Raw genomic sequence first — 115,343 nt, 5'->3', positions numbered from 1 at the left:
GAGCGTTTGAGACCCACAGGCCGCCGACCTTGACGTGTCGGCGGCCTGTTCACGTCTGGCGGAAACTTGGTCGAGAAGGGCGCGAAGAAGGCATGAGGCGAGCGCAGAAGAAATGAAAGTGCAACGCTATAATCATGAATGGAATTCATGTTTGCATGAGAAAATACCGTGTCGCGATTCATGCTTCCTGCGGTTGCCGGGAAAGTATAATGCGCGTGGAATAAAAAAATGTATAATACCGCGCTCTTTTCATTACGAAAAATTATTGAATACAGCGAACTGCCCGAGCAAGAGCGACGTCTCGCCCCTCTTGCTCGGGCTTTCTCACTAAGGTGGTAGTCGTGCAAGAAGCAGTTCCCCCCGCCAGTGATGGCGATCATCTGGACCCGCGTGTCTTCATCCCCGCCGTATTGGTCATCCTGGCCTTCATCGGCCCGGTCATCCTGTTCCCGGAGGCCAGCACCGCGCTGATCAATGCCGCTTTCTCCTTCGCCACCGGCAAGTTCGGCTGGCTGTATCTGGTGGCCGGCCTGAGCGTCGTCGGCTTCCTCATCTGGCTGGCCTTCAGCCGCTACGGCAACGTCCGTCTGGGCGGGGCAGAGGACACGCCCGATTTCTCCTACTTCAGCTGGGTGGCGATGATCTTCACCTGCGGGATGGGGATCGCGATCGTCAACTGGGCGTGGGTCGAGCCGATCTACTACTACACCTCGCCGGCCTACCACGTGGCGGCCAAGAGTCGTGAGGCTGCGGAGTGGGCGCTGGCCTTCGGTCAGTTCCACTGGGGGCTCACGCCGTGGGCTTTCTACTGCCTGCCGGGCCTGCCGATCGCCTACTCCATGTACGTCAAGAAACGTGATGGCGTGCGTCTTTCCGTCGCCTCGCGCGGTGTACTGGGCCGTCATGCGGATGGTGCCTGGGGCGTGTTGCTGGATTCCATCGTCGTGTTCGGGATCGTCGGCGGCGTCGGCACCTCGCTGGGGCTGGCGGTACCGCTGGTCTCGCAGCTGGTCAGTGGCATCCTCGGCATGGAGGCCAACTTCGGGCTGGAAGTCGCGGTGCTGTGCATCTGGACGGCGATGTTCTCGGCCAGTGTCTGGTTCGGCCTGGCCAAGGGCATCAAGATTCTCTCCGACGTCAACGTGATCCTGGCGATCTTCCTGCTGGCCTTCACCTTCATCGTCGGTGACTCGCAGTTCATGGTCGAAGGTTTCGTCAACAGCCTCGGCAAGACCCTGGGCAACTTCATCCCGATGAGCCTGTGGACCGACCCGGCGGGAGATTCCACCTTCTGGAAGGACTGGACCGTCTTCTACTGGGCCTGGTGGATCGCCTACGCGCCGATGGTGGGGCTGTTCGTGGCGCGTATCTCACGCGGTCGTACCATCCGTGAGCTGATCATCGCCGAGCTGGTGTTCGGTTCGCTGGGCACCTGGGTGTTCTTCGCGGTGTGGGGCGGTTACGCGCTGGATCTGCAGATCAGTGGCGCGCTGGACATCAAGGCGCTGTTGGATAGTGGCGGTATCCCGCTGGCGGTGGAAGGTATCCTGCAGACCCTACCGTACGCCAAGCTGGTCACGGTAGCCTTCATCCTGCTGTGCTTCATCTTCCTGGCAACCACGCTGGACAGCTCGGCCTACGTGCTGGCTTCGGTGACCTCACGCAAGCTGTCCGGGTATCAGGAACCCAAGCGCTCGTTCCGTTTGATCTGGGCCTTCCTTATCGCGGCCGTCGGCGTTGCGCTGATCCAGTTGGGAGGCCTGCAGACGGTGCAGACCTCGACCATCGTGGTGGCGCTGCCGATGATCCCGGTGATGCTGATTCTGGCGCTCTCGATGCTGCGCTGGCTCAAGAATGACTTCCCCAAGGAAGAGCTGAATCCGGTGCTGGTCATCGATGACATGCCGGCCTTCCAGCGCAAGCCGAAGAAGACGAATCGTCAGGCGTAACCGCGGGATGCGCTGATAGATACGTCGCAAGACTTCACGACAACGGCTCCTCACTCACGGCTCCTCAACATGAGGGGCCGTTGTCGTTTCTGGCCTATGGACATGCCTGACAAGGCGTCGGCAGCGAAGGACAACGCGGAAAGTGGGGGAGTGGGCTCACGGTGGGCCTGCGTCCGTGCGGATGGATGGTGGTTGAGGGGCAGCATCGAGTGTGTCGAGCCGCGCGGATTGGATGACAGGACGCAACAATCCTGGCCTGAACGTCTGGCCCTCAGGTCTTGAGTTGGCGGTCTCCCGCTGGGCGATCGATGATGGGGGAGTTTGCATCTGACCTGAAAACCGCAACAGAGAGACCCCTGTATGCATGAACATGCAGAAAGACCTGTTCATCGTGCCGGACGCCATCTTTGATTCCTCTCGGCAGGGAGCAATCAATTGTTGCTTATATTGCAACGTATTAGTTTTTCGCTATTCCCTGGTTAGTTATTATTTATTTTTGCTATGGGAACTTCTCGCCAATACTCCTCGCCCCGTTACTCCCTGATTTAACGAGGAATTTGCGAGATGCTGAACGTACGTTTTCCCATGAAGACCCTGACGGCCGTGATGGCGCTGGGCCTTTCTGCCAGCAGTCTGGCACAGCAGGAAGTGATGACTCGCTCCAATGGTGCGCCGGTCGGCAACAACCAGAACTCCCTGACCGCCGGCCCGAACGGCCCGACACTCCTGCAGGACCACCACCTGCTGGAGAAGCTGGCGCACTTCGAGCGCGAGCGCATACCGGAGCGTGTCGTCCACGCTCGCGGTACCGGTGCCTACGGTGAGTTCCGTGCCACCGCGGACCTGACCGACCTGACCGTCGCGGCACCTTTCCAGGACAAGGGCCAGGTGACGCCGGTCTTCGTGCGCTTCTCCAGCGTGATCAACAGCAAGGGCTCGCCCGAGACCCTGCGCGACCCGCGTGGCTTCGCCGTCAAGTTCTACACCGAGCAGGGCAACTGGGACATCGTGGGCATCAACTTCCCGGTGTTCTTCATCCGCGATGCGATGAAGTTCCCGGACATGATCCATGCGCTGAAGCCGGACCCGCGTACCAACCTGCAGGACCCGAATCGCTACTTCGATTTCTTCAGTCACATCCCGGAAAGCACCAACATGCTGACCTATCTCTACTCGCCGCTGGGGATTCCGACCAGCCTGCGTGAGATGGATGGTTCCGGTGTGCATGCCTTCAAGTTCGTCAACGCCGAAGGCGACTGGAAGTACGTGAAGTTCACCTGGAAGTCGCGTCAGGGCAACCACGGCATGACCCCGGAAGAGGCGGCCAAGGTGCAGTCCACGGACTTCAACCACCTGACCGATGATCTCTACACCCATCTGGATTCCGGCGATGATCCTGTCTGGGATCTCTACATCCAGACCCTGGACCCGAGCAAGCTGAACAGCTTCGATTTCAATCCGCTCGATACCACCAAGATGTGGCCGGAAGACCTGATCCCGGCGCGCAAGGTCGGTGAGCTGACGCTGAATCGTACGCCGGACAACTTCTTCCAGGAAACCGAGCAGGCGGCCATGTCGCCGGCCAACCTGGTGCCGGGTGTCGAGCCGTCCGAAGACCGCATGCTGCAGGGGCGTCTGTTCGCCTACGCCGATGCCCAGCGTTATCGCCTGGGGGCCAACTTCATGCAGCTGCCGGTGAATGCGCCCAAGAATGAGGTGCACAACAACCACCAGGACGGCGCGGGTTACTCCAAGCCGCGTTCCGGCTCCATCAACTATCAGCCGAGCCGCAACGCCGACTCGCTGGTGGATGACAGCCAGTACGAGTACAAGCGCTACACCCTGAATGGCACCACCCAGCAGCAGCCGATCGGCAAGCAGCAGAACTTCGCTCAGGCCGGTGAGCTGTATCGCTCCTTCTCCGAGCAGGATCAGGACGCTCTGATCCAGGCGCTGGGGACTGACCTGAGCAAGGTCAAGAACGAGGAGATCCGCGAGATCATGGTCAGCCACTTCTACCAGGCCGACCACGAATATGGTGAGCGTCTGGCCAAGGTGGCGGACGTCGACATGGACGACGTGGAAGAGCTGATCGAGGACTGAGGCATCTGAGGCAGCGGGCTGACAGTAGAGCTCAGGAAGCAGTGCTCAGAAAGCAGAGCTTAGAAAGCAGAGCTCAGAAAGCAGAGCTCAGAAAGCAGAGCTCAGGAAGCAGAGCTCAGGAAGATAAGCGTGATGCGATCGCGATCAACCGCTGCTCGGAAATCCAAGGCCTGTTTCACCCGGCAGGGGAGCTTGCGCTCCTCTGCCGGCCGCAACACCAGAGCAATATCAGAGCATTATCAGAGAGGAGCGCAAGATGCACCATGCGATGCGAGCCACAGACCACCGCGGACCGCAACACGGCCTGGGCAGAAGATGGCTGGCGGTGTTGGCCAGTCTGCTGCTGATGGTCATGGCGGGTCAGGCTGTCGCGGCCGGCGACATTGATATCTTTGATGCCGCACGCGACGGCGACAATGCCGCGATCCAGGAATATGTTCAGCAGGGCGGTGACCTTTCCGTTACCAACTCGCGAAGCTATACGCCGTTCATTCTCGCGGCCTATTACGGGCATACCGACACCCTGGCGCTGCTGAAGACCGCTGGTGCTGATGCCTGTGCTCTGGATGAGAAGGGCAGCAATGCCTTCATGGGCGTAGCGTTTCGCGGCTTTGACGAGACAGCCAAGTGGCTGCTCGCCAATACCGACTGTGATGTGAATCATCGCAATTACAGTGGCCAGACGGCACTGATGATGGCGTCCCTGTTCGGCAACGAAGACATCATCAAGCAGCTGCTGCAGGCCGGTGCGGACCCCTCGATCAAGGATGCGCGTGGCAATACTGCGCAGTCATTGGCAGCGGCCCAGGGCCTGTCACGTATCGTGACGCTGGTGAAGTTCAATATGTGAGGCAAGGCGTGGCCAAGGCTGGCCGGTGAAGTCTGTTCGGGGAATCTATCGGCTGACAACGCAAATGGCTCACAGGCCTTCAGCGCCACGAACCTGACGTATCAATTCCGCACTCCATCAATTTTACGTTCTATCAATTTTACGTTCTATCAATTTTACGCTCTATCAATCTTGCGTTGCATCAATCTGACGTTTGGAAAATCGCAAGTTTGATAGATCTGACCTACCCATCAAAAAGACGAGAAGTGACATAATGAAAGCCATGAAAGTACTGTGTGTGACAGCTGCCCTGTGTGCTGCGAGCAATGCGGCGCTTGCCGACAATGGCGAAAGCGACACCCGTGTCCGTGAGGCATTGAGCGAGAGTCGTATCATGGGGCAGGCGCAGCCAGCCGAGCGTAGCACGCAATTTTATGTGGAAAGTGGCATGAGCGTGGCGGCAGGCAGAGTGCAGCATGCCTTGAGTGAAGAAGGCAGCCGCGGACATGCTCGCAAGTGGGCCATTGAAGACAAGAATCACGCGACGGATTTCGTGAATGATGCCGGCAAGAGTGTCCCTGCTACCCGCATCGAACATGCCTTGAGCGAGAGCGCCTGACAGCCGATATCACCTCCGGGATGGATGTGCGTGACACCCTGGTCGAGTCTTTCTGAGCGCTAGCTGCCAGCCTGCAATGATCAGCACGATACAATAACGTGAAGCCCGCCATTTGCGGAAAGACGCTTGACCACGACAATGTCATCTTGCGCCCGGAACCGGCAGGAACCCTTCAGCAAGGACTTTCATTGAATCACGCTTGCAATCGCTGATGCCCGAATGTCTTCCATCAGCGTGACTTAGCGGCCCAGAGTCCTTGCTCAAGCGCTCCTTGCGCCTATCTCGCTACCGACTGTGCCCCTCCACCTACCCCCAGTGCTGTGATCTGATCACTCCTTTACGCATCTCACCGAGAACATGCCATCCTTGCCCAGTGTCGCTCGGCGGATCTCGCCCTTGTGGGTATTCCACCAGGAGTAGGCCAATGTTCTGGCAAACGCTTTCGCCGGTGTGGCCTCCGTGCGGGTCCAGAATTCCGTGTACACCCCCTGGGTGATATACCAGCCCTTCCACTTGACGCCCGCCGGCCTGGCAGAAAAGCCGGTGAGGTTGATGCGTGCCTGATCAAAGGACCTCAACAGGGAGTCAGGTTGAGCCGCCTTGAGCGTGATGGCGATATCGTCATCGCCACGCCATCCCGTCGACTCGATATCCTTCTCCGCAATGCCAAGGGCGCGTTCCAGTGTCTTCCAGTCTTCATCCGAGGCGACTCTCCAGCCCACCGGGCACAGATTGCGTTCATCACTGACATCGTGCCAGTCATATAGACGGCCAAATGGCAGCAGATTGTCGGGATCGTCCTCGGGGATGAAGGCCGTCCTGATGGGAGAGCCATCCTGGTAGCGAGTCGTTCTGAGATTGTCGGCAAGCCAGGTCTGATCGCCGATCTTCACGGTGCGATAGAGATTGCCTTCACTGTCCTGAATGGACGTCTCCGGGTCATGCATTTGCTCGTAAAGGCTGTCGGCAAGCGAGAGGTTCGTGTGCAACATGAGGGCTCCTGCCAAGAATATTGCCGCGGTCATCGTTTCGACTCCCAGGGTGTCACTTCCCATTGGTACACAGCTTATGACTACGCGTCCCTGAAGATGGGCGGGAAGGGCGGTGGTCGGCAAAAGATCAGATTGACCAGCGAAACCGCGTTGCCTGCTCAGAGACTTGCCAGAGCCGGGTCATGGTGCGCTTATCGAGAACGAATTCCCCCAATTCACACTCGCCCACCGGACCGCCAAAATTCATGAGCCCTGTCGGGCCGTAGTAGGCTCGCTGCTTGAGGGGCTCCTCGGTGGCGCACATGACCTCCGGGTAAGCGCCTTTTTCTGCCGTCTGCGCCATTCCTGTCTTCACCATCAATGCCCAGCTGAGTCGAGTTGCCAGATTGGCGTTGTCTCGAATCAGTGAGGTGTTGGACGCGCCTGGATGGCAGACAAGGACTTTTACCTGGCGGTTGGCCGCCTCAATCCTGTCCTGCAATTCATAGGCGAACATCATCTGTGCCAGCTTGCTGTGGCTATAGACCTTGTTCGGGTGATAGTTGTGCTCCCAGTTCATGTCGTCGAACTGGATGGTTTTGAGGCCCATCTTGTGGCCTTCACTGGAGACCACGACGATTCGCCCGTGGGAGACATCGATGCGCTCGAACAGCAGCCCGCACAGCAGGAAATGCCCGTAATGATTCACGCCGAGCTGACTTTCGAAACCATCGACGGTGAGTTGCTGTCGGGAAACCTGAGCGATGGCGCCATTGCAGATGAGGGCATCGATCTGCGGGACCTTCTCCAGTACTTCCGCGGCCGCGCTGCGTACGCAGGCCAGCTCCGCCAGATCCATGCGGATATGCCTGACATTCGCCGCGGGGCCAAACTCCTCTTGCAGCGCCGCGATGGCGGTCTCTGATCTGGTCGGGTTGCGATTCAACATCACGACGCCCGCCCCCTTGCTCAGCAAAATGCGCGTCGCCTGAAAACCCGCGCCGCTGTTGGCGCCGGTGATGACATAGGTCTTGCCGACAAGCGAGCCGATTCTGTCCGGGGTCCAGCCCTTGGGGCCAAAGGGGGTATTGCGAGTCATGGTCATGATCCTGATATCAGGTGTGCGGCGGTTGCGCTCTGATCACGTCAGGGACGCGCATGACAGCTGCGTCTGGCTATCCGTGCGGTCGTGTCCTGCGAGCCTTGCGTGTCTTGCGCGGGTTTGCTGTAGAGGCACTATAGATATCGGGAAGGGTGATATATAGGCGCTTTAGTCGCTAAAAATTGCCTATTTGTATCAGGAGGGCGGGTTGCGATATTCGCGAACGGGCGTATTGGTAGCTGCGACAGGCAAGGCGAGTCACACCATGAGCAGCAGGCATGAAAATCCCGCCTTGAGGGACGGGATTTTCATGGAGCGGGATTTGAGGGAGAAGGCGCGATGACGACTAGTACTGCGCAGCGAGCCGTTGTGAGATCTGCGCTACCAGCCTCGGCAGCTCGCGCGCGTGGTGCATGCGCAATGCACCATGCGGCGTTTCATGGCCGTCGTCGTGGTGGGCGAAGTGGATGACCTGCATGCCGGCATCCAATCCTGCCTGTACCCCGACGATGGCGTCATCGATCACCACGCAATGTGAAGGCGCAAAGCCCATCTGCTCGGCGGCGAGCCGATAGATTCGCGGGTCCGGTTTCCACACTCCCAGGGTATAGGCACTGAAGATATGCCCATCGAAGAAGCGTGCCAGCCGCGTCGTGTCCAACGCCAGACGCACCTTGCGCTCGGGCCCATTGGACACCACGCCACAGGGATAGCCTTCAAGTTCCATCAAGGCGGCTGACATGCCGGGCATCGCTGTCAGGCGCGCCCTCATCAACTCTTCCAGCAGCGCTCGCATCTCCCGCTCCATGCGCAGTGTGGGCTCTTCTTCCAGAACGCCATGAGCTGCCTCCAGCGTGCGCACGATACTCATGAAACGCATGCCGCGAAACTCGTTCATATAGCGGTCGCTGGTAAACGGCAGACCATAGCGGGGCAGGGTGCTGGACATGGCCTCGGCGAGGAGGATTTCGCTATCAACCAGGGTGCCATCGGAATCAAACAGCAGGCAGAGTTCAGCCATCGATGCCTCTCGGGGGCGTCAGGAATGTGGGGTCTTCGACCTTAGCAGGTTCCCGCTGGCTGTCACCATGTCACGCAGGAAGAGTTGCCGAAAACGCGCATGGCAATGGGAAAAGGGGTGATAGGAATATGAGACATTCGGGAATAAGATGAGAATGCTTCTCGGTCATGTTTTTGTTGACAGTATCAACCATCTGTCAATATAGTTGACCTATACCAACCATATGGCGAGTGACGCATGAGTCAGACATCACTCAATGATGTGCTGCATCAACTGATGCATGTCTATCGCAGACAACTTCGTCTTGGCATCCAGCGCTACCAGCTTGATCTGCCAGTCACGCACATTCGGGTGCTGAAAGGCATCGGCCGTACCTCCGAGTGCACGGCGCACAAGATCGTGCAGCATCTGGGGCAGGACAAGGCACGCGTGACGCGGGTGCTCAATGAATTGATGACGGCGGGATTGATCGTCAAGACGGAAAATCCGCAGGACCGTCGCAGCCTGTTTCTCGCCCCTACCGAGGCGGGCCACGACATGCTCAAAGAGATCGAAGCCCTGGAACATGAGACCGCACAGCGGATGGCAGGAGACCTCAGCGATGAGGAGGTCGCCACATTCCTGAAGACGGCATCTGCCATGATCCACAATACCAGCGAGTGTGAAGCTCGCGATGCTGAACAACTTGAAGGCGTTTGCCAGAGGAGTGCGCAAGATGGGTAAGCCCGCAATGCGAGAGCTTGAAGTGATTCGTTCCACCCCGGTGACGGAGCATATGCTGCGCGTCACCCTGGGCGGTGAGAATATCGGCTCCATCCCCGAGGGGCAGGAGAGCGCCTATATCAAACTGGTGTTTCCGCGCGGGGAAGGCGAGCGCCCGATGATGCGCACCTATACCATTCGTCATCAGCGTGCGACCGAGATCGATGTCGATTTCGCGCTGCACGATCATGCCGGTCCGGCATCCTCCTGGGCCGCCAATGCGCAGCCGGGGGACCGCATCACCATCGGCGGCCCCGGCCCGAAGAAGCTGATCAACATGGAGGCCGACTGGTTCCTGCTGGCGGGTGACATGACGGCCTTGCCGGCGATCAGCGTCAATCTGGCCGAGCTACCGCTCCAGGCGCGCGGTCACGCTGTCATCGAGGTGACCAGTGACGCTGATATCCAGACACTGGAGCATCCGCCGGGGATCGAGTTGCATTGGCTGGTCAATCCACAGCCCGACCCGGAAGGGCGGCCGCTGCTGGAGAAAGTTGCCGCACTGCCTCGACAGGAAGGTCAGATCTCTGTCTGGGCGGCCTGTGAATTCGGCAGCATGCGGGCGCTGCGTGCTCACCTCAAGCAGGCCTACGAGATTCCCAAGTCCCACTTCTATGTCTCCAGCTACTGGAAGATCGGGCAGTCAGAAGACGGCCACAAGCTGGCCAAGCAGCAGGATGCCGAGGCGGAAGAGGCCAATTGATTCTTGCGTCAACCATGACCAGCGACTTGTCTCGCCATGAAAAATGCCCCACAGGCCAAGCCTGTGGGGCAATCTGACAGTCAACATGTTGCGAGCATCAGAGGACTGGGTCAGAAGCTGTAGCTGGCACCCAGGCGGATGTCGCGGCCCGGCTCCAGCATGCTGTCACCGCTGCTGAGCAGGTAGCTGCTGTGGTCGCTGTAACGCTTGTCGAATACGTTGTTGACCGCCAGTGTCAGCGTCAGGTCCTGATAGGAGGCGGGTGTCCACTGGGCGCGGATGTCGTGCGTCACATAGCCCGGCTTCTCCTCGTCGCCTTCTGCCACGCGCTCCAGGCGTTCCACCGCATTGAGGGTGTAGCCCAGGGTGACGTTGTGGTTCGGCAGGCGATACTGGTGATCCCAGGTCCACTTGTCGCCGGTGGAAGCACCGATGTTCATCTCGTCGCCCAGCGGGTCGCCATCGTTGTTCTTCATCACCACCTTGGCATAGCCCAGGCGTGTGTCGTAGCCGCCGACTCCCCAGTTCAGGCTGGCTTCATAGCCACGGCTCTCGACTTCGCCATCCAGGTTGTAGAGCACCGCCGGGTCACTGCCGCGATCATAGGCCTGATAGTTCTCGATATCGGTATGGAAGCCGGTCAGCGCGAAGCCGATACGATCTCCCTCCATCAGGGCATCTCGCTGATGCCAATCCAGACCGATTTCACGTTGACGCGCCTTCTCCGGCTCAAGCCCCTGTGCGATGGAGACTTCATCGCCGATCAGAATCACTTCCCGCGCCTTGGCGCCGCGAATGGCTTCGCCATAACCGGCATGCAGGGTCAGGTTGTCAGTCGCATCGACACTCAGAATCGCGTTGGGGGAGACCTCGCTGCCACTGACGCTGCCGGCCTCGCCGTAATCACTGTCGTAATCATCCAGGCGTGCACCGACGGACAGGGCCCACGGGCCCAGTGTCATGCGGTTCTGGGCGTAGACTCCCAGGTTGCGTGAAGTGTCTTCGTTGTTGGGGCCGGAGCTGCCGGCATCATCGGAACGACGGGTGTCCTGATCGTAGAAGTCCACACCAGTGGTCAGAGCATGTGCCACATCACCCGTCTTGAGACGGAAGGTGTTGCGCACATCCGCGCCGAATTCGCTGGAGCGGCTGGTGCTGCCCGCCTCGACACGATCCAGTTCCTGAGTGGTGTGGTAGAGGGTGGTCCTGGTGTCGATCAGATCATTGCCCGGATGCCAGGCATGATTGATGGTAAAGGTCTCACGCTCCATTTCCTGATAGGTCGGCTGCTGGCTGCTGAAGCTCGGCATGTGCGGACGCGTGAAATAGGTGCCGTGATCGGTAGTGCGTTCGGCACTGATGCGCAGGTCCTGATCATTGACGTCCAGCAGTGACATCTTGAGCAGATAGCCACGCTGCTGGCCTGCGGTCTGTTCCTGCTCACCGCCACCGCCAACTTCATAGTCATCGCTGTTGCGGCCGCTGACATACCCCATCAGGCCGAGATTTTCCCCCAGACGACCATAGAACGCCGTGGTGCCGGAGGTGGCGTCCGCCGCACTTTCGGTGCCGACGGAGACGCGTGCGCCCAGGTCCTGACCGGGCTTGAGCAGGTCCTGGGCATCCTTGGTCACGAAGCGAAGGCTGCCGCCTAGCGCGCCCGGGCCGTCATCGGCGGTCGCCGGACCTTTATCGACTTCCGCCTGCTTGAGCAGAGCCGGATCAATGGTCAATCGGCCGGTATGGTGGAAGAGGTAGCCGCCCTGACGCGCGCCATCGATGGTGACGTTCAGGTTGGTGTCTTCCAGACCGCGTACATAGACCTTCTGGCCGATGGCGATGCCGCCGCCGACACTGACGCCCGGTTCGGAGCGGAACAGGTCTTCCAGATCGCGTGCCTGACGCTGATCAATCTCTTCAGCGCTGATCACGACATTCCGTTCGAGGCGGTCTTCGCTGATGACGAGGGTGGACATGTCGTCGGCCGAGGCGTGGCCCGAGAGGCTCAGGGTCAACGCACTGGCGGAGAGGACGGCTGCGGTAAGCGGATGGAGGCGGAGATGCACGTGGATTCCCTTGCTTGAATAGTTATATCTTGCGGCTGGCAATGCTAATCGTTCTCAACAATGAATTGCAAGATTCTTGCACAGTTTTTGCCTGAAAGGTTTGCTGGCGTCGTATCGGGGAAGAAGGTCGCGATTGAGTTGCTCGCGCAAGGCATTGCCACGTGCAAGCCGATAGGGTGGTGGGTCAAGGGTAGCTGGACAAAGGGGGGCCGGGTATCGGTGCACTCTTGGTCGTGCTCGGTTATCGTGGCCAGTATCTCCCTCCCTTTTGGACCACCGTCACGTGAGGCACCAGAGTGGATCAAGCAGAAGCGCTGTACGAGGCCGTCAATCAGCTTATCCGTGTCCATCAGTTTCGCGACAGGGAAAGCATCTGCCATCACAACGTCTCCGTCGCTCAATGCTATGCGCTGGAGACGTTGGTCAAGCGCGGGCCGCTGAGACTGCAGGCGCTGGCAGACGAGATGTACCTCGACAAGAGCACGACTAGCCGGGTCGCCGACTCGCTGATCCGCAAGCATTACGTGCGCAAGATCGAAGATCCCAACGACCGGCGTGCCGTTGAGCTCTCGCTGACCCCGGAGGGCAGGGCGCTGTACCAGCAGATTCACGCCGAGCTGGTCGCGGAAGAAGCCTCCATGATCGAGGGCCTGTCGCCGGAGGTCGTCGAGGGCGCAGTGACGCTGCTCAACAAGCTGACCCTTGCCGCGCGACAGCGCCTGGGTGACTGATTGAGCGCCTGGGTAACTGTTTGAATGTCTGGGTGAGTGGATGAGCCACCCTCGCAAGTTCTCCTCGGGAGTAGACATTAGCGTGGAGTGATACTAGGTTTGTTGTTACTGACAACATATTGCTGCGAGAGACTGCCATGAGTCGTGATATCACAAGCTTGCCGGTGGCCATCATCGGCGCCGGGCCGATAGGGCTGAGCGCTGCCGTCAATCTGCTGGAGGCAGGGTTGGAGCCGATTCTCTTCGAGTCGGGCACACACGCAGGCGCCAACCTGGCCAGCTGGGGTCATGTGCGCATGTTCTCGCCCTGGTCATGGAATATCGACGCTTTAGCGGCTGAATTGCTGCAGGAACAGGGATGGCGTGCACCGGACGTCGCTGCCTATCCCACCGGGGCAGAGTTTCTCGACCGCTATGTCGCACCGCTCGCCGCGCACCCGTCGATCAGCTCGCGGCTGCATGTCGATAGCCGCGTCACCCATGTCAGTCGTCAACAGCATGATGTGCTGCGCAGTAGCGGTCGCGATGAGGCGCCCTTCGTGTTGCGCGTCGAGGGCCCTGACGGCCCGCGGGACGTACTGGCCCGCGCGGTGATCGATGCCTCCGGCACTTACCAGACCCCCAACTGGATCGGCGCGCATGGCATTCCCGCCATTGGTGAGCAAGCGGCGGCCGACGTCATCGCCTATGGCGTGCCGGACATCCGCGGTACACAAGCGGCTGAGTATGTCGGCAAGTCGGTGCTCGTGATCGGCAGCGGGCACTCGGCGCTGAATGCGCTGCAGGGCCTGATCGCGCTGGCAGACCACGCAGAGGGGATGCGAATCGTCTGGGGTGTTCGCTCCGCCGATATCGAGGAGGTCATCCGCCCGGCGCCCAATGATGAGCTGAAGGAACGCAAGGCGCTCGAACTGCGCATCAAGTCGCTGCTGGAGGAAGGGCGGATCGAGGTGGTGACCGAGCTCGCCGTCGAGGCAATCGATCACCAAGCGGGGCGCTGGGTCGTGAAAAGTGGCGAACACCGGCTGCCAGCGGTGGATCGCATCATCGCGGCCACCGGCTTCCGCCCCTCTCTGGGGTTGCTGTCTGAATTGCGCGTCTCGCTTGACCCCACGACACAGAGCCCTGTGAAGCTTGCGCCGCTGATCGACCCCAACCAGCACAGCTGTGGGTCGGTGCCGGAACACGGCGCTGCCGAACTGCTGCATGCCGAGCCAGGCTTGTTCATCCTCGGCATCAAGAGTTACGGCAGAGCGCCGACTTTCCTGATGCGCACCGGCTATCAGCAGGTCAGATCCGTGGTGGCCGCGCTAGCCAATCCTGCCGCCATTCGCCCGGCACCTGTCTGTAATGCGGCGGCTACCCGCAACACCTGTTCTGATCCCGCCTGATCGAGTGGTGGTGATCGATCAGTCCGCGCGACAGAGAGAACATGAAAATGCCCGTTACCTTCCGGTAACGGGCATGTTTCGTTCAGGCATGAGGCTTTCAGGTGGGCTTATTTGCGGGAGCTTGTGGCTGAGCTCATCCCCGGGAGCTAATGAATAAGCTCGTTCCCGGGGCCTTGTGGGAGGTTCAGCCCGTCGAACCTGCCTTCTCGGGGGCCGCCTGTTTCAACTGCACCGGCTTGCGGATACCAAGGAAGTAGACGAAGACCACCGTCAGCACGACGAAGAACAGGCTGTCCGGCGTGGTGAGGAAGGTCATCGGGTTGCCATTGGACAGTGTCAGCGCACGGCGCAGGAACTCTTCCAGATTCGGGCCGAGAATGAAGCCCAGCAGCAGCGTGATCACCGGATAATCATGCTTGCGCATCAGGTAGGCGACGATGCCCAGCACCAGCGTCATCATCATCTGGAACACGGAGTAGGTGGCCACGAAGCTGCCGACCACGGCCAGCAACGCGATGGCACCATAAAGTACGTCCTTGCGGATGGTGACGATGCGCAGGAAGTAGGGACCCATCAGATAGAGCGTCAGAGGAATCAGGATCAGGGCGCTGAACAGCAGCGAGGCCAGCATCGGCGCGATCAGTCCGGATTGTGACGCCATCAGTTGCGGCCCCGGCTGGATGCCGTTGATCACCAGTACGCCCAGCACGATGGCCGTGACCGGATCGCCCGGAATCCCGAAGGTCAGCATCGGCACCAGAGCGCCACCACAGACGGCATTGTTGGCACTTTCGGCAGCGGCGATGCCCTGGGGATTGCCCTTGCCGAAGCTTTCGGGCTTCTTCGAGGTGCGCACGGTTTCCACGTAGGCGAGAAAGCCGCCCATCGAACCGCCCGCGCCGGGCAGGGTGCCGACCATGTAGCCGATCAATGTCGACTTCAGGTAGCAGCCGATGCCGATCTCGCGAATGGCGCTCAGCGGCGGAATGAAATCACGACGTTTGAGCTGTTGGCTGGCCTTGAGCTGCTGGCGGATGGCGGCGTCCTTCTTGCGATTGCCGACCTGGATCAGCAGCTCGCTGATGGCGAAGGTACCGATGATGACGGGCATCAGGTCGATCCCGGCGGTCAGCTCACTGATGCCGAAGGTGAAGCGTGCCAGTGGTTGCATGGCGTCCAGCCCGACGGTCGCCAGCATCAGGCCCAGGCAGGCGGTGATGCCAGCCTTGCGGATGTTGCCGCGTTGAGCGACCACGATCACGATCAGCGCGAAGGCGATCAGAGCGCACTTGCCGGTGGTCTTGACCAGCAGTGAGGCCTCGGCGATGAACGGCGCCAGCACGATCAACAACAGCGCGCCGAGGCTGCCGCCGATCATCGAGCCGAAGGAAGCGTGGCCCAGTGCCAGCGCGCCTTCGCCACGTTGCTGCATGGGATAGCCTTCCAGTGCCGTCATCATCGAGGACGGCGCGCCGGGGATGTTGATGGTGGTGGCCGTGATGCTGCCACCACACATGCCGGCCATGTAGATGCTGGCACACGCCATCAGGGCGGTGGTGACATCGAGGCTGTAGGTCAGCGGCAGCAGCAGGGCGAGTGCCAATGTCGCGGTCAGTCCCGGGATGGCCGAGAAGATGGTGCCGATGACGAAGCCGGCGACCACATAGAACAGGATCACGGGGTCCAGCAGCAGCGCGAAGCTGGAAAATACCTGAGCGATGAATTCCATGGATCAGCCCCCGTTGCCCAGTCCGAGCGCTGAGAGATCCAGCGCAGGGAGATGGACGTTGAACAGTTGCTCGAAGAGCCCATAGCCCAGCGCGGAGATGGCGCAGGCGATCACTGCCTTGCTGACCCACTTGTCGCGCCCCGCGAACAGCAGCATCACGACGAAGACATAGAGTGCTGACGAAAGCAGGTAGCCCAGGTGCGAGAACGCCAGGATATAGAGTGCGGTCACCAGCATCAGGCGCAGCGCCGGTGAGAACAGCGCTGCGCTTGCATCGCCGTCCGTCGTGGAAGACTCCTTGGCGTCATCCGCTGCAACGCCGCGGCTGGCACGGTGCTGGCTGACCAGCTGAGCCACGCAGAGCACCAGGGCGATGATTCCAATGAGAGCGGGGAAGAACGAGGCCGTCAGGCGGCCATTGTCCAGTGGCGGCGTCATCTGGAAAGCACTGACCAGATAGAGCGCGCTGATGGCGGTCATGGCCAGCGTCAGCGGGGTTGCACCACTGATCAACCAGTGGCGTCGGGGAGGGGAAGCGGATGAAGACATGACAGAATTCCTTGGCGGCGCCTGTCGTCAGACGCCGCGTGACGATGGAGGTGAGATAGGTCAGTGATGGGCAGATGGCAGGGGCGCCAGAGAGACGCCCATGCCAGCGCATTCACAGACCGAGTTCATCCATGGCAGTGAAGGTCTTCTGTTGATAATCCTCGATCCAGGCATTGACCTCATCGGCCCCCAGCCAGCTGGGCGTGACGCCGACCCCCGTGATCCACTTCTGGAATTCCGGTGTCTCGTAGGCGCTGTGGTAGGCACTTTCCAGGGTGCTGACCACCTCATCCGGGGTGCCCTTTGGCACGGCCAGCACGATGAAGCTGCCGGTCTCGAGATTGCCGCCCAGTTCGCTCATCGGCGGGACTTCCGGGTAGGCCGGATTCTGTTCGGAAGAGAACTCGACAAGACCGTGGGCGTCGCCGGATTCCAGAATGCCGGAGAAGTCACCCAGGCTCGAGATGGCTCCGTCGATCTCGCCTGACAGCAGTGCCTCGGCCTCGGCGGTGGAAGAGCCCGGATAGCTGATGACATTGAACTCGACACCCGTGGCAGCTTCCAGACGGCGGACCGCCAGATAGGGGCCGGAGCCCTGCGGAGCCACCCCGATTCGCACGCTGCCGGGGTTCTCGCGAGCGGCCTCGATCAGCTGCTCATAGCTCTCGAAGCCGGACTGCTTGGATACCACGATGGCATCCGCTTCCTTGGTGATGCGGGCGAAGGGGATCATGCGGTCCAGCGAGTAGCCGGGCACCAGATTGCCGCGTGGCAGGGTGATGATGCTGTCATAGGTCATCACGCCGACGGTATGGCCGTCCGGACGCGCCTTGCTGAGTTGCATCAGGCCGGTGGCGGTGATGGCGCCCCCGATGTTCTCGACGTAGATCGATTTCGGCAGGTCCTGCTCGGCGAGATTGCTGATCTTGCGGCTGATGGCATCGGCACCGCCACCGGCCGGCCATGGCACGATCAGGCGAATGTCACGCACGGGATAGTCGGCCTGCACACCGGTGCTGACGAAGGGCGAGGCCGCAACCATGCCGGACAGGACCAGCGGAGCGAGCAAGGCCAGCAGTGGGCGACTGCGCCCCTTGCGGCTTGTGCGGGATGGCTGACTGTCGTGAGAGTTGGCGTGCACGTTGGCCTGACGGCTGTTGAGACGGCTATTCAGATGGGTCATGGCATGACTCCAGTGTTGTTATGGTTGTGGTCACTCGAGGCGCTTTGAGGCAGGAGGGATGGCGGACGACAGGTCGGCGTGGCCTGTCGTCCGGGGCCGCCGTGGACAAGACGGCGGCTGGCGAGCCGATTACTGCTTGGCGGCCATATAGCGTTCGAATTCTGCGCGTGCTTCGTCGGTCGGCGGATACAGGCCGATCACGGGAGTCCCGTTGCGCACCTTTTCCAGTACGTAATCCTCGAAATCTTCCATCTGACTGGCTTCTTCGGCGATCTCGTCGGCAAGTTCGAGCGGGATGACCATCACGCCATCGGCGTCGCCCACCAGCACGTCGCCCGGGAAGACCGGCACGCCGCCACAACCGATCGGCACCTGCAACTCTACCGCATGGTGCTTGGTCAGGTTGGTCGGGGCGCTGGGCTTGGCGCAGAAGATCGGCAGGTTCATCTCGGCGGCGGCGCCGGAATCCCGGATACCGGCGTCGGAGACGAAACCGGCACACTGACGATATTCCAGACGCGTCAGCAGGATGCTGCCGGCGCTGGCGGCCGAGGCGTCCTGACGACAATCAGACACCATGACATGCCCGGACGGAACGGTTTCCACCGCCAGGCGCTGCGGGTGCTTGGGGTCGCGGAAGGCGGCGACGGTGTCGATGTCTTCGCGTGCCGGGATATAACGCAGCGTGAAGGCCTGGCCCACCATATGGGTGGTTCTGTTGTTCATCTGCACCACGTTCTGGATGAAGGTGTTACGCAGGCCGCGCTTGAACAGCAGGGTGTGGAGAGAGGCGGTGGAGGCGCGCATCAAACGCTCACGGGTCACGGAGGAGAGCTCGGCGTAGCTGGGATGCTCTGTGGAGGTAATGGCAGTCATATGGCGTCCGTCGTCAGTATAGGTAGGGAGTCTCGGCTCTCGGCAACGTGCCTGGCCCAAGTGATCAGTCGACACGTGCGTCTGATCTGTTTTCGAGAGTCACTATAGGGGGGAAGGGATGACTGATCAAACAAATATTGACAACTTTTGATGAGCAATAAGTCTAGTATCGAGCGTCATGAATCGTGCCTTCAGAGCCAGATATCGACAGGGTATTGACGTCTCGACAGGAAAATCTGTCTGGCATCTCTCGTGATTTTTCGTATTGTTTGTTCTATATATCTCTGTTCTTGTTGCGATTTTTGTCAGAATTCTGCGGGTCGCCAGATGAGGGCTTCCGTTGTCTTGATCCGGCGTGATGATCCGTCTGTTTCGCGAGCCGACAGCCAGGTCCGCTTGTGTCGCGCTGCCAGCGACATAGGTCGCATGGTAGTGGCTGACACAAGTTGTCATATTTTGTCGGTAGGTGGTACTTGCCCCCTTTGACCATCAAGGAGATGACATGGAAGCGACATGGCGCTGGTTCGGTCCCGCGGACCCCATCACGCTCGAGGAAATCCGGCAGACAGGCGCGACAGGTATCGTCACGGCGTTGCATGAGATTCCCAATGGTGATGTCTGGCCATTGGACGCCATCCGAGAGCGCAAGGCGCAGATCGAGGCAGCTGGTCTACGCTGGTCGGTGGTCGAGAGCATCCCGGTACACGAGAGCATCAAGCAGGCCGCTGCGGGGCATGAGCGACATATCGCCAATTACCAGCAGTCGCTGCGCCATCTGGCGGAGTGCGGTATCACCACCGTGTGCTACAACTTCATGCCGGTACTGGACTGGACGCGCACCGACCTCGCCTGGCAGCTGCCGGAAGGGGGTACCGCCCTGCGCTTTGATCAGGATGCCTTCGCGGCCTTTGATCTCTATCTGCTGGAGCGCCCCGGTGCCGAGCGTGAATACACCAGCGAAGAGCAACAGGCTGCACGGCAGCATCTCGAGACGCTGGATGAGGTAGGTCGCGAGAAGTTGATCCGCACCATCATTGCAGGGCTGCCCGGTGCAGAGGAGGGCTACAGCCTGGCGGAATTTCGCGCCGCACTGGCAGCCTATGACGGAATTGACGCCGCGCGCCTGCGCCAGCATCTTGCCACCTTTCTCAAGGCCATCGTGCCGGTGGCGGAAGAGGTCGGCATCCGCCTGGCCATTCACCCCGATGATCCGCCACGGCCGATGTTCGGCTTGCCGCGCGTGGTCTCGAGCATGGTTGATGCTGATTGGCTGCTGGGTGTCGTACCCAGTCCGGCCAATGGCCTGACATTCTGTACCGGCTCCTACGGTGCCAACCCGGATATCGATCTCAGCATCATGGCGCGCCGCTTTGCCTCCCACATCCACTTCGCTCATCTCAGAGCCACCGGGCGTGACAGCGAGGACAAGCGCTCCTTCCATGAAGCACAACATCTCGAGGGGGATCTGGACATGGTGGAGATCATCCGTGTGCTGGTGGCAGAAGAGCGCCGCCGCCTGGCGTCTGGTGGAGCCCCCCTGCCGATGCGGCCGGACCATGGCCACCACATCCTGGACGATGCACGCCGCGAGACCCGCCCGGGGTACCCGCTGTATGGGCGCATGAAAGGGCTGGCGGAAATCCGTGGCCTCGAGATGGCGATCCAACGGTTGGCGACCTAGCGGCTGGCGATCCAACGGTTGGCGATTCAGCGGCTGGCGACCCAGCGGCTGGCCTGACGGCGGGTACGCGACCCAAGCATGAACACAAACACGAACGGCCACCCGCGGTCTTGAGATCGGGGCGGCCGTTCGTGTTTGCTGTAGTTCGGAATGTCTGCTGATTCAGATCTCAGAATTCAGATCTCAGATCTCAGATCTCAGAGCCAAGGGCCCAGCGTCTAGACGACCTCAGCCCTCAGCCCTCACTCTTCACTCCTCGACGATGTCGAAAGCCCCATTGGTGCGCACGTAGAGCAGGGTCTCGCCGTCGGCACCGGTGGTGATGTCATGGGTGATCTCGCCCTGAGAGCCGAAGTAGCTGCCGGTCGCCAGGCGCTGGCTGTCGTCCTTGCCTTCAGTCTCGTGGGTCAGGTCGCCCTTGATGACCACGGCGCGGAATTCGTCGGCGTGGCTTGTGATCTCACCGGAGAAGTCTGCCGGCAGTTTGACCAGGCGGCCGCTCAGCTGGCCGACGTCCGGGTTGCCCCACAGGAAGGCGGTCTTCGGGCCTTGCTCGGCGTCGTCGCTGCCCGGCAGGTTGATCCAGCGGATGTCGTTGGCATCCAGCCACACCATGTTGTTCTCTGCGACATTCAGTGGCTCTTCGTCATTGTGGAAGGCCTCGGATTCCGGCTGTACCAGATAGGGCCCTTCATTGATCTCGATGTAGGCCATGTTGACCTTGTCTCTGGCCGCGGTGATGTGGGATTCCCCTGCCGGCTGGATCCAGAACGAGCCTGCGGGCAGCCACTGCTCATCGGCGTTCTTGTCATCGTTGTGGACTTCGCCCTGGATGACCACGCCACGGTAGGTGATGTTGTGGATGTGGGGCGGTGAGGAGAAACCTTCGTTGAACTTCACCAGGAAACCTGAAGCGCCATCCTTGGTGCGGTCGCCCCACAGGTCGCCGGCGGCCGGGCTCTGGTCACCGCGCAACGGGTTCAGATAGCCCCAGTCGATGTCGGACTGCTGCACGACTTCACTGGTCGGTGCGAGCGTGGAGTGGTCATCGGCGTGGACGGTCATGCTGGCGAAGGCGACCGAGAGGCCGAGCAGAGCAAGGGAGACGGGACGTTTCATGGTGGCTGCCTATCTGTCTGATCATGGAAAGTAAGGGAAATCGCCGATGCGCTGGCGATCGACGTCGTGAATCCTGGAACGGGCAGGCAGCGGGATATAGCGGCAGATGGAGAAAAGACTTTCAATCAAAGCTTGATAATCAGCCGTTCATCCTGGGCGTGTTATCGGCGTCAGGCCCCGAGGCGATGCCATGGCATGCGGCGTGGCGCTCACCTTGAGGTGAGGAGAATTTCTCGATATTCCGAGACGTCAGGGGATTTTTGGCACTTGTTCGCGCATGCCTTCCAGCCCGGCCAGGTGGGTCGAAATGGCCAGGAACCAGATGCGAGCGGAAAACAGAGGGGTTGCGAGGCAACAGATTGGCAGTTCCGGACATTCCTCAAACAGTTTTCGGAATGTCCGGATTATGTGCCAGGTCAGACGAAATCGGGAGCGATCAGGCGCGGGATCGCCAGCACGAATTCCGGGAACAGGATCATCAACACGATCACGGCCAGCATCACACCCAGGTACAGCATGGTGGTCGCCATGGCCTTGAGCAGGGGAATGCCGCCGATCTTGGCGGAAATCATCAGACACAGGCCGTAGGGCGGCGTGATCAGGCCCAGGCCCAACGCCATGACGCCGATGACACCGAACTGCACGGGGTGCACGCCTGCCGCCATCGCCAGCGGATAGAAGATGGGGGCCATGATCGCCATGGCGGGCAGGGCATCCATGAAGGTGCCGATCACCAGCAGCACGATGGTCATCACGATGAGCAGCACGGTCGGGTCCGTGATGCTGACGCCCGCCATCAGCTTCGGCGGAATCTGATAGAAGCTGATCAGATAGCCGAAGATGGCCGCGCCCACCAGACTGAACAGCGACAGCGAGCACAGCCTGACGGTATCGGTGGAGGCATTGAGCAGCTTGGTGAGATCCAGCTCGCGATAGATCACGAAGCCCAGCACCAGCGCGTAGACCACCGCGATCACTGCGGCCTCGGTGGGCGTCACAATGCCCAGGGTGATGCCGCCGATGATCACGATCGGAATCCCCGAAGCCAGCAGGCCATCCTTGCCGGAACTGGCCAGTTCCTTGAAGGAGGCGCGCTTGCGCACCGGCACGTTGTAGCGACGCACGTAGCGGGTATTGAGCAGCAGCTGAGCCACGCCAATCATCACGCCGGGCAGAATGCCGCCAAGAAACAGGCCCGCGATCGAGGTGTTGGTCAGCGCACCCCAGACGATCATGTTGATCGACGGCGGGATGATGGTGCCCATCACGGAGGAGGCGGCGGTGACCGCGACGGCGAAGCTGACCGGATAGCCTTCTCGCTTCATGGCTGGAATCAGTACCGTGCCCACGCCGGCACTGTCAGCGGTGGAGGAGCCGGAGACCCCGGCGAACAGCATGCTGACCAGCACATTGACGTGAGCCAGCGCACCACGGAAGTGGCCGACCAGGCGCATGCACAGCGTGATCAGGCGGTCGGTGATCCTTGCGGCATTCATCAGGTTGCCTGCGAGCAGGAACAGCGGCACGGCCAGCAGCACGAAGGAATCCATGCCGTTGTACATGCGCTGGAACATGATCCAGTAGGTCAGGCGCGGGTCCAGCAGGATCAGCGTGGTCGCCGTCAGCACCAGTGCCATGGCGATGGGAATGCCGATCACGATCAATACGCCCAGCACGCCGAACAGCAGCCAGGGCATCAGGTAGAGCCAGTCCATTGGCATCATGGCAGTGTTCTCCGGTCAGTCACATCATGCGCATGGCCGGCGATGGCGGGAGACAGAACGGCCTGTGTCTCCTCCGGCGTCGCCAGTTCTTCCGCCTCGTTGGGCGTATTGAGTGCCGCCTCCATGGCGGTCATGCCGTACAACCAGGCATGCAAGAGTCGCTGCAGGCTGAACAGCACGATGAAGACGCCACTGACGGTGAACACCGAATAGACGTAGATCATCGACAGCCCCGAGGCCATGGCACTGCGGCGCAGGCCCGACAGCGCGAAGTCCTTGCCGTGGATGATGAACAACACCCCCAGCAGCAGGCAGGCGAGATCACGGATCCAGCGCGTGACGAGGTCGGCACGACTGCCACGAGGGAAGGCTTCGAGCACGAAGTGATCGGCATGCAGCACCCCGACGGCGGTGCCCAGCATCACCATCCACTGGAAGGCGAAGCGACTGAATTCCTCGGTCCAGAACAGGCGAGGCAGGAAGGCCAGGTTGCGACTGGCGATCTGATAGATGATGAAGACGATGAAGCTTGCCAGTAGCACCAGCAAGACGAGATAGAGCAGACGTTCGAGCGCCCGGTTGAGACGCGAGAGCCCTGTGAGCACAGAAGGCATGGCACTGTCCTCGAGAAGAGTGCGAGGGAAGGAGAGCGACGACACGAGAGTGATGACACGCGTCAGGGGCTGAGGAAGGTGGCGGGGTGCTCACCTGAAGCCAGAGATGGCACCAGGTGAGTACCCCGCCTGACATGCCTTACTTGACGGCGCGTACCTTGTCGTAGATGTCCTGCAGGCCCATCTCGGCGATCACTTCCTTGAGCGGCTCAGCGACGATCTCCTGCATGCGCTCACGGTCGATCTCATGCAGCTTGGCGCCCTGCTTCTCCAGCTCCGCGAGGGCTGCCGCGTCCTGTTCCAGCTGCACCTTGCGGGCGTAGGCCGCCGCTTCGTGCGCGGATTCCATCAATGTCTTCTGCTGCTGCTCATCCAGGTTGTCCCAGGACATCTTGGACATGGTCAGCAGGCGCACGGTGATGTCGTGCTCGGACAGCGCGATGTTGGGGGCGACTTCGTGGAAGCGCATGCGCAGTGTCCATTCCGGCTCATTGAGCAGGCCGTGGATCGCGCCCAGCTGGATGGCGGTGTAGATCTCCTTCCAGGCCACCACGCTCGGCTCGACCCCGAGTGCCTGCCAGGCGACGATCAATGGCTTGGTCGGATTGGTGCGCAGCTTGAGGCCCTTGAGGTCATCGAGTGAGGTGACCTCGCGCGAGCTGACGATGTGGCGCTTGCCGCCACCGAAATAGGCCAGCACCTTCACGTCGGTCTCGTCACTGATCTTCTGGGCGATTTCCTGGCCGACCTCGCCATCCAGCACCTTCTGCCAGTGATCGACATCGCGATACAGGAAGGGAATCGTGAACACGTTGGCCGTGGGCGAGAAATCCGTGATCAGCCCGGGGCTGACGATGGACATGTCCAGCGCGCCGGCCATCTGCTGCTCGAACATCTCGGTCTCATGGCCCAGCACCGAGTTGCCCATGATGGTCATGGTGATGTCGCCATCGGTCTTCTCGGCGAGCAGATCGCGCAGGCGCTCGGCGCCGAGCTGGTAGGCGGTATCTTCGGTGCCGGCGTGGCCGAAACGCAGCTCCATTGCCTGGGCACTGGCCGAGAAGCCGAGCGTAGCTCCCAGCAGGGTGCCGGTGGTGGCTGCGACGGCCAGGCCCTTGCTCAGCCCTCTGGACAGTCGGGCGCCCACCGGTGAGCGCTGGGAAATGGCAGGGGTGGACGTAGTTGGATTGATCCAATTCAGCATGATGGCGTTTTCCTTGGCGTTGTTTGTTGTTGTGCCTTGCGTCTTTGCGTCTTGCAGTCTTTCTGTCTTGCGCTTGCCAGACCGGCAGTCTCCAGACTGCCGGTCATGCTCGGGTGCTGTGCGGCCAGTCGATGCTCTCCAGGCATGACCCGCCGTTCAGAGAAAGCGTTGGCGTCAGTCTGGGCGAGGCGTCTCGACGATGGCGTCGTCAGGACTCCCGCAGGAGCGGCGAATCTTGAGTTCCGGCGGCATGATGACGCTTTCTCGCTCGCCGCCGGGATTGGCGATCCGTCGCAATGCCAGTCGCGCCGCCTGCTCCCCGATGGCGTAGGGGTGCGTGGCGATACTGGTCAGGGGCGGGTCGCCCAGTTCGGCTTCCTCGACGTCATCGGTGCCGATCACGGCACAGTCGCGACCGGGTTCCAGCCCCATCTGGCGCAGGCCCAGCATGGCACCGAAGGCCACGAGGTCGTTGTGGCAGACCACTGCCGTCGGGCGAGGGCTTTCCTGCATCAGGGTCTTGATCAGCTCATGGCCGACGCGCCGCGTCACGCCATTGCCGCGCACCAGGCGGCGATAGCTAAGGCCGTGATGATCCAGCGCGGCCTGATACCCCAGCCAGCGGTCATGACTGACCGAGTGGTCCGCGCCGCCGATGAAGGCGATGCGCTGATGGCCCAGGCTGACGAGGTGATTGACGGCCATCTCGGCCACGCGCCGGAAATCGGTGCCGGCATAATCGAAGGGCGGCGCGTCCAGATAGCGCATCACCTGGATGCAGGGCATGCCCCAGTCGGCCAGTTGATGGATCAGGTTCGGGTCCGAGTGTTCGGCGGGGCACAGCAGCAGGCCATCGACACGATGTTCACGCATGCGCTTGATGAAGCGCTGCTGGCGCTCAGGGGAATCCTCGCTGTTGGCGAGAAAAGACACATAGCCTTCCTGATGCAGGGCGGCATCGATCCCCGCGACCATGGAGCCGAAGAAGGGGTTGGCGATGTCATAGACCACCACGCCAAGGGTGGCGGTGCGGCTGCCGCGCATGGCGGCGGCGCCACGGTTGTAGACGTAGCCCAGCGCCTTGATGGAGTCCTGGACCTTCTCGCGGGTGCGTTTCGCCACCAGCGGGCTGTCGCGCAGCACCAGCGAGACCGTGCTGCGCGAGACCTTGGCGTGGGCCGCGATATCCTGGAGCGTGATGCTGCTCGAGGCGCTCTGAGATGACGAGACCTGCGATGACGAGACCTGCGATGACGGGACCTGCGATGACGGGGGCTGCGATGGCGCCGTGGCATCTGCCTTGGCCGGCGCTGTCGTGATGGGATCTTTCATGGCGTCTTCCCTGGGCGTTTTCTTGTTGTCATCCCGAACTCATGGCTGGGGCGGAGACGTTTTTTGGATGGTTCCAAATCCATGTCCAGAGCATAGAGCAATTCGCCCGCGCTCCCCTCAGCACTTTGGTCTGGCAGCCATGTGTCGAAGGGGCGGCGTCACAGGTCTGCCGGCCACCGGTCTACCGGCGCGTCCAGCTGGCTTCATTGACCGCACTCAGCGGCGATTTCCCCGCCAGTGCCAACAGCAGGTTGTCCAGCGCGCGCTGCGCCATGGCGCGGCGAGTCTCATGGGTGGCAGAGCCGATGTGCGGCAGCGCCACGACCTGAGGCAGGCGCGTCAGCGGTGAGCTTGCCGGCAGCGGTTCCTGCTCGAAGACGTCCAGTCCTGCACCGCGAATACCGCCACGCTCGAGACACTCGATCAAGGCGCTTTCATCTATGACACGCCCGCGGGCGATGTTGATCAGGATGGCGCTGGCGGGCATCAACTCCAGCTCGCGTCTGCCGATCAGACGCTCGGTCTGCTCGCTGAGCGGGACGGTGACGCAGACGAAATCGCTGGTCTTGAGCAAGGTGTCCAGTTCGACGCGGTTCACGTCAAGCTCTGACTCCAGCACAGGCTTGGGGGAGGCATTCGAGTACTGGACCCGCATGCCGAAGCCGAGTGCACCGCGTCGCGCGATCGCCGCGCCGATACGGCCCATGCCGATCATGCCCAGCGTCTTGCCGTGCACGTCCGTGCCGAACTGGGGCGGGGTGAGGCTTTGCGTCCATTGCCCCTCACGTACCATGTTGGCCAGCTCCACCGCGCGTCGTGCCGTGGCCATGATCAACAGGAAGCCGACATCGGCGGTCGTCTCGGTCAACACGTCCGGGGTATTGCACAGCAGGATGCCGCGCGCGTTCATCGCCTCCAGCGGGTAGTTGTCATAGCCCACCGAGACCGAGCAGATCACCCGCAGCGCGGGGGCGGCATCCAGTAGCGCTTCCGTGACCCTGTGTCCAGAGCAGATGAGTCCGTGGGCATCGTGCAGGGCATTGTGCAGTGCCGCATCCAGCGCCTCGGCGTTGTCATGCCCCTCCAGCAGCACGACGTCATGCTGCTGGCGAAGGATGGCCATCTGCTCATCATCCAGCGCCTTGAGGACCACGACCTTGAGGCGTGTCACGCCATCGTCGGCATCACTTGTCATATGGCTGGCACCTTGGGCTGAGTAGTGCTGTGCGTGCATCCTTGCTTCCTCGAGAGCGTAGGCTATCCGCTGACAGCCCTCGGCTGTCAGGCGTCGTGTCGCCGGCGATGGCATCACCACCCTCCGGGCCGGGCTCAAGACACGTTGTCGGCAACCTGCGCTTCAAGGGCCGAGAGCGTCAGGCGGTCCGGCAGGCCTTCCATGTCGCCGCGTACCTGGACTGCGCGACTGCCCAGCAGGTTGGCACGCCGCATGGCGTCTTTCGGGGAGAGCCCCTCCAGCAGGGCGCTGACGATGCCCACGGCGAAGGCGTCGCCTGCCCCCACGGTATCGATGACCTGGTCGACGCGTTGGCCGGGCACGCTGAAGGCGGCTTCCTGGCCACCGATCATTCCGCGGTAATAGCTGCCCTCAGGACCCAGCTTGACGATGACGGCCTTGGCACCCTGTTCAAGGTAGTGGCCGGCAATGGCTTCGGGCGTCTTGTGGCCGGTCAGACGCTCACCTTCGGCAAGCCCCGGCAGTACCCAGTCGGCGCGGCTTGCCAACTGATTGAGGGTATCGCGCATTTCCTGCTCGCTCGACCACAGGGTAGGGCGCAGATTGGGGTCGAAGGAGATGCTGGCACCGGATTGACGAGCCTGCTCGAAGAGATGGAACGCTAGCTCACGGCAGCTGGAAGAGATGGCCGGGGGGATGCCGGTGGCATGCAGGTGGCGCAGGGCGCTGAAATCGATGCCATCGGCATCGCGGGCATTCATGCGGCTGGCGGCGCTGCCCTGGCGGAAGTATTCCACATGCGGGTCTTCGCCCTGACTGGCGCGCGCCTTGAACATCAGGCCGGTGGGGGCTTCGCCATCTCGTGTGAGGTGACGGCAATCCAGCCCATTGTCTTGCAGGGTCTGGCGCAGATAACGCCCGAGGCTGTCGTCACCCACACGGCTCAGCCAGCCGACATGAAATCCCAGCCGGGCGAGGCCGATGGCCACGTTGGTATCGGCGCCGGCGATGCGTCGCTCGTAGTGCGAGACCTGTGCAAGATCGCCCTCGCTTTCGGCGACCAGCAGCGCCATGGCTTCGCCAAAGGCGAGGATTTCCAGTGGCGAGGAAGAAGAGAATGAGGATGGCGTCGATGACGCGTTGGCTTGCTCAGACATCATGGCGTGTCCTGTGTAGTTGGAGCCGTTCCTTGTGCTTGTCCTGCATGACGACACGGCTGGCGAAGCCGCGCCGTCATGGAAATTGCCGTACTGCGCATTGTCGGTCAGACGTCACTCACTGCACGTCACTTGGGCAATGACTCAGAGCTGGCGCTTGCCGTCCACCAGACGCGGCAGGCCCTGGGTGCCGTCACGCAGGGTCGGGCTCAGCAGTGCCTCGGGCAGATCCTGATAGCAGACCGGGCGCAGGAAGCGTTCGATGGCCGCGCTGCCCACCGAGGTGGTGCGGCTGTCAGAGGTTGCCGGCCAGGGGCCACCGTGGACCATCGCCTGACAGACTTCGACACCCGTCGGCCAGCCATTGGCGAGAATGCGACCGGCGCGACGCTCGAGCACCGGCATCAGGGTGCGGGCGGCGTCGATATCGGCATCGTCCAGGTGCAGGGTGGCGGTCAGCTGGCCTTCCAGGTGCTCGCAGACCGCACGCATCTCGTCCAGATCGCGACAGGCGATGACCAGCGAGCTGGCACCGAAGACTTCTTCCTGCAATGCGGCTTCACTCAGGAAGTCGCTGCCGGTGGTGCGGAACAGCGCGGTCTGACACGGACTTGCGTTGTCGCCATCCAGTGCGCCGCGTGCGACTTCCTGGACCTGGGGCAGGGCGGAGAGCTTCTCCACGCCACCCCGGTAGGCGTCGTGTATGCCCGGCGTCAGCATCGTCTGGCAGGCACTGGCCGCGACATTGTCGGCGGCGGTCTTGAGGAAACGCTCCAGCGCTTCGCCTTCGAGGGCCAGCACCAGTCCCGGGTTGGTGCAGAACTGGCCGGCGCCCATGTTGAGCGAGGCGATGAAGGCCTGTCCCAGCCCTTCGGCACGGGCTTCCAGCGCGGCCGGCATCAGCAGTACCGGGTTGATGCTGCTCATCTCGGCGTAGACCGGGATCGGCTGAGGACGTGCCTGGGCGGTCTTGAGCAGTGCGGTACCGCCACTGCGTGACCCGGTGAAGCCCACGGCCTGAATGCGCGGATTATTGACCAGTGCCTGACCCAAGGTGTTGCCGCTGCCGTAGAGCAGCGAGAAGACGCCTTCCGGCAGGTTGCAACGTGTCACGGCGCGCTGGATGGCGCCGCCGACCAGCTCGGACGTCCCCGGGTGAGCGGAGTGTGCCTTGACGATGACCGGGCAGCCAGCCGCCAGTGCCGAGGCGGTATCGCCACCGGCCACCGAGAAGGCCAGCGGGAAGTTGCTGGCCCCGAAGACGGCGACAGGGCCGAGGCCGATGCGACGCTGGCGCAGGTCGGCGCGCGGCATCGGGCTGCGTTCCGGCATGGCCGGGTCGATGCGCACATCCAGCCACTCACCGGCGCGCACGACGCCAGCGAACAGGCGCAGCTGACCGCAGGTACGGCCACGTTCCCCTTCCAGACGAGCCCGCGGCAGGCCAGTTTCCTGAAGGGCGCGCTCGGTGATCTGCTCGCCGATGGCCTCGATTTCCTCGGCGATGGTCTCGAGGAAGCCGGCGCGGGTTTCAGCATCCGTTTCCCGGAAGCTGTCAAAGGCGTCGTGTGCCAGCTGGCAGGCCAGCTCCACCTCACGGGCACCACCGGCCGGATAGCCCGGCGCCAGGCGCTCACCGTTGGCAGGATTGATGGCGTGTACCGGCTTGCCGTCGGCCAGCAGACTTTGCTGTCCGATGATCTGGTGGCCGCGCAGTGTCGTCTGATCGGAAGGTGACATAAGGCGTCTCTCTTTTCGTGGGGCGTTCTTTTCGTGGGCGCAGTCCGCAATGTCCCGCCTCCATCGCCCTCATGGGGCGCGACGCGGGACAAAGGAATGCTCGTCTCGACTGACGGTGCATGGCGGGACTGTTGCGTGCCGACATGTCATGAGGCCGAGGGCGAGACATTCAGGCTGCTGGGGCGCGTCTCATGGGCGCGATGCCGTCGTGGGCGGTATGCCTCACGGGCACATCTGGCCGCCATTGATGTCGATCACCTGGCCCGTGATGTAGCCACTGGTGGCGTGGGAGGCGAGGAACAGGAAGGTCGGTGCACATTCCTCGGAGGTACCGAAGCGGCCCATGGCGATGCTGCCGGCGATCTTGGCACGCAGCTCTTCGCTCTTGTCTGCGTGGAAGACGGTATCGATGGTGCCCGGCGACACGATGTTGAAGCGCACGTTGTCCTTGGTGAATTCCTTCACCCAGTTGCGGTGCAGGTTGTGCAGCATGGCCTTGGTGCCGCCGTACAGGGAGGCGCCGAGACCACCGCCCTCGCGGCCCGCGATGGAGCCGGTGCTGATGACGCTGGCGGTGGTGCCGGAATCCTTGGCGGAGGCCTTCAGATGCGGCATGGCATATTTGGTCGTCATGATCGCGGAGCGCAGGTTCAGATCCATCACCAGATCGAAGGCGGCATCATCCAGGCTCTCGAGTCCGGCACGCACGCCCAGACCACCGGCATTGTTGACGAGCACGTCCATGCCGCCGAAGGCCTTGGTGAAGTCCTCGACCAGAGCAGCACAGCCTTCGCTGGTGGACAGATCACGTGCGAAATATTCAAAGCGGACACCGGTGGCTTCCATCTGGGCGATGGCGTCGCGCGCCGCGTCATCCTGCTGACGGCTGTTGATGCCGACAAGCGCACCTTCACGGGCGAAGGCCACGGCAGCTGCCAGACCAATACCCTTGGTGGAGCCGGTGATGAGAACTTTCTTCTGCTTGAGATCAGTGAACATGTGGGATTCCTGGTAGTGGAAAGCCGTACGCTCTTGGAGGCGGCATGGCGGAAGTGAACAATCAGGAGGGAGCGGTGGCGAGCCTTGGCTCCCTCTCGGCACGAGTCACCTTAGCCCAGGCAGACAGGATCGACAAACAAATAATGACAACTAGTGGATAGTGCTTTAGTGCAGTCTCATGGTCTCGGACGGCAGATGATCTGATCCTGGAGACGCCTTCGGCAGGTGAAGACGTCCTGTCGTGATAGTAGGGCTTCAGCGTGACAAGGAGAGGTGAAAAATGTCTCAAATGGAGAGATAAATTATAATAAACAATGAGTTATGTATTTGTTTCGGTGTCGGTGTCGCCGTTTGTCTCGCAGGGGTTACGGCCATTGGATAAGGGTCATGATGGACGGTGTCAGCTATCCTGAGGGTCGGTTTCACCACAATGTCTCGACATTTGACCCTCGCTTCCTGCCCACGCTGCATTTTTGGATTGGTCTAAAGTTCAAGTTGTCATAACTTGTAAAATTCGTGCATCCCGATGACACTGATTCCAGTGCTCGGGGCAGCCAACGCCAATCATTGAAACGCCTGTCCCACGCTGTAGCGCCGCAACAGACACAGCCACGCAACGCCTCCATAACAAGACAACGAGAGAGTCTTCGCCATGCGTAAATTGTCACAAGTCCTCTGTGCATCCGTTCTGACCCTGTCCGCCTCCGCGGTGATGGCAGCTGACTATCCCTACAAGCCCATCACGTTGATCGTGCCCTGGTCTGCCGGCGGTGGCAGTGATGCGGTCGGTCGGCAGCTGGCAGCAGGCCTGCAGGAAGAGCTCGGTCAGCCAGTCAACGTGGTCAACAAGACCGGTGGTTCCGGAGTCGTGGGACACATGGCCATGAAGATGGCACGTCCCGACGGCTATACCCTGGGGCTTGGCACTGCCGAGATCGCCACCTACCAGCATATCGGCACCGCCCAGCTGTCCTACGAGGACTTCACGCCGATCGCGCTGCTCAATCTGGATTACGCCTCCTTCACGGTAAATGCCGATTCCGAGTGGGAGACGCTGGATGATGCACTGGCGGCCCTGAAAGCCAACCCGAGCGACTACACCCTGTCCGGCTCCGCGCCGGGGGCGGCTTACCATCTGTCCTTCGCCGGCTTCCTGGATCAGCAGGGCATCAACCCGAATGACGTGACACTCGTCCCCAGTGAAGGCGCGGCACCGGGCCTTCAGGAACTGGCGGCAGGTGGCGTGGACATCGTGTTCTCCTCACTCCCGGAAGTGGAATCCATGCGCAAGTCCGGTCGTGTCAAGGCGCTGGCGGTGTTGGCCAATGAGCGCGTCGACTCCTTCGAGGATATTCCGGCAGTCAAGGAAGTCACCGGTGATGACTGGAGTCAGGGCTCCTGGCGTGGTCTGGTCGGTCCCAAGGGGCTGCCGGAAGACGTGACCGCTCGCCTGTCAGAAGCCACCGAGAAGGTCTGGAAGTCCGAGCAGTTCCAGGACTTCATGGCCAGCCGCGGTTACGGCACCGTCTGGGAAGATGCCGAAGGTTTCCGTGCCTTCATGAAAGATCAGGATGAAAAGAACGCAGCCACCATCGAAAAGCTGGGCCTGGCCAACTGAGCAGGTCCCATCGCCTGGTGTTCGATCGTTTCCTCCCGAGTCTTCATGAGTAACCGCACATGCGTACCAACGACAAGGTGACGGGTGTGGTGACGGCAGCCTTCGGGGCTGCCGTCATATATGCCTCCCTCGACCTGAAGAACCTGCCGCGCCAGGAATATGGGGCCGGTACCTTTCCCACCGTCATCGGCGCACTGCTGATACTGTTCGGGGCCATCCTGCTGGTCCGTGGGCTGCGCAATCGTGAAGTCTGGTTTGCCTGGCAGCACCCCGTGCCATTGGTCACCTTCATCATGACACTGGCCGCCATCTGCGCGTCTATCGTGGCCTACATCTACCTGACACCGATCGTGGGCTTCCCCGTGGTGTCCTTCGTGCTGCTCACGCTGCTGCTCTATACCTTCCATCACCGTCGCTGGTTGCCTGCCGGGGGTATCGCACTGGTGGCGACAGGCGTGATCTGGGAAGTCTTCGGCCAGTTGTTGCACGTGCCGCTTGAACTGGGCCTGCTGGAAAAGGTGATCTACTGATGAGTGACTTACTGCAAGCCGCCACGATGGTATTCACGTGGGAAGTGATGCTGATCATTCTCGCCGCGTCGCTCTTCGGGCTCTTCATGGGGGCGATTCCGGGACTCACCGCTACCATGGCCACGGCCCTGCTGGTACCGGTGACCTTCTTCATGGACCCGCTGCCCGCGATTGCCGCCATCGTGTCCGCCACGGCCATGGCCATCGTGGCAGGGGACATCCCCGGGGCGCTGTTGAGGATTCCCGGAACCCCGGCCTCGGCGGTCTATACCGAGGAAGCCTATGCGATGGGCAAGCAGGGCAAGGTCGGCCTGGCGCTGGGTCTGAACGTGACCTGCTCGATGATCGGTGGCGTGATCGGGGTGCTGATCCTGGCCTTCTTCGCACCGCGCATCGCCGAGTTCGCCATCCAGTTCACCAGTGACGAGTACTTCTGGCTGGCGCTGCTGGGGCTTTCCTGCGCGATTCTCGTCTCCGGCAGTGACCCGCTCAAGGGTGGGATCTCGATGCTGGCGGGGCTGGTCATCGCGATGGTGGGCATGGACAGTGTCTCGGGTCAGATGCGCTTCACCTTCGGCAACTACGACCTGCTGGCCGGTATCTCCATTCTGCCGGTGCTGATCGGGCTGTTCGCGATTTCCGAGCTGATCCGTCGCATGCCGGAAACCCGCAATGCCGCACCGCTGGTGCCGCCTGTCATCAAGCGTCCCTTCGAAGGCGTCGGCGCAGCGCTCTGGAAATACAAGGGCGGTGTCGTTCGCGGCGGTGCCCTGGGAACCGTGATCGGGGCCTTGCCGGGTGCCGGTGCCGATATCGCGTCCTGGATCAGCTATGCCGTGAGCCGCAAGCTCTCCAGGACACCGGAGAAGTTCGGCAAGGGCCATCCGGAAGGTCTGGTCTCGGCCAGTTCCGCCAACAATGCCTCGCTTTCCGGTGCCTATATTCCGGCACTGGTCTTCGGTATCCCGGGGGACACGGTCACGGCGATCATCATCGGCGTCCTGATGACCAAGGGCATCACGCCGGGTCCTGACGTCTTCGTCGAGCAGGCACCGCTGGTCAATGCCATCTTCATGGTCTTCGTGCTGGCCAACCTGCTGCTGCTGCCACTGGGCTTCATGGCGATCCGCGGGGCGCGCCACATCCTGTCGATTCCCACCGGCATCCTGTTCCCGCTGATTCTGATGTTCTGCATCGTCGGGGCGTTCGCGGCCAACAATGCCATGTTCGATATCTGGATCATGCTCGGTATCGGTCTGGTGGGCTTCTTCATGGCCGAGAACGATTTCCCGGTCGGGCCGATGATTCTGGCAGTGATTCTCGGGCCCATCGTCGAGAGCAACTTCATGCGCTCGATTCTCAAGTCCAATGGCGACCTGACCGCCTTCGTGGATCGTCCCATCGCCATGGTGCTGGCCATCGCTGCGGTGGCGGTCTGGACCATGATCATCGTCAACGGGGTGAAAGCAGGGCGTCGAGTGCCGCAGACACCGGCATCGGAACTCCCTCAGGATGCCTGAGTGAGATGACGCGTCGGATCGAGAGGGACTTGCGGGGGAGTGCCCATGGAGGGGACTGCCCCGCAGCCTTTCCTCATGCGGTCAGGTTTCCGGTAGAATCGCACACCATTCGACATGCCTGAAGGTGGACCCAGAGTGATGAGAAAGGGCGACATGACACGATGAGTGAGGCAGCCAAGCATTCACTGGCCCTGGTGGTCTACGAGAAGATTCTCGCAGCCATCATCAGTGGAGAGTATCCCGTCAACAAGAAGCTGCCGACCGAAGCACGCCTCTGCGAGCTGTATGAGGTATCGCGGCCGGTATTGCGAGATGCCCTGGCGCGTCTGCGCGAGGACAATCTCGTCGTCTCGAGGCGGGGGTCCGGCAGTTTCGTCATCAACCGACCTGACAGTGCGGTGCTCGAGTTCGCACGGATTTCCAGCATCGCTGACATCCAGCGTTGCTTCGAGTTTCGCACCAATGTCGAGGCCAGTGCGGCGGGGCTTGCCGCACAGCGACGCACCCCGGAACAGCTGGAGCAGATCCGCCAGCGTTTCGAAGCCATCAACCAGGCCAATCTCAATCATGACCGGGCCTCGGATGAAGACTTCGAGTTCCATCTGGCGATCACCGAAGCGGCCAGCAATCATTACTACGCCACCGTGCTGCGTTCGCTGAATCAGAGCATCAAGGAAGGCATGAATCTGACGCGCGGCCTGTCGCTGCGTGCCTCCGAGGAGCGCCTGCGCATCGTCCAGGATGAGCATCAGGCGATCATCGATGCGATCGCCGGCAAGGATGCCTCCGCCGCGGAAAGCGCCATGCGCGCCCATCTCGAGGGGGCGCGTCGGCGCATGTTCGAGGGTGTACAGACGCCCTGACGACTGACTTGCCAGGCGATCCACTGTCTACGACAAGGCCCCTGATCGGTGACGATCAGGGGCCTTGTCGTAGATGGGCTCTGACAACACGCAGATTGGCCTCGCGTCGTCACATCCTGCCGTTTCCCTTTCGTTGCATCAGGCGATGTCGATCTGGTAGCGGAAGTCGCTCGCGATGCCGTAGGAGCGTCGCAGCTCCAGTGGCGTGCCATCAAAACCGGTGGCGATACGGTCGATCACCATGACCGGTGTCTCGACGGGAATGCCGAGCATCGCGGAGGTCAGCGCATCGGCAATCCCCACCGAAAGCGTTTCCTGAGCATGGGCGATCAACTGGCCACACAGCGCTTCATAGGCGGGGTAGAGCAGGTCGCCCAGGGCGTCCTTCGGGGTGTCGAGCAGGGCAGCGAAGCGCTCCTCGGGTAGCCAGATGCGCTCGTGAAAGAGTGGCTTGCCATCGATGCGCCGCACGCGTTCCAGGTGGATGACGCGTGCCCTGGCCTTCAGCGCGAGGGCCTGGCGAACGTGCTGACTGGCGGGCTCGCTCTCCAGCGACAGGATGTCACTCTCAGGAATGCAGGTGTTGCCCTGCTGATCGACCTGGCGGAAGAAGCGCGACAACGAGCGCGTGAATTCCGGACGGCGCACGAAGGTGCCTCGGCCTTGCTGACGGTCCAGAATACCGTCCTGCACCAGGGTGTCGATGGCCTTGCGTACCGTACCGATGGCGACCTCGTATTCACGGGTCATCTCGGCTTCGGTGGGGATCGGTGTGCCCGGTACCCAGTGGCCTTCGGCAATCTGCAAGAGAAACTCGTCGCGCAGACGCTGGTAAAGCGGAAGGCGAGAGTCCGATCCATTGATGCCCCGAATTGACCGTGCTTGCGGCATGTATTGCTCCTTTGGTCGCGGGTCACTGCTGTCAGCGTGTTTTTTACGCTAACCTGTCACTCGATAATTCATATATATGTTTGCATGAATGGGTGCGAGTCCCTGCGCCCATGCCATACGCCAGATAGTGAGTGACGTTGATGACTGCGGATTCCCCGACAATGTTGTGTAGCGGCGTCGATACCCACGCCCATGTCTTTCTCCATGACCTGCCGATGGCCCAGGGCCGTCGTTACAGTCCCGAGTATGATGCCACGTCCCAGGCGTATCTGGCGCAGCTGGATGCACAGGGCCTGTCGCATGGTCTGCTCGTTCAGCCCAGCTTTCTTGGCACGGACAATCATTTTCTGCTGGAGGCGCTTGCCGCCTCTCCTGAGCGCCTCAAGGGCGTGGTGGTGGTCGACAGTGCCATTTCCATGGCGGAGCTGGACCGCATGCAAGCGGCGGGCGTGGTCGGCATTCGCCTCAATCTGATCGGCGCGACACCGACGGACTATCTCGGTGAGGAATGGATGTCGCTCTATCGTGAGCTGGCGCGCCGCCAGTGGCATGTGGAAATCCAGCGCAGCGTGGCCGATCTCGCCGATTTTCTGCCGCGCTTGATCGAGACTGGCGTGACGCTGGTGATCGACCACTTCGGTCTGCCGAAGGAGGGTGAGCTGGTCCCGACACTTCCTGAGCATCAGCGTTTTCTGACACTGCTGAGCTCGCCGCAACTGTGGGTCAAGGTCTCTGCCCCGTACCGCTCGGGCGCAACGCTTGAGCAATCGCGACGCTCGCTTGCCGTGCTACGCCAGGCCATGGGCGATGACCAGCGATTGCTCTGGGGCAGCGACTGGCCGCATACCCGTTTCGAGCACGTGACCGATCATGCCGCCCAGACACAGGGCATGCGCGATCTGCTGATAGACCCGCATCTGATCGAACAGGTGATGATCCGCAATCCGGGCCGCCTGCTGACGCTATAGCCACATCTCTCCTGTCCCCACATAACAAGAGTGTTCGCCATGTCGAGTCTTGTCGTCATACTGGCCATCGTGGTCTCGATCGTTCTGGGCTATCGGTTACGCCTGAACATCGGCCTGTTCGCCATCGCCTTCTCCTATCTGATCGGCTGCTTCTGGTTGGGGATGTCGCCCAATGAGGTGATCGGCCTGTGGCCGCTGAAGATCTTCTTCATCATCTTCTCGGTCTGTCTGTTCTATAACTTCGCCATCGTCAACGGCACGCTTGAGAAGCTGGCGGAACATCTGCTGTATCGCTGTCGCAACGTGCCTGCCTTGCTGCCGTTCGCGATCTTCTTCTCGTCGGTGATCATCTCGGCGCTAGGGGCGGGTTACTACACGGTACTGGCCTTCATGGCCCCGATCACGCTGCTGCTGTGTGACAAGACTCGCCTGTCGCTGATCGTCGGTGCGATGGCGGTCAACTATGGCGCGCTGGCGGGGGCCAACTTCGTCTCCAGCCAGAGTGGCATCATCTTCCAGGGCTTGATGACGGGCGCAGGCATCACCTCTGGCGATGCCTTCCATTACAGCCTCGGCATCTTCCTGGCGACCATGGTCGTGCCCATCGTGGTGCTGGGGATGCTGGTGCTGTTCTCGCTGCGCAACCACTCAGGCGGCGTGCAGATCACCGATGTGTCCCAGCCCTCGCCGATGAACCGTGAGCAGCGACTGACATTGCGTCTGACGTTGCTGTTGATGGTCACTGTATTGGCACCGCCGATCACCGCGATGATCCTGCCGGATAATGCGCTGGTGGCTTACGTCAACGACCGCATCAACATAGGACTGATTGCCAGCGTGTTCTCGGTGATCGCGTTGCTGATGAAGCTGGGGGATGAACGCAAGGCGATCGCTTCGCTGCCGTGGGGCACCATCATCATGATCTGTGGTGTCGGCATGTTGATCTCCATCGCGATCAAGGTCGGCACGATCGATCTGCTGGCTTCCTGGGTGAGTGGCAATATTCCGGTCTACGCGGTACCGATCGTGTTCGGAGTGATCTCCGCCATCATGTCGCTGTTCGCCAGCACGCTGGGCGTGGTGACACCGGCGCTGTTTCCGGTGGTGCCGGCATTGGCCGCTCAGCTGGGGATCGACCCGATGATCCTGTTCGTCGCCATCGTCATCGGTGCGCAATCCACCGCCATCTCGCCATTCTCCTCTGGCGGCAGCCTGATCCTGGGCTCATGCCCCAGTGAAGAGCGTCGCAATGACCTGTTGCCCAAGCTGCTGTTCAAGGCCGCGCCGCTGGGCTTCGGGGCTGCGCTGATCTTCAATTTCCTGTTCGCCTTCGTGTATTGAGGAACGGGAATCTTCTCTTCACCTTCTGTAAGCAGAAGCTCTGGCAAGCTGTAACGCAAGAGACAAGAAGCCCCTGACAGGTTCGCCTGTCAGGGGCTTTCGTCTTCAGAGGCAAGGGTGCCGTCCTGCTCACTCAGGGAAGCGGGATCATTGGCAGAACCTGGCGGGCGACAGGCTGCGCGCGTATTCCGGCAGGGGTTCGTGCGCCACCGTGCGGGCCACCAGATCGCCCGTCTCGGCCGAGAGGGTGAGCCCCAGATGGCCATGCCCATAGGCGAGCAGCAGGCCGGGACAGCCGGGCATCTCGCCCACTACCGGCAGACCATCGGGAGTGGAATGGCGCACGCCCATCCAGTGGCGGGCGACGTCGAGCGGTTGGCCGAAGAGCGTCTCGCCCCATTGCGTGAGGGCTTGCCAGCGTTGTGGCGAGGCGGGGCGCGATGGCGCGCAGAATTCGGTGGTACCCGCCAGGCGTATGCCTGCGGCCATGGGCGAGGCGTAGAAGTGATGCGCCAGCCAGCCCACCGGGCGTGAGAGTGGCAGCGAGGTGGCGAGTTCGATGTGATAGCCGCGCTCGCTGACCACCGGCAGACGCTTGCCGAGTCCCGCCAGCAGCGAATTGCTCGCGATACCGGCGCAGATCACCACATGCGGGACCTCCTGTGAGGTGGTGGCGGTGTCGATGCGCCAGCCGCCACTGGCAAGCGGCGTGAGGGCATCGACCTGCTGAGCCGTCCACTCAAGGCCGCCTTCTTCTAGCTGTGCGAAGAGCTGGCGGCTGAGTGACAGCGGGCTGGTGAGATGGCGGGTATCAGGGTAGTAGAGGCCGCCTGCCAGTCCCTTCGAGTTGAGCGACGGCTCCAGATCCCGCAGCTCGCTTGCGCCCAGTGCCTGACATTCGACTCCGTCATGACGTTTCGCCCGGGCCATCTTCTCCAGCGATGCCGGGGTGATGGCGGTGTCGCGCTGGATCTGCAGACAACCTGTCTGGCTGGCCAGTGCAGTGGGCGCTCTGGTCTGCAGGTCATCGATCAGAGCATGCTGTCGTTCGACGGCATTGGCCAGCAGGGCGATCAGATCTGCCTTGTGGCGCTGGAAATTGGAGGGCGTTGCCGCCTTGAGGAAGCGCCAGCCGAAATCCGCGAGGGCAGGCGTGTGGCGCAGGGCGATGGCAAGGGAGGGCTGCCTGCTCAGCAGATGGCCCGGCAGCTGACGCAGGGTATCGCCGCTGGCCATCGGTGAGGTGGCGTAGTTGGCGATGAGGCCGGCGTTGCCGAAGGAGGTGCCTTCGCCGATGGGATTCGGGTCATACAAATGAACGTGATAGCCACGTGCCTGCAAGGCGCGGCAGGTCGCCAGGCCGATGATGCCGGCGCCGATGACGGCGATGCTGTCGTGGCTCGCCACTCGGGCGGCGGGGGATTGCGTGGTCATCGCGCGGACTCTCTTTGCCGAGCATGCCGGACGGGTTGCCCAGCATGCTCGGCGTGATGAAGACGGTGGCAGGGCCGTGACAGAGCCATGACAGTGCTTGGGAAGACTCATGGTCGAGCGGCGCAGACCCTGCCGATGGCTCAGTTGTCGCGGTAGAACTTCCAGGAGGCGATGGCGATACCCACGGCAGTGAGGATGCTCAGCAGGCAGATCACATACAGGGTCAATCCAAACATGGTCAGGTCCTCAGGAGTGGGTGGGCTGGGTCGAGGCGTTCTTGCCGTTGTGGTCTGGCGCCGCATTCAAGAACTGATAGACAAGGGTGAAGACCACGATGTTGGTGATGACGCCGGCGATCAGTGGTGTGAGCCCGGTGAGGGCTTCCAGCTCCAGGCCGCTCCATTTCCACGTGCTGGTGGCCAGGGCCCCGGCCATCATCGCGGCGATGCCGGCACGCTTGCAGCGGATATTGAACAGCACGGCGAAGATGAACGGCAGCAGAATGGTCGGTGCCCACAGGGCATAGCTCAACAGCAGCGCATCGATGATCGAGGTGGCGTAAAGCGCGAAGACGATGGCGCCCAGGCCGATGGCCAGATTGACACCGCGCTCGATCCATAGCTGCTGCTTGCCGGACATGGCGGGATTGATGAAAGGCTTGTAGATGTCGGTCACGAAGATGACCGCAGCCGAGTTAAGGTAGGAATCCGCCGTCGACATCACCACCGCCAGCAGTGAGGCGAGCACCAGACCGGTCAGCCCCAGTGGCAGGGCGTCACGAATCAGTTCCGGCATGGCTTGATCCGGCGAGATCTGCGGATAGAGCACCAGCGCGATCAGGCCGATGGTGGAGCTGACGGCATAGAACAGCAGACCGAAGCCACCGGCCAGCGAGTAGCCGATCCTGGCATGACGGGAATCCGGTGCCGACAGGGCGCGCTGGGTGTAGGGCGGGACGAGGGTCTCGCCGAGCAGGAAGGCGATGAAGATGCTGATGAACATCAGCGGCGTGTAATCGCCCATGAGGCTGAAGTGTTCGCTGGGGAGGGCGGCGATCAGGGCATCCGGGCCACCGATCTTGTCGAGCCCGACGATCATGGTAATGGGCAGGAAGACCGCGAGCATCACGAACTGCACCACGTCAGTCTGGATCACGGCCCACATGCCGCCGGCCGTGGAGTACACCAGTACCACTGCCATGCCGATCAGGATGCCGGTGCTGATCTCGATGCCCAGGATGGCATTGAAGACGGTGCCGATGGCCAGCGCCTGAGCGCCCAGAATGCCGACGCAGAAGATCAGCGAGAAGATGCCGGTCAGCAGGCGGGCGCTGCGACCATAGTGATGCGCCATGATGTCACCGACCGTCTGTGCCCCTGCATAGCGCTTGAGGCGTGGCGCGATGTAGAGGCCCGCGATGATGGTGGCGATGGGGAAGGCAGAGGCCGCGAACATGAAGGCGTAGCCTTCATCGAAGGCCTTGCCGGCGCGTCCCATCGAGGCACCCCCGCCGAGGAAGGAAGCGGCGAGCGTGGCGAACAGCACCGGCCAGATGATCTTGTTGCCGGCGACGGCGAAGTCGGCACTGCTGGACGTCTTCCTGGCACTGCGATAGCCGATGTAGAGCAATATCGCGAAATACAGCAATAGCCCCATGAGGTCGATCATATGCATTGTCTGTGGCCCTTTGTTGTTGGTTATGAGGGTCTGGTCAGCTTCCTCCCGCAGGGGGTATAAACACAACTAAAGGCGATCTATTAAGTCATAAGAACAATTTAGAGTCTGCCCGAGAGAGACTAGTCTCGAGACTCCAGACATGAGTGCCCCGCCGCGAGAGCTTTGCCACAAGAGCCCTGCCACCAGAGCCCTGCCACCAGAGCCTTGCCACCAGAGCCCTGCCATGAGATGAGAGCCAGTCGTCATGAAACTCAGACACAACCTGCGTCAATTGCAGATCTTTCAGGAAGTGGTACGCACGGGCAGTCTCTCCCAGGCAGCACGTCGTCTGGCCATTACCCAGCCTGCCGTGAGCACGGCGATCACCAACCTGGAAAGTGAAGTCGGCTTTCTGCTCTTTCGCCGCAACCACTACGGCACCCAGCTGACGCCGGAGGCCGTCCACCTGGCCGAAGGGGTCGACAAGGTACTGGCCTCGGTGGGCCACCTTGATGAGTTGACCGATGGGCTGCGTGACGGCCATGCCGGCAAGCTCACCGTGGCCTCGATGCCGGGGTTGTCTCCCACGGTGATGCCCCGAGTGATGGCGCGCTATCTTGGCGACTTCCCCGACAGTCGCCTGTCATTGCAGACGTTCAGCTCGCGCAAGATCGCCGAGTGGGTCGCCGAGGGCCAGTTCGATCTCGGCGTGATCGAGTCGGACGCCGCCATCGAGGAGCTGGTGCTCGAGGAGTATCGATTGTGCATGGCGCTTGCGGTACCCGAAGGCAATCCTCTCGCCGGGAAGGCGTCACTGAGCCCGGAGGATCTGGCCGGGGAGACCATCATCACGCTGGATCAGCATCACCAGAGCACTCTGAAACTTGCGCGTGCCTTCCAGCAGGTCGGCATGACATTGCAGGCGAGCATCGAGACCCATCTGTTTCCCTCGGTCGCGATGCTCGTCAATGAAGGGTTGGGGATCGCCCTGATCGATCCGGTGACGGCGGAGGCGATGCTGGCGCGCCGTGATTGCCGGCTGCGCATCGTGCCCTTCACACCGACCATCAACCTGGACGTCGCGTTGGTCACCTCGCGCTTTCATCCCGTCTCGCGTCAGGGGCAGCGCTTCATACCCTATCTGACGGCGGAGCTGGCGGCCTGGCAGCAGCGCTCTCATCGCCTTCATGGTCTGCCCCTTGAGGCGGGCGCAGCCCCAGCAACCAGCGGGAAAAGCGCTGTGCGGCCTGACTCATGTGGCGATGTTGAGGAGTGAGCAGCGAGAAGGTGCCGATACTGGGCAGGGCATGTGGCAATGCCTTGACGAGGCGACCCTGTGCGATGTCCTCACCGAGCAGGCGTGACCAGCACAGGATGACGCCCTGGCCGGCGAAGGCGGCATGGATCAGCAGCTGATAGCTGTTGGCGCGCAGGCTGTGGGCGGGTGACTGCCAGTCGAGGCCGAGCGATTGATACCAGTGCTGCCAGGTCAGCCAGTCCTTGAAGAAGTCCTCGACCACCAGCAGGGTGTGGTTGGCGAGCATATCCTCGGCATCGTGAATGGGGCCGTAGCGGTCGAGATAGGCGGGGCTGCAGACGGCAATGACATCTTCCTCATGGAAGATGGCCTCTGCGCTCAGGCCGGGCGGGTCGATCTCGTTGCTGAGGTGGTAATAGATGCCGAGATCGAATTCGGCGAGATCCAGGCGGTAGGGGTCTTCCACCGTCAGGATGCGCAGTTCGATGTCGGGGTGGGCGTCGCGAAAGTCGGTCAGCCTGCGGGCAAGCCAGGTGGAGGCGACGGTCGGGCTGGTGGCGAGGGTGAGCTGACGCTCATTGCCACGGCGGCGCTGGCGAGTGGTTTCATCGGCGAGATCGCGTAGCACGCGTCGAATCACACGGTAATAGTCTTCCCCGGCGGGAGTGGTGCGCAGGCCATCAGGATCACGCTCGAACAGCGGACGGCCGAGGTCATCCTCCAGACGCTTGATCTGGCGGCTGATGGCACTCTGGGTCAGGTTGAGCTCGCGTCCGGCCTGCGTGAAGCTGCCGTGACGGGCAGCGGCCTCGAAGGCGCGCAGACATTGCAGCGGAGGGAGGGCATCACGGGCCGGCATGCGAGTCCTTTGAACTGAGCGTGAAATGGCTCGGCCAAGGATAGCATGACGGCCCGTGAGGCTCGTGGTGCGTTCAGCTCATGATGCAGTCCGCTTACACCGCGGTTCTCGGCACCGTGCGTTGCCAGTCACGACGATGGACTTCCCTGTCATCTTCCCAGGCGATCTGCTCGGCCTCGAGATAGAAGTTCTCGGCATCACAGCGCATGCGGTAGTGACTCTCGACACGGATGTCGAACTGGCCCGGGGTGGTCTCGCCCAGCGCCGTGTCGCGCCCGTGCTGATCGCGTCCGGCGCGGTAGTGCCAGACGATCTCGGCACGCGTGCGATCGGCATCCTCCGGATGCGCGGTATAGCGCTCGGTGCAGCGATGCTCGACACGCATGCCGGTATTCTCGAAGGTCATCGCCCCCAGGTCATCCGCGACGATGGTGGTGATTTCTCCGGTCGCCACGTCCTCGACCACGCTGCGGCTGGGCTTGGCCTCGCGTTGCTCGCTGATATTGGCCGGTGGCGCGGACTCCGGTGCCTCGAAGGGGGTGGCCACGGCCTCGCCGGTGAAGACCGGCAGCGCGAGTGACTGCAGACCCGGCTGCAGGGTCAGTGCCGCACGTCTGGCCGCCGGCCATACCATCGGGAAGTTGGCGGTCGCGAGCGCCACGCGCAGACGGTGACCGGCCGGAATCCGGTAGCCCGCCATGTCCAGTTCAAGCTCGACCTCGATGGGCTCGCCCGGTACCAGTGTCTGCGGAGTGTCGTGATCGCGCAGGGTGAGGTTGAGCACGCCGTAGGTGATGCGTGCGACCTGACCATCCGGCTGCACGTCACTCAGGCGCACTGCCAGCTGGCCACAGGTCTGGTCACTGGCCAGCGTCAGCGTGACCTTGGGCTTGCCGAGGATATCCAGCGGCGCTTCGAGCGGCTCACTGTCAAAGCACACGGCCAGCGCATCATCGAGACGCTGGTCAGCCGGCAGGTCAGGCCCGAACCAGATGGCGCAGTACTCGCCCTGATGACGGCCAGCAGTGAGCGGGGAATCCACCACGACCGGCCTGGCCAGCTCCTGCTGGCCCTGGCGTGCATTGTCGCTCAGGCCTGACTCGCTCAGAGACATCTGATGCATCTCGACATCGCTGGCCGGCCAGCCATCCGTCTGCACCCAACGCCCCGGACGCTCGGCATACATCGTCTTCGGCGGCAGGGAGTCCTGCAGATAGAAGGTGGCGGACGGCTCGTCCATCACGCCGTTTTCCTCACCCTTCAGCCAGTGGTCCCACCAGCGCAGCGCTTCCTGCAGGAAGCCGATGGCCGGGTTGGGCACCGCGAAGTGCGGATACTTGTGAATCCACGGGCCAATCAGCGCCTTGCGCGGGCAGCTCAGGTTTTCCATCATCCGCCCGACGGTGTTCTTGTAGGCATCGCCCCAGCCACCGATGGTATACACCGCTGCTTCAATGTCGGTGTAATCGGTGTTGATGGAGCCTTGCTTCCAGTACTCGTCGCGGTGCTGATGCGACAGCCAGGTCTCGGCCAGCAGCGGCATCTCGTCGAGACGCTCCTGCCACATGGCGCGCCACTCATCACCTACCAGACGCGGGTCCGGCGGGGCCGCGGAGAAGCTGAGCATGGTGGCGGCCCAGGCCAGGTTCTCGTTGAGAAGGCACCCGCCCTTGTAGTGGATGTCATCGGTGTAGCGGTCATCGGTGGAGCAGAGGGTGATGATGGCCTTGAGCGGTTCCGGCTTGTGCGCCGCCAGCTGCAGCGAATTGAAGCCGCCCCAGGAGATGCCCATCATGCCGAGCTTGCCGGTACACCACGGCTGATTGGCGATCCAGTCGATCACCTCCAGCGCATCGGACTGCTCCAGCGGCAGATATTCATCTTCCATCAGTCCATCAGACTCGCCGTTGCCGCGCATGTCGACGCGCACTGAGGCATAGCCGTGGCCAGCGAAGTACGGGTGGGTGAGCGCATCGCGCGGGGCGGTGCCGTCACTCTTGCGGTAGGGCAGGTATTCGAGAATGGCCGGTACCGGCGCCTGTTCCGCCCCTTCCGGCAGCCAGATGCGCGCGGCCAGTCGGGTGCCGTCCGAGAGCGGAATCAGCATGTGTTCGATTTCGCGGACGGGATACGGGAAGTCGGTCTTGACCTGCATGTCACTGAGCCTTTTGGTCGAGAATGGCGGCGGAGTCTTTGCTGTCGTGCGATGTTGCAGCACAAGCGTCGCGACGCGGATTGGCCTCGACGTTCAACAATTCAGGGTTGCTCAGCCAGCGCCAGATGGCGCCACTGGCGAGCAGGATGATGATCAGGGCCGGCAGGCCGCCCAGATTGGAGAGCATCTTGACGCCATCGATGCCCACCGAACTTGTCATGACCCAGGCGACGACACCGACCATGCCTCCCCAGATGACCTTCATCGGCACCCCGGAATTGCCTTCGCTGTCGGCGGTCAGGCCACGGGTGCACAGATTGCCGATGGCATCGGTGTTGGAATCGGCGGCGGTCACGTAGGAGACGAAGGCGATGAACAGCAGCAGCGGAATCCAGACGCCGGATAGCGGTAGCTGATCGAACAGCGAGTAGAGCACATGCTCGACCCCCTGGTCATTGAGCACGCTGTTGAGATCGACATCGGTGTGCAGCTGGAAGTAGAGGCTGGCGCTGGAGAAGATCGTGATCCACGCGACGGCGAACAGTGCCGGATAGAACAGATTGACGCGCAGGAATTCACGCACGGTATAGCCACGCGAGATACGACCGAGGAAGAGTGCCGTCACCGGCGCCCAGGCGAACCAGATGGCCCAGTAGAAGATGGACCACCAGTACGGCCATTGGTCATTGCCCGCCGCGCCGGTGAACAGGCTGCGCGTGAAGAAGGTGTCCAGATAGACACCGAAGGATTCCACGCCCAGCTTGAGCATGAAGATGGTCGGGCCACACACGAACACGAAGACGCCGAGCACCAGCAGCAGGCCGGCGTTCAGGGATGACAGGCGTGCGATGCCCTTCTGCAGGCCGCTGGCGGCGGACAGCACGAAGGTGACCACGATGACGGAGATGATGATGCCCAGCAGCAGGGGAGTCGTCTCGCCATCGGTGTACTGGCCGATGCCACCGGCCAGGGTCAGGGCGCCGGTTCCCAGGGTGGAGGCCATGCCGGCGACCAGCGAGTAGAGTGCCAGCGCATCGATCAGACCGCTGTAGCGGGTGATGCGCGGGCCGAATACCGGTTCCAGCATGCTGGAGATGGAGAACTTCTGGCGGCGGTTGTAGAAAGCCAGTGCAAAGACCAGCGCCGGAACGGCGTAGATGGCGTAGGGCGTGAAGGACCAGTGCAGGAACATGGTCGACATGCTGAACAGGATGGCGTCAGTGGAACCGGCTTCCAGTCCTAGCGATTCCGGCGGACCCATCAGGTGATAGAGCGGCTCTGCCGTGGTCCAGAACAGTACGCCCACCGCCAGGGTGGTGCACAGGGTGATGGAGAACCAGCGCGCCTTGCTCAGCATCGGCTTGGCATCTTCACCGCCGATGCGGATGTTGCCCAGGCGCGAGAAATAGATGATGACCGCCAGCACCAGCAGATAGACACTCCCGAGGGTGAACAACCAGGAGAAGTGGTCCAGCACCCAGTTGTTCATCGCTGTGGTGTTGGCAAGGAAGCTGTCCTTGTCGTGGACACTCAGGCTGACCGCCGTGATGAGTATCAGAAAGGTCGGCCAGAAGACCAGATGCCGAATGGAACGCGCCATACGCCGTTACCTCGGTTTGTTGTTGGTTGGGTGAGTGATGACATGCAAGATGGCTCACTACCTTATCGGCTTGTCGGGGGGCAGCCGCAAACGCGGGTTGTGTATGGGGGTATGACGCTGACGCATATCCTCCAAACGTCGCAAGGCGCCAATGAGCGGATCATTGGCGCCTTGCGACGAGGTGAGTGCTGAAGTTGTGGGCACCGTCATGCGCCCAGTGCAAAGCCCAGTGCAAAGCGCAGGGCTTATTCCAGGCTGGCACCGTAACCGAAGCTGGCGGCTGGTTCGGCGGCGGTCTCGACCCACACGCTCTTCACTTCGCTGTATTCGCGCAGCGCATCCAGTCCGGAGGAGCGGCCATAGCCACTCTCGCCGTAGCCCCCGAAGGGCGAGCTGACGTGAATGGTCTTGTAGCCATTGACCCAGAAGGTACCCGCACGTACCTGACGCGCCACGCGGTGCGCGCGACCGACATCACGTGTCCAGACGGCGCCGGCCAGCCCGAAGCGGCTGTCATTGGCGATACGCACGGCGTCTTCTTCAGTCTCGAAGGGAATGGCGACGACGACCGGGCCGAAGATCTCTTCCTGCGCGCAGGTCATGGCGTTGTCGCCCAGCAGCACCGTCGGCGCGACATGATAGCCGCCGGTGTCCGGGATGGGGTCTGCTGAGCCCTCCGCCAGGCGCGCGCCGTCTTCGATGGCCCCGGCAAGCATCGACTTCACATGCTGGTATTGCTTGGCGTTGTTGATCGGGCCGATCTGGGTCGCCGGGTCCTGCGGGTCACCTAGGGTGAATTGCGTAGCGGCCTCGGCCAGTGCAGTGGTGAACTTCTCGAAGATCGAGGCCTGTACCAGCAGGCGCGAACCCGACACGCAGCTTTGACCAGCGCCGGAGAAGATGGCCGCCTGGGCGCCACGCAGGGCGACCTCGAGATCGGCATCCTCGAAGACGATGTTGGCCGACTTGCCACCCAGCTCCAGCACGCTGGGAATGCAGCGCTGCGCCGCGGCGGTGGCGATGTGGCGGCCAGTCGCGGGAGAGCCGACGAACACCACCTTGCGGATGTCGCCCTCGGCGATGAAGGCCTGGCCAATGGTATGGCCGTAGCCTGCGATGATGTTGACCAGCCCGCGTGGCACGCCGGCGCGCTCGATCAACACACCGAGGGCCAGCGAGGACAGCGCCGTCAACTCCGAAGGCTTGAGGATCACCGCATTGCCGGCGGTGATGGCCGGGGCAATCTGCCAGCCCGCGGTGAAGATGGGCGCATTCCACGGCGTGATCTGCAGCACGGTACCCAGCGGCTCATAGGTCACGTAGTTGAGGTGTGAGGTCGGGACCGGAATTACCTCTCCGTGCAACTTGTCCGCCCAGCCCGCGTAGTACTCGAACATCTCGGCGACCTTGGCCACCTCGACACGCGCATCGCGAATCGGCTTGTTGGCGCTCAGCGCCTCGAGCTCGGCCAGCGCCTCGGCCTGTTCGCGAATCAGGCTGCCTATCTGGTAGATGACGTGGCCACGTGCCTGGGCGGTCATGGCGGCCCACTGCGGTTGTGCCTGGCGCGTGGCGGTATTGGCGAGCGCGACCTGAGACGCATCGGCATCCGGGAAGGACAGCATCAGGCTGTCATCATGCGCGTTGCGCACCTCGATGGGCTCACCCGTGCCGGTGATGAACTCGCCGCCGATCAGGCTGCTGATGACAAAGTTGTCATCATGAGGTTGGCCACTGTCATGAAAATTCTGCATCAATTCGGCGATACGCTGAGACGTCGAGGATGCCGGGGTCATGTCCTGGGTCAGCATGGCTTATTCTCCGTGGCCAAAGAGGGTCGGGTCAGTGCATTGCACGATGGCGCAGAAGTCTTCGCTGTCATCCAGCGTCGCGCGGCTCTCATCCCAGAGCTGCGCGACGGTACTGGAGAGCGGAAGCGCCAGCCCCAGTTCTGCCGTCAGATCACTGGCCAGCCCGACATCCTTGCGCATCAGGCCCATGGTGAAGCCGGAATCGTAGGCCTTGTTGATCACCCAGCTGGGGAACATCACCTGACTCGCGCCGCTGCGACCCGAACCCGCATTCACGCCTTCCAGCAATTTCTCCGGCGATACGCCTGCCTTGGCGGCCATGGAGACGGCCTCCGCCGTGCTGATCAGATGACAGGCCGCGAGCATGTTGTTGGCGATCTTGGCGACGTTGCCCGCCCCACAGCTGCCAACGTGTACGCGGCTGCCGCTTATGGCTTCCAGTACCGGCATGGCGCGGGCCAGCACTTCCTCCTCGGCGCCGATCACCATCGACATGCTGCCACTCGCCGCGCCCTTGGGGCCGCCGGACACCGGTGCATCGATGAAGTCGATACCACGAGTCGCCAGCGCTGCCGCCACCTTGCGGCTGGTCTCGGGAGTCGAGGTGGTGGTGTCGATCACGATCAGGCCGGACTTGCCCAGGGCCAGCAGACTGATGGCGTCCTGTTCGGTTTCCTGAGCGCCTTCCTTGCCCAGACATAGCTGCTCTACCTGCTCTGCCTTGGGCAGCGAGAGGATCACGACGTCGATCCTGTCCAGCAGCTCTGCCAGTGAACTGACCGGTGTGACGCCTGCCGCAGCGGCCTTGTCACGCGCAGCCTGTGAGAGATCGAACCCGAAGACGGGGAAGTCATGGCGAGCAAGTGTGGCGGCCATGCCGCCACCCATGTTGCCCAGGCCGATGACACCGACGGTTGTTGTCATTGTGTGGTTCCTGTCGTGGTTGGAATCGTCATGCGATTGTTGTGAAAAGGGGCAGCCGGCGGGGAATCGCCAACTGATGTGGCAAGCAGGAGGCGTCATTCGGCGCCGACGAATTCGAGCAACACGTTGCCGGCTGCGCGGGCATCGACCACGGTCCGCTCATCAATCTGGTGATGGGGTACCGCATTGCGTGTCAGAAGCTCGCGCAGTGCTTGCGGGTTGCGCGTGTTGAGACGAATCGCGATGGCATGCGGTCGTGAGGTCGGGTCTTGCGTGCTGGCGGGCAGTGCCATCTGCGGGAACTCTCGCGCTGCCTGGGCGGCATCCACGGCGCGCAACATGCCGCAGCCGTTGTCGGCTTCCAGTACGCCATCGCGCCAGGCCACCGCATCGCCATAGATCGCTCGCCAGCGTGTTTCCAGCGGATGCGGTGTCTTCAGATCACCTGGCTCGGCGAGATAGGTGATCGCCGTGATGCCATCGACCTCATTGGGATGCTGCTGCCAGCCCTTGACCCAGATGAGCTCGGGACGATGCTGATGGCAGAGGAAGTTGGAGGCATCCGGCAGTGTCGGGTCGATGAAGAGTGCCAGCGAGACGACCGCTTCATCATCGCGGCCATCCGGCAGCGTCATCTTGCGCCGAAAATCGATGCGTCCCTGGCTTGGCAAGCCTGCAGCCGTCAGGCGTTGATGGTCGGCGTCCGCGTCACGGCTATGCAGTGCGACCAGTGACACGCCTTCCTCGCCACGCGTCAGAAACTCGCCCAGCTGGCGGCCAAAGCAGAAGCGCTCACCGTCACAGGTCACGCTGGAATTGGTGCCGAACTTGCTGGCATCGTCGATGCCGATCACCTCGATGAAGTTGTCTCGGAACATCATCAACGAGGTGACACTGCCCCAGGGGTGATAGCTGACGGGCGAGGGTGCGAAGCCCATCCTGCGATATAGCGCCAATGCCTCTGCGTGATCACGTACGGTGACCAGCGGGTGGTCGATGCCTTGCGGTGACTGACGTGGAAGACTCATGACGATCACTCCTTGAGTGAGATTGGTGTCATTGGCGGGCTTCAGGCTGGGTTATGTCTGGTGAATGGCAGAACGTGGCGAGCGAGTTGGGTGCCTGTCCGACGACTCGAGCCGGTGTACCCGCCACGACGCTGCCGGCGGTGACAGGCTTCAGCACCACGGCATTGGCGGCCACGATGGCGTTCTCGCCGACCTCGATATTGCCCAGTACGGTGGCTCCGGCGCAGACCAGCGCCCCACGGCGAACGTGAGGATGGCGCACTCCCGCCTCGCCGAGCGTGCTGCCCAGTGTGACGCCATGCCACAGACTGACCTCATCCTCGACGATGGCGGTCTCGCCGATCACCAGCCCGATGCCATGATCGACGAAAAGTCCCTTGCCCAGGCGGGCTGCCGGATGGATATCGATCGCCCAGCAATTGGCGGCCCAGTTCTGCAGCAGCACCGCACTGGTGGCGTCGCCATGTGACTACAGGCTGTGCGCGATGCGATGGGCCTGCACGGCCTGGATACCACGAAAGGTGAGAAAGGCTGACAGGTGGTTCGGGCAGGCAGGATTGAGGGTAACGACGCGGGTGATGTCGGCAGCCGCGCCTGCGCAGATGCCGGGTGTCGCCTCGATGAGTGTCGTGAACCATCGTGACAAGTCGACCTCACCGGCTGCGGCTGCAGTTGCAGGGCGAGATGGCTGGCCAGTGCCTCGGGGAAGGAGGCGTGACGCAAGACACGCTGCTCGAGATGGGCCTTGAGAATCGGGTTGCGCTCGCTGAGTGTCAGCGCCTGCTCGCGTAGTTGCTGCCAGAGAGTGTCCATCGCCTGCGCCTCTAGTGGTCGCTCAATGTTCGCCATGCATGTGTCATCGCGCTTGAGCCGATGGCGGTTGCCAGCCAATGACCCGAGTATGGACAGCGCTTCTGTGTTCCAGCAATAATCCCGAATTCACTTTAATGTTGCTTTCAAAGCAATGCTGGGGGCGTGATGAGCCTGGTGCAGGAACGACGTATCCGTCATTTCCATGAGGCGGCCAGACTGGGCAGCGTGAGAGCGGCGGCGGATTATCTGAATGTGGCGCCGTCTGCGGTCAGTCGACAGATCACCCAGCTGGAGCATGAGCTGGGCATGCCTTTGCTTGAGCGCCATCGCCGTGGGGTCAAGCCGACGGAAGCCGGGGAGCGGGTGCTCGAATACTACCGGCAGCGACTGGCGCAACAGGAGGTATTGCTGGAGTCATTGCAGTCATTGAAGGGCCTGCAGAGCGGCTCGCTGATACTGGCGATCGGGGAGGGCTTCATCGAGGGGCTGGGGGGGCCCTTGAGCCGTTTCTCTGCGCGCTATCCGGGCATCGAACTCAAGGTGAATCTGTGCGGGACCAATGAAGTGATCCGTCAGGTCGTCGAGGACGAGGCGCATCTGGGACTGGTGTTCCATCCGCCTCGCGACCCCAAGATCCGCACGCATGTCTCGCGACCGCAACCGGTGTGTGCGGTAGTCAATCCTGCGCATCCACTGGCGCGTGAGGCCGAGGGTGCGCGCGAGCCACTGACACTGGCGGCGCTCGAGGGCCATGCCCTGGCGCTGCCGGAAGTGTCGTTCGGCATCCGTCAGATTGTCGCCCAGGCGGAGCATCAGGCCGGGGTGATACTGAGCCCGACGCTCACCTGCAACGCGCTGGCGATGCTCAAGCAGTTCGCGCTGCAGGGCGGCGTGACCCTGCTGCCGGATTTCGTGGTGGCCGAGGAGGTCGATGCCGGACGGCTGTGTCGGCTGTCGCTTCAGGAAGCGCCTTTCATCACGCCGCATGTGCAACTGATCAGCCGACTGGGCCGGCAACTGAGCGTCGGTGCCGATCGTCTGCTTGGTTTGCTGCGCGAGAACATGACGGCCTTCAACGCGCCGGAGGTAGGCTCAGTCGGTCAATCACGCTGACGGTGCGGGATTCAGCACCGGGTCGGCGCGCAGGCGTTCGGCGGCAAAGTCCAGGAAGGTGCGGACCTTGGCCACCGCGCCACGACCCTCGCTGTGCAACAGGTGGATCGGCAGCGGCGGTGGTTCGAGCGCCTCCAGTACGGCCTGCAGGCGACCCGCCGCAAGATCTTCGCCGACCTGATACGAGAGCACGCGGGTGATGCCCCAGCCACTGCGTGCCGCCTCGATGCAGGCAGCAATGCTGCTCATCGTTAGCCGTGGGCTTACGCGTACGGAGTGTTCTCCTTCACGGCCGAAACGCCACTCCCTGCCGTTGCTCAGCGTGCTTGAAGCGATGACGCGCTGTGTGGCCAGCGCTTCCAGTGAGGCAGGCATGCCTTCGCGGGCGAAATAGGTCGGTGAGCCACACACCACGCGCCGCACGCTGCCGACTCTCAGCGCCGTAAGCCCCGAGGACGGCAGGGAACCGATGCGCACGGCGATATCGAAGCCTTCCTCGATCATGTTGACCACGCGGTCCACCATCACCACCTCGGCACGCATTTCGGGATAGTGCTCCAGATACTCCATCAGCAGCGGCATCACGTGAATGCGACCGAACTCGGTGGGGCAGGTGATGCGCAATACGCCGGTAGGGCGTGTCGCGGCGCCGCTGACACCATCCTCCGCTGCCTGAAGCTCCGCCAGGATGCGCCGTGCATCCGCCAGATATCGCTCACCGATCTCGGTCAGGCGTACGCGACGTGTGGTACGCGTGAACAGGCGGGCACCCAGGCGGGCTTCCAGGGCATTGATGCCGCGTGTCACCGAGGGAGCGCTCATGCCCAGCACGCGGCTGCCTGCCGCGAAGCTTTCGGCATCCGCCACGGCCACGAAGACCTCCAGTGTCTGCAGTCGGTCCATCGCTGGCTCCTGTTCACGGCGATTATTGTCATGAGTTGGAATAATGAATTGTGTTTGCTGAGGATTCTAGCAGCCAGGTGAGGAGAGTAGTGTGGGGATGTGTTTGATCACCCCAACCGCTGGAGCCTCTTTCATGTCAGCCAATCTCCCCCGCCATCCCTTGCCACCGTTCACGCCAGACACTGCGGCATACAAGGTGCGTCTTGCCGAAGATGGCTGGAACAGCCGTGACCCCGAGAAGGTAGCGCTGGCGTATTCGCCGGACACCCGTTGGCGCAATCGTGCCGAATTCGTGACCGACCGTGATGAGGTGGTGGCCTTCCTGAACCGCAAGTGGGCAAGCGAGCTCGACTATCGCCTGATCAAGGAGCTGTGGGCTAGCGCAGGGAATCGGATCGCCGTGCGTTACGCCTATGAATATCGCAATGACAGCGGGCAGTGGTTTCGCGCCTACGGCAATGAGAACTGGCAGTTCGATGAGCAGGGCCTGATGACCCATCGCCACGCCAGCATCAATGAGCACCCCATCGCGCAGAGCGAGCGCAAGTTCCATTGGCCATTGGGGCGCCGACCGGATGACCACCCCGGGTTGAGCGATTTCGGCTTCTGAGTCGTCATCGCCAGTCACGTTTCCTGCAGCGCACTGCGCTTTGCCGCTCTCGGCTCTTTCCTCTTTGCTCTTTCCTCACATTGTCAGGTGAATCATGAACTCACGCCTTGCTGCCGCGTCAGCGCCCATCCGTCTGTTCCGCAATCCCAAGTCCGGCCACTGTCACCGCGTCGAGCTGATGCTGGCGCTGCTGGGCATTCCCTATGAGACGGTGGATCTCGATATGGCCAACGGCGCGCACAAGGCGCCCGAGTTTCTCAAGATCAGTCCGTTCGGGCAGGTGCCGGCCATTGAGGACAATGGCGTCTTCCTGAGTGATTCCAACGCCATTCTTGTCTACTTGACCCAGCGCTATGACGGCGAGCAGCGCTTCATGCCCAGCGATGCGCTGGCGGCGGCCGAAGTGCAGCGCTGGCTCTCGGTGGCGGCCGGAGAGATTGCCGCTGGCCCCTGCACCGCACGTCTGGTCACCGTGTTCGGTGCTCCCTTTGACCACGAGCAGGCCATCGCTCGCGCCCATGCCCTGTTTGCCGTCATGGAGTCCCATCTGGAACAGCGTCACTACCTGGTGGGGGAGCGCCTCACCTTGGCCGACATCGCGGCTTACAGCTACATCGCCCATGCCCCGGAAGGTGGTGTCAGCCTGAGTTCTTATCCCACCATTGGCGGTTGGCTTGCGCGTATCGAAGCCGAGCCGGGGTTCGTAGGCATGGCGACGAGCCCGGTACTGGCCTGAGCCTCCCTGTCATCCTGAGGGTTTGCCCATGAAAGAGCAGCGGCAGGTGTTTCATGCAGGTGAGCGACGTGTCCAGGCGCGCGCTGGCGTGCCAGAGCATTATCTCGAGCAGGTCGCTCCCTATGTGCGCGACCGGCTGCCTGAACAGCATGTCGCGTTCTTCGCGAGCCTGCCGGTGCTGTTCATGGGCGTGCTTGACAGCGACGGTTGGCCGTGGGCGGTGGTGAGCTTTGCGCCGCCCGGGCAGCTCTGCGATGCCACGCCCTGTGAGCTGCAGGTGCATGCACGACCCGCGCTGGCGGAATTGCTGGGACTGGATTTTACTCCCGGCACCAAGGTCGGCGTGCTGGGACTGGACCTCGCCACTCGGCGGCGCAATCGTCTGAATGGCACCTTGCTTTTCCCTGACGCGGTGGCAGACATTGCACCCGTTGGGCTGCGGATCGGGGTCGATCAGAGCTTCGGCAATTGTCCGCAATACATCCAGCAACGTGAGATCGACTGGGCTTCCGAGCAGACCAAATCGATCGCCAGCCGTGAGGTGGCACTGAACGATGAGGTGTCGCGTGCCTTGCTGGCCCAGGCAGACACCTTCTTCATCGCGACTCGCGCAGGTGAGCTGGATGACGCTGCGCCCAACGGCGTGGATGTCTCGCATCGTGGCGGCAGGCCAGGCTTTCTGTACATGAATGCCGATGGCAGCCTGTCGTTTCCCGATTTTGCTGGCAATCGCTTCTTCAATACTCTGGGCAATATCGAGCTGGATTCTCGTGTCAGCCTGTTGATTCCTGACTTTCTCACGGGCGAGGTGTTGTTGCTCAAGGGGCATGCTCGGGTCGACTGGAATCCCCAGCGGGCAGCACTGGTCGAGGGCGCCGAGCGCATCGTGGATGTGCTGCCGGAGCAGGTTCTGCATGTCGAGAATGCCTTGCCGGCCCAGGGGCGACTGATCGAACGCTCGCCATCGCTTGCGCTCACCGGTGACTGGCCGGCAACGCGCGATGAGCCATCGACGCTGAGACGTCTGCGCGTCATCGACAAGGTGCGCGAAAGCGACACGATCACCTCCTTTTATCTGACGCCATGGCCGCAAGCGGGGCAGGTTCGCGAATCGGCGGAAATCGCGGCCTATCAAGCCGGCCAGTTTCTGACCCTGCGTCTGGCCTCCACACCACAGCATTCCCTGTCGTCAGGTGAGATTGCGGTGATGCGCAGCTACAGTCTCTCGCAGGCCTGGCGGGCGGGGCAGAATGCCTACCGCATCTCGGTACGTCGCGATCCCAAGGGGCTCGCCTCGAGACTGTTACATGATGAATTCGCGGTGGGCGATGTGCTGGAAGCGACACCACCGGCGGGGGATTTCATGTTGCAGGACTCCCCCGCGCCCATCGTGCTGTTGTCATCCGGTGTCGGTATCACGCCGATGATCGCCATGTTGGATGCCCTGATTCAGCAGGCAGACGCGGGGCATCCTCCGCTCGGCGAGGTAGCCTTCGTACACGCCGCGCGCAATGGGCGTGAGCTGGCGTTTCTCGACACGCTGGAGCGCTGGTCGCACGTGCATGCGTGGTTGCGGGTACATATCGCCCTGTCACGCCCGAGCAAGGCGGATCTCGTGGCCGGTCGGCATCAGTCAGTGGGTAGGCTGGAGCTAGCGAGTCTGGCGGGTAATCTGTCGGGCCTTGCCTTGAGCCATGTCTATCTGTGTGGCTCCGAGGGCTTCATGCGCGCCCAATACGCCGCCCTGATGGCGCTGGGCTTGCCGCGAGAGCGACTGCATCACGAATTCTTTGGCCTTGGCTCGCTTGAGGAGGGAAACACCCTCGCGGTTGCGCAATCAGCAGATTTTCAGGCGCGCTTGCCGGAGCGTACCCAAGTCACCTTCACGCCGCGTGGGGCACCTGGCCAGCCGTCCTCCAGCGATGCGGGCATTACACGACAGTGGACGCCCGAACAGGGCAACCTGCTGGAGCTGGCCGAGCAGTCAGGCGTGAATGCCCTGTCCAGTTGCCGTTCCGGGCGCTGTGGTAGCTGTGCCCTGCGACTCGTCGAGGGGCAGGTGCAGTATCCCGAGCCGCCACAGGCCGCCGTGGCTCAGGGACAGGTGCTGATGTGCTGTGCCTATCCGGCGGGAGAGGCGCCTCTGGTCATCCAGACGCTGTGAGCTGTGTCGTCAGGCGTAAATGGCTCGATCACTCGAGCGGCTGACAAGCTTGAGAAGAATCAGTGAGATAGCGCCAGCGAGGTTCATGGTCCTGACAAGTGGGCAGCGGTATAGTGGACGATGCATGTCATTTGTTCCGCGCCCCTGGCGGCTCACGACTGGCTCGGCGTCATAGACAAGGATCTCTTCGATGGCTTCATTTCGTATTCTGACCCATCCCCAGCACGGCACACGTGCCGTCAAGATCGGCTGGTCCTGGCCGGCGTTCTTCTTCGGCATGTTCTGGGCGCTCTACAAGCGCATGTGGTTGCTGGCGGGCAGCCTGTTCGGCTTCATCGTCCTCAGCTCGGTCTTCATTCCCGCGACGATGGAAGGGCAGCTGATTTCCAACGTCCTGTTCCTGGGCTTGAACCTGACCATCAGCCTCAAGGGCAACCAGTGGTACGCGAGCCTGCTGGAAACCCAGGGCTATCAAGAGCAGGCACAGGTCTCGGCGCGCAATCCCGATGATGCACTGGCCGTACATGCCAACTCGCAGAAAGCCTCTGCTGCCGATATCCGTGATCATGAACAAGGCGCTCACTCACAGGATCAGGATCCTGTGGGCGGTCAGCGTGACGGGCGGGAAACCGAGCATGAGCGCAAGGATGGCAGGCATGACGGAGATGATGACGAAAACGGTGATGGTGGCGGTGACGGTGGTGCCGGTGGCAAGGGCAGCGGCAATGCCACGGGTACCTTCATCGGCTAGGGGCCGGAGCAGGAAGAGATGAGACGATGAACCTTCAAGGACGATTGACGCGCTGGAACGATGACAAGGGCTTCGGCTTCATTACCCCGGCGTCGGGTGGCAAGGATGTCTTTGCCCACATCAGCGCCTACCAGGGGCGCGGGCGACCCAAGGCCAGCGCGCAGGTGCACTATCAGTTGGGTATGGATGACAACAATCGCCCACGTGCCATCCGCTTTCGCACCCATGGGGCCGGAGCTTCCACCACCTCTACCGGGGTGTGGCTTGCATGGTTGGTGGCGTTGGCCGTGATGGTGGTACTCGGAGCGGGCTGGTGGCAGGAGCGTCTGCCATGGATGTTGCCTGCAGCGTATCTGGGCATGAGCCTGGTGGCGTACATGGCGTATCGGGTAGATAAATTGGCCGCTACTGAGAGTGAACAGAGAGTCCGCGAGGATACCTTGCACTTCATGGAGCTGCTGTGTGGATGGCCGGGCGCGCTGATCGCCCAGCAAAGCCTGCGCCACAAGACGCGCAAGACAAGCTACCGGCTCGTGTTTTGGTGTGCGGTACTGCTCAATATCGCCGCCGTGAGCTGGCTGACGCTCTCGCCGGATGCCGCGACCCTTCGTGACCTGCTCGGCTTTCCCGTCATGGCAGGCGAGGCCACGATCCGATGGTCATGAACGGATGATTGAGCGGTGTTATCGATCGCATGACAACGACAAAGGGGGCCTGAACCAGGCCCCCTTTGTCGTTTTTTCTTACTAGCGATAGCCATCAGAACGGTGCGTAATCATCCTGTTCGGCGCCTGTGGAGACCCAGCGCTCCCTGGCAGGTATCGGCCGACGCTGGGCGCCCTGTGGCGGTATCTGGCCTCGCTCACCATACAGCCACAGCACCAGGTTGGAGCGCTGGCCGCTGGTGATCGGCTGCGCGGCATGCGGCACATTGCCCCGATGCAGCATGGCCGAGCCGGGCGTGAACGAGAAGCGAACTGCGTCTCCGCTGGCGGCTTCCAGAACGTCCAGTTCGGAGCCCTCGAAGGTCTCGTCGGGCAGGTTCATGTTGATGTTGAGGGTCACGGACGAGGCATCGGTATGCGGCCGAATCGAGGCGTCCGTGGTGGGCTGATAGTGGATCGAGAAGCCGAAGGACTGGCTATCGTAGCCCATGATTTCCGGGAACAGCAGCCGCGAGATCGGGCGCATGTAGGTATCCAGCAGCTGCTGATAGAACGCCTGGAAGCTCGGTGCCGCCAGATAGCCCTCGGAGCGACGGTCGAGCATGGCGCCGCGTCGATTCAGCACGATGCCGTAGGGCGGGCGCAGCGGAATACCGGCATCCCATGCCTTTTCCAGCAGGTTGCGCAAATCAACGATGCGCTCGACATCGAAGAGCTGGAACTGATAGACGTCGGTGGCGACTTCTGTCATCAGCGCCTTGACGTCCGTCTCGCGCTCGGGATTCTCCCACGCCTGCTTGACGGCAGTGCGCAGCGCCTTGTCGATCAATCCACTGTCGAGGATGGCGAGGTCGTCTGGCTCGACGGCTTCCCATTCACGCCAGGCGTCACTCAGCAGTTGACGGTGGCTGTCCCAGAATTGTTGGACGGAGGGGGCGCGCCGCAGCATGGCTTCGCGGGAAGGCAGTTCGAGCTCGCGGGCTTGCTGCAAGCGGGTCTGCTGTAATCGGGTGGGGTGCAATACAGAGTGAGTCATGGGGTGTCTGCTCCAGAAACTTGCGGCATGAAGGCTGCCGTTTCGGTGATATGGGGCAATTTATTACGCCGTGCCTTGTTGATAAACAGGCCCCTGGAGTAAACACATTCAATATTATGTTGATGATCTCCCTACGACAGCAGGCCCGCACACAATGCGGGCCTGCTGTCGTTTGTCACAGTGATACGTGGCGCTCTGTCAGCGCATCAAACCATCGACCACCCCCAGGCCATGGAAGGCGATCATGCCGATGATGCCAGCGAAGATCACGTAGTAGAGCGTCGGCAGGATCGTCTTGCGTAGCGTGACGCCTTCGCGCCCCAGGAGGCCGACGGTGGCCGAGGCGGCCACCACGTTGTGGATGGCGATCATGTTGCCAGCAGCCGCGCCGACTGCCTGGAGGGCGACCATCATGGCGCTGGAGATGCCCAGGGCCTGGGCGACGTTGAACTGGAAATCAGCCAGCATCAGATTGGAGACGGTGTTGGAGCCGGCGATGAAGGCCCCGAGGGCACCGACACTCGGCGCGAACAGCGGGTAGATATCGCCCACGCCATCGGCGATGAACTGCGCCATCGCCACCGGCATCGACACCAGATCCGCCTCGTTGACGCCGGAATTGATCAGGATGCGCACCATCGGAATCGTGAACAGCAGCACGAAGCCTGCGCCGAGGATGGTGCGGCTGGATTCGCTGACGGCAGCACTGACATCACGCATGCGCATGCGGTGCAGCACGATGGTCAGCAGTACCACGACCACCAGAATGCCGCCGGGCAGGTACAGTGGCTGCAGACTGCCGGAGATGTCGCCCTCTCCGAGAATGCTGCTCCAGCCGAAGCTCCACGAAGTCAGCGTGTCCTTGATCGGCGTAATGACGCGTGACATCACCAGCAGTACCGCGAGCAGCACATACGGCAGCCACCCCATGCCGACCGACAGCGGCTTGCGACCCTCGACGGGCTCAAGTGTCATGTCCAGCTTGCCGATCCACTCCGCGGGCCAGCTGTCAGCGTGCGGGAAGTCCCAGGTCCGGCTGGGCAGCAGGAAGCCCTTGCGCGCCGCCGGTACCACGATGGCGAGCCCGACCATGGCGCCGATCATCGAGGGGAATTCCGGTCCCAGCAACAGGCCCGCCAATACATAAGGCACCACGAAGCAGACCCCGGCGAACAAGGCGAAGGGTGCGACCTCCAACCCTTCACGCCAGGAGCGATTGGCGCCGAAGAAGCGCACCATCACCGCGACCATGATCAACGGCATGCAGATCCCGATGATGCCGTGGGTGATGGCGACTTCAGAGGTGATCAACTGGAAGTAGCTGTCCCAGTTGGAGCCGTTCGCGGCCAGAGTCTCGCTGACACCGGCCTTGTCGAGGCCACCGGAGACCCCGACCACGATGGGCGTGCCGACGGCACCGAAGGAGACAGGTGTCGACTGCACCATCATGCCCACCACGACTGCAGCCAGGGCCGGGAAGCCCAGCGCCACCATCAAGGGGGCTGCGACGGCAGCGGGTGTGCCGAAGCCTGAGGCACCTTCGATGAAGCAACCGAACAGCCAGGCGACGATGATGGCCTGCACACGGCGGTCTGGACTGATGCCGGAGAAGCCGTTGCGTATCGCGGCAATGCCGCCGGAATGTTTGAGGGTATTGAGCAGCAGCAGGGCGCCGAAGATGATCCACAGGATCGCGACCGTCAGTATCAGCCCCTGGAGTGACGAGGCCAGGACACGAGTGAAGGTCATGTCCCAAGCCAGCAGGGCGATCAGCGCCGTGACCACGAAGACGATGGGCATGGCGAGGCGGGCGGCCATACGAAAGCCGATCAACAGCACTCCGGCGAGCAGCAATGGCACAAAGGCCAACAATGCCAATAGCGACTGATTCATGTGCAGCACACTCCCTATGTTGCGTGGCGAACGTCGTTTATAAGTCGTTGTTGTTGGATGGGTGCGTTGTTCTGTCGCACCTGACGCTAGCTCAAGGTAAGAGAGTCCATTTGTTTCTGCTACTTGAGATCATCTGGTATTACCAGTGATGATCATGAGGTTTGTTTACGCCAACTCATTGATAGTCAATGCCTCTGTGAGGTGTTGCAGCTCCCCCGTCACGCGCAGCAGAGCAGTTTATTAGACTAAAAGGCGTCTGTTGACCGGGGGCGGGCACCGCTTGCCGGGGCTGAGTACCGCTCGCTGAGTGTGGAGGCCAGAACGTCAGACCCATGACATCCGCATGTCCAATGCTTCACGTGCCCGAAGCGCGGGGGGATGGTGAACACAAGCTTGTGGGGGCGGCGCTGTCTTGGGCGTCAGGAGAGCGGGATCGCACCTGGCTGGCTTGCTTGAATCCCGACTGCAAGGCGGTCGTCATTATTTCAAAATAATGGGCGAAATGAAGAGGTATTCAAGCAAGGTAATATTACATGATCATTCAAGAAGTCGCGCTCACCCCAGTATCAAGTGACTTGTCGCCGTCATGTCTGTCATGTATTGGCGACAGGGTTGCAAGTTTATCTTTCGTTGGCTGATTGAAGATAACAATTGGATACCATTTAAATAAAAGAAAGTACAAATAAGCCTGCTGTGTATATTTACAGGCTCCGGGCGTGTCTTGTTACGCTGTTTTTCCTCAATCAATCACGTCTATGGAGAGCGCATGGCACAGTGGGGCACGTTATTGGTCATTCTGGCAGCCCTCCAGTGGGGGATTACCGGTGGGCTGGGAAGTCAGTTGATGTCGTGGGGCTGGCAGGCCGAAGTCATTTCGTTCTGGCGCGCCATGGTGGGGTTCATCTGCATGCTGGGCTGGATGGTTCTGTTGGGGTATCACAAGCGCCCGGCTGACTCCAAGCGGGGGCTGTTGATGTGGTCATTGCTGGCAGGTTTGGGAGTCGCCGGCAATTTCATGTTCTATTTCAAGAGCGTCAATGAAAGCAGTGTCGCGGTCGCTGCCACCCTGATGTACAGCGCGCCCATCTTTGTCTATATCGCCTCTTTCCTGGCGCGTGTCGAGAAACCGACGCCGACCAAGTTGGGGGCGATCGTGGTGGTGATGATCGGCATCGTACTGCTGACGGGCGTGCTGCAATCCGGCTCTGCGTCCGTCACCCCTCTGGGTATCGCCTTTGGCTTGTTGGCGGGCGTGTCTTATGCAGTATTCATCTTTGCCTTCAAGTCCGCTTCACGGCATGGCAGTGTGCCGGGGATCCTGGCCATCGCGCTGGGCTTGAGCACCTTGATCATGGTGCCGTTCACGGACATGGGGCAGGCAATTGCGGTGCCTTTCGCCGATGAGTGGTGGGTCTTCATCCTGTTCGGGCTGGTGGGCGGTGGCCTGTCCTTCTATTGCTATATTGCCGGGTTGCGCCATAGCTTGCCTTCGGTCGCCTCCATCGTCGCCATGATCGAGCCGATCACTGCCACCCTTTATGGCCTGCTGATTCTGGATCAAGGGCTGGATGCCATACAGATAGGCGGCATGGTGTTGATTCTGCTCGCGATCACGGTGCTGAGCCTGGCGCAGAATCGCCCGGAGGTACTGCTGCGCATGCCGCTCGGGTTGCGCAAGGACACCTCAAGGGACGCGCAGACGAGTCAGGCGAAACAGACAAGTCAATGACGGCTTGTGAGTCCTGCACCAGCACCTTCATTCTGCTCGCGAACGTGATGATTGCCGCGAGGCACACGATGCAAAAGTCTCGATGGCACTAGCGAAGTGATGAAGGGGGCTGAACACGACAACGCCTCGTCAGCATGGCTGGCGAGGCGTTGTCGTGTTTACGGTTGTCATGAACTCGTGTGTCATCAGCATACATGATGCCGGTGCGTGCTTGATCAGCCTCGTTGTCAGCTATCGCTGAGCACGGCGGCAAGTTCAGGGCTCGGGCGACTGGCATTGACGAAGAAGTCATTCATCGTCAGCAGCAGGTACTTCTTCATCATGTTCTGGGCGGGCAGGAAGATGCGATCACCGAAGTCGAAGTTGCCTGCCTGGTGCGGTACGGAGTCCTGAACGGCGTAATCCTTGCTGAACAGCAACTGCTCGTTCTTGTCGTAGAGACGGTACTGGACATCGAAATCGGCAATGATATCGAAATCCTCATTGGCGACCCCGAAAGTCAGCAGATTCTTGGTCAGGTTCTGGGCGATCAGGTAATCAAGATAGACAGGGCCACGATTCTCATGAGCCTGGATTTCCACCTGCAGGCGGTAGTCGCTGGCGCGTGCATCATGGGTGATGCGCGAAGATGCGGGCAACTGCTCACGCAGCAATTGATCGAAGTGGGTCATCGCCGGTGAACAGATACGCGACAGCTTGATGTTACCCAGTGGTTGCATGGCCTGCTGGGCTGCGCCGGAAAACAGGTTGCCCTGTGGCTGGCTGTAATAGACGTCGGAATAGAACACCTTGTGCTGGTAGGCCTGCGCCTCCACCGGCGTTACCTTCGGGACATCGATGTGCGCGCGCGACACGCAGCCGGCCAGCACCATGAGGGCAGCGCCCGCGACAGCGAGTTTCATCAATGGCTTGGGCATTCGAGTGACGGGCATATGACGAATTCTCGGGCGTGGCGAAGTTGTCGCTCACCGTAACATGCGCATGTCATAGGGCTAAACACGGGCCAGACAACGCCTTTCAACCATTGTTACCTTTTGTTGAATATTGTTGCATTTGTATGTGTGAAAGCTCGCAAGAGGCGCAAGCTCAATCGAACCAGCGCTTGAGCACCTTGTCCGCGCGTGCGCGATGTTCCGGCTTGATATGGGCCGCCACGATGGCCACCGCGCCCGCCATCAAGGTGATGTCGTCGGTGTAACCCAGCAAGGGGGTGAAGTCCGGCAGGGCATCGATGGGGGAAATGAAGTAGCCCAGCGCGCCATAGATGGTGGTTCTGGCCCAGACAGGGGTATCGGAATCCTGCGCCGCGAAATACATGCGCAGGGCGGGATTGAGTGCTGTCTGGCCGGCCTTGCGGGCGACCGACGAGACCTTGTGCCAGAAACCTTCCTCGCTGTACTCGGAGGCGTGGGCCGTGAGGGGCTGTGCATCCGGTGCCGGCAATCGGGGTGTCTCGAGTGGAGTGGACGTGATGGTCGTGTCCTTGCTCATGGGGTGTCCTCCGTCAGCTCACGAGGATGGCGATGACGGCCAGCCTCGCGCTTGATCGTATCATGCCTCCCTATGACAGGTGTCGCCCAGCCACGTTCCCTGCCAGGTGTCCTCCCATGCGGACGTGCCATAACGACGCCTCCCCGCCGACAGTGATGTGGGCGGGGAGGCGTCGTGGGTCTAGAGGCCATCGGAGCCCAGCTCAGGCGGGCAGGTCGAACAGCAGCGCATGCAGGCCTCGCGCCTCATCGAGAGTGGCCTCGGGTTCATGATCCAGCGTGACGGCATCCCCCGCGGACAGGAGCAGGCTCTGCTGATCCTTGCCCTTCAGTGTTGCCGTCCCGTCGATGACGTGCAGGTAGTAGCGGCGCTTTGCGTCCAGTGGCAGTTCCAGTGCTGTGCGTTGCTCGTCATCCCCTTGCAGGCCGATGCGATACATCCGGGCATCCTGATTGATGGACAGGATGCCGTCCACGGCCTCTTGTGGCGGGGCGATCAACAGGTCGAGTCCCTCGCGTGCCGTGAAGGCTTGCTGCTGATAGCGCGGCGTCAGGCCCCTGGCATCCGGGGTGATCCAGATCTGCAGGAAATGCAGTGGCTGGCGAGTCGAGGGATTGTACTCGCTGTGCTCGATACCGCTGCCGGCACTCATCAGCTGGACTTCGCCCACTCCCAGGGTGCGATGTGAGCCCATGGTGTCACGATGCTCGATGCTGCCTTCCAGCACATAGCTGATGATTTCCATGTCACGGTGCGGATGCGTCTCGAAGCCTGCGCCGGGTGCCACGGTGTCATCATTGAGCACGCGCAGTACGGAGACGCCCATGTGATTCGGGTCATAGTAGCTGGCGAAGGAAAAGCTGTGGCGGCTCTCCAGCCAGCCGAATCGGGCATGACCGCGTTCTGCCGCTGGACGTAACGTGAACATGGCAACCTCCTCAGAGTGTCGTGGTGTCTGCTGGTGAGTGAAGCAGGCTTCAGTCTTCGCGCACGGCGTTGCTGCCCGGTTGCAGTACCCGGTCAAGGGACAGCTTGCCGCCGCCGGTGATCATGAGGCTGGCCGCGATGGTCAACAGGGCCAACGCGTATTCGAAGCCGTTGTTGCTCATGAACAGGCCATTGCCGATATGCACGGTCAGGATGGCGATCAGCATCGTGAAGACCAGCACGGCAGCCGCCGGGCGCGTCAGGAGACCGATGAGAATGGCCAGTCCGCCGAAGAATTCACCGCTGCCGGACAACAGTGCCATCAGGTAGCCGGGCTCGATGCCCATGGAGGCCATCCACTGCCCCGTGCCTTCCAGACCGTAGCCGCCGAAGGCGCCGAACAGCTTCTGTGACCCGTGGGCCATGAAGATGATGCCGGTGGGCACGCGCAGCACCAGGCTTGCGAGGCTCGTGTCAGTGGACATCAGACGAGATAGGGCGGATTTGAACATGAGTGGCTCCAGGGATCAGGTAAGGAGTGGATTTTCCAATCAGTGTGTCTGATCGATGGCGCTACTATAAAATGCGATGTCACAGAAAAATAACGGAGGATTCTGGTCTGATTGATCAGATTTTTTGAATCATGGTCTCACCCATCACGCTGGACGCGCTGCGCGTACTGGATGCCATTGACCGACGTGGCAGTTTCGCCGCGGCCGCCGAGACACTGCACCGCGTGCCCTCGGCGATTTCCTACTCGGTGCAGAAGCTGGAGGAAGAGCTGGGCGTACCGCTGTTCGACCGTTCGCGCCGCAAGGCCGAACTGACCGATGCCGGACGCCTGGTGCTGGAGCATGGGCGACGCATTCTGCTGGCCACCGATGAGATGACGGCGCTGGCGCGTCAGGCGGGGGCGGGCTGGGAAGTCGAGCTGCGTATCTGTGTCGATACCATTCTTGATCCGGACGCGCTCTATCCGCTGTTGGAGGAGTTTCAGGCCATCCAACCGCGTACCCGGGTGGTACTCGGTGAGGAGGTGATGGGGGGCGCCTGGGAAGCGTTGCACGACAACCGCTGTGATCTGGTGATCGGAGCGCCCGGCGAGGCACCCGTATCGGGGTTGTCGAGCCGAGTGTTCGGGGCGATCGAGCCGGTCTTCGCCGTGGCGGCCGGCCATCCGCTGACACATCTGCCACAGCCGCTGTCTGCCGACGCCTTGCGTGACTATCCCACCGTCATTGTGGCCGATAGTTCGCGCAGCTTGCCCGGGCGCTCTTCAGGGCTGCTGGATGGTCGCAGTCAGATCATCGTCAAGACCACGGCGCAGAAGATAGACGTCCAGCGCAAAGGGCTTGGCGTCGGCTATCTGCCGTTGCACCGGATTCGTCAATCACTGGAAGACGGCAGCCTCACGGTGCTGCAACTGGAGACGGATCGCGCGCCGATCGATCTCTCCCTTGCCTGGCGCAGTGGCCGTCAGGGCAAGGCGCTCAAATGGTTCCTCGAGCGCTTGGCTGCCCCCGGCATGGGCGAGGCCTTCGGGCTGTTGCCGCGCAAGGCAACGATTGACTTGCGTAAAGATTGAATCGCGCAAGCGCCCTCAGCCCCAGTCGAGCACCACCTTGCCCGACTGACCGGAACCCATGATCTCGAAGCCCTGCTGGAAGTCTGCGACGGGCAACCGGTGCGTGATGATGGGCGTAAGATCCAGCCCTGACTGGATCAGGCTGGCCATCTTGTACCAGGTCTCGAACATCTCACGGCCATAGATTCCCTTGATGGTCAGTCCCTTGAAGATGACCTTGGTCCAGTCGATGGCCATCTCGCCGGGGGGGATGCCCAGCATGGCGATCTTGCCGCCGTGGTTGATGACATCGAGCATCTGACCGACGGCAGAGGGTACGCCGGACATCTCCAGCACTACATCGAAGCCCTCATGCATGTCGAGCTCCGCCATCACCTCCTTCAGGGATTCGCGGCTGACATTGACGGTGCGGGTCGCGCCCATCTGCTTGGCCAGTGCCAGTCGATAGTCATTCACGTCGGTGATCACCACGTGACGGGCGCCGATATGGCGGATGACCGCCGCCGCCATGATGCCGATGGGCCCGGCGCCGGTGATCAACACGTCCTCGCCGACCACATCGAAGGCCAGCGCCGTATGCACGGCGTTGCCGAAAGGGTCGAAGATGGCCGCCAGGTCATCGCTGATCTCATCCGGCAGCTTGAACAGGTTGTAGGCGGGTAGAGCGAGATATTCGGCGAAGGCGCCCGGACGGTTGACGCCCACGCCCTCGGTATTGCGGCACAGATGGCGACGCCCCGCGCGGCAGTTGCGGCAATGGCCACAGGTGATGTGTCCTTCGCCTGAGACACGGTCGCCGATCTCGTAGCCGCGCACCTCGCTGCCCAGTGCGACGATTTCCCCCGCATACTCATGACCGGTGACCATCGGCACCGGCACGGTCGCCTGTGACCACTCATCCCACTGATAGATGTGCATGTCCGTGCCGCAGATCGCGGTCCTGCGGATCTTGATCAGCACATCGTTGTGGCCGATTTCCGGCACGGCCGTCTCGGTCATCCAGATCCCGGGTTCGGGCTTGAGCTTGGCCAGCGCCTTCATGCATCACCTCCCGTCGCAGACCCGATCACGCCCATCTCGCGGCCGATGCGCGCGAAGGCCGAGACGGCCGTGTCGATCTGCTCCGGGGTATGCGCCGCCGAGAGCTGGGTGCGAATGCGCGCCTGTCCCCTGGGCACCACCGGATAGGAAAACCCGATCACGTAGATGCCGGCCTCCAGCAGCCGATTGGCGAAGTCGCCCGCGAGGCGTGCATCGCCGATCATCACCGGAATGATGGCGTGGCCGGCACCCGCGAGGGTGAAGCCGGCGGCCTGCATGCCACGACGAAAGCGTTCGACGTTCTCCCACAGCTGGTGGCGCGCCTCGGCGCTATCCTCGATTCTGTCCAGCGCCTTGAGGGTCGCCGCCACGATGGGCGGCGCCAGCGAGTTGGAGAATAGATAAGGGCGTGAGCGCTGGCGCAGCCACTCGACGATGGGGCTGCGCGCGGCCGTCACACCGCCCGAGGCACCGCCCAGCGCCTTGCCGAAGGTGGTGGTGATGATGTCGATCTGATCCATCACGTCATGGTATTCGTGGCTGCCACGCCCGTTTTCGCCGACAAAGCCGGTGGCGTGGGAGTCATCCACCATCACCAGCGCGTCGTAGCGGCGGGCGAGCTCGCAGATGCCCTTGAGATTGGCGATCACGCCATCCATCGAGAAGACACCATCGGTGGCGATCAGCTTGAAGCGTGCGCCAGCCCCGTCCGCCTCCTTGAGGCGGGCCTCGAGTTCGCGCATGTCATTGTTGGCATAGCGATAGCGGCTAGCCTTGCACAGGCGCACGCCGTCGATGATGGAGGCGTGGTTGAGCGCATCGGAAATGATGGCGTCTTCAGGGCCGAAGAGTGTCTCGAACAGGCCACCATTGGCATCGAAGCACGAGGAATAGAGGATGGCATCGTCCATGCCCAGAAAGGCCGCGAGGCGCTTTTCCAGCACGCGATGCTGGTGGTGGGTGCCGCAGATGAAGCGTACCGAGGCCATGCCGAAGCCATCACGCTCCAGCGCCTGTTGCGCGGCCGCGATCAGCTCGGGGCTATCGGCCAGGCCCAGATAGTTGTTGGCACAGAAGTTGATGACCTGGGCGCCTTGTCCCTCGTCCTTATCACTGGCGGAAACCTGGATGCTGGCACGCTGGGGCGAGGTGATCTCGCGCTCCTGCTTGTAGAGGCCTTCTTCATGCAGCGCATTGATCTGACGGCTGAGGTGGTCGTGGAAACTAGCTGGCATGCGTCGCTCCTGTCTGTCGTGATCCTGTTCGCTTCCGATGGACGCTGTACGCCTTGGGGAAACGTGGTGACACACACTTCAGCCTAGTAGGTCGTTGTCAGCACAGCAGGGCTCTGTCGGCGTCGAGGGCGCAAGACCCGCCATTCCATTCCTGGCAGGTGATGAAAAAAGGCAGGCATCAGATGTGACACGGCCCTGCACCTCGTTAGAGGGCAGGGCCGTTGTGCTGGACAGATTGCGTTGCGACAGATTGCGTCGCGCCAGATCGTTGTCCTGGATTGCGTCGGCACGCGCTGCGGCGTACCTCACGCCATGGCGGTTCAGCGCTGGGCGAGTGGCGCCGATGTCGGGATGGCCTGGGAGGCGCGATCACGGCGTACGCGGATCACGAAGGCGATCACCAGGGCGAAGATGCCGAAGGCGACCGGGATCGCGGCGACCGAGATCAGGCTCAGCAGGGTCTTGTAGACGTCCCCGCCCAGCCAGCTGACCACGATGGCCAGGGCGGCCATGGCGATGATCCAGAAGGCGCGTGAGCGCTTGACGGTCAGCATCTCGCAGACCAGTCCTGCCGAGTCGGCACTGGTGATGAAGAACAGCAGGATGTTGAGCGTCAGTATCACCGAGAGGATGCCGGTGGTGTCGATGGTATCGATCAGCTTGAACACGTCCTCGACGCCCAGACTGAGGCTGCCGAGCCCGAACACCACGAACCACAGGCACGAGAACAGGGTCGGTACCAGCATCACCCCCAGCACCATGCCACGCAGGGTACGGCCCTTGGAGATGCGCGCCACGAAGACGCCGGTGAAGATGAACCAGCCGTACCAGGCAGCCTCGAAGGCATACAGCCAGTCGGCCAGCCACGCCTTGCGCTCCGGATCACCCAGGCCGATGTCGGTGGCCATCGCCGGGTACTTGAGCAGGTATTCCGGCACCAGACGCACGAAGGTGGAAAGGATGTCGCCGGGGACGGTCAGCACCAGCACGCCGATCATCAGAATGATGGCGAACAGGGTGTTGTAGTTGCTCAGCCACTTGATGCCGCGCTTGAGGCCAGAGGCGGAGGAGATGATGGCGCATATGGCCAGCACGCAGATGATCAGGGTCGGGCTGAATTCGATACCGACCAGCTTGACCAGTCCCTGCTGGATCGGGGTGGTCGCGTAGGTGAAGGACAGCGACAGGCCGATGACGGTGGAAACGACGAGGCTGACCAGGTTGAGCTTGCTCCACAGGCCATTGCCCAGCAGTTCTTCGGCGGGCTTGGTCAGCTTCATGTTGTACATGGCATGCGCGAACAGCGCGCCGATGGCCAGATAGCCCGCCCAGGCAAGCAGGCCCCAATGATTGAAGGCATTGAGCAGTGCCATGTCGGTGCTCTGTCCGGCATCGGTATGGTATTTGGGCTCCAGCACGCCCCAGGTGAGCAGGCCGATGCCCATGCCGGTGGCAAACAGCATGCCCATCCAGCTCAGGGTGTGGAATTCCGGTTCGCCTTCACCGAAGCGCAGCTTGCCCAGCGGCGTGAAGCACACCGCGACCATCACCAGCGAGATAGCGAAGGCCGGCCAGGTGAAGATGAAGCCGAGATTGCCGATCACCGAGGTCTTGACGGTGTCGAGGGCTGCGAGGAATCCCGTCGGGAAGAGGGCGGCGGCACCGATCAGCAGCATGATGACCGCCACGGTGGCGATCGAGGTCAGGTACTTGCCCTTGGCGGAGTCCGTGTCCCCCAGGCCGCAGACGGCATCCGTGGTGGCCTCGGGCTGGCGAGAGGAGGAAGTGTCGGTCGTCATGTGAGCGCGATTCCTGAAGTTATTGTTGTCGAACTGGCAAGCTGACGGCAGCAAGAAGTCGTCAAGAGAGGGCAGATATCGATGGCTGACTCCTGTGGGTGGCAAGGACCTCATAAGCCTATCTTGCCCTCTGGTTAATTTTTGGTTATTGGCGACCAGTATTTGCCATAACACGACATTATGAGTCTCGTGGGACGCCTGACGTGAAAGGCGTGCCTCAAGACCCGCCGTTGCCTGCTGGCACGACGGGCTCGGGTCGAGTGAGAGGCTTTGAGCGGGCTCAGGGGCCTGTGTGATGCTGGGCGGGTTTCTTGAACCTTTTCAGCGCGTTGCCGGATTCCTGATAGAGCGCCACCAAGAGGCCCAGCGTCATCGCCACGATCACGAAGCTCATCGGCAAGGCGGCGGCCATCAGAATGGTCTGCAGTGCCTTGAGTCCGCCCGCCATCAACAAGGTACCGGCCACCAGTCCGATGCAGATGCCCCAGAAGATACGGTGACGCGCCAGCGGCTCCTCATCGCCCAGCGACAGGATGGTGGTAACCACCAGGGTGCTGGAGTCGGAGCTGGTCACGAACCAGCTGATCAGCAGGAAGATCAGCAGAGACGACAGGATGACGCTCAGCACGCTGTTGCCCGCCAGGGCATCGGCGGTGGCGAACAGCGCTTCGGGCAGATTCCAGTTGCGCACCAGTGCCATCAGTTCACCGCTGCCGGCCCCCATCGTGGCCGTCAGCTCCTGATGCAGACCGGTACCGCCGAACAGCGCCTGCCAGATGAAGATGATCAGCGGCGGTGCGATCAGCACGCCCAGAATGAATTCACGCAGGGTGCGGCCCTTGGAGATGCGGGCGATGAACAGACCGATGAACGGTGCCCATGCCAGCCACCAGGCCCAGTAGAAGATGGTCCAGCCGACCTGCCAGCTGTTTTCTCCCGCGGTCTCGGCGACCCACAGCCCCATCGGCACCACGTCGCGCAGATAGGCCAGCAGCGTCTCGCCGAACAGTGAGATCAGCCATAGCGTCGGGCCACCGATCAGGAAGCTGCCGACCACGAGGACCGACACGCCGATGTTCAGCTCGGAGATGAAGCGAATCCCGCGCTTGATGCCGGAAACCGCCGAGGCGATGGAGATCGCACTGATCGCGACGATCAGCGCCAGCTGCGTGCCGATGCCGGCATCCAGTCCGGTAAGGCGATTGAGGCCGACCGCGATCTGGCTGACGCCCAGACCCAGTGAGGTGGCGATACCGAACACGCAGCCCAGCACGCCCATGATGTCGACGGCATGGCCGATCGGGCCGTAGATGCGGTCACCGATCAGCGGATAGAGCGCCGAGCGCAGCGCCAACGGCAGTTTCTTGCGATAGGCGAAGTAGGCCAGCGTCATGCCGACCATGCCGTAGATCGCCCAGCCATGTAGCCCCCAGTGGAAGAAGGCCACCTTGAGTGCCTCGACGGCGCGGGCGTGATCCATGGCGGTCGCGCCGGCCAGGTCCGCATGCGGATTGTTGGGATAGCCGAAGCCACCGGAATTGTCGAAATAGAACATCGGCTCCGCGACACCGAAGAACAGCACGCCGATGCCGACACCTGCCGAGAGCAACATTGAGATCCAGGTGAAGCGCGAGAATTCCGGGACACTGTCCTTGGGGCCGAGGCGCAGGCTGCCCCAGGGCGAGCACACCAGTACCAGCGACAGGGCGATCATCGCGACCACCAGCACCAGGTAGTAGGTGCCGAAGGTATGTTCGATCCAGCTGCGCGCGGCACCGAAGATGGCGGCCGCTCCATCGGGTGAGAGACCGGCCCCGACGACGAACGCCAGCAACAGGCCGGCCGAGGTCAGGGTCATGCCCTTGTGCATGCCCTTGAGCGGGCCGCTGGTTTCCACCTGGAGATGTGCCGTGAGGGCATTGTCTTGCGAAGGGTGTCGTGCGGGATCACCGAGCGGATCATGGTCTGTCGCTGCCATGAGAAGACTCCTGAATTGTTGTAGTTGTTGTGTGAGCTGTTGTTTCAATTGCTGTTTGAACTGTCGCTCCTGCTGCGGCCTGAGTGTCTTGAGGCCTTTAGAGCGGAATCGATACGAGTAAGGCCGGTGGCTGAAGTGGGGAGATGGTATTCACGATCAGGCCAATGCCGGGGGAGGCCCATTTCGAGAACGCAGAGTGCGTGATGCTTGCCTGACTGGGCACTTTTTCGGTCAATGTCCTGTCAGCAATGCAACTGGCTGTCAGGCAGACGGTTGCGCCCTTCCAGACTAGTCAGGCGCGGTGTATGGGCGTTGTAAGCAAGCGACGCCTGTTTGCCGCAACGCGACGTCAAGAGCATGCAAAAGACGCCAGAAATGACAATGCCCGCTCAGGTGTTGGCCTGAGCGGGCATTGGTGATGCTGTGGTCACACGAATCAGATAAATGCGGGCCAATGAGCCTGTGATGCCGGTGCAAGTGCCGAGAGCGCCACGCTGCCCTCTCTACGCTTGCGTCATGGAGCCTTGCATTACGAAATCACTGGCAGAGGGCCTAGCCCGCGTTGGTCTGGCTGGCCGTTCGCGGCGTGGCTTGCGGGCCGGTCTTCGGCTGACGACGCGATTTGATCACGCTGCGCGATTCATCGACCAGCGCGACCAGCAGGCCAAGCGTCATGGCGAGGATCACGAAGCTGACCGGCAAGGCAGCAGCCATCAGGACCGTCTGCAGCGCCTTGAGCCCGCCTGCCATCAGTAGCACCGCCGCGACGGAGCCGATGCAGACACCCCAGAAGATGCGGTGACGCGGCAGCGGGTCTTCATCGCCCATCGACAGGATGGTGGTGATGACCAGGGTGCTGGAATCGGAGCTGGTGACGAACCAGCTGATCAGCAGGAAGATCAGCAGCGACGTCAGCACAGTGCTGAGGATGTCGTTGCTTACCAGCGCATCGGCGGTGGCGAACAGTGCCTCTGGCAGATTCCAGTCGCGAATCATGCCCATCAGCTGGCCGGTGCCCGGGCCCATGGCCGCGTTCAGTTCCTGATGCAGTGCGGTGCCGCCAAACAGGGTCTGCCAGATGAAGATGATCAGCGGCGGGGCAATCAGCACGCCGAGGATGAATTCACGCAGGGTGCGGCCCTTGGAGATACGCGCGATGAACAGACCGATGAACGGTGCCCATGCTAGCCACCATGCCCAGTAGAAGATGGTCCAGGCATCCTGCCAGTCGCGCTCGACCGGTGTGCTCGCGACCCACAACCCCATGGGAATGACGTCACGTACATAGGAGACGACCGTCTCGCCGAACATGCTGATCAGCCACAGGGTCGGGCCGCCGATCAGGAAGCTGCCGACCACGATGACGGACACGCCGACATTCAATTCGGAAATGATGCGGATGCCGCGCTGGACGCCGGAGACCGCCGAGGCGATGGAGATGACACTGATGATCGCGATCAATACGACTTGGGTGCCGATACCCGAGTCGATACCGGTCAGGCGGTTGAGGCCGACGGCGATCTGACTGACGCCCAGTCCCAGCGAGGTGGCGATACCGAACACGCAGCCCAGAACCCCCATGATGTCGACGGCATGGCCGATGGGGCCGTAGATGCGGTCACCGATCAGCGGATAGAGCGCGGAGCGCAGTGCCAGCGGTAGATTGCGGCGATAGGCGAAGTAGGCCAGCGTCATGCCGACGATGACATAGACCGCCCAGCCGTGCAGGCCCCAATGGAAGAAGGCCAGCTTGAGCGCGTCGACGGCGCGGGCGTGATCCATCGCCATATGACCGGCGAGGTCTGCGTGCGGATTGTTGGGATACCCGAAGCCGCCGGAGTTGTCGAAGTAGAACATCGGTTCGGCGACGCCGAAGAACAGGATGCCGATCCCGACGCCTGCCGAGAGCAGCATCGAGACCCAAGTGAAGCGCGAGAATTCAGGGCGGCTATCCGGCGCGCCCAGGCGCAGCTTGCCCCAAGGGGAGAAGACGAGGGCAATGCACAGGCCGATCAGACCGACGATGGTCACCAGGTAATAGGTGCCGAAGGTGGATTCGATCCAGGCGCGTGCGGCGCCGAACAGACTGGAGGACAGCTCGGGGGCCAGGCCGGTGGCGAGAACGAAAAGCAGCAGCAGGCCGGCGGAGGTCAGGGTCATGCCCTTGTGCATGCCTTTGAGCGGGCCCGAGGTCTCGACGCGCAGGCTCAGGTCCGGCGAATGGTAGCGCTGAGAGCCGACGACTGGCGCGGCGCTGCCGTCAGAGGTGGTGGTGTTGGAGGTGGTGTTGTTAGAGGTGGTGTCTTTAGCGGTGGCGTTTTTGGTACTGGAATTGTCAGGTGAGGCGGGATCAGGCTGAGGTGGGGTCACGCAATATCTCCTGTTCGAGCTGGTCGTAGGGCCAGCGTTCCCTGTCGCGGTCACGGCGGAATGACCGTCCATCTGTCGCGAAAAAATTGTTGTCGATAAGGCAACGAGATGAAGATGTGAATGCTTGTCGAGAGACGAGGGAAGACGCTAACCCCTTCAAAGCATTACAATATATTATGTATGGAATTGATTTTGATGGCTACAGCTTCTGGAAAATTGGCTGTATCGCAAGAGCGTGTTCGCCAGCGAGTCCATTTGGTCACGCCGACTCATTGGAAGGGACTATCGCGCAGGGGCGTCGCGGCTGCCTGAGAGGCAGAAATCATGCAATGATGTTCTTGACGTGATACGACCCATGTTTGCCCGAAAGCGACAATGTTGGCCGCCTGTGAGACGCTTTCGGGATAACATTCAAGCGATGCGGGGTCGTGAGCGGAACCTGTACCCCGGACGCTTGCCCTCACGACGTCATTGACTCTGTTTGCGCTCAGCCGACGAGCAGGGCGGATTACACCTTTCATTCTCTGGAGCCACTGCACGATGCGACTCGATTACATCGGCCCGCTACCGGAAACCATCGGTTTTCTCTTGCTGCCACGCTTCTCGATGATGGCGTTCTTCGCGGCCGTGGAGCCTCTACGCATCGCCAACCGCATCAGCGGCAAGCCGCTGTTTCGCTGGTTGCTCATCAGTGAGGATGGCCAGCCGGTCACGTCTTCCAGTGGCATGACGCTGGTCGCCGACCACAGCATTCTCGATATTCGCTCCCTGCCTTCGCTGGCGGTGTGCAGCGGTTTCGAGCCAGAGGCGCACCTCAATCGCGCCCTGACGGGCTGGCTGCATCGTCTCGATGGGGGAGGCTGTGTACTGGGCGGCCTGGATACCGGCTGTTTTCTGTTGGCGGCGGCAGGACTGCTGGACGGTGAGCGCGTCACACTGCATTGGGAAAGCCTGCCGGCGTTTCGTGAGCGCTTCCCGACCATCAGCACCTCGGATGAGCTGTTCGAGCTGGGCGCGCGCCGCTTTTCCTGTGCCGGTGGGGCAGCCGCGATGGACATGGCACTGGATGTGATTGCCCGCCGACACGGCACCGCGCTGGCAGTGGATGTCTCGGAGCAGCTGGTGCACGACCGCATGCGCACACGAACCGACCAGCAGCGCATGACGCTGGCGCGCCGCCTGGGCACCCACAAGCGCCAGTTGGTGGATGCGGTCGCCCTGATGGAGCAGCACCTGGATACCCCCTTGTCACTGGAGGAACTGGCAAAGCGTTGTCGCATCTCGCTGAGACAGTTGCAGCGCCTGTTCGAGCAGGAGCTTTCCACCTCGCCGCGAGCCTGGTACCTGCGGCTGCGCCTGGAGCGGGCGCGGCACCTGCTCAAGGAAACCGACCTCGATATTCTCTCGGTCGGGCTGTCGAGCGGTTTTACCTCCAGTTCCAGCTTCTCGCGTGCCTACCGCAATCACTTCGGGCACTCCCCGCGCCAGACGCGGTGAGGCCTGGCCAAAGGTGCTGCTTTCAAGACACGGGCGATGCTTTCAACAATTGCTGCAAGTTCGTGCGCCACCTTGCGTGCGATCGGCTCTTTTCACTGGCTTCTGTCGGTGGTCCTCATGCGGCTGTCATACCCGCGTATTAAAAGCGTGACTGATGGGAATGGCTGTTAGATGGCGGGTATCCACGCCTTGAGATGCCATGCTGTCGGGCAGGGTGCGTCTTGTGCTGGATGAAGTACGAGGTTTCAGCCGGCGTTTGCCGCGGGTGAGTGATAGCTGCATGTGGCCTGCAGAGGCATGAGAGCGACTTTTGCAATGACAAGGGGATGGGGAATGAAGCATCTGACAAGCAAGCTGCTATTGGGGAGTGCCATCGCCTTGATGGCCTCCACGACCGCCATGGCCCATGGCACCGACATGAGCGAGCGCCTGGCTACCCTCAAGTCGATGTTCGATGCCGACAGCATCGTCGCAGGCCCCGAGGTAGTGGATTGCACGCTGTCCGGGGGTACCGAGACCCAGTGTTTCAGCATCACGCTCAAGAACTCGCTGGCCGCTGATCAAATGGGCCCCTGGTGTCCCGGCAATATCGCGGAGGGTGCCGAGAAGGGCGGTATCTGGGTGCGCGACGGCAAGCAATACGATGTCGATGGTGCCTTCATCGAGAATCTGGCCACTTTCTATGATGACCCCGAGTGGCAGCTGTTCGATGAGGACACCGGCAAGGTGCACGTCACCGATACCAGAACCGCGTGTGATCAGGCGGCGCGGCCGGATGTGGCCGAGGAGTACAACAACTACTGCGTGGAATGCCGCACGGAATACATGGATGAGGTCGTCGAGACCACCTATGTGCTGCCCTTGGTGCCTGTTGTCCGTCAGGAAGAGGCGACAGGGCGCACGCCAGGCCCACGGGGTATCGCCTTCAACGGCGTCAGATTCGATGCCGCAGCGCCGCAGGATGCGATTCTCGCTGCCCATACTCTGGCCCCGTTCGACGATTGCGGCGGGCATGTGAATCTGCACGTGGGCTATCACTACCACGGTGCCAATGGCTGTAGCCCCAGGCAGGAGACGTCTGAAGCGGATGCCCCGATGATCGGCTTCGCGATGGACGGTTACCCGATCCTGGCCAGGCTGACCGGTGAGGAGGCTGAAAAGGCCGAGCTGGATGCCTGCAGTGGTCACGTCGCCGCAGGAATCGGCTATCACTATCACGGCAACAGTGCCGAGAAGAACGAGATCCTGGGCTGCTTCAAGGGTGAGATCGGCTGTGCGCTCGACTCACCGGATGCGGTCTGCAAGGCAGATGAACGCCCGGCAGGAGGGCCGCCCGGGGGCGGGCCTGAAGGGCAAAGGCCTCACGACGAGGCGTGAGGCCGAAGGTTTCTCTTGTGTGCATGGGGGAGCCCTTGCGAGTGCAGAGGGTGCCCCGGGTTGTCGGCGTGGTTGCGGCTTTCTGACATATTGCCTGCACACTCTGGCGGCACCCTGCGTTGATCCGCACGAATACACAAGGAACGAGCATGATGAAGCTTTCTGGTCTCTCTGGCGCAAGTGATGCCATCGTCCGCAGGGGCGCAATGTTTGCCATCACCGGCACCCTGCTGGCAGTCAGTGCCGTGAGTGCGGCGCAGCAACCGCCGCGCGGCAAGCCGCCTCAGGAAGCGTTGGAGGCATGTGTCGCCAAGCAGGTGGGAGACCAGTGTCAGATTCAGGTGCAAGGTCAGCAGGATCTGATCCCCGGTCAGTGCATTGCACCGCCCGAGGGCGGTCCTGGCCCGGGGGCATCAGGTGACGCGCCGGCCGATGGCGGCGAAGGCCTTGCCTGTCTGCCCGAGGGTGCCAAGCCGCCGGGTGGCCCAGCGGAACGCTGAGGCTGAAGGCGCCTGCGCCGCATGCACCGTGAATGCTTCGCCCGCCACTCTGATGATGTTGCATGGGATCAGAGGGCGGGCGTTGCTGTCTGTGGGCTGCCGCTTGTCATTGCTTGATTGTTGAATGAAGCGCTGCTCTTTTGCCTGCGTTCTGATTGATTCACCCTTTCTGTCGCGGTGACATCTTGCGCTTACCGCGATGCTCAAGCGTCATCTCAGGAGTCATTGAATGACCTTCACACCTCCACATCGTGCAGCTGCCTTGCGGCACAAGGCACGCTTGCCCGCTTCAGTACTGTCTGCTTCAGTACTGTCTGCTTCAGTACTGTCAGCATCGATCGCGATGCTCATGGCCGGCGCGGCTCACGCTGAAGTCGTGCCGAGCCAATTCTCTTCGGCCGCACTGGTGAAGGCCCCTGAAACGGTGAGCTGTACGCTGGAAAATGGCACGCAGGCCCAGTGCACCCGTCTGGTGGTCAAGTACAAGCCGGATGGCCTGAAAACCGGCCCGTTCTGCCCGCCATCTCTGGATGATGAGGGGGGTATCTGGGACTGGGATGGCGAGAACCCGGGGCTCTATCGTCTGGATCGCGCCTTTTTCGAGATGCTTGATACGCTCGGTTTTCATTTCCATGATGATGACGAATCGCTTCACATCATGACGGATCTGAGCAAGACGCCGGTCGAGGCCAACAACTGTCTCAACGTGGCCGAGGATGATAGCGTCGAGATGACCGTGCTGCTGCCCCTCGAGCCGGTCGAGGCTGCCAAGCCCACGCCGCTGGGCACCGTCGCCAAGATCGGTCTCGCCCTGGATGGCGTGCCGATCTTCGCTGACGCCCCATCAGTGCTGGACACCGGCAATCTGCCGGCGCTGGATACCTGTGGCGGGCATGTCGATCCCGGTGGCTGGTATCACTGGCACGCCACGGCGACCGATATCGACACCCTCTATGACGAGCATGGTGTCGATGCCCACTGTCAGCTGCCACAGAGCCATACCGCTCAGTTTGCCTACGCCTTTGATGGCTACCCGATGTTCGGCACCCAGGATGCCGGCGGCAGCGTCCCGACGGACCTCGACAGCTGCAATGGTCACTTCGGCCCGACCGAGCGCCACCCCGAGGGTGAGTACCATTATCACGCCACCGACGAGTTCCCGAATCTGCCCAAGTGCCTGAAGGGCGTGGTCGCCAAGGGCAACTTCGTGACCACGGCCAGCATGGGCATCGGCTCGCCGCGCATACCGGGCCAGGGCCCCGGCCCGGGTGGCCCGGGTGGGCCGAAGAAAGGCACGTCTGATCGCCCGGAGTCTGATCAGCCGTCAGAGGCCCCATCTCAGGCATCCAGCGAGCAGTAGAAGCGGATGTTCATCAGGCTGCCGAGTGGAAGCTTGGGGCGGCGGCTTGGAGTGGCAGCCTGGCCCGCCACCTTGCCGACAGTCGCGCGGACTGCCTGAGCACAAGTGCTGTATGACATAGCGTGCTGTATGAAGAAGCCCTGCGGCCGTGCGAGAGATCTGCATTGCCGCGGGGCTTCATGCTTTTCACCGAAGGATTGTTACCTCATGACGTTCACCCGTTTTTCCGCGCCGCGACTCACGCGGGCAGCCATCTCCCGTCTGGGCCTGTTGCTGATCTTGTTTTCCGGGGCTGCGCACGCCCATGTCGATACCGACTCCGTCGGTGGCTTTGCCGCGGGCTTTCTGCATCCTCTGACGGGGCTTGATCACTTCACGGCCATGGTGGCGGTGGGCCTGTGGGGCGTGATTCTCGGTCGGCCCGCCACCTGGCTGCTGCCGGTCGTCTTCCCGATGATCATGGCGCTGGGGAGTGTGGTCGGCATCGTGGGTCTGGCGCTGCCGGGCATCGAGATCGGTATCGCGCTTTCTGCACTGGTCCTCGGCGCCTTCATCGTATGGCGGGTCGCATTGCCGCTATGGCTCGCCTGTCTGGTCGTCTCGGTATTTGCGATCTGTCATGGCTACGCCCACGGGGCAGAGTTGCCCCTGGCGTCTGATCCCTTTGCCTTTGCGATGGGCTTCATGTTGGCTACCGGCAGTCTGCATGCCGCGGGTATCGGCGTTGGCATCATGGCGGAACGTTTCCGTCAGGGCATGTTGCTGCGCGGATTGGGAATTCTGACGGCGCTGTTGGGCGTCTACTTCCTGATGGAGGCCCTGGCATGATGATGTGGGATCAATGGCTGTTGGGTGTTCGCGCCGCCACCGGAAGCCCGGTGATTCTTTATCTACTGCTGACGGCCAGTCTGGTGGGCGTTGCCTGTCAGAGCCGCTTCACGACTGGCGACTGGCTGCGCGCTCTCCTGCGTCTGATCAATGCCATGGTGCTGGGAATCGTGGTGTCGCTTTACGCGCCGGATTCGCTGGTGATGGCGGTTGTGGGCTTTGCGATCGTCATGGCCTTGCTGGTGTCGATTCATCTACCGTTGCGCACGCCATGGGGGAGGGCGCTGATGTCGCGTGTCCCGGCAACGTTGTCGGCGCTGGTGGTCGCCCTGCTGTTCGTCGGGCATGACGTGGCCACCACGCCCGTGGCAATACTGCTGGGCGTGATGACCGCCATACTCCTCATCGTTGTCGCCGGGTGGGGGATTTTTGCACTGGCCGGGCGCTTGCTCCCCGAGTCGGCTTTCGTCATCGCCCAACGCGTGCTGGGTGCCTGGTTGGTCGCCATCGGCGTGATGACGCTCACATTCATCGTGATGCAGTGGTGAGTCTGGTCTCTTGCATTATCAGGCTGCTCGCCCCCATTGCATGAGGATGCCCTCAGTAAGCCCCAAGGAATGGAGCGCGTATGCAGTTCATGAAATATGCCAGGCAGTTGGCGCGAAACCCGCTGGGGATCATCGCGTTGTTCATCTCGTTGATCTATGGCTTCGCGAGTCTGCTGCTGAATTCGGCGGCCGAGACGCTGACAGTGGCGGAGCGTTGGCCATTGATCGGTTTCATCGTGGTGTTTCCGCTGCTGGTGCTGGCGGTGTTCTATCGACTCGTGACCAAGCATCACGGCAAGTTGTATGCGCCGGGAGATTACGACAAGGACCGCTCCTTCATGCGCACGTTGTCGCCAGCCGAGCAGGAGCAGCGTCTGACTCGCGAGGTGCATGAATCGCTGGGGGAGAGTGATTGGCAGCAAGGCGGAGCAGACGCCGAGGCTCAGGTGTCAGCCACCGCTGAGGATAGCGGGCAGGCCGTCGACGATGCCGACGTCGCTCAGCTGTTGAGTCCGCAGGACAGCGCCGATGAGAAGATGCCGTTATCGCGTATCGAGCATCTGGACCATCATCGCCAGCAGATGACCCAGCTGAAGGATGCGGTGCTGCGTCAGATGCAGGAATCCTCCGCTGCCGGTGGTGGTGCGAGCGGCGAGATGACGCGGCATGTGCGTGTGGGCGAAACCGATGCCTGCTTTGATGCGCTGCTCGAGGGGGAAAGCGCCCCCTTCACGTTCATTGAAGTGAAGGTGTTGAAGCACTACGCCAGAGCGCAGACGATGCTGCAAAGTCTGCTCTACGAAGCGCTGCTGGCGGATCGCACCCTGGAGGCCAATTTCAGGTTGATCGTCGTGGTCGTGCTGACGGATGATTCGCCTCAGGACATGACGCGGGAGCGGCTGGAGCAGGAGTGGCATCAGCGTATCCGTCAGTGCCCGGTTGCCATCGAGCTGCGCTTCACGTCACCGGCCAGCCTGAAGACTTAGGCCACGGCTTGACGCTCGCGCGGTGATCACCGAGCCTTTTCACTCAGATATCTGTCACCAGCTACGCAAACGCCCAGTCACGACTCTCGTGGCTGGGCGTTTGCGTGCGTGAGGGGCTGCGCGCTAGTCCAGAGCACACAGGCGCCGATCGAGAGCGTGACAGAAGGCCTGCCAGGCGATGCCCATCTCAGGCAATTCATGATGAGCGTGCAGGGCGGCGTGGACCATGCCCGTGGCGCAGTGATAGCCGACTTCCGCCCCCTGGGCTTTCCAGGTGGCGACAGCCGTCTCCAGCGGTGCCGTCAGAGGGTCATGTTCGACCGAGAGCACTTCGATGACCTGCGCCGGTGCCTGACGAGAGTGAGGCGGCGTCATGAGGTAGCTGCGTGAGGGATCGCCCTGGGCCACCAGCTGCCACATGCCGACGATTTCTTCACGGCTGAGCAATGGCGCCGTCGGCCCGAGCGTGGTCAGATCATCCGTGGTGATTTGCATGATCGGGTCGAGTGGCGGGTAGATGAGGCCGAGCACATGGGGAGAGCGTGTCTCGTGATGCAGGCGTGAGACATCCATCACCAGACGCCCCCCGGCGCTATCACCGACTATCGCGACAGGCGCCAGCTTGCGCACGGCAACATCACAGTCCATCAGCGCCTGTTGGTAGGAGGCTTCCGGCAGCAGCCGGTAATCCACGCTGATCACTTCCCGATTGAGCAGTGCTGCCAGGCTCGAGGCTACCCCTTGATGGCTATCCAGTGAGCCTATCTGCCAGCTGCCACCATGCAAGTAGACGACACAGCCGTCCTTGCGCGGCTCATCAAGCGTCGGACGGAAACGTCGTAAAGCAATGACGTGGCCATCATCGGAATGCAGTGTCTCGTCGCTTGTCGTGACGCCATCTGCGAGTGGTGCGGCCAGTCGCGCGTAGAGCGCTTCGCAGAAGGGGCGACTCTCGGCGACCGACAGCCCTTCGAGTTCCGCCATGCCTTGCGAGAACGCCTCGATGAAGTCATGGCAGCGCAGCGGGGAAAGCGTCTCTGTTGTCATGATATTCAGCCTGAAAAAGAAAAGGTCATGCATACGATAACACCCCGCCAGCAACTGACGGGGTGTCGGTCTATCCCTTGGCAATATCGGTGCGCCCGTGTCAGGCCGTCTTGCGACGGATCCCGATACGGCGGCCGGCCGCCTTGGGCCAGTCATCCTCTCCAGCCGGTTGGGGCAGGGCGGCGATGCGCTCCGCTACCGATTCCGGGCAGGGCGTCGGACGACCGCCACTGATGCTCATCGCCATCAACATCTGCTCGCTGGTGGCAATCTCGCCGCCGTCGGCATCGGTCAGAGTGAACAGCACGTGTTGACGCTTGGCGTCATGGTCCAGCAGCAGCACCTTGACCTTGAGTGTCTGGCCTTCGTGCGCTTCCGCCAGATAGCACAGATGCGTCTCCAGGGTGTAGATGGTCAGGTCGTGTTCGCGACGACCGTCGGCATCCAGGCCCACGTGCTCCATCAGCGCTTCGACGGCCATCGAAAAGGCGCGCGCGTATTCGGCATCGTTCATGTGGCCGTTGTAGTCGACCCACTCATGCGGCACCGTGATCTCGAGCAGGTCCATCAGATACGTCCCTCAAGGCCTTCGGCTTCCGGCCAGTACTTGCGGGTCAGGCTCAAGAGCTCGACCAGGAAGTCATCGCGACGACGATCCAGCTCGGCAACCGGGCGACCTGCCGCCTGGTATTCGCAGCCTTCCACGACCTTGTCGATCAGCTCGTCGGTCAGCTCCGGCGCTTCGAGTTTGGTCCACGGCAGTTTCAGGGCCGGGCCGAACTGTTCGAGCATGTGACGCATGCCCGGCTCGCCGCCGGCGAGGTGGAAGGTCAGGAAGGTGCCCATCAGTGACCAGCGCAGACCACAGCCATAGACGACAGCCGCGTCGATCTCTTCGGTGGTGGCGACGCCATCGTTGACCAGGTGCAGGGCTTCACGCCAGAGCGCTTCCATCAGGCGGTCCGCGATGTGACCTTCGATCTCGCGACGCACGATCAGCGGACGCATGGCCAGTGCTTGATAGTCGTCACGGGCACCTTCCAGCAGTGCCGGAGAGGTGTGCTCGCCGCCCACCAGTTCGACCAGCGGCAGCAGATAGACCGGGTTGAACGGGTGCGCGACGATGACGCGACCCGGCGCCTTCTTGCAGTTCTGCTGCAGATCGGTCGGCTTGAAGCCGGAGGTGGAAGAGCCGATCACGACGTGCTCTTCAGCCGCGGCATCGATGGCGCTGAGGATTTCCTGCTTGAGCGGCAGACGCTCTGGCACGTTTTCCTGGATCAGATCAGCACCAACGACAGCTTCCTCGAGGGTCGCGGCAAAGCGCAGCCGCTCGACGGAAGCACCTTCTGCCAGGCCATCCTTCTCCAGCGCATGCCAGGCGTTCTCGACGAAGGCGCGTGTGCGGGCTTCGGCGTCCGGGGCCGGATCAAAGGCGACCACGTCCCAGCCATTGGCGAGTGCACGGGAGATCCAGCCGTTGCCGATGACACCGGTTCCTACGACAGATAACTGGCTCATGCGACACCTCCAGCGGTTTCGAGGGCTGCCACGTCGCCGGCGGTCTTGCCGGTGGACGGATCACGCAGCTTGAGGAAGGCGCGAGTCTCGGCCGGCGTCATCACGCTGGAGCCCAAGTTCTCGATGATGCCAGAGGACTTCTCGACCAGCTGCGCATTGGTCGCCATCACGCCCTTGGACAGATAGAGGTTGTCTTCGAGACCGACGCGAGCGTGACCGCCCAGCAGCACGGCCTGTGCGACCATCGGCATCTGCATGCGACCGATACCGAAGGCTGCCCAGTTGGAGTTGGTCGGCAGCTTGTTCTTCATGGTCAGCATGGTTTCGGTGTCGGCTTCTGCGCCCCACGGAATGCCCAGGCACAGCTGGAACAGCAGGTCGTCGTCGAGCAGGCCTTCCTGCTGCAGCTGACGGGCGAACCAGACGTGGCCCAGATCGAAACACTCGAGCTCCGGCTTGACGCCAGCCGCCTGCACCAGACGAGCGTGCTCGCGCAGCCAGTCAGCGGTGTTGATGTAGACCATGTCGCCGAAGTTCAGGCTACCGCAGTCCAGGGTGCACAGTTCCGGCAGCAGTTCCTGGATCGGCGCGTGACGCTCGGCCGGGGTCTGGATGTCAGTGCCCGGGCCGCCACGGGTCGGGTCGTTGACGTCCGGAATCCAGTCGCCGCCGCCACCTGCGGTGATGTTCATGACGATGTCGGTATCGGCTGAACGCACACGGTCCATGACTTCACGGAAGTGTTCGGTAGAGTGGCTGATGCCGCCAGTCTCCGGGTCACGCACGTGAATGTGGGCCACGCTGGCACCGGCCTTGGCGGCCGCGATGCAGTCATCGGCGATCTGCTTCGGCGTCACCGGAACATTCGGGTTCTTGCTGGCGGTATCACCCGCGCCAGTGATGGCGCATGTCAGGATAGTCTTGCGATTCATCGTCGGGCCTCACGTGTCAGGACACTTGTCTGCGGTAAGTCGCAGCGGCCATGTCACCCAGACGTCAACTTGCACGCCCCGGTCGCATCGCCTCTGCGCCTTTGTTGAACACAGTGTCGTGAAGTTGGGGGCAGCGAGATGATCAGAACGCGCCAGATACTTTGCGTTTTACGTCAACCTGTCGCTCGCAGCAGTTTGAGGGCGATCACTGACACCCCTCGCAGGCTCCTCGACGCCTTTCTCCGATAGGTAGGGTAGGGCAAGGGTAGCGATACGCTCATTGCGTCGAGGAGGAGAGGGTCGAGATGAAGAAGACTGTAGGGATGAGAGCGAGAAGAGATGAGAGAGAAGAAAGGTGGAGTGAGAAGAGAACGGCAGGAAGGAGAGACAAGCCAGGGGGAAATGGACAGTGTCGTGTGCCCTGGTCATCGGCAACGCAACTCCCCCTGGATTGCCAGAGGTAAGGCTTCTGACAAACCAGGGGGAAGAGGGCGACATGCCTCTGGCTGAAGAGACATGGCCTTGGCTCAAGAGAATGAGTGGCAACCCCTAGCGAGACTCGTGTTCTCACGCGGGTCTCATTCCTTGGGCGTCTCAACTCTACTGCGTCTGATCAGTTAAATCTTTCGTCACTGGATCTTGCCGCTTTTCAGCTCAGAGAAGACCACCTTGGCGTAGTCGCCATTGGCCTTGTCGGTTTCCCATACGCCCGTGCCTTCACAGGCATTGGAACTGGACTTGGTATTGCACTGGTTGTAGGAACCCGCCTTGAAGTACATCCAGTCACCGGCGTAGCCCGCCGGAAGGTCATCTGTATCCTCCTTGCCGTTGGCATCGACATTGTCGGCAAGATTGATCTCGAAATTGCGTGTCGGATGGCCTTGCGAATTGAAGGTCAGATGCATGATGTCGCCCTTGACCTCGACCTTGTAGCTGAAGGTCTCGCCCAGCGAAATGCCTTCCTTGCCGGGATCAGCGTTGCTGCTCCAGTCGTTGCCCCATACCGCATAGCTGACATCCGTGCGTTTGGGATCTTCCTTGGCGAGATTCTTCTCGTAGTTCCAGAACACCGAGCCAGTGTCCTGATCCGGCAGCTTCTTGTAGAAGATCTTGAGTGGCTCGTTGCCATGCCCAAAGCCCTCATTCGCCTCCATCAATGCCTGGTCCTTGCCAGCATGTATCTGGCCGATGACCACCGAATAGGCTGACTTCCTGTCTGGTTTCTTCGAGCGTTCCGCAACATGTTCCACGCGCAACGTGGCCTCTAGATAACCGCCAATCTGCGCGAATTCATCGGCCTTTCCATGCGAGGCGAGTGCGAAGTTGTTCTTCGGGTCATGGGTACCGATGCTGGTGTCGGTACCGCGTAGCATCTGGCGCAGTTCCGTGCGGGCATTGCTGGAATTCGGGGTCGTGAAGGCACTGTTGGGTGTCACGAATACCATGTTGTTGTCGTCATCGAGATAGAAATAGTCAGAGTGACGATAGCTCTGAAGGTCTGACACCTTGATTTCATCCACCTTGCCATTGCCGTCGGCGTCCATCGGCAGTGTCAGCTTCCAGGTGCTGAGATCGAATGTCTCTCCGGGGGGAGTGTCATTGGCAGTACTTGGCGATGAAATGATACCTGCACTGGCAGCAAGGAGAAATGCTGTCACCAAGGGGTGGCGTACCCGAGTATTACACATGGTCTCAAGCCTTTTTTATGCTTATGGGGTGAGTGCCAAGATGGCAGTCGAAGGCTAGAGCCAGTTGATCATGACTGTCAAGACGATTGTTGTCTGAAATGAAATAGCGTTTTGAAAAGTGGATTTCCAATATTTTACAGAGGGTTATGTGGTGATCTGAGAGGTAGGATCGTGCTTTCAGTCATGAGAGAGGAAAGGTATCGCTGTTGGCATCTCAATGATTGATAAGGAAAAAATCATATCAATGCATTTTCTTGAATTTCCATATCATACATTGGTCATGCATGGTGGTTTCGCCATGGTGGACGCTGAATGAAGACAAGGCTTGACCGCCTCACGCAAGAAGAGAGTGAGCAGTTGCCTGAAGAGAATGGAGAAGGGGTGGCACTGGGTGTCGATACGAATTGCTGGCATGGAGTGCTGGCATGCCGACAACGGTATGGCAATGGAGACTCTTTCACGCTGTGACATCCCTCCATGGATGTCAGACGATTGGCGAGCAATGACTTGCACGCTGCGTGTCGGATAGCGAAGCGCTACCTGTCGTCATTCAGGGGTGATGCGTGTCTCAATCCGTTTCCTTCCAGCCCAGTTGGCGTGAGATATTTCGCCCAGCTTCACACAGGTTGTCCTTGTACGTCAGGGTAATGTCCTGGTGGTAGCGAATGGTGGGGATCGACATGCTCAGGGCTGCAATGGCCTTGCCGGTATGATCGAGAATCGGGGTCGCGAAACAGCACACTCCGGCGTCCATTTCCTCGAGATCTTCCGCCAGGCCGCTATCACGTGCCTGGGCAAGCTGTTCATCCAGCGCCTGACGCGAGGTCAGCGTGCGCTCGGTACGCGGCGCCAGTGGTTGCAGCGTCAGAAGGTGCTCAAGCTGGGCTTCGGTCATGCGCGACATCAGCGCCTTGCCCATGGCGGTGGTATGCGCGGGGCAACGGTCGCCGATGCGGGTATTCATGCACAGGTTGAAGTGCGAATTGTATTTGTGGACATAGACGATTTCCCCGGTGCTGGCATCCAGAGTGCCGAGGTGAACCGCTTCCCGGGTCAATTGTGACAGGGCGGCCATGTCGGGGTCCGCCATCTTGATCAGGTCCATGTTCCCCAGCGCAGAGCTACCCAGCACAAAGGCTTTCATGGTCAGGCGATATTTCTCGCTCTCGCCATCCTGGGCGACATAACCAAGATTCCTGAGTGTCTGAAGAAACCGATATGCGGTGCTTTTCGACATCATGGCTCGCTGGGACAGCTCGGCAAGGCTGGATTCATGGTCGATGTCCAGCCCCTCCAGCACGGCCATCACCTTCATCACCGCGGTGACGTTGTCGACCTTGGCTTCGGAAGCCCGGGTTTCTGAAGACATGAGATCCCTTATTCTGAATTTATTGAAACTCGATTTTAGAACACCTGCCATCGCTTTTACACCCTCGGCCCCCGCAGCCACAACGCCTGTCGTCCATTCTGGCTCCGGGGCTGCTCCCGGAGATGACGACGGCCCATCATTGTGGAACGGTCTAAAAGTCTAAAAGGGAATGAAATGCTGTTTCAAAAATAAAAATCCCCTGCTAGGTTTTCAAAACACCATTTCAGATTGATGTCTCAATCGACGGTGTCTCCCCGAAATGGCGTGACAGTCAGGTCAGGGGGAGCGTCCAAGGATGGGACAACCAGCCAGCAGGGAGCAACAGCGATGAACGCAAGCAGTTTCTTCATCGACGATGAGCATGATTGGCAGGATGTCGAGCCGGGCATCCAGCGCAAGATCGTCGCCCACACCCCGGACCTGATGGCCGTATGCGTCAAGTTCGACCTCGGTGCCGTCGGCACGCCCCATCAGCACGAGATTCATGACCAGATCGGCTACGTCGTGCAGGGCGCATTCGAGATCGAGCTTGACGGCGAGAAGCGCCGGCTCGGGCCGGGCGATGCCTTCGTCGCACCGCATCACACCCTGCATGGCGCCGTGGCGCTGGAGTCTGAGAGTGTGGTGATCGATCTCTTCTCTCCGCGCCGCGATGACATGCTGACACCGTGACGTTACGCCGCTCTCGGGCTCTGGCCCGGGTCGGCACTCTGGCGCCCTAAATGATGCGATTTATCTAAATAAGACTTTATTTATTGATGGGTGATGGCCGTTGTGCCGGGGCCACCGATGCCCACCATACCCCCGATTTCATTCCACAATTTCAGGAGTGTCGTGATGTTTGAAGATCTCAAGGACAGACGTGTATTGGTGACCGGTTCCACTGCAGGCATCGGGCTTGAGGTGGCGCGAGCCTTCCTGGCGGCAGGCGCCAAGGTCGTGTTGCACGGTAGTCGGAGCCCGTCTCAGGCCGAGTCATTGCTGAACGAACTTTCCGAGCCGGGACGCGTGTTCTATCTGCAGGCGGACGTACGCGAGACGGCTCAGTGCGAGGCGCTGGTGAAGCAGGCCGTCGAGGCCATGGGCGGGCTGGACGTGCTGGTCAACAATGCCGGCGGTCTTGGCGGGCGCCAGGGGCTCGAGAGCATTGACGATGACTTCTTCGACAATGTCATCGACCTCAACATTCGCTCGGTGGTGATGGTGACGCGCTTCGCGATTGAGCCGCTGCGCGCCTCGGCCCGCCAGTCCGGACAGAGCAGCAGCGTGATCACGACCGGGTCGATCGCGGGGCGTGAAGGTGGTGGCCTGGGCGCCTGCCTCTACGGTGGCAGCAAGGCGATGGTGCACAACCTGCATCGCAACTGGGTCAAGGAATTCACCAAGGACAGCATCCGCTTCAATACCGTGGCGCCGGGCACCATCGATACGGCCTTCCATGCCGACAAGAGCGATGCGCTCAAGCAGACCATCGCCGGCAGCATCGCCATGGGGCGCTTCGGCGAGTGCCAGGAAATGGCGCCGACCTACCTCTATCTCGCCTCGCATGCGGCCAGTGGTTATGTCACCGGCCAGGTGATCGACGTCAATGGTGGACAGATGTGTCCGTGAGTTCGTCAATACGTGCTCAGGCAATCTCTGCGTCCTCTGGCGTCGCGGGGCCGGACGAGACTGTGCCAACCAGGGACGCCCGACGTGCTGTCGGGCATCGAGACGACACGCCAACCATCATCACGAGTGGCCACGCCATGGAACAGACATTGCTATTGGATCGCGCAGCACTGACGGCGCTGCGCCAGGCCCATCAATCGCAGGACAGGAGCGGACTGCTGGCACGCCGGCTGGCACAAGCCGAGACGAGCCTGGCGTCGGTGCTCTCGGCACCTCTGTGCATTCCCGGGCAGGGTGAGGCGGGCGGAGAAGAGCATGCACGCCACAAGCTCAACTATCAGCACGTCAATCTGGCCTCTCAGCTGTGGCTGGTGACACATGATGAGCGCTATCTCGAATTCGTGCGTGGCCTGTTGCTGGGATATGCCGAGATCTATGAAGCGCTGCCCGCCCACGTCTCCAGGGACAGCAATCCGCCGGGCAAGCTGTTTCACCAGTGTCTGAACGAGGGGATGTGGCTGCTGTACGCCGCGGATGCCTACGGCAATATCCGCTCCGAATTGCCTGAGGCGGAGCGTGAGCAGATCGAAGCGCATCTGTTGCGTCCGATGATCGACCTGCTGGTGGTGCAGAACGCTCACGATTTCGATGTGGTGCACAACCATGGCATCTGGTCCGTGGCGGCGGCGGGGATTGCCGGGCTGGTACTGGGAGACGAGGCGCTGGTGGAGCAGTCATTGCTCGGCAATGCCCGCGATGGCGTCAGCGGCGGCTTTCTCGCCCAGCTCGACCAGCTGTTCTCGCCGGACGGCTATTACCTGGAAGGCCCCTATTACCACCGCTTCGCCCTCAGGCCGATGGTGCTCTTCGCCGAGGCATTGGTGAACAGTGGCGTGCGGCCGGACATCCATGATCATCGTGATCAGATCATTCGCAAGGCGATCCTGTGTCTGCAGGAGGTCGCGTTCCCCGATGGCCGTTTCCTGGCGCTCAATGACAGCTCAAGAACCATGGGGCTGATCGATGAGGGCGCGATGCTGGGCGCCGCCACGCTGCTCAAGCATTACGACGACACGCGACTCAATCCGGCAGTGGCGGGTCTGATCCGCGACAAGGTCGAACGCCTGCCGCTGTGTGGTGGCAGTCTGTCGCTGGCGGAATTCGCCGAGACGGCGTCACGGGCCCCCGGCCCACGCGCCAGTCAATTCATTTCCGATGGTCGCGAGGGCAATGCGGGCGGTCTGGCCATCCTGCGTGCGCCTTCGGCGAGCGGTGCGGAAACCATGGTGTATCTGGCCTTCGGCCAGCATGGCAGTGATCCCACGCTGCACTCGGCGCTCGACCATGGTCACTTCGATGGCCTGCACTTCGGTTATCACAACGGCCAGCACGAAGTCCTGACCGACTATGGCTTCAGTCGCTGGGTCAATATCGAACCGAAATTCGGTGGCCGCTACACGCCGGAGAACCGTTCCTACGCGAAGCAGAGCGTGGCGCACAACACCCTGGTCGTGGATGAAACCTCACACCATGGACTGGACACCGCGCGCGCCTGTGAATATCACGGGGAACTCGACGCCTTTGACACGACTGATCCGCGTCTGCAGATGGTTCGGGCGCGGCTTCGGGAATACGTGCCGGGCGTGGTGCTCACCCGCAGCCTGCTGCTGGTCTCGCTGCCGGAGATGGCCGAGCCGCTGGTCGTGGACCTGATGCAGGCACGAAGTGATGGCACGCATCGCTATGACTACCCCTTGCATTATCAGGGGCAACTGATGATGGCAGAGCCGGCGCTCGAGCAGCAGGCCTCACCCACGGCATTGGGTGCAGCCAATGGTTACCAGCATCTGTGGAAGATGGCGTCCGGCGCGGAGCAGGCGGCGGGCGTCTCGCAGGCAGTCACCTGGTTGCAGGAGAACCACTTCGTCACCGCGCACATGGTGTGCACCGCGCCTGCCACGCTGGTCCAGGGCGTCATCGGGGCGAATGACCCCGAGCGCAATCTGCGCGATGAGCCCTATCTGATGCTGCGCTCTCAGGCCTCTTCGCAGACGGTGGCCTGTGTCATCGAGACACACGGTGTCTTTGAGGAAGCGCGTGAGATCGCCAGTGAGGCGCGTCCCCGTGTCCTCAAGCTTCAGCTGCTTCAGGAGTGTGATGAGGCCTGTGTGCTGGCGCTCGAGCTGCGCGATGGCACTCGACACCGTCTCGCCGTCGCGCTGACGCCCGGCCAGCAGCATGCGGTGAGCGTGGCAGGCGAGCGTCTCGAATGGCAAGGCGAGTGCGCCTTGCTGTGATGCACCGCCACCTGCCTCGTGAGGCCATCAGTGTCGGTCGCTGCGAGGCAGGGGCCAGGCAACAGGCAGGATCAGTGAACGCTTCATTCAGTGAGAATTCTATCTATGTCGGCACAAGGTGATTACCTGCTCTGGACCCGTGAGGAGCTTGACGGGATTCGCAGGCAGCAGGGACAGGACAATGCGATGGGGCGCAGCCTCGCCGCGCTGGAGGCCAGAGTGGCGGCCAGCATGGCGCGCGGTATCGTGATTCCCGGGCAGGGCGAGGCGGGTAGCTTCGAGCACAATACCCACAAGGAGAATGCCCGCGTGATCGAGGGGGCGGCTCTGTGGGGGCGGCTCAGTGACAACGCGCAGGCCCTGGCGCACGCCGAGGAGCTGCTGGCGGGCTACGCGGCCTGCTACCGCGACATGCCGTATCAGGTCGCGCGCAATACCAATCCGCCCGGCAGGCTGTTCCATCAGATTCTCAATGAGCATATCTGGCTGCTGCATGCCTCGCTGGGGCTGGCGTTGCTCAAGCCGTCCCTGAGCGAGGCGCGGTATCAGTCGCTGCTGGATGGGCTTTTCCAGCCGATGCTCGAGATGTTCACCGAGACCTACCGCCACGATTTCGACCGCATTCACAATCACGGCCTGTGGGCCGTGGCGGCAGTCGGGATCTGCGCGATGGTGATCGAGAGTACTGAGCATCTGGCGATCTCCATCGATGGCCTGGATGGCAGCGGCGAGACCGGTGGCTTTCTCGCCCAGATCGCGCTGCTGTTCTCCCCGCAGGGCTATTACGTCGAGGGCCCCTATTACCATCGCTTCGCCATCCATCCGCTGTGTCTGTTCGCGGAGGCGATCGAGCGTCACCACCCTGAACGCAAGGTGCTGACACATGCCGACGGACGCATCGAGAAATCGCTGCACGTGCTGCTGTCCACGGCGTATCCGGACGGACGCTTTCCGGCACTCAATGACGCCTCACGCAGCATGGATCTCGATGATGAGGGCGCGCGCTGCGCCATGTCGCTGCTGGCGGCACGTTATGAGGCGCCCCGGGAGCTGCTGGCCCTGGCGCGTCAGCAGCAGGGCTGCTGGATCCATGCCAATGGACTGGCGCTGCTGAACGCGGTGCAGGATGTCGACACGCAGGTGGAAGCGACCAGCCAGCTCTTCCGCGATGGCCCGGATGGCCAGTCTGGCGGGCATGCGCACCTCAAGCGTGGGAAGGGACTTGCGGCACAGCACGTTGTGCTGACGGCCGGTCAGCACGGCATGGGGCATGGCCACTTCGATGAGCTGGGACTGAGTTTCTTCTCGCGCGGCAAGGAAGTGCTCAAGGAATATGGCTTCGCACGCTGGGTCAATGTGGAGACCAAGTTCGGTGGACGCTACCTCAAGGAAAACGAGGGTTATGCCAAGCAGAGTGTCGCCCACAACCTGGTCGTGGTGGACATGCAGTCGCAGCACGCGGCGAACCACGCGCTGGCGGACGAGCGACATGGCGAGATCTCATTGCTGTCTGGTTGCGCGGCTGGTGCGCGTGCCCGATGTGACAACGCGCATGACGGCGTGGCCATGCAGCGTGAGGTGCTGCTGGTGGAAAGCCGCCATACCGAGACGCCGATTCTGCTGGATATCTTCACGCTGACCTCGGAGCAGCCGCACGTCTATGACTACACCTTCCATCATGGTGGCCATGTCGTGCGCTGGTGGGGAAGTGAATTCACCGCGCTGGATGCCCTGGAAGTGATGGGGGATCGCCACGGCTATCAGCACCTCTGGAAGCAGGGGCAGTGCCGGCCCGCCACCGGACACAGCATGACCTGGCTTGAGGGTGACAGTTTCCATAGCTGGCATCAGATCACCCAGGCACCTGCTGAAGCCTTCCAGCTGCGTGTCGGTGCCAATGACCCCGATCACAACCTGCGGCCAGACGCCAAGGTGATGACGCGCCTGACCGCCACCTCGCAGACCTTCTATTCCCTGTTCGAGAGTCACGGGCATTTCGATGAAGCTCTGGAGCAGTGTGGTGGGGCGCGTCCGCAGGTGATCAATTTCTGTGTGCTGCCGAGTGTGGATGGCCTGACGATTCTCGAGTTGACCTTTGCAACCGGACGACTGCTGGTGGTGCTGGCCGAGCCAGCCCGGCAAGGGGAAAGCCTGACGCTTGAGGCCGGGGAGCGCCCCCTGCGAATCGAGCAGGATGTCACGCTCATTGATCTTCCAGACACGGCGCGGGTGTCACACAACGCCTGACCCGCCGTCAGTGTCTGAGGTCTGGATGGCGTCGTCCATGAGTCGAGTCAGGATGTGAATTGGACCGATCCAAACAACGGCCGGGATCTCTCCCGGTGATAGAAGGCGCTGCCAGCGACAGATGAGACAGCGGCCCCCGTGGTCAGGGAAAGGCGGCGGGGAAACGTGCACTGCCGGGTGCGCAACAACAATGACAAGACAGATAAAGACAAGAGTGCATTGCCATGAACCTAGATCTGGATACTGCCGTCATCGGCATCTATTTCCTCTTTCTGATCGCCATAGGCTGGCTGTTCAGAACCTTTACCTCAAGCACCAGTGATTACTTCCGCGGTGGCGGCAAGATGCTGTGGTGGATGGTCGGTGCGACCTCCTTCATGACCCAGTTCAGTGCCTGGACCTTCACCGGTGCGGCAGGCAAGGCCTACAACGATGGTTTTGCCGTGGCGATCATCTTCATGGCCAATGCCTTCGGCTATCTGATGAACTATCTGTATTTCGCACCACGCTTCCGACAGCTGCGGGTCATCACCGTGATCCAGGCGATCCGGCAGCGCTTCGGGGCCGTCAACGAGCAGGTCTTCACCTGGTCCTCCATGCCCACCAGCATCATCAATGCGGGCATCTGGCTCAATGGTCTGGCCATCGTGACCTCCGGCCTGTTCGGCTATGACATGGAAACCACCATCATCGTGACCGGTCTGGTCGTGCTGGTGATGTCGGTGACCGGCGGTTCCTGGGCGGTCATCGCGTCCGATTACATGCAGATGGTCATCATCATGGCCGTCACCATCACCTGTGCCATCGTGGCCGTGATCCACGCCGGCGGCCCGAGCCATGTCGTGGAAGACTTCCCGGTGAACTTCCTGATCGGGGGAGACATGAACTACCTGTCGCTGTTCGCGCTATGGGGGTTCTTCATCTTCATCAAGCAATTCAGCATTACCAACAACCTGCTCAACTCCTATCGCTACCTGGCGGCCAAGGATTCGAAGAATGCGCGCAAGGCGGGCCTGTTGGCCTGCGTACTGATGACCATGGGTCCGTTCATCTGGTTCATGCCCAGCTGGTTCATGGCCAGTGAAGGGGTGGATCTGTTCGCGATGTATCCCGAGGCAGGTGCCAAGGCGGCTGACTTTGCCTACATGAGCTTCGTCAGCCTCTACATGCCTGCCGGGATGCTGGGGCTGCTGGTGGCGGCAATGTTTGCCGCGACCATGTCCTCGATGGACTCCGGTCTGAATCGCAATTCCGGGATCTTCGTGAAGAACTTCTATGAGGTCGTGCTGCGTCCCAAGGCGTCTGAAGGTGAACTGCTGCTGATGTCGCGCCTGTCCTCCACCGTCTTCGGCCTGGCGATCATCGGGTTTGCCCTGTTCATCAACTCACTGAAGGGCCTGAGCCTGTTCGACGCCATGATGTATGTCGGTGCTCTGATCGGTCTGCCGATGACCATCCCCGGCCTGCTCGGCTTCTTCATCCGCAAGACGCCTGATTGGGCGGCCTGGGCGACGCTGGTGGTCGGTGGTCTGGTGTCCTATGTGGTCGGCTTCTTGATGACGCCGGACTTCATCGTCAACACCTTCGGTCTCGACGCGGACCTGACCTCGCGTGAATGGAGTGACATGAAGGTGGCGGTCGGCATCATGGCGCACACCGTGATCACGGCAGGCTTCTTCGTGCTGACCACGCTGTTCTATCGCGGTCTTTCCGCCGAGCGCGAAGCGGAAGTCGCGACCTTCTTCACCAACCGTGACACGCCCGTCATCAGCGATGACGAGGAACATCGCAGCGTCGACAACCGCCAGCGCAACATTCTCGGCTATCTGATCCTGGTTGCCGGCCTGGGCGTGATGCTGATGTTCCTGGTCCCCAATCCCTTCTGGGGACGCATGGTCTTCGTACTGTGTGGCGGCATCATCGTGGCGATCGGTCTGCTGCTGGTGACCTCCATCGACAAGACGTCACATTCCAGGGAAGAGCGCCTGGTCAGCGATGGCAGTACGCGCTGACGCGGCGTGATGGTGAGCGGCGCTGGCACCTTGTGCCTCGTCGCTCACTTGGCTCGCCATTCGTGCGCGCCACTCGCTCCGTGACCCTCTGATACCCCGAACCCGAATCCCCACTCCTGACCCGGTCAACGCCAATGACCACATCAGCAGGAGAGTCGATGCGCCTTTGCGCCATCGGCAGGGGATTCTGCGGCCTGCATCTGGCGTCTGGATCGATCCAGTACGCCGATGCCAACACAAGGCAACCCACGCGCTAGCCAATGCCGGGCACGCGACAGGACGCAGGTTGCCTGCAAGTCAATTGACTGACTCCCCATAAAAACAATGAGGTACGCCATGAAACACTACAACAAGATCTCCCTTTCGCTTGCCGCACTGGTATTCACTACCAGCGCCCAGGCCGTGACACTGGATATACGTCATGAATACAAGCATCACGCCAAGCAACATGCCACCCGAGTCAAGGTGAGCGATTCCATCGACAACTTCTATTATGGGCTGGAATCCAAGTTTGCCTCGGAAAAGCGCGATGATGGTTCGCAACCCGCGATGGGAAATCTTCAGCGCGGCGACAGCGAGATTGATTGGGGCTTCAAGTTCAAGCTGGACAAGAACTGGTATATCCAACCAGGCATGCCCATTGCCTTCGGGGACGGCAAGTACACGATCAAGCCTCAGCTACGCATCGGCTACAAGGCCAGCAGCATCCCGCTGACCACGGCGCTGCGCTACCGTCGTGAATATGCCAACTACAGTGAAGACTTCAATGATGATTATGAACAGAACAAGATTACTTTCACCATGTCCTACAATCATGGCAAGAATAAATATTGGCTAGAGGCCAATTATTATCGTAATGAAGACAAGGATATCTACAACAATACTCGCGAGAACTACGACTATATCCTCAGTGCCGGGCGGCGCATGGGATCATGGTTCCCATATATGGAGTTGGCGGATGTCAGTTCCAGCTCCAGCTCCGATACGCGTCAGCTCAAGACGCGTGTCGGCTTGAAATATTATTACTGATCATGAAGTGCTAGACAGATGAGCGCGCAAGTCTTGCGCGTCCGGCGTCAGTATCACGCATCATGACGAGGAAGGGCACTCTCGAGCCTTTGAATACTCGGGTTCGAGAGTGCAGGAATGTGCGTTGGCACGGGAATGATCGGCAGGGAGCCACATGACACAGCTGGATAAAGTCGCACTGTTCTTCTCCATCATCCTGATCGTGCTGACGATCCTGGTCTATCGTCGTCGCAGCCAGACCCCGGACAGCTTCATCCGGGGGAGTGGCAACGTGCCCTGGTGGATGGCGGGGAGTACGGCGTTCATGACGCAGTTCTCCGCCTGGACCTTCACCGGGGCCGCCCAGAAGGCCTACGAGGATGGCTTTGCCGTGCTGGTGATCTTCTGGGGCAATGCGCTGGGCTTTCTGCTGGCGGCGCTGTATTTCGCGCCGCGTTTCCGCCGGCTGAGAGTCAGCACCTATTCCGACATTCTCGAGTTGCGCTACGGCAAGACGACACAACTCGTGTATGTCATCAGTCAGATCTTCCTGACGCTGATGACCGCCTCGATCGGTCTCTATGGCGTCTCGCTTTTCCTGAGCGCGGTCTTCGGCTTCCCGGTGGTCGGCATTGCCGTGCTCATCGGCAGTCTCATCATCGCCATCACGCTGGTGGGCGGCGTGTGGATCGTCTCGGCCAACAACTTCATCCAGATGATGCAGCTGGCGATTCTCACCCTGGTCATCGGGGGCTTCTGTCTCGCGCTGCTATGGACCGGCACGCTGAGCTTTCCGGAGCCGAACAAGGACTTCTGGGTCGGCAGTTCTCACAACAGTCTGCTCATCATGGGAATCTGGTCGCTGGCCATGCTGGTCAAGCAATGCATCAGCATCAACAACGCCACTTCCAGTTATCGCTTTCTGACCACGGCGGATGACAGCGAAGCACGCAAGGCGGCAGGGCTCGCCTCGATCCTGTTCGTCATCGGCCCCATCACCTGGTTTCTGCCCCCCTGGTTGCTGGGCACGGCTGGCATCGACCTGGCGGCACGTTATCCCGCGCTCGGCAACGATGCGGCCAACGTGGCCTATGTGCATTTCATCATTCACTACCTGCCGTCCGGCGTGCTGGGGCTGGTGATTTCCGCCATGCTGGCGGTCACCATCGCGCCCATCACCACGGCCTTCAATCGTGATGCCGGCGTGATGATGCGACTCGTGATGCCACTGCTCGAGCAGACCTCCGGCATGGCGACGCGACTGGTGAGCCTGGGGCGGATGTTCGGTGTCGTGCAGGGCGTCATCGTCGTCCTGTTCGTCATTGTCCTGAGTCGCATTGAACTGGTCAGCCTGTTCGACATCATGATCATGTTCGGGGTGCTGCTGCAGATGCCACTGGCACTTCCCGCACTGATGGTGCTCTTCAGGACGGGGGCGCCTGACTGGGCGGGGTGGGGCAGTGTACTGGTCGGAGTGTCGGTCACGCTTGGCAGCTATCTCTGGCTCGACATGGCGACACTGCAGCGTATGCCGTGGATAGCGGGCTTCCCGGAATCCCAGCTGGTCGACATCAAGCTGGCGATATCGCTGGCCATCCAGATCGTCACTGTCGTCGGCTTCCTGTTCCTCGCCCGTTATCTGTACGCGCCAAGACGCCCGTTCTCACGCGCACGACGGCTGGCGGAATTCTTCGCCAACCTCAAGCATCCCGTCATTGCCCGCCGTGAATCCCTTGAGCCTCGCCGCATGTTCAGCCTGCCATCGCGTCTGCTGTGCGTCGCGGCACTGCTGTCCGTGGCGCTGGCCAGCTTCTCCTCCACGCTGGCTGGCCTGAGTGTCTTCGTGTGTGTCGCGCTGGGCCAGCTGTTGATGGCGTGGGTGATGCGCTGAGCTTGTGTGTGCTCAGGCTGTATTCAGGTGCTATCACCGACCCGCAGCGTGAACCCCAGGTCGTGGCTAAGTTCTCCGACGGGTTCACCGTTGATGCGTGCCAGCAGCTTGCGTGCGGCCATGCGACCGATCTGCTCCCGCGGTGAGACGATGGTGGTGAGACGCGGGGTAACATGCTCTCCGATCGGCAGACCATTGAAGCCGGCGATGGCGATTTCCTCCGGGATGCGCACCCCAAGCCGCGCGGCGGCGAGAATCGCGCCACAGGCCATGTCATCGTTGGCGAAGTGGATGGCGTCGCAGTCAGGGTGGCGCTCGCGGATGCGCTCGAGCGCCTGCGCACCGCTGGTCATCTGCTGACGCACGGGCAGGTCGAGCAGGGGAGCCTCCTCGATACCGGCGGCGGCCAGCGCCTCACGGTGCCCGGCGTAGCGCATCGCCGCACGATAGTCGCGATCGAGTTCGGCACCGGCGAAGTGGATCGTGCGATACCCGCGTGCCAGCAGGTGCTCGGTCATGGCGCGTCCGGCGGCGACATGATCCATCCCCACGTTCAGATCCAACCCTTCCCCCAGCTCCATGATCTCCACGATCGGCTGATTCCAGTTCTCCAGTATCTGGCGCGTCGCCTCGTCATGGCGCAGTCCCGTCACCACCAGGCCCGCGGCCGACCAGCCCAGAAAGGTACGGATCAGCTGGGTTTCGCGAGCCAGATCGTAGTCCGTCTTGCCCAGCAGCAGCTGATAGCCGTGTGCCTCGAATTCCTCCTGCAGGCCCTTGATCACGTCGATGAACACCACGTTGGACAACGAGGGCACGATGACCGGAATCACGCGACTGGAGGCCGAGGCCAGGCTGCCGGCAATCAGGTTGCGCACGTAGCCAACCTTCTCGATGGCTGCTTCGACCTTGATGCGTGTCGCTTGACGTAGGCTGTCGGGGCTATTGAAGTAGCGCGAGACGGTGATCGAGGAGACCCCGGCTTCCCGGGCCACGTCATTCAGGGTCGGCTGCATGGCGCCCTTGCGGCTGCGGCGAGGAGATGATGGTGGATTAGACATATGTCGCGTTTTCTCATTTGCCGCTTGTCGTGGCTTGGAGCCTAATCTATCAATGATGATAGCGCTAACATGGTAGCGCTAACATTCAGGAGAGTGTTGATTGGTGTGCCGCATGAGGTCGCCTTGATCATCACTTGAAACAGCTTCCGCGGGAGATGTGAGATGACAGCAGCAACGACTTCACCAGTGATCGGCCTTGTCGGCCTCGGCGCGATGGGAATGGGCAGTGCGCGCGCCATGCTGGAAGCAGGCCTGGACGTGATCGGCTGTGATATCTCGCCCGCCGCCTGTCAGGCCTTCGAAGCGGCGGGTGGCCGCGCCGTTGCCTCGCCGTTGGAACTGGCGGCCGAGTGTCAGGTGGTGGTGCTGGTCGTGGTGAATGCCGACCAGGTCGAGCAGGTGCTGTTCGGGGCCGAGGGAGAGGGCGGTCTGGCCGAGCGACTCGCGCCGGGTAGCCTGGTGATCCAGTGCGCCACCGTGGCGCCGAGCTTCGCGCGTGATCTCGAAACCCGCCTGAACGGCGTGCAGCTGGAGCTGCTCGACGCCCCGATCAGCGGCGGCGCCGTCAAGGCACGCAGTGGTGAGCTGTCCGTGATGTCCTCCGGCAGTGACGCGGCTTACGTCAAGGCGGAACGCGTGCTGGCGGCGATGGCAGCCAATGTCTATCGGCTGGGCGACTGCGCCGGCCCGGGCTCGAGCGTCAAGCTGGTCAACCAGCATCTCGCCGGCGTACACATCGCGGCGGCGGCAGAAGCCATGGCGCTGGGCATGAGCATGGGAATCGACCCCGACACCCTGTATGACGTCATCACCCATTCCGCGGGCAATTCCTGGATGTTCGAGAATCGCGTGCCGCACATCTTGAAAGGCGATTACACGCCGCTGTCGGCCGTCGACATCTTCGTCAAGGACCTCAACATCGTGCACAGCACCGGGCGCGAGCTGAAGCTTGCCATGCCGGTGGCCGGCAGTGCCCTGCAGCAGTTCACCGCCGCCAGTGGTGCAGGCTTCGGGCGCGAGGATGACTCGGCCGTCATCAAGGTCTATCAGCGTCTCGGCAGCTTCAACCTGCCGGCCGCCAACGATGAAGGAGCGCAGTGATGCCGATCGTACTGGGCGGAATCGCCGATGACTTCACTGGCGCGACGGATCTTGCCAACAATCTGGTGCGTGCCGGCATGCGCACCGTGCAGGTGATCGGGGTCCCGCAGGAGACGCTGCAGGAAGGTGCCGCGAACGGGCTGGACCTGACTGAGGTAGACGCCGTGGTGGTCGCGCTCAAGTCGCGCAGCTGCCCGGTGGATCAGGCGATCAGTGAATCCCTCGCGGCGCTTGAATGGTTGAAGGTCCAGGGGGCTCGCCAGCTGTTCTTCAAGTACTGCTCGACGTTCGATTCCACACCGGAGGGCAATATCGGGCCGGTCGCCGATGCGCTGCTGGAGGCGTTGGACAGCACACAGACGGCCTTCGTGCCGGCGTTCCCGGTCAACGGACGCAGTGTCTACCAGGGGCACCTGTTCGTCGGTGATCGCCTGCTCAATGACAGCGGCATGCAGCATCACCCCCTCAACCCGATGACCGATGCCGACATCGTGCGCGTGCTGTCACGCCAGACCCCTCATGGTGTGGGGCTGCTCAACCACGCCACGCTGAGTGAGGGAGCGCAAGCTGCTGGTGAGCGACTTGCCACGCTGAAGGCGCAAGGAGTGCGTCATGTGGTCTGCGACAGCCTCGACGAGCGTGATCTCGAGGTACTGGCCGAGGCGCTGGTGGATCACGCGCTGGTCACCGGTGGCTCTGGCCTCGCGCAGGCCTTGCCTGCCCAGTACCGCCGCAAGGGCTGGCTTGCGCAGATCGATGATGCAGCGGTGCTGGCCCCGGCGCAGGGCGCCGCGATGGTGCTGTCCGGCAGTTGCTCGCGCATGACGCTCAAGCAGGTGGCGCACTTCACCCAGCAGCATGCCGCCTTCGCGCTGGACCCCGTCAAGCTCAACGCGAGCGACGCCCACTTCGAGGCGGCACTCGACTTTGCCCGTGAGCAACTGGCGGCGACGGACCCCCGGCCATTTCTGATCTACGCCTCTGCCGAGCCCGAAAGCGTCAAGGCGGCGCAGGCGTCACTGGGCGTCAAGCAGGCCGGTGAACTCATCGAGTGTGCCCTGGCCAGTCTGGCCAGCACGCTGATCGCGGAAGGGGTCGGGCGCCTGCTGGTGGCGGGGGGGGAAACCTCCGGCGCGGTGGTCTCGGCACTCGACATCCGTGAGCTGCGCATCGGCGGTCAGATCGACCCCGGCGTGCCCTGGACACAGGCACCGCACCCGGCCGCCGGCCCCTCGCAGCCGGAGGCGATGCTCTCGCTGACCCTCAAGTCCGGCAACTTCGGCGGCGAAGACTTCTTTACCCGGGCATTCGATGTACTGGATGCCATGAATCCTCGCGAGGAGACCGCATGAGTCAGTCACGGCATGACATCAACGTATTGCGCGAGCAGATCGCCACCTACGGCAAGTCACTGTTCGACCGCGGCCTGACCATGGGCTCCAGCGGCAACATCAGCCAGCGGCTGGAGGATGGCGGCTGGTTGATGACGCCGACCAATGCCTGTCTGGGGCGTCTGGACCCGGCGCGCATCTCGCGTCTCGACGCCCAGGGCGTATTGATCGATGGCGATGCCCCGACCAAGGAGCACTTCCTGCATCGCGCCATGTATGACGAGCGCCCGCAGTCCGGTGCCATCGTTCACCTGCATTCGACCCACTCGGTGGCGGTGTCCTGCCTGCCGGATGTGAATCCGTGTGAGTGCATTCCGCCGCTGACGGCCTATTACGTGATGCGGGTCGGCAAGCTGCCGCTGGTGCCTTACTACATGCCGGGCGACCCCGCGCTGGGCGATGCGGTGCGTGGCCTGGCCGGCAAGCATTGTGCCGTGCTGCTGGCCAATCATGGCCCCGTCGTGGCCGGAAAGACCCTGGAAGCGGCGGTCTATGCCACGGAAGAGCTTGAGGAAACCGCCAAGCTGTTCCTGCTGCTGCAGGGCAAGAACCCACGTGGGATGACCCCGGAACAGGTGGCGGAACTCGAAGCCAGATTCGGCCGCCCCTGAGTGATGACCTCTTCATCTGTGACATCCAAGGATTTGACATGACCCGATTGGCCGCCAATCTCAGCATGTTGTTCACCGAGCATGACTTTCTTGATCGCTTCGCGGCTGCGGCCGACAGCGGTTTTCGCGGGGTCGAATATCTCTTCCCCTATGCCTATTCCCCGGAAGAACTGCGCGCAAGGCTCGATGAACACCAGCTGTCGCAGGTGCTGTTCAATCTGCCGCCGGGCGATTGGGAGGCCGGTGAGCGCGGCCTGACCTGTCTGCCGGGGCGCGAGGAGGAGTTCCGGGCCTCGGTGGCCGAGGCGATCCGCTATGCCGAAGCGCTCGACTGTCCGCGTGTGCATGCCATGGCGGGGCTGGTACCAGAAGGGGCAGATGACGCCATGCGAGCGCGCTGCACCGAGACCTACATCAGCAACTTGCGTTACGCCGCCAGCGAGCTGGAGAAGGTCGGCAAGACACTGCTGATCGAACCGATCAACCCGCGCGACATGCCCGGCTTCTATCTGAGTGGCCAGGCGCAGGCACGCGAGATTCTCGCCCAGGTCGGCGCCGCCAATCTCAGGGTGCAGTTCGATCTCTATCACTGCCAGATCGTCGAGGGCGACCTGATCCGCAATCTGGAGGCGCAGTTCGCGCAGATGGGCCATGTGCAGATCGCCGGCGTGCCGGACCGTCACGAGCCGGATGTGGGGGAGGTGCATTATCCGGCGCTGTTCGCCCGGCTTGAGAGCCTGGGATATGACGGCTGGATCGGCTGTGAATATCGGCCGCGGGGTGAGACGCGCTCAGGCTTGGGATGGGGGCGCGAGCATGGTCTGACGCCCTGAATCCGATTCAGAGGGCTCGCTCGGCGAAAACCAGCGTTTTGGGGAAGGTGACTGCGCCGGGCGAGCATTCAAGGATCAGTAGAAAAAATTGGTGGTATGTCTTTCAGACCAGAACATGCAGCAAAGATGAAAGCGTTGAGTGACTGACGTTCTTTTAGTCGCATATACCTTCTTGTCATTGCTGCTGAAGAGCGTTAAGCGCTATTTTCTCATTCCATCTGGTCTGGTTGTTGTACCACTTGAGGGCTGCTGCTGAGTGATCTGCCCATGCGGCAAGCCTACCTACGCCAGAACACAAAAGTGGAGTCCACACGATGCACGTCATGATTACCGGCGCCGCCGGATTCCTCGGTCAGCGCCTGACCGAGGCCCTGATCGACAAGGGCAGCCTGAACGGCCAGCCATTGTCACGCTTGACCCTGCTGGATCAGATCGAGGCGCCACGTCCCGAGGCGGCGTCATGTCTGGCAGCCGAACCGGCCACCTCGCTGGATGTCGCGATCATCGCCGGCGACATCGCCGACGCCGAGGTGCTTGATCGCTGTCTGGCCGGCGAGCCGCAGGTGATCTATCACCTGGCAGCCGTGGTCAGCTCGGCGGCCGAGGCGGACCTGGCACTCGGCATGCGCGTCAATTTCGATGCGACTCGCCTGCTGCTGGAAGGCTGCGCGGCACACGGATTGAATGGCACTCGACTGGTGATGGCCAGTTCGGTCGCCGCCTACGGCGGTGATCTCCCCGAGACACTGAGCGACATGACCGCCCTGGTGCCGCAGAACTCCTACGGTACCCAGAAGGCGATGTCGGAACTGCTGATCAATGACTACAGCCGTCGCGGGCTGGTGGATGGCTGCGTGCTGCGCTTGCCCACCATCATCGTGCGCCCGGGGCGTCCCAACGCGGCAGCCTCGAGCTTCGCCTCTTCCATCCTGCGCGAACCGCTCAATGGCGAAACCGCCATCTGCCCGGTACCGACCGAGCTTGAGATGTTCGTGATGTCGCCGCGTCGCGTGGTCGCGGCCCTGATCAAGGGCGCGGAAGTGCCGGCGGCTGATTTTGGCCTCTCGCGCTGCTTCATGCTGCCGGGCATCACTGTCAGCGTCGCGTCAATGCTCGCGGCGCTCAAGGATATCGCCGGCGAGCAGGCGCTGGCACTCGTCAAGCATGAGCCTGACCCGCGGATCACCGCCATCGTCGGCAGCTGGCCGGCGCGCTTTGACACCCGCAAGGCACGTTCGCTGGGCTTCCTCGGCGATGCCGACCTGCACGAGATTCTCAATGCGTATCGCGACGAGAGCGCCATCGCCTAGCCAGCGTTCGGGTATCTCATCCAGGACGAGCTCGCCAGACACCCTTGCCAGACCTGCTCGTCACACCAGTACGTCAATAACAACGATCGGCGTCATGCCAGCCGGTAGCGCCGACACCCTACGCCACACAATAACAAACTACAGGAGTAGCACCCCATGACAGACGCCGCCGTCGCGGGGCCACAGGTCATCATCGGCCTGGGTATCGCCATCTTCGTCATGATCTATCTGGTATTGAAAACCCGCGTGCATGCCTTGCTGGCCTTGATCATCGCCGCCTCGCTGGCGGGGTTGATCGGTGGCATGCCGCCCAATGAGGTGATCAGTGCCATCACCACCGGCTTTGGCAAGACGCTTTCCACCATCGGTCTCGTGATCGGCTTCGGGGTGATGATGGGGCGGGTGCTGGAGGTGACCGGTGCCGGACAGCGCATGGCCTACGCCATCCTCAACCTGCTGGGCAAGAACAAGGAAGAGGCCGCGATGGCGCTGACGGGCTATATCGTCTCCATTCCGATCTTCTGTGATTCGGCCTATGTCATCCTCAATCCGCTGGTGCGTTCACTGGCGCGCAACAGTGGACGTTCGGTGATCGGTCTGGGCATCGCGCTGGCGGCTGGCTTGATCATCACCCACTCGAGCGTGCCACCGACCCCGGGTCCGCTGGGTGTGGCCGGTATCTTCGGTGTCGACATCGGCCTGATGATCGGCTGGGGCCTGGTGATCACCGCCCCTGCGCTGATCGCTCTCGTCATCTATGCCCGTATCATGGGCCCGCGCATCGAGGCGATGCTGGAGGCCCAGCCGGGTGGTTTCGAAGGTAGCGTCAAGCATGACACCGACAGCATGATGCCGGAATCGGAGCTGCCTTCCCTGCTGATGTCCTGCATGCCGATCGGCCTGCCCATCGCGCTGATCTTCCTCAACACGCTGGTCAGTGCCGTGATGGGCGATACCAGCAATGCGATCACCAGCACCATCGCTTTCATCGGCAACCCGGTAATCGCCGTGGGGATCGGCGTGCTGGTCGCCATCTATGGCCTGATGCCAAAGACCCCCAAGCAGGAAGTGTTCGATCATCTGGAAAAGGGCGTCGAGACGGCGGGTATCATCCTGCTGGTTACCGGTGCCGGTGGTGCGCTGGGCTCGGTACTGCGTGCCAGTGGCGGCGGCGATTACATCGCCATGCAGGTCGCGGCACTGGGCCTGCAGCCGCTGTTGATCCCGTTCATCATCGCCACCCTGGTGCGCTTCATCCAGGGCAGTGGCACGGTATCGATGATCACCGCGGCCTCGATCTCCGCGCCTATCCTGATGGGCATGCCTGATGTCAACATGGTGCTGGCCGCGCAGGCCGCCTGTATCGGCGCGATGTTCTTCAGCTACTTCAATGACAGCTATTTCTGGGTCGTCAATCGCATGCTCGGCGTCAAGAGCACCAAGCATCAGATGCTGGTGCTGACATTGCCGACGACACTCGCCTGGGCCATTTCCATCATCACGCTGCTGATGCTCAACGCCATCGTCGGTTGAGCCAGTCAGGACAGTATGCGGCAACACGAACACCGGGCCTCATCGAGGCCCGGTGTTTTCGTTGGATATTCGTCCATCAGCGAGGTGTCAACGCGGACCTGCGGCGCTTGTGATTTCCGTCAGCGTGGCTTTCAACATCTGCGCATGTGATAAAGAAAGCAGGGCGATTGAAGGGAAATCAGACATGCCTTCACGAATGGCAATATTGGAGCAACACCTGAGTGTTACGACTCCTGCGATGCTGAGCTTTGCCCCTGAACTCGAGAGGGACTTTGAACAGTTCGAGCATCGTCGGCGCATGAGCCGTGCCGTAATGGGTTGCTGGAGCCTGATCATCTTTCAGCTGATGTTCGTGCTCTATGACACCGTCTATGCGCCGGTCGCGATGCCGGTGACAGAGAATCTCGCCGTGATGCTGCGCCTGTACGTCTGTATCGCGCTCGCGATTCTCGTGCTGGTCCTCAAGAGTGAGATCTGTCGCGCCGTCGGTCGCGAGGCGCTGCTGGTCGCGACCCTGTGGGGCGTGATCGGCCTGGCGGCGTGGCTGGCGGTTCGCGAGAATCACCTGCGCTGCTTCCTTGAACTCTATGCGCTGGGCGTGGTGCCACTGGTCGGTATCGTCTTGATGCAGCTGCGTTTCGTCACGGCTCTGGTGCTGTCGGCAGGAGGGATGGCCATCGTGATGAGCGTAGTGCTGGGCGTATCGATGCCCTATGCCCATATGGACTTCGCGATCGCTTTCGTCTTCATGGCGTTCTGCCTGTTTTCGCTGATTGCCAGCTTCCGCATCGAGTTCTCGGCCCGCCATGCCTATCTGATGACCTCCATCGATCAACTGCGCCTGCAGGACGTGGAGTCACGCAATGCCGAGCTGCAGGAAATGGCCTGTCTCGATCCTTTGACCCAGCTCTACAATCGCCGTCATCTGATCGAGCTGCTCAAGCAGCACCATGATGATGCTCGGCGGGCGAAGAGCGGCGTGTCAGAGGCTCATCCAGCGCCACCGCTGCCTTGTCTGGCGCTGATGATGATGGATGTCGATCACTTCAAGGCCTTCAATGATCACTACGGACATGTGGCGGGCGACAACTGTCTGTATCAGATCGCCCAGGCCTTGCAGGAAACATTGGACAGGGAAAGAGGTACGGGCATCGCGGGGTCTCTCGAAGCGTACGACGCTACGCTGGCCAGCGTCGTACGCTTCGGCGGCGAGGAATTTACCGCCCTGGTGGCCGTGCGGGATCTCGAGCATGCGCGCAGTCTGGCCGAGGCAATGCGCTATGCCGTCAAGTCGCTCAAGCTGCCCCACCGCGAGTCGGAACTCGGTGTCGTCACCCTCAGCGTGGGGCTTTGCGTCATCCCCTTGTCGCGCCTGCTCGAGGGCGAGGGGATGGAGGATGAGATGACGCAAGACATGGCGATCGAGACGCTCCTGGGCCGCTGGGTCGATCAGGCCGACAAGGGGCTCTATCGTGCCAAGCGACAAGGCCGCAACCGTACCTGCGTGCAACGTGGCAATGGCAAGGCGCGCGCCCAGGGGAGTGATGAACTGCGTGATGAGCGGCAGGGTGAGCAGAAGGCTGAGCTGCCAGATCACAGACCGCCAATGGGCGGAGCGGGCCTGTCATGAGAAGTCAAAAGCGACTCCCCGGCGGCCGCGAGGCGATGATGCCGGCGGCGATGGCCGCCGAGCGCGGTGTCGTCGAGAGGCTGATTGACGGGCGCGGCTCGTCACGCTGGCGGCTCATGTTCCCCGACACCCTCGAGACCCGGTATGTGGAAGAGTCGCGCGCCTCGCGCACGCGCGGCCTGTTGCATTCCGGTATCTTCGCCTTCGTGATGTATGCCACCTTCCTGATCAGCGACACCATTCATCGTAGTGAGGACCTGGCACTGGCCGCCATGCTGCGGCTGGGCTGTGTCTGCGTGGTAGCCATGCTGGTGCTGCCTCTGGTGAAGCTCGCGTCATCCATGCGGCTCAAGGAGTGGCTGATGACCGCGCTGGTGATCAACACCATGCTGGTCAGCGCCATCCTGTTGCAGCTGTCACGCACCGAGCTTTCGCATGTCGATACGCTGTTGTTCGGCTTCTTTCCAATGGTCGGCAACATTCTCTTTCGGCTGCGCTTCCCCCAGGCACTGACGGCGTCGCTGATCTGCATGCTCATCATGGCCGGAGTGATCGCGTTGGAGCCTGCCGGTCAGGAGGGGCTGGAGCTGCTGGCGATGGTGATCTTCGTCAGCACCACCGGGCTCTCGCTGTTGGCCAACCATCAGCTGGAACACAATCAGCGTCAGGTGTGGTTGCTGCATCAGCGTGAGCGGCTGTTGCTGGAGGAGAAGCGGGCTGCCGGTCAACGTCTTGCCCGAGAGGCCAACTGCGATGCGCTGACGGGCGTCTTCAACCGACGCCACTTGGAGCGGGATCTGGCGCAGCGCTGGGCGGAGCTGACCCGTGAGGACGGGCTTGCGATCCTGATGGTGGATGTCGACCACTTCAAGACCTACAACGACCATCATGGCCATGTGGAAGGGGATCACTGCCTGCAGCAGGTCGCCGGCGCGCTCCAGGCCGCCATCGGCCCGCAGCCGGGCATGGTGGTGCGCTATGGCGGTGAGGAATTTTTGGTCCTGCTGGAGTCAGTGACCGAGCGGCAATTGCGGGCCTGCGCCGAACGCATCCGTCGCAAGGTGCGCGCGCTCAAACTGAACCACCCCGACAGCGCGGTGGCCAACGTGCTGACCGTCAGTGTCGGGGCGGTGAGCTACAAGGCCGAGCAACACACCAATCTGACCGACCTGGTACGTGCGGCGGATTCGGCGCTCTATGACGCCAAGCATCAGGGGCGCGACTGCTGTGTCGTGAGTTGAGTTTCAGACGCGAAGGAGCAGAACCACAAGGAAAAGGGCAGCAAGAAGAGAGAAGTGAGACAAGAGAGATAAGAGAGATAAGAGAGATAAGAGAGATAAGAGAGATAAGAGAGATAAGAGATTAAAGAGAGATTCAAGAAAGTTGAGAGAGTGAAGAAAGGGCAAGAAGGAAACAGCCAGGCGCGTTCTCGAAAGGGGGCGCGCCTTGTCTTTATGCCGCCATCAGGGCGCACATTCCTGACTGGGCAAGGGGGCGCACCACGGCAGAAATCAAGATAAACCGCGCTCGATGGCCCCGCGTGTTGGGCGTATTCGAGGCTCGACGTCTGGTTATCTTGATGTAGGTCAATAAAGGCGGATGCGCGGCGAAATATAGATGGCAAGCCTGAGCATGCCGAGTGGAAAATACGTGGAGGCTGTCATGCAACATGGTGGGCCTGATCGATCACCCGCCGGGCGGTTGGCCGGATGGCCGGGCCTGCGGCAAAGCGTCATCGTGCACGATAGCCTGGTGTTTTCTATGCTCTTTGGGTCAGCTGGTAGAAAGATGACAGCCATGATCGATGGAGTTTGGTGGTATGCCTTGTCGTCACGGACCTGACCGTGATATCGCTGCGACTGTGCGTCCCACAGCGGGATGAACAGAGAGCAACCCCCGGAGTTCTGAGGAGTCGCCCATGGAACTGGATCCCGTGATCCTGTCACGCATACAGTTCGGATTTGTCGTGTCCTTTCATGCCGTCTTTCCGGTGTTCACCATCGGTCTGGCATCCTACGTGGCCTTGTTGCATGGCCTTTTCTACAAGACAGGCAATGCCGCCTGGGAGCGTCTTGCGGCGTTCTGGGTGAAGGTATTCGCCGTGGTCTTCGCGATGGGCGTGGTCTCCGGCATCGTGATGGCTTTCCAGTTCGGCACCAACTGGAGCAACTTCAGTTATGCCACCTCCAACTTCATCGGGCCGATGCTCAGCTATGAGGTGGTAACAGCCTTCTTCCTCGAAGCCGGCTTCCTCGGCGTGCTGTTGTTCGGGCGTGGCAAGGTGCCGGAAGGCGTCCACCTGTTCGCGGCGCTGATGGTGTCGTTGGGGACCTTCATCTCCTCCTTTTGGATTCTGTCTTCCAACAGCTGGATGCAGACACCGGCGGGCGTCGACTTCATCGATGGTCACTTCTTCGTGAATGACTGGAGCGCGGCCATCTTCAATGCTTCCTTCCCGTACCGCTTCACGCATATGGCGATCGCCTCCTTCCTGACCGGCGGCTTCGTGGTGGCCGGGGTAAGTGCCTGGTATCTGCTGATCGGGCGTGATGTCGAGGCCAACAAGCGCGCGCTGTCCATGTGCATGTGGCTGCTGCTGGTGTTGGCGCCGGCGCAGGCGGTGGTGGGTGACATGCACGGCATCAACACGCTGGAGCATCAGCCGACCAAGGTGGCGGCGATGGAAGGCAACTGGGAAACCCAGTCGGGGGCGCCTCTGCTGTTGTTCGCCTGGCCGGACAAGGAAGCCCAGATGAACCACTTCGAGATCGCGATCCCGAAGCTGGCCAGTCTGATCCTGACCCATGACCCCGATGGCGTGGTGCCGGGCCTCAAGGAGGTCGAGCCCGACATGCAGCCGCCGGTGTGGTTCGTGTTCTGGTCGTTCCGCGTGATGGTGGCGATGGGGCTGGTAATGATCGCGGTGGCGTTCATCGGCCTGTTCCTGCGTCGCGATGGCAAGCTCTATCGCTCGCGTCCCTTCCTGCAGACGCTGCGTCTGATGTCGATTGCGCCATTCTTCGCCGTGCTGGCCGGCTGGTTCGTCACCGAGGCCGGACGCTCACCGTGGCTGGTCTACGAGATGATGACCCAGCAGGAGGCCGTCACGCCGTCACTGACCGGCTGGATGGTGCTTGCCACCCTGATCGGCTACTTCCTGGTCTATCTGGTGGTCTTCGTGACCGGCAGCTACTACCTGACGCGCGTCATCCGTGGCGGTATGCAGCCTGAGCTGCCGCACGACGATGTCGAGACCGCGATGCGCCCGCTGTCCGCCGCGCATGAGAGTCTCGACGATGATGCCAGCCGTACAGTGAGGAGTTGAGTACATGGAACTGATCAATCTGACCATGATCTGGGCGCTGATCATCGGCTTCGGCATCATGATGTACATCCTGATGGATGGCTTCGATCTCGGGGTCGGCATCCTCTATCCCTTCGCCCCGGATGAACACGCCCGTGACGTGATGATGAATTCGGTCGCGCCGGTCTGGGACGGCAATGAAACCTGGCTGGTGCTGGGTGGGGCCGGCTTGCTGGCGGCGTTTCCGGCGGTATATTCCATTCTGCTGCCGGCGCTGTATCTGGGGGTCTTCCTGATGCTGGCCGGGCTGATCTTCCGCGGGATCGCCTTCGAGTTCCGCTTCAAGTCCACGCGTAATCGGCATTGGTGGAATGTCGCCTTCAGTGGCGGTTCCTACGTGGCGACCTTCTGTCAGGGCGTGGTGGTCGGGGCCTATATCCAGGGCTTTGCCACCGAGGGCCATATCTATGTCGGCGGCGCCTTTGACTGGCTGACTCCCTTCACGGTGATCACCGGGCTCGCGCTGGTGGCGGGCTATGCTCTGCTGGGCGCCACCTGGACCATCCTGAAGAGTGAAGGCGAGGTTCAGGCCTGGGCCTACCGCATCACTCCCAAGCTGCTGATCGCCGTACTGGTCGGTTTCGGGATCATCAGCCTCTATACCCCGTTCGTCGATGAATACGTGCGCGAGCGCTGGTTCAATCATATCGGCATGTTCTGGGTCTTCCCGGTACTGGCGCTGTGCTGCGCGGCCTTCATCTGGCGTGCCGTCAGCAAGCGTCTGGAGGGCCAGCCCTTCGTCGCGACCCTGGGACTGTTCCTGTTCACCTATCTGGGGCTGATCTTCAGCAAGTGGCCGTATCTGGTACCGCCGGACATCACCATCTGGGATGCGGCGTCAGACCCGGGCGCGCAGCTGTTCCTGCTGATTGGCGTACTGTTCGTGATTCCCATCGTGCTGGGCTATACCGCCTGGAGCTACTGGGTCTTCCGCGGCAAGGTACAGGACGGTGGCTATCACTGATCTCACGCAGGGGGCAGCGCAGGTGGCAGCGCAGAGGGCAGCGCAGCCCCTCCCGACCAGCACGGCTGGCAATGACACGGCGCGCGCCAGCGTCAGCGACGCCAGTGTCACTGGCAAGGAGCGCGACAAGGCTAGACGCAAGGCCGCCGGCAAGTGGCTTACCCAACAGGCGACGCGCGAGC

General features: G+C 61.6%; 94 protein-coding genes and 2 pseudogenes (1 of these 96 only partly in view). 49 read left to right on the top strand and 47 right to left on the bottom strand.

The features are described 5' to 3' along the window. Positions 1 to 341: 341 nt before the first annotated feature. The 4 genes from F8A90_RS10835 (at position 342) to F8A90_RS10820 (ending at position 5,500) form a co-directional block, all read left to right on the top strand. Positions 342 to 1,949: a BCCT family transporter gene (locus F8A90_RS10835; protein WP_191237274.1), complete on the top strand. Its 1,608-nt coding sequence runs from the start codon at positions 342 to 344 to the stop codon at positions 1,947 to 1,949. 564 nt (positions 1,950 to 2,513) lie between these two features. Further along, positions 2,514 to 4,052, top strand: a complete 1,539-nt coding sequence (locus tag F8A90_RS10830) for a catalase (RefSeq protein WP_325096915.1) — start codon at positions 2,514 to 2,516, stop codon at positions 4,050 to 4,052. 256 nt (positions 4,053 to 4,308) lie between these two features. Continuing rightward, positions 4,309 to 4,902, top strand: a complete 594-nt coding sequence (locus tag F8A90_RS10825) for an ankyrin repeat domain-containing protein (protein WP_200017141.1) — start codon at positions 4,309 to 4,311, stop codon at positions 4,900 to 4,902. A 253-nt stretch (positions 4,903 to 5,155) separates the two neighbouring features. Then, positions 5,156 to 5,500 (top strand): hypothetical protein, encoded by a 345-nt coding sequence (locus F8A90_RS10820; RefSeq protein WP_191237272.1) that lies wholly within the window; start codon positions 5,156 to 5,158, stop codon positions 5,498 to 5,500. A 329-nt stretch (positions 5,501 to 5,829) separates the two neighbouring features. On the opposite strand, the gene F8A90_RS10815 is transcribed toward F8A90_RS10820, so the two are convergent. The 3 genes from F8A90_RS10815 to F8A90_RS10805 all read right to left on the bottom strand — a co-directional run bounded on the left by F8A90_RS10815 (position 5,830) and on the right by F8A90_RS10805 (position 8,594). Next, the gene (locus tag F8A90_RS10815; protein ID WP_200017140.1) at positions 5,830 to 6,492 is read right to left on the bottom strand and encodes a fibrobacter succinogenes major paralogous domain-containing protein; all 663 of its coding nucleotides are present in this window, start codon (positions 6,490 to 6,492) and stop codon (positions 5,830 to 5,832) included. Positions 6,493 to 6,619: 127 nt separating this feature from the next. Next, the gene (locus F8A90_RS10810) at positions 6,620 to 7,570 is read right to left on the bottom strand and encodes an SDR family oxidoreductase (protein WP_200017139.1); all 951 of its coding nucleotides are present in this window, start codon (positions 7,568 to 7,570) and stop codon (positions 6,620 to 6,622) included. A gap of 349 nt (positions 7,571 to 7,919) precedes the next feature. Beyond that, positions 7,920 to 8,594: an HAD family hydrolase gene (locus tag F8A90_RS10805; protein ID WP_200017138.1), complete on the bottom strand. Its 675-nt coding sequence runs from the start codon at positions 8,592 to 8,594 to the stop codon at positions 7,920 to 7,922. Between the two features lie 276 nt (positions 8,595 to 8,870). On the opposite strand from F8A90_RS10805, the gene F8A90_RS10800 reads away from it, so the two are divergent. Then, positions 8,871 to 9,317, top strand: coding sequence for a MarR family winged helix-turn-helix transcriptional regulator (locus tag F8A90_RS10800; protein ID WP_200017137.1), 447 nt, complete (start codon positions 8,871 to 8,873; stop codon positions 9,315 to 9,317). Continuing rightward, a complete protein-coding gene (locus F8A90_RS10795; protein WP_200017136.1) occupies positions 9,310 to 10,059 on the top strand; it encodes a siderophore-interacting protein in 750 nt (249 codons plus the stop codon). Before F8A90_RS10800 ends, F8A90_RS10795 begins: the two co-directional genes overlap by 8 nt. 110 nt (positions 10,060 to 10,169) lie before the next feature. Here F8A90_RS10795 and F8A90_RS10790 read toward each other — a convergent pair whose 3' ends face one another. Then, on the bottom strand, positions 10,170 to 12,125 hold the full coding sequence (locus F8A90_RS10790; protein ID WP_200017135.1) for a TonB-dependent receptor domain-containing protein: 1,956 nt from the start codon (positions 12,123 to 12,125) through the stop codon (positions 10,170 to 10,172). A gap of 296 nt (positions 12,126 to 12,421) precedes the next feature. Here F8A90_RS10790 and F8A90_RS10785 point away from each other — a divergent pair, with 296 nt between their 5' ends. Then, complete coding sequence (locus F8A90_RS10785) at positions 12,422 to 12,856, top strand: MarR family winged helix-turn-helix transcriptional regulator (protein ID WP_192839313.1); 435 nt, start codon at positions 12,422 to 12,424, stop codon at positions 12,854 to 12,856. A 137-nt stretch (positions 12,857 to 12,993) separates the two neighbouring features. After that, on the top strand, positions 12,994 to 14,247 hold the full coding sequence (locus F8A90_RS10780; protein WP_200017134.1) for an NAD(P)-binding domain-containing protein: 1,254 nt from the start codon (positions 12,994 to 12,996) through the stop codon (positions 14,245 to 14,247). 184 nt (positions 14,248 to 14,431) lie between these two features. Here the strand turns inward: F8A90_RS10780 and F8A90_RS10775 are convergent, their stop codons facing one another. The 4 genes from F8A90_RS10775 to F8A90_RS10760 all read right to left on the bottom strand — a co-directional run bounded on the left by F8A90_RS10775 (position 14,432) and on the right by F8A90_RS10760 (position 18,584). Then, on the bottom strand, positions 14,432 to 15,976 hold the full coding sequence (locus F8A90_RS10775; RefSeq protein ID WP_200017133.1) for a tripartite tricarboxylate transporter permease: 1,545 nt from the start codon (positions 15,974 to 15,976) through the stop codon (positions 14,432 to 14,434). Between the two features lie 3 nt (positions 15,977 to 15,979). Continuing rightward, entirely contained in the window at positions 15,980 to 16,525 is a 546-nt protein-coding gene (locus F8A90_RS10770; protein ID WP_200017132.1) for a tripartite tricarboxylate transporter TctB family protein, read from the bottom strand. Between the two features lie 112 nt (positions 16,526 to 16,637). Continuing rightward, positions 16,638 to 17,708 carry a Bug family tripartite tricarboxylate transporter substrate binding protein gene (locus tag F8A90_RS10765; protein ID WP_233593285.1) on the bottom strand — a complete coding sequence of 357 codons (1,071 nt, stop codon included), beginning with the start codon at positions 17,706 to 17,708 and terminating at the stop codon, positions 16,638 to 16,640. 129 nt (positions 17,709 to 17,837) lie between these two features. Continuing rightward, entirely contained in the window at positions 17,838 to 18,584 is a 747-nt protein-coding gene (locus F8A90_RS10760) for a ribonuclease activity regulator RraA (RefSeq protein WP_200017131.1), read from the bottom strand. A gap of 502 nt (positions 18,585 to 19,086) precedes the next feature. Between F8A90_RS10760 and uxuA the strand changes: the two genes are divergently transcribed. Then, positions 19,087 to 20,265 (top strand): mannonate dehydratase, encoded by a 1,179-nt coding sequence (uxuA, locus tag F8A90_RS10755; protein ID WP_200017130.1) that lies wholly within the window; start codon positions 19,087 to 19,089, stop codon positions 20,263 to 20,265. A 249-nt stretch (positions 20,266 to 20,514) separates the two neighbouring features. Here uxuA and F8A90_RS10750 read toward each other — a convergent pair whose 3' ends face one another. From F8A90_RS10750 to F8A90_RS10710, 9 genes are all read right to left on the bottom strand, one after another. Beyond that, positions 20,515 to 21,384, bottom strand: coding sequence for a DUF4437 domain-containing protein (locus F8A90_RS10750; RefSeq protein WP_200017129.1), 870 nt, complete (start codon positions 21,382 to 21,384; stop codon positions 20,515 to 20,517). Between the two features lie 416 nt (positions 21,385 to 21,800). Further along, the gene (locus F8A90_RS10745; protein WP_191237251.1) at positions 21,801 to 23,108 is read right to left on the bottom strand and encodes a TRAP transporter large permease; all 1,308 of its coding nucleotides are present in this window, start codon (positions 23,106 to 23,108) and stop codon (positions 21,801 to 21,803) included. Further along, a complete protein-coding gene (locus F8A90_RS10740; RefSeq protein WP_200017128.1) occupies positions 23,105 to 23,722 on the bottom strand; it encodes a TRAP transporter small permease in 618 nt (205 codons plus the stop codon). The genes F8A90_RS10745 and F8A90_RS10740 overlap by 4 nt, the downstream gene beginning before the upstream one ends. A 139-nt stretch (positions 23,723 to 23,861) precedes the next feature. Next, on the bottom strand, positions 23,862 to 24,926 hold the full coding sequence (locus tag F8A90_RS10735) for a TRAP transporter substrate-binding protein (RefSeq protein ID WP_200017127.1): 1,065 nt from the start codon (positions 24,924 to 24,926) through the stop codon (positions 23,862 to 23,864). Between the two features lie 174 nt (positions 24,927 to 25,100). Next, positions 25,101 to 26,258, bottom strand: coding sequence for a LacI family DNA-binding transcriptional regulator (locus F8A90_RS10730; protein WP_200017126.1), 1,158 nt, complete (start codon positions 26,256 to 26,258; stop codon positions 25,101 to 25,103). A gap of 181 nt (positions 26,259 to 26,439) precedes the next feature. Continuing rightward, positions 26,440 to 27,453 (bottom strand): 2-hydroxyacid dehydrogenase, encoded by a 1,014-nt coding sequence (locus tag F8A90_RS10725; RefSeq protein WP_200017125.1) that lies wholly within the window; start codon positions 27,451 to 27,453, stop codon positions 26,440 to 26,442. Positions 27,454 to 27,587: 134 nt separating this feature from the next. Next, positions 27,588 to 28,610: a sugar kinase gene (locus tag F8A90_RS10720; protein WP_200019988.1), complete on the bottom strand. Its 1,023-nt coding sequence runs from the start codon at positions 28,608 to 28,610 to the stop codon at positions 27,588 to 27,590. Between the two features lie 144 nt (positions 28,611 to 28,754). Further along, the gene (locus F8A90_RS10715; protein ID WP_200017124.1) at positions 28,755 to 30,350 is read right to left on the bottom strand and encodes an aldehyde dehydrogenase (NADP(+)); all 1,596 of its coding nucleotides are present in this window, start codon (positions 30,348 to 30,350) and stop codon (positions 28,755 to 28,757) included. Positions 30,351 to 30,572: 222 nt separating this feature from the next. Next, positions 30,573 to 31,349, bottom strand: coding sequence for an SDR family NAD(P)-dependent oxidoreductase (locus tag F8A90_RS10710; protein ID WP_200017123.1), 777 nt, complete (start codon positions 31,347 to 31,349; stop codon positions 30,573 to 30,575). Between the two features lie 652 nt (positions 31,350 to 32,001). Between F8A90_RS10710 and F8A90_RS10705 the strand changes: the two genes are divergently transcribed. The 4 genes from F8A90_RS10705 (at position 32,002) to F8A90_RS10690 (ending at position 35,880) form a co-directional block, all read left to right on the top strand. Continuing rightward, positions 32,002 to 32,967 carry a Bug family tripartite tricarboxylate transporter substrate binding protein gene (locus tag F8A90_RS10705; protein WP_200017122.1) on the top strand — a complete coding sequence of 322 codons (966 nt, stop codon included), beginning with the start codon at positions 32,002 to 32,004 and terminating at the stop codon, positions 32,965 to 32,967. Between the two features lie 59 nt (positions 32,968 to 33,026). After that, positions 33,027 to 33,497: a tripartite tricarboxylate transporter TctB family protein gene (locus F8A90_RS10700; protein ID WP_200017121.1), complete on the top strand. Its 471-nt coding sequence runs from the start codon at positions 33,027 to 33,029 to the stop codon at positions 33,495 to 33,497. Continuing rightward, complete coding sequence (locus tag F8A90_RS10695) at positions 33,497 to 35,017, top strand: tripartite tricarboxylate transporter permease (protein WP_233593284.1); 1,521 nt, start codon at positions 33,497 to 33,499, stop codon at positions 35,015 to 35,017. Before F8A90_RS10700 ends, F8A90_RS10695 begins: the two co-directional genes overlap by 1 nt. A gap of 161 nt (positions 35,018 to 35,178) precedes the next feature. Further along, on the top strand, positions 35,179 to 35,880 hold the full coding sequence (locus F8A90_RS10690; protein WP_191237242.1) for a FadR/GntR family transcriptional regulator: 702 nt from the start codon (positions 35,179 to 35,181) through the stop codon (positions 35,878 to 35,880). Positions 35,881 to 36,018: 138 nt separating this feature from the next. Here the strand turns inward: F8A90_RS10690 and F8A90_RS10685 are convergent, their stop codons facing one another. Next, complete coding sequence (locus F8A90_RS10685) at positions 36,019 to 36,771, bottom strand: GntR family transcriptional regulator (protein ID WP_200017120.1); 753 nt, start codon at positions 36,769 to 36,771, stop codon at positions 36,019 to 36,021. A 140-nt stretch (positions 36,772 to 36,911) separates the two neighbouring features. On the opposite strand from F8A90_RS10685, the gene F8A90_RS10680 reads away from it, so the two are divergent. After that, positions 36,912 to 37,739: an amidohydrolase family protein gene (locus F8A90_RS10680; RefSeq protein WP_191237240.1), complete on the top strand. Its 828-nt coding sequence runs from the start codon at positions 36,912 to 36,914 to the stop codon at positions 37,737 to 37,739. 39 nt (positions 37,740 to 37,778) lie between these two features. Beyond that, positions 37,779 to 39,080 (top strand): SLC13 family permease, encoded by a 1,302-nt coding sequence (locus F8A90_RS10675; RefSeq protein ID WP_200017119.1) that lies wholly within the window; start codon positions 37,779 to 37,781, stop codon positions 39,078 to 39,080. A gap of 147 nt (positions 39,081 to 39,227) precedes the next feature. Here the strand turns inward: F8A90_RS10675 and F8A90_RS10670 are convergent, their stop codons facing one another. Both F8A90_RS10670 and F8A90_RS10665 read right to left on the bottom strand, forming a co-directional pair. After that, positions 39,228 to 40,514, bottom strand: coding sequence for an FAD-dependent oxidoreductase (locus tag F8A90_RS10670; RefSeq protein WP_200017118.1), 1,287 nt, complete (start codon positions 40,512 to 40,514; stop codon positions 39,228 to 39,230). Positions 40,515 to 40,760: 246 nt separating this feature from the next. Next, positions 40,761 to 42,188 carry a sodium:solute symporter family protein gene (locus F8A90_RS10665; protein ID WP_200017117.1) on the bottom strand — a complete coding sequence of 476 codons (1,428 nt, stop codon included), beginning with the start codon at positions 42,186 to 42,188 and terminating at the stop codon, positions 40,761 to 40,763. A 247-nt stretch (positions 42,189 to 42,435) separates the two neighbouring features. On the opposite strand from F8A90_RS10665, the pseudogene F8A90_RS10660 reads away from it, so the two are divergent. Continuing rightward, positions 42,436 to 43,266: pseudogene (locus tag F8A90_RS10660) on the top strand (LysR family transcriptional regulator); the annotation flags it as partial. 34 nt (positions 43,267 to 43,300) lie between these two features. Here F8A90_RS10660 and F8A90_RS17575 read toward each other — a convergent pair. From F8A90_RS17575 to F8A90_RS10625, 8 genes and pseudogenes are all read right to left on the bottom strand, one after another. Next, positions 43,301 to 44,287, bottom strand: coding sequence for a LysR substrate-binding domain-containing protein (locus F8A90_RS17575; RefSeq protein WP_233593283.1), 987 nt, complete (start codon positions 44,285 to 44,287; stop codon positions 43,301 to 43,303). A gap of 94 nt (positions 44,288 to 44,381) precedes the next feature. Next, the gene (locus F8A90_RS10655) at positions 44,382 to 46,442 is read right to left on the bottom strand and encodes a CocE/NonD family hydrolase (protein ID WP_200017115.1); all 2,061 of its coding nucleotides are present in this window, start codon (positions 46,440 to 46,442) and stop codon (positions 44,382 to 44,384) included. Position 46,443: 1 nt separating this feature from the next. Continuing rightward, positions 46,444 to 48,042: a BCCT family transporter gene (locus F8A90_RS10650; protein WP_200017114.1), complete on the bottom strand. Its 1,599-nt coding sequence runs from the start codon at positions 48,040 to 48,042 to the stop codon at positions 46,444 to 46,446. A 245-nt stretch (positions 48,043 to 48,287) separates the two neighbouring features. Further along, positions 48,288 to 49,853 carry an aldehyde dehydrogenase family protein gene (locus tag F8A90_RS10645; RefSeq protein ID WP_233593282.1) on the bottom strand — a complete coding sequence of 522 codons (1,566 nt, stop codon included), beginning with the start codon at positions 49,851 to 49,853 and terminating at the stop codon, positions 48,288 to 48,290. A gap of 3 nt (positions 49,854 to 49,856) precedes the next feature. Beyond that, positions 49,857 to 50,876, bottom strand: a complete 1,020-nt coding sequence (locus F8A90_RS10640) for an NAD(P)-dependent oxidoreductase (RefSeq protein WP_200017113.1) — start codon at positions 50,874 to 50,876, stop codon at positions 49,857 to 49,859. Beyond that, positions 50,873 to 51,805 (bottom strand): VOC family protein, encoded by a 933-nt coding sequence (locus F8A90_RS10635; protein WP_200017112.1) that lies wholly within the window; start codon positions 51,803 to 51,805, stop codon positions 50,873 to 50,875. The genes F8A90_RS10640 and F8A90_RS10635 overlap by 4 nt, the downstream gene beginning before the upstream one ends. A gap of 28 nt (positions 51,806 to 51,833) precedes the next feature. Continuing rightward, positions 51,834 to 52,250, bottom strand: a complete 417-nt coding sequence (locus tag F8A90_RS10630; RefSeq protein WP_233593280.1) for a serine O-acetyltransferase — start codon at positions 52,248 to 52,250, stop codon at positions 51,834 to 51,836. 24 nt (positions 52,251 to 52,274) lie between these two features. Beyond that, a pseudogene (locus F8A90_RS10625) lies at positions 52,275 to 52,618 on the bottom strand (serine O-acetyltransferase). 165 nt (positions 52,619 to 52,783) lie between these two features. Between F8A90_RS10625 and F8A90_RS10620 the strand changes: the two are divergent. Beyond that, positions 52,784 to 53,731, top strand: coding sequence for a LysR family transcriptional regulator (locus tag F8A90_RS10620; RefSeq protein ID WP_200017109.1), 948 nt, complete (start codon positions 52,784 to 52,786; stop codon positions 53,729 to 53,731). Here F8A90_RS10620 and F8A90_RS10615 read toward each other — a convergent pair. Next, positions 53,723 to 54,634 (bottom strand): LysR substrate-binding domain-containing protein, encoded by a 912-nt coding sequence (locus tag F8A90_RS10615; protein WP_200017108.1) that lies wholly within the window; start codon positions 54,632 to 54,634, stop codon positions 53,723 to 53,725. The two genes, F8A90_RS10620 and F8A90_RS10615, sit on opposite strands and share 9 nt — an antisense overlap. 133 nt (positions 54,635 to 54,767) lie before the next feature. Between F8A90_RS10615 and F8A90_RS10610 the strand changes: the two genes are divergently transcribed. The 5 genes from F8A90_RS10610 (at position 54,768) to F8A90_RS17685 (ending at position 59,560) form a co-directional block, all read left to right on the top strand. Then, complete coding sequence (locus tag F8A90_RS10610) at positions 54,768 to 55,244, top strand: nuclear transport factor 2 family protein (protein ID WP_200017107.1); 477 nt, start codon at positions 54,768 to 54,770, stop codon at positions 55,242 to 55,244. A 94-nt stretch (positions 55,245 to 55,338) separates the two neighbouring features. Then, positions 55,339 to 55,980 carry a glutathione S-transferase family protein gene (locus F8A90_RS10605; protein ID WP_200017106.1) on the top strand — a complete coding sequence of 214 codons (642 nt, stop codon included), beginning with the start codon at positions 55,339 to 55,341 and terminating at the stop codon, positions 55,978 to 55,980. Between the two features lie 46 nt (positions 55,981 to 56,026). Next, positions 56,027 to 58,144, top strand: coding sequence for a 2Fe-2S iron-sulfur cluster-binding protein (locus tag F8A90_RS10600; RefSeq protein WP_200017105.1), 2,118 nt, complete (start codon positions 56,027 to 56,029; stop codon positions 58,142 to 58,144). Between the two features lie 190 nt (positions 58,145 to 58,334). Next, positions 58,335 to 58,895 carry a DUF2628 domain-containing protein gene (locus tag F8A90_RS10595; protein WP_200017104.1) on the top strand — a complete coding sequence of 187 codons (561 nt, stop codon included), beginning with the start codon at positions 58,335 to 58,337 and terminating at the stop codon, positions 58,893 to 58,895. 26 nt (positions 58,896 to 58,921) lie between these two features. Beyond that, positions 58,922 to 59,560, top strand: a complete 639-nt coding sequence (locus F8A90_RS17685) for a cold shock and DUF1294 domain-containing protein (RefSeq protein WP_267906745.1) — start codon at positions 58,922 to 58,924, stop codon at positions 59,558 to 59,560. Between the two features lie 94 nt (positions 59,561 to 59,654). Here the strand turns inward: F8A90_RS17685 and F8A90_RS10580 are convergent, their stop codons facing one another. Both F8A90_RS10580 and F8A90_RS10575 read right to left on the bottom strand, forming a co-directional pair. Then, complete coding sequence (locus F8A90_RS10580) at positions 59,655 to 60,596, bottom strand: 2OG-Fe(II) oxygenase (RefSeq protein WP_200017103.1); 942 nt, start codon at positions 60,594 to 60,596, stop codon at positions 59,655 to 59,657. Positions 60,597 to 60,794: 198 nt separating this feature from the next. Continuing rightward, positions 60,795 to 62,489, bottom strand: a complete 1,695-nt coding sequence (locus tag F8A90_RS10575) for an L-lactate permease (protein WP_200017102.1) — start codon at positions 62,487 to 62,489, stop codon at positions 60,795 to 60,797. 766 nt (positions 62,490 to 63,255) lie between these two features. On the opposite strand from F8A90_RS10575, the gene F8A90_RS10570 reads away from it, so the two are divergent. After that, the gene (locus F8A90_RS10570) at positions 63,256 to 64,218 is read left to right on the top strand and encodes a DMT family transporter (protein ID WP_200017101.1); all 963 of its coding nucleotides are present in this window, start codon (positions 63,256 to 63,258) and stop codon (positions 64,216 to 64,218) included. Between the two features lie 227 nt (positions 64,219 to 64,445). On the opposite strand, the gene F8A90_RS10565 is transcribed toward F8A90_RS10570, so the two are convergent. From F8A90_RS10565 to F8A90_RS10550, 4 genes are all read right to left on the bottom strand, one after another. After that, entirely contained in the window at positions 64,446 to 65,120 is a 675-nt protein-coding gene (locus F8A90_RS10565) for a hypothetical protein (RefSeq protein ID WP_200017100.1), read from the bottom strand. Positions 65,121 to 65,304: 184 nt separating this feature from the next. Beyond that, positions 65,305 to 65,709: a YkvA family protein gene (locus F8A90_RS10560; protein WP_200017099.1), complete on the bottom strand. Its 405-nt coding sequence runs from the start codon at positions 65,707 to 65,709 to the stop codon at positions 65,305 to 65,307. Positions 65,710 to 65,911: 202 nt separating this feature from the next. Beyond that, positions 65,912 to 66,637 carry a pirin family protein gene (locus tag F8A90_RS10555; RefSeq protein WP_200017098.1) on the bottom strand — a complete coding sequence of 242 codons (726 nt, stop codon included), beginning with the start codon at positions 66,635 to 66,637 and terminating at the stop codon, positions 65,912 to 65,914. A 49-nt stretch (positions 66,638 to 66,686) separates the two neighbouring features. After that, positions 66,687 to 67,148 carry a DoxX family protein gene (locus F8A90_RS10550; protein WP_084208395.1) on the bottom strand — a complete coding sequence of 154 codons (462 nt, stop codon included), beginning with the start codon at positions 67,146 to 67,148 and terminating at the stop codon, positions 66,687 to 66,689. A 131-nt stretch (positions 67,149 to 67,279) separates the two neighbouring features. Between F8A90_RS10550 and F8A90_RS10545 the strand changes: the two genes are divergently transcribed. Then, on the top strand, positions 67,280 to 68,221 hold the full coding sequence (locus F8A90_RS10545; RefSeq protein WP_200017097.1) for a LysR family transcriptional regulator: 942 nt from the start codon (positions 67,280 to 67,282) through the stop codon (positions 68,219 to 68,221). Positions 68,222 to 68,236: 15 nt separating this feature from the next. On the opposite strand, the gene tdh is transcribed toward F8A90_RS10545, so the two are convergent. The 5 genes from tdh to F8A90_RS10520 all read right to left on the bottom strand — a co-directional run bounded on the left by tdh (position 68,237) and on the right by F8A90_RS10520 (position 76,644). Beyond that, on the bottom strand, positions 68,237 to 69,262 hold the full coding sequence (gene tdh, locus F8A90_RS10540) for an L-threonine 3-dehydrogenase (protein WP_200017096.1): 1,026 nt from the start codon (positions 69,260 to 69,262) through the stop codon (positions 68,237 to 68,239). Next, positions 69,259 to 70,497 (bottom strand): glycine C-acetyltransferase, encoded by a 1,239-nt coding sequence (locus F8A90_RS10535; protein ID WP_200017095.1) that lies wholly within the window; start codon positions 70,495 to 70,497, stop codon positions 69,259 to 69,261. The genes tdh and F8A90_RS10535 overlap by 4 nt, the downstream gene beginning before the upstream one ends. A 320-nt stretch (positions 70,498 to 70,817) precedes the next feature. Continuing rightward, complete coding sequence (locus tag F8A90_RS10530) at positions 70,818 to 72,296, bottom strand: BCCT family transporter (RefSeq protein WP_200017094.1); 1,479 nt, start codon at positions 72,294 to 72,296, stop codon at positions 70,818 to 70,820. Between the two features lie 280 nt (positions 72,297 to 72,576). Continuing rightward, positions 72,577 to 74,274: a BCCT family transporter gene (locus tag F8A90_RS10525; RefSeq protein ID WP_200017093.1), complete on the bottom strand. Its 1,698-nt coding sequence runs from the start codon at positions 74,272 to 74,274 to the stop codon at positions 72,577 to 72,579. Positions 74,275 to 74,826: 552 nt separating this feature from the next. Continuing rightward, positions 74,827 to 76,644: a BCCT family transporter gene (locus F8A90_RS10520; RefSeq protein ID WP_233593279.1), complete on the bottom strand. Its 1,818-nt coding sequence runs from the start codon at positions 76,642 to 76,644 to the stop codon at positions 74,827 to 74,829. Positions 76,645 to 77,184: 540 nt separating this feature from the next. Between F8A90_RS10520 and F8A90_RS10515 the strand changes: the two genes are divergently transcribed. From F8A90_RS10515 to F8A90_RS10485, 7 genes are all read left to right on the top strand, one after another. Continuing rightward, entirely contained in the window at positions 77,185 to 78,141 is a 957-nt protein-coding gene (locus F8A90_RS10515; RefSeq protein WP_200017092.1) for a GlxA family transcriptional regulator, read from the top strand. A 333-nt stretch (positions 78,142 to 78,474) separates the two neighbouring features. After that, positions 78,475 to 79,518 (top strand): YHYH protein, encoded by a 1,044-nt coding sequence (locus F8A90_RS10510; RefSeq protein ID WP_200017091.1) that lies wholly within the window; start codon positions 78,475 to 78,477, stop codon positions 79,516 to 79,518. A 149-nt stretch (positions 79,519 to 79,667) separates the two neighbouring features. Then, on the top strand, positions 79,668 to 80,018 hold the full coding sequence (locus tag F8A90_RS10505; protein WP_200017090.1) for a hypothetical protein: 351 nt from the start codon (positions 79,668 to 79,670) through the stop codon (positions 80,016 to 80,018). Between the two features lie 349 nt (positions 80,019 to 80,367). After that, complete coding sequence (locus F8A90_RS10500; RefSeq protein WP_200017089.1) at positions 80,368 to 81,378, top strand: YHYH protein; 1,011 nt, start codon at positions 80,368 to 80,370, stop codon at positions 81,376 to 81,378. A 207-nt stretch (positions 81,379 to 81,585) separates the two neighbouring features. Next, positions 81,586 to 82,206, top strand: a complete 621-nt coding sequence (locus F8A90_RS10495; RefSeq protein ID WP_200017088.1) for a HupE/UreJ family protein — start codon at positions 81,586 to 81,588, stop codon at positions 82,204 to 82,206. Continuing rightward, positions 82,203 to 82,754 carry a hypothetical protein gene (locus F8A90_RS10490; protein ID WP_200017086.1) on the top strand — a complete coding sequence of 184 codons (552 nt, stop codon included), beginning with the start codon at positions 82,203 to 82,205 and terminating at the stop codon, positions 82,752 to 82,754. The genes F8A90_RS10495 and F8A90_RS10490 overlap by 4 nt, the downstream gene beginning before the upstream one ends. A gap of 80 nt (positions 82,755 to 82,834) precedes the next feature. After that, positions 82,835 to 83,740: a hypothetical protein gene (locus F8A90_RS10485; protein WP_200017084.1), complete on the top strand. Its 906-nt coding sequence runs from the start codon at positions 82,835 to 82,837 to the stop codon at positions 83,738 to 83,740. A 123-nt stretch (positions 83,741 to 83,863) separates the two neighbouring features. Here F8A90_RS10485 and F8A90_RS10480 read toward each other — a convergent pair whose 3' ends face one another. From F8A90_RS10480 to kdgR, 6 genes are all read right to left on the bottom strand, one after another. Continuing rightward, positions 83,864 to 84,787 (bottom strand): alpha/beta hydrolase fold domain-containing protein, encoded by a 924-nt coding sequence (locus F8A90_RS10480; RefSeq protein WP_200017082.1) that lies wholly within the window; start codon positions 84,785 to 84,787, stop codon positions 83,864 to 83,866. Between the two features lie 100 nt (positions 84,788 to 84,887). Continuing rightward, on the bottom strand, positions 84,888 to 85,355 hold the full coding sequence (locus tag F8A90_RS10475) for a thioesterase family protein (protein ID WP_200017080.1): 468 nt from the start codon (positions 85,353 to 85,355) through the stop codon (positions 84,888 to 84,890). Further along, a complete protein-coding gene (locus F8A90_RS10470; RefSeq protein ID WP_200017079.1) occupies positions 85,355 to 86,308 on the bottom strand; it encodes an L-carnitine dehydrogenase in 954 nt (317 codons plus the stop codon). Before F8A90_RS10470 ends, F8A90_RS10475 begins: the two co-directional genes overlap by 1 nt. Beyond that, positions 86,305 to 87,240 (bottom strand): 3-keto-5-aminohexanoate cleavage protein, encoded by a 936-nt coding sequence (locus F8A90_RS10465; RefSeq protein ID WP_024952191.1) that lies wholly within the window; start codon positions 87,238 to 87,240, stop codon positions 86,305 to 86,307. Before F8A90_RS10465 ends, F8A90_RS10470 begins: the two co-directional genes overlap by 4 nt. Before the next feature lie 629 nt (positions 87,241 to 87,869). Next, entirely contained in the window at positions 87,870 to 88,898 is a 1,029-nt protein-coding gene (locus tag F8A90_RS10460) for a polysaccharide lyase family 7 protein (protein WP_200017076.1), read from the bottom strand. A gap of 598 nt (positions 88,899 to 89,496) precedes the next feature. Then, positions 89,497 to 90,297, bottom strand: a complete 801-nt coding sequence (gene kdgR / locus F8A90_RS10455) for a DNA-binding transcriptional regulator KdgR (protein WP_200017074.1) — start codon at positions 90,295 to 90,297, stop codon at positions 89,497 to 89,499. Positions 90,298 to 90,624: 327 nt separating this feature from the next. Between kdgR and F8A90_RS10450 the strand changes: the two genes are divergently transcribed. The 7 genes from F8A90_RS10450 (at position 90,625) to F8A90_RS10420 (ending at position 101,363) form a co-directional block, all read left to right on the top strand. Next, positions 90,625 to 90,969 carry a cupin domain-containing protein gene (locus F8A90_RS10450; protein WP_200017072.1) on the top strand — a complete coding sequence of 115 codons (345 nt, stop codon included), beginning with the start codon at positions 90,625 to 90,627 and terminating at the stop codon, positions 90,967 to 90,969. 165 nt (positions 90,970 to 91,134) lie between these two features. Beyond that, a complete protein-coding gene (locus F8A90_RS10445; RefSeq protein WP_200017069.1) occupies positions 91,135 to 91,908 on the top strand; it encodes an SDR family NAD(P)-dependent oxidoreductase in 774 nt (257 codons plus the stop codon). A gap of 137 nt (positions 91,909 to 92,045) precedes the next feature. Continuing rightward, positions 92,046 to 94,205, top strand: a complete 2,160-nt coding sequence (locus tag F8A90_RS10440; protein ID WP_200017067.1) for a heparinase II/III domain-containing protein — start codon at positions 92,046 to 92,048, stop codon at positions 94,203 to 94,205. 105 nt (positions 94,206 to 94,310) lie between these two features. Further along, positions 94,311 to 96,452 carry a heparinase II/III domain-containing protein gene (locus tag F8A90_RS10435; RefSeq protein WP_200017060.1) on the top strand — a complete coding sequence of 714 codons (2,142 nt, stop codon included), beginning with the start codon at positions 94,311 to 94,313 and terminating at the stop codon, positions 96,450 to 96,452. Positions 96,453 to 96,676: 224 nt separating this feature from the next. Further along, entirely contained in the window at positions 96,677 to 98,464 is a 1,788-nt protein-coding gene (locus tag F8A90_RS10430) for a sodium:solute symporter family transporter (RefSeq protein WP_077371173.1), read from the top strand. Positions 98,465 to 98,800: 336 nt separating this feature from the next. Then, complete coding sequence (locus F8A90_RS10425; protein ID WP_200017053.1) at positions 98,801 to 99,493, top strand: oligogalacturonate-specific porin KdgM family protein; 693 nt, start codon at positions 98,801 to 98,803, stop codon at positions 99,491 to 99,493. 154 nt (positions 99,494 to 99,647) lie between these two features. Beyond that, the gene (locus F8A90_RS10420; protein WP_200017051.1) at positions 99,648 to 101,363 is read left to right on the top strand and encodes a sodium:solute symporter family transporter; all 1,716 of its coding nucleotides are present in this window, start codon (positions 99,648 to 99,650) and stop codon (positions 101,361 to 101,363) included. A gap of 23 nt (positions 101,364 to 101,386) precedes the next feature. On the opposite strand, the gene F8A90_RS10415 is transcribed toward F8A90_RS10420, so the two are convergent. Then, the gene (locus F8A90_RS10415) at positions 101,387 to 102,424 is read right to left on the bottom strand and encodes a LacI family DNA-binding transcriptional regulator (protein ID WP_200017049.1); all 1,038 of its coding nucleotides are present in this window, start codon (positions 102,422 to 102,424) and stop codon (positions 101,387 to 101,389) included. A gap of 162 nt (positions 102,425 to 102,586) precedes the next feature. Between F8A90_RS10415 and ltnD the strand changes: the two genes are divergently transcribed. The 11 genes from ltnD to cydD all read left to right on the top strand — a co-directional run. After that, on the top strand, positions 102,587 to 103,525 hold the full coding sequence (gene ltnD / locus F8A90_RS10410) for an L-threonate dehydrogenase (protein WP_200017047.1): 939 nt from the start codon (positions 102,587 to 102,589) through the stop codon (positions 103,523 to 103,525). Then, a complete protein-coding gene (otnK, locus tag F8A90_RS10405; protein WP_200017040.1) occupies positions 103,525 to 104,877 on the top strand; it encodes a 3-oxo-tetronate kinase in 1,353 nt (450 codons plus the stop codon). The genes ltnD and otnK overlap by 1 nt, the downstream gene beginning before the upstream one ends. Beyond that, positions 104,874 to 105,527, top strand: coding sequence for a 3-oxo-tetronate 4-phosphate decarboxylase (gene otnC, locus F8A90_RS10400; RefSeq protein ID WP_200017038.1), 654 nt, complete (start codon positions 104,874 to 104,876; stop codon positions 105,525 to 105,527). The genes otnK and otnC overlap by 4 nt, the downstream gene beginning before the upstream one ends. Positions 105,528 to 105,565: 38 nt before the next feature. Next, a complete protein-coding gene (otnI, locus tag F8A90_RS10395; protein ID WP_200017029.1) occupies positions 105,566 to 106,360 on the top strand; it encodes a 2-oxo-tetronate isomerase in 795 nt (264 codons plus the stop codon). A gap of 314 nt (positions 106,361 to 106,674) precedes the next feature. Continuing rightward, positions 106,675 to 107,670, top strand: a complete 996-nt coding sequence (gene denD, locus F8A90_RS10390) for a D-erythronate dehydrogenase (RefSeq protein ID WP_200017020.1) — start codon at positions 106,675 to 106,677, stop codon at positions 107,668 to 107,670. A gap of 156 nt (positions 107,671 to 107,826) precedes the next feature. Further along, positions 107,827 to 109,203, top strand: coding sequence for a GntP family permease (locus F8A90_RS10385; protein ID WP_200017018.1), 1,377 nt, complete (start codon positions 107,827 to 107,829; stop codon positions 109,201 to 109,203). A gap of 298 nt (positions 109,204 to 109,501) precedes the next feature. After that, positions 109,502 to 110,833, top strand: coding sequence for a GGDEF domain-containing protein (locus F8A90_RS10380; protein ID WP_200017016.1), 1,332 nt, complete (start codon positions 109,502 to 109,504; stop codon positions 110,831 to 110,833). Next, positions 110,830 to 112,074: a GGDEF domain-containing protein gene (locus F8A90_RS10375; RefSeq protein ID WP_200017015.1), complete on the top strand. Its 1,245-nt coding sequence runs from the start codon at positions 110,830 to 110,832 to the stop codon at positions 112,072 to 112,074. Before F8A90_RS10380 ends, F8A90_RS10375 begins: the two co-directional genes overlap by 4 nt. A 677-nt stretch (positions 112,075 to 112,751) precedes the next feature. Continuing rightward, on the top strand, positions 112,752 to 114,158 hold the full coding sequence (locus F8A90_RS10370; RefSeq protein ID WP_200017013.1) for a cytochrome ubiquinol oxidase subunit I: 1,407 nt from the start codon (positions 112,752 to 112,754) through the stop codon (positions 114,156 to 114,158). 4 nt (positions 114,159 to 114,162) lie between these two features. After that, complete coding sequence (cydB, locus tag F8A90_RS10365) at positions 114,163 to 115,161, top strand: cytochrome d ubiquinol oxidase subunit II (protein ID WP_200017011.1); 999 nt, start codon at positions 114,163 to 114,165, stop codon at positions 115,159 to 115,161. Next, positions 115,148 to 115,343 carry the beginning of a thiol reductant ABC exporter subunit CydD gene (gene cydD / locus F8A90_RS10360; protein WP_233593278.1) on the top strand. Its footprint extends 1,652 nt past the window's final position, so only the first 196 of its 1,848 coding nucleotides appear in the window; it begins with the start codon at positions 115,148 to 115,150; its stop codon lies beyond the right edge, outside the window. Before cydB ends, cydD begins: the two co-directional genes overlap by 14 nt.

Source organism: Cobetia sp. cqz5-12 (genome assembly GCF_016495405.1).
Lineage (GTDB): Bacteria > Pseudomonadota > Gammaproteobacteria > Pseudomonadales > Halomonadaceae > Cobetia.
This window is presented reverse-complemented; position numbering and strand designations above follow the sequence as displayed.

Excerpts from the sequence above, each read along its gene's own strand:
- F8A90_RS10830 (WP_325096915.1), top strand. The coding sequence starts at position 2,514 with ATGCTGAACGTACGTTTTCCCATGAAGACCCTGACGGCCGTGATGGCG.
- F8A90_RS10825 (WP_200017141.1), top strand. The coding sequence starts at position 4,309 with ATGCACCATGCGATGCGAGCCACAGACCACCGCGGACCGCAACACGGC.
- F8A90_RS10820 (WP_191237272.1), top strand. The coding sequence starts at position 5,156 with ATGAAAGCCATGAAAGTACTGTGTGTGACAGCTGCCCTGTGTGCTGCG.
- F8A90_RS10815 (WP_200017140.1), bottom strand. The coding sequence starts at position 6,492 with ATGTTGCACACGAACCTCTCGCTTGCCGACAGCCTTTACGAGCAAATG.
- F8A90_RS10810 (WP_200017139.1), bottom strand. The coding sequence starts at position 7,570 with ATGACTCGCAATACCCCCTTTGGCCCCAAGGGCTGGACCCCGGACAGA.
- F8A90_RS10805 (WP_200017138.1), bottom strand. The coding sequence starts at position 8,594 with ATGGCTGAACTCTGCCTGCTGTTTGATTCCGATGGCACCCTGGTTGAT.
- F8A90_RS10800 (WP_200017137.1), top strand. The coding sequence starts at position 8,871 with ATGCATGTCTATCGCAGACAACTTCGTCTTGGCATCCAGCGCTACCAG.
- F8A90_RS10795 (WP_200017136.1), top strand. The coding sequence starts at position 9,310 with ATGGGTAAGCCCGCAATGCGAGAGCTTGAAGTGATTCGTTCCACCCCG.
- F8A90_RS10780 (WP_200017134.1), top strand. The coding sequence starts at position 12,994 with ATGAGTCGTGATATCACAAGCTTGCCGGTGGCCATCATCGGCGCCGGG.
- F8A90_RS10775 (WP_200017133.1), bottom strand. The coding sequence starts at position 15,976 with ATGGAATTCATCGCTCAGGTATTTTCCAGCTTCGCGCTGCTGCTGGAC.
- F8A90_RS10770 (WP_200017132.1), bottom strand. The coding sequence starts at position 16,525 with ATGTCTTCATCCGCTTCCCCTCCCCGACGCCACTGGTTGATCAGTGGT.
- F8A90_RS10765 (WP_233593285.1), bottom strand. The coding sequence starts at position 17,708 with ATGACCCATCTGAATAGCCGTCTCAACAGCCGTCAGGCCAACGTGCAC.
- F8A90_RS10760 (WP_200017131.1), bottom strand. The coding sequence starts at position 18,584 with ATGACTGCCATTACCTCCACAGAGCATCCCAGCTACGCCGAGCTCTCC.
- uxuA (WP_200017130.1), top strand. The coding sequence starts at position 19,087 with ATGGAAGCGACATGGCGCTGGTTCGGTCCCGCGGACCCCATCACGCTC.
- F8A90_RS10750 (WP_200017129.1), bottom strand. The coding sequence starts at position 21,384 with ATGAAACGTCCCGTCTCCCTTGCTCTGCTCGGCCTCTCGGTCGCCTTC.
- F8A90_RS10745 (WP_191237251.1), bottom strand. The coding sequence starts at position 23,108 with ATGATGCCAATGGACTGGCTCTACCTGATGCCCTGGCTGCTGTTCGGC.
- F8A90_RS10740 (WP_200017128.1), bottom strand. The coding sequence starts at position 23,722 with ATGCCTTCTGTGCTCACAGGGCTCTCGCGTCTCAACCGGGCGCTCGAA.
- F8A90_RS10735 (WP_200017127.1), bottom strand. The coding sequence starts at position 24,926 with ATGCTGAATTGGATCAATCCAACTACGTCCACCCCTGCCATTTCCCAG.
- F8A90_RS10730 (WP_200017126.1), bottom strand. The coding sequence starts at position 26,258 with ATGAAAGATCCCATCACGACAGCGCCGGCCAAGGCAGATGCCACGGCG.
- F8A90_RS10725 (WP_200017125.1), bottom strand. The coding sequence starts at position 27,453 with ATGACAAGTGATGCCGACGATGGCGTGACACGCCTCAAGGTCGTGGTC.
- F8A90_RS10720 (WP_200019988.1), bottom strand. The coding sequence starts at position 28,610 with ATGTCTGAGCAAGCCAACGCGTCATCGACGCCATCCTCATTCTCTTCT.
- F8A90_RS10715 (WP_200017124.1), bottom strand. The coding sequence starts at position 30,350 with ATGTCACCTTCCGATCAGACGACACTGCGCGGCCACCAGATCATCGGA.
- F8A90_RS10710 (WP_200017123.1), bottom strand. The coding sequence starts at position 31,349 with ATGTTCACTGATCTCAAGCAGAAGAAAGTTCTCATCACCGGCTCCACC.
- F8A90_RS10705 (WP_200017122.1), top strand. The coding sequence starts at position 32,002 with ATGCGTAAATTGTCACAAGTCCTCTGTGCATCCGTTCTGACCCTGTCC.
- F8A90_RS10700 (WP_200017121.1), top strand. The coding sequence starts at position 33,027 with ATGCGTACCAACGACAAGGTGACGGGTGTGGTGACGGCAGCCTTCGGG.
- F8A90_RS10695 (WP_233593284.1), top strand. The coding sequence starts at position 33,497 with ATGAGTGACTTACTGCAAGCCGCCACGATGGTATTCACGTGGGAAGTG.
- F8A90_RS10690 (WP_191237242.1), top strand. The coding sequence starts at position 35,179 with ATGAGTGAGGCAGCCAAGCATTCACTGGCCCTGGTGGTCTACGAGAAG.
- F8A90_RS10685 (WP_200017120.1), bottom strand. The coding sequence starts at position 36,771 with ATGCCGCAAGCACGGTCAATTCGGGGCATCAATGGATCGGACTCTCGC.
- F8A90_RS10680 (WP_191237240.1), top strand. The coding sequence starts at position 36,912 with ATGACTGCGGATTCCCCGACAATGTTGTGTAGCGGCGTCGATACCCAC.
- F8A90_RS10675 (WP_200017119.1), top strand. The coding sequence starts at position 37,779 with ATGTCGAGTCTTGTCGTCATACTGGCCATCGTGGTCTCGATCGTTCTG.
- F8A90_RS10670 (WP_200017118.1), bottom strand. The coding sequence starts at position 40,514 with ATGACCACGCAATCCCCCGCCGCCCGAGTGGCGAGCCACGACAGCATC.
- F8A90_RS10665 (WP_200017117.1), bottom strand. The coding sequence starts at position 42,188 with ATGCATATGATCGACCTCATGGGGCTATTGCTGTATTTCGCGATATTG.
- F8A90_RS17575 (WP_233593283.1), bottom strand. The coding sequence starts at position 44,287 with ATGCCGGCCCGTGATGCCCTCCCTCCGCTGCAATGTCTGCGCGCCTTC.
- F8A90_RS10655 (WP_200017115.1), bottom strand. The coding sequence starts at position 46,442 with ATGCAGGTCAAGACCGACTTCCCGTATCCCGTCCGCGAAATCGAACAC.
- F8A90_RS10650 (WP_200017114.1), bottom strand. The coding sequence starts at position 48,042 with ATGGCGCGTTCCATTCGGCATCTGGTCTTCTGGCCGACCTTTCTGATA.
- F8A90_RS10645 (WP_233593282.1), bottom strand. The coding sequence starts at position 49,853 with ATGCTGACCCAGGACATGACCCCGGCATCCTCGACGTCTCAGCGTATC.
- F8A90_RS10640 (WP_200017113.1), bottom strand. The coding sequence starts at position 50,876 with ATGACGCCTCCTGCTTGCCACATCAGTTGGCGATTCCCCGCCGGCTGC.
- F8A90_RS10635 (WP_200017112.1), bottom strand. The coding sequence starts at position 51,805 with ATGAGTCTTCCACGTCAGTCACCGCAAGGCATCGACCACCCGCTGGTC.
- F8A90_RS10620 (WP_200017109.1), top strand. The coding sequence starts at position 52,784 with ATGAGCCTGGTGCAGGAACGACGTATCCGTCATTTCCATGAGGCGGCC.
- F8A90_RS10615 (WP_200017108.1), bottom strand. The coding sequence starts at position 54,634 with ATGGACCGACTGCAGACACTGGAGGTCTTCGTGGCCGTGGCGGATGCC.
- F8A90_RS10610 (WP_200017107.1), top strand. The coding sequence starts at position 54,768 with ATGTCAGCCAATCTCCCCCGCCATCCCTTGCCACCGTTCACGCCAGAC.
- F8A90_RS10605 (WP_200017106.1), top strand. The coding sequence starts at position 55,339 with ATGAACTCACGCCTTGCTGCCGCGTCAGCGCCCATCCGTCTGTTCCGC.
- F8A90_RS10595 (WP_200017104.1), top strand. The coding sequence starts at position 58,335 with ATGGCTTCATTTCGTATTCTGACCCATCCCCAGCACGGCACACGTGCC.
- F8A90_RS17685 (WP_267906745.1), top strand. The coding sequence starts at position 58,922 with ATGAACCTTCAAGGACGATTGACGCGCTGGAACGATGACAAGGGCTTC.
- F8A90_RS10580 (WP_200017103.1), bottom strand. The coding sequence starts at position 60,596 with ATGACTCACTCTGTATTGCACCCCACCCGATTACAGCAGACCCGCTTG.
- F8A90_RS10575 (WP_200017102.1), bottom strand. The coding sequence starts at position 62,489 with ATGAATCAGTCGCTATTGGCATTGTTGGCCTTTGTGCCATTGCTGCTC.
- F8A90_RS10570 (WP_200017101.1), top strand. The coding sequence starts at position 63,256 with ATGGCACAGTGGGGCACGTTATTGGTCATTCTGGCAGCCCTCCAGTGG.
- F8A90_RS10565 (WP_200017100.1), bottom strand. The coding sequence starts at position 65,120 with ATGAAACTCGCTGTCGCGGGCGCTGCCCTCATGGTGCTGGCCGGCTGC.
- F8A90_RS10560 (WP_200017099.1), bottom strand. The coding sequence starts at position 65,709 with ATGAGCAAGGACACGACCATCACGTCCACTCCACTCGAGACACCCCGA.
- F8A90_RS10555 (WP_200017098.1), bottom strand. The coding sequence starts at position 66,637 with ATGTTCACGTTACGTCCAGCGGCAGAACGCGGTCATGCCCGATTCGGC.
- F8A90_RS10550 (WP_084208395.1), bottom strand. The coding sequence starts at position 67,148 with ATGTTCAAATCCGCCCTATCTCGTCTGATGTCCACTGACACGAGCCTC.
- F8A90_RS10545 (WP_200017097.1), top strand. The coding sequence starts at position 67,280 with ATGGTCTCACCCATCACGCTGGACGCGCTGCGCGTACTGGATGCCATT.
- tdh (WP_200017096.1), bottom strand. The coding sequence starts at position 69,262 with ATGAAGGCGCTGGCCAAGCTCAAGCCCGAACCCGGGATCTGGATGACC.
- F8A90_RS10535 (WP_200017095.1), bottom strand. The coding sequence starts at position 70,497 with ATGCCAGCTAGTTTCCACGACCACCTCAGCCGTCAGATCAATGCGCTG.
- F8A90_RS10530 (WP_200017094.1), bottom strand. The coding sequence starts at position 72,296 with ATGACGACCGACACTTCCTCCTCTCGCCAGCCCGAGGCCACCACGGAT.
- F8A90_RS10525 (WP_200017093.1), bottom strand. The coding sequence starts at position 74,274 with ATGGCAGCGACAGACCATGATCCGCTCGGTGATCCCGCACGACACCCT.
- F8A90_RS10515 (WP_200017092.1), top strand. The coding sequence starts at position 77,185 with ATGCGACTCGATTACATCGGCCCGCTACCGGAAACCATCGGTTTTCTC.
- F8A90_RS10510 (WP_200017091.1), top strand. The coding sequence starts at position 78,475 with ATGAAGCATCTGACAAGCAAGCTGCTATTGGGGAGTGCCATCGCCTTG.
- F8A90_RS10505 (WP_200017090.1), top strand. The coding sequence starts at position 79,668 with ATGATGAAGCTTTCTGGTCTCTCTGGCGCAAGTGATGCCATCGTCCGC.
- F8A90_RS10500 (WP_200017089.1), top strand. The coding sequence starts at position 80,368 with ATGGCCGGCGCGGCTCACGCTGAAGTCGTGCCGAGCCAATTCTCTTCG.
- F8A90_RS10495 (WP_200017088.1), top strand. The coding sequence starts at position 81,586 with ATGACGTTCACCCGTTTTTCCGCGCCGCGACTCACGCGGGCAGCCATC.
- F8A90_RS10490 (WP_200017086.1), top strand. The coding sequence starts at position 82,203 with ATGATGATGTGGGATCAATGGCTGTTGGGTGTTCGCGCCGCCACCGGA.
- F8A90_RS10485 (WP_200017084.1), top strand. The coding sequence starts at position 82,835 with ATGCAGTTCATGAAATATGCCAGGCAGTTGGCGCGAAACCCGCTGGGG.
- F8A90_RS10480 (WP_200017082.1), bottom strand. The coding sequence starts at position 84,787 with ATGACAACAGAGACGCTTTCCCCGCTGCGCTGCCATGACTTCATCGAG.
- F8A90_RS10475 (WP_200017080.1), bottom strand. The coding sequence starts at position 85,355 with ATGGACCTGCTCGAGATCACGGTGCCGCATGAGTGGGTCGACTACAAC.
- F8A90_RS10470 (WP_200017079.1), bottom strand. The coding sequence starts at position 86,308 with ATGAGCCAGTTATCTGTCGTAGGAACCGGTGTCATCGGCAACGGCTGG.
- F8A90_RS10465 (WP_024952191.1), bottom strand. The coding sequence starts at position 87,240 with ATGAATCGCAAGACTATCCTGACATGCGCCATCACTGGCGCGGGTGAT.
- kdgR (WP_200017074.1), bottom strand. The coding sequence starts at position 90,297 with ATGTCTTCAGAAACCCGGGCTTCCGAAGCCAAGGTCGACAACGTCACC.
- F8A90_RS10450 (WP_200017072.1), top strand. The coding sequence starts at position 90,625 with ATGAACGCAAGCAGTTTCTTCATCGACGATGAGCATGATTGGCAGGAT.
- F8A90_RS10445 (WP_200017069.1), top strand. The coding sequence starts at position 91,135 with ATGTTTGAAGATCTCAAGGACAGACGTGTATTGGTGACCGGTTCCACT.
- F8A90_RS10440 (WP_200017067.1), top strand. The coding sequence starts at position 92,046 with ATGGAACAGACATTGCTATTGGATCGCGCAGCACTGACGGCGCTGCGC.
- F8A90_RS10435 (WP_200017060.1), top strand. The coding sequence starts at position 94,311 with ATGTCGGCACAAGGTGATTACCTGCTCTGGACCCGTGAGGAGCTTGAC.
- F8A90_RS10430 (WP_077371173.1), top strand. The coding sequence starts at position 96,677 with ATGAACCTAGATCTGGATACTGCCGTCATCGGCATCTATTTCCTCTTT.
- F8A90_RS10425 (WP_200017053.1), top strand. The coding sequence starts at position 98,801 with ATGAAACACTACAACAAGATCTCCCTTTCGCTTGCCGCACTGGTATTC.
- F8A90_RS10420 (WP_200017051.1), top strand. The coding sequence starts at position 99,648 with ATGACACAGCTGGATAAAGTCGCACTGTTCTTCTCCATCATCCTGATC.
- F8A90_RS10415 (WP_200017049.1), bottom strand. The coding sequence starts at position 102,424 with ATGTCTAATCCACCATCATCTCCTCGCCGCAGCCGCAAGGGCGCCATG.
- ltnD (WP_200017047.1), top strand. The coding sequence starts at position 102,587 with ATGACAGCAGCAACGACTTCACCAGTGATCGGCCTTGTCGGCCTCGGC.
- otnK (WP_200017040.1), top strand. The coding sequence starts at position 103,525 with ATGCCGATCGTACTGGGCGGAATCGCCGATGACTTCACTGGCGCGACG.
- otnC (WP_200017038.1), top strand. The coding sequence starts at position 104,874 with ATGAGTCAGTCACGGCATGACATCAACGTATTGCGCGAGCAGATCGCC.
- otnI (WP_200017029.1), top strand. The coding sequence starts at position 105,566 with ATGACCCGATTGGCCGCCAATCTCAGCATGTTGTTCACCGAGCATGAC.
- denD (WP_200017020.1), top strand. The coding sequence starts at position 106,675 with ATGCACGTCATGATTACCGGCGCCGCCGGATTCCTCGGTCAGCGCCTG.
- F8A90_RS10385 (WP_200017018.1), top strand. The coding sequence starts at position 107,827 with ATGACAGACGCCGCCGTCGCGGGGCCACAGGTCATCATCGGCCTGGGT.
- F8A90_RS10380 (WP_200017016.1), top strand. The coding sequence starts at position 109,502 with ATGAGCCGTGCCGTAATGGGTTGCTGGAGCCTGATCATCTTTCAGCTG.
- F8A90_RS10375 (WP_200017015.1), top strand. The coding sequence starts at position 110,830 with ATGAGAAGTCAAAAGCGACTCCCCGGCGGCCGCGAGGCGATGATGCCG.
- F8A90_RS10370 (WP_200017013.1), top strand. The coding sequence starts at position 112,752 with ATGGAACTGGATCCCGTGATCCTGTCACGCATACAGTTCGGATTTGTC.
- cydB (WP_200017011.1), top strand. The coding sequence starts at position 114,163 with ATGGAACTGATCAATCTGACCATGATCTGGGCGCTGATCATCGGCTTC.